The 111243-nt window shown below is 71.4% G+C and carries 104 protein-coding genes (1 of these 104 running past the window's edge); 48 read left to right on the forward strand and 56 right to left on the reverse strand.

Annotation, left to right across the window (positions count from 1 at the left end):
• Window positions 1-244: 244 nt before the first annotated feature.
• Together ACZ5PB_RS20020 and ACZ5PB_RS20025 are read right to left on the reverse strand one after the other, a co-directional pair.
• A complete protein-coding gene (locus tag ACZ5PB_RS20020) occupies window positions 245-1000 on the reverse strand; it encodes an ABC transporter permease (RefSeq protein ID WP_468692857.1) in 756 nt (251 codons plus the stop codon).
• The gene (locus tag ACZ5PB_RS20025; RefSeq protein ID WP_468692859.1) at window positions 993-1958 is read right to left on the reverse strand and encodes an ATP-binding cassette domain-containing protein; all 966 of its coding nucleotides are present in this window, start codon (window positions 1956-1958) and stop codon (window positions 993-995) included. The genes ACZ5PB_RS20020 and ACZ5PB_RS20025 overlap by 8 nt, the downstream gene beginning before the upstream one ends.
• 105 nt (window positions 1959-2063) lie before the next feature.
• Here ACZ5PB_RS20025 and ACZ5PB_RS20030 point away from each other — a divergent pair, with 105 nt between their 5' ends.
• Window positions 2064-2813 (forward strand): TetR/AcrR family transcriptional regulator, encoded by a 750-nt coding sequence (locus ACZ5PB_RS20030; protein ID WP_468692860.1) that lies wholly within the window; start codon window positions 2064-2066, stop codon window positions 2811-2813.
• Here ACZ5PB_RS20030 and ACZ5PB_RS20035 read toward each other — a convergent pair.
• From ACZ5PB_RS20035 to ACZ5PB_RS20045, 3 genes are all read right to left on the reverse strand, one after another.
• On the reverse strand, window positions 2759-3646 hold the full coding sequence (locus ACZ5PB_RS20035) for a LysR family transcriptional regulator (protein ID WP_468692861.1): 888 nt from the start codon (window positions 3644-3646) through the stop codon (window positions 2759-2761). The genes ACZ5PB_RS20030 and ACZ5PB_RS20035 overlap by 55 nt on opposite strands.
• A gap of 37 nt (window positions 3647-3683) precedes the next feature.
• Entirely contained in the window at window positions 3684-4985 is a 1302-nt protein-coding gene (locus ACZ5PB_RS20040; RefSeq protein ID WP_468692862.1) for an MFS transporter, read from the reverse strand.
• 239 nt (window positions 4986-5224) lie between these two features.
• Window positions 5225-6340 carry a helix-turn-helix transcriptional regulator gene (locus ACZ5PB_RS20045; RefSeq protein WP_468692863.1) on the reverse strand — a complete coding sequence of 372 codons (1116 nt, stop codon included), beginning with the start codon at window positions 6338-6340 and terminating at the stop codon, window positions 5225-5227.
• Window positions 6341-6832: 492 nt separating this feature from the next.
• On the opposite strand from ACZ5PB_RS20045, the gene ACZ5PB_RS20050 reads away from it, so the two are divergent.
• Together ACZ5PB_RS20050 and ACZ5PB_RS20055 are read left to right on the forward strand one after the other, a co-directional pair.
• Complete coding sequence (locus tag ACZ5PB_RS20050; RefSeq protein WP_468692865.1) at window positions 6833-7072, forward strand: hypothetical protein; 240 nt, start codon at window positions 6833-6835, stop codon at window positions 7070-7072.
• A gap of 46 nt (window positions 7073-7118) precedes the next feature.
• Window positions 7119-9161 carry an ATP-binding protein gene (locus tag ACZ5PB_RS20055; protein WP_468692866.1) on the forward strand — a complete coding sequence of 681 codons (2043 nt, stop codon included), beginning with the start codon at window positions 7119-7121 and terminating at the stop codon, window positions 9159-9161.
• Here the strand turns inward: ACZ5PB_RS20055 and ACZ5PB_RS20060 are convergent.
• Both ACZ5PB_RS20060 and ACZ5PB_RS20065 read right to left on the reverse strand, forming a co-directional pair.
• A complete protein-coding gene (locus ACZ5PB_RS20060; RefSeq protein ID WP_468692868.1) occupies window positions 9073-9681 on the reverse strand; it encodes a GNAT family N-acetyltransferase in 609 nt (202 codons plus the stop codon). The genes ACZ5PB_RS20055 and ACZ5PB_RS20060 overlap by 89 nt on opposite strands.
• A gap of 75 nt (window positions 9682-9756) precedes the next feature.
• Window positions 9757-10542 carry a class I SAM-dependent methyltransferase gene (locus ACZ5PB_RS20065; protein WP_468692870.1) on the reverse strand — a complete coding sequence of 262 codons (786 nt, stop codon included), beginning with the start codon at window positions 10540-10542 and terminating at the stop codon, window positions 9757-9759.
• 97 nt (window positions 10543-10639) lie between these two features.
• On the opposite strand from ACZ5PB_RS20065, the gene ACZ5PB_RS20070 reads away from it, so the two are divergent.
• Window positions 10640-10897 (forward strand): hypothetical protein, encoded by a 258-nt coding sequence (locus ACZ5PB_RS20070; RefSeq protein WP_468692871.1) that lies wholly within the window; start codon window positions 10640-10642, stop codon window positions 10895-10897.
• Here ACZ5PB_RS20070 and ACZ5PB_RS20075 read toward each other — a convergent pair.
• A complete protein-coding gene (locus ACZ5PB_RS20075) occupies window positions 10867-12261 on the reverse strand; it encodes a cytochrome P450 (RefSeq protein WP_468692872.1) in 1395 nt (464 codons plus the stop codon). The genes ACZ5PB_RS20070 and ACZ5PB_RS20075 overlap by 31 nt on opposite strands.
• Window positions 12262-12431: 170 nt before the next feature.
• On the opposite strand from ACZ5PB_RS20075, the gene ACZ5PB_RS20080 reads away from it, so the two are divergent.
• Window positions 12432-13304 (forward strand): hypothetical protein, encoded by an 873-nt coding sequence (locus ACZ5PB_RS20080; RefSeq protein WP_468692874.1) that lies wholly within the window; start codon window positions 12432-12434, stop codon window positions 13302-13304.
• 173 nt (window positions 13305-13477) lie between these two features.
• The gene (locus ACZ5PB_RS20085) at window positions 13478-14833 is read left to right on the forward strand and encodes an esterase-like activity of phytase family protein (RefSeq protein WP_468692875.1); all 1356 of its coding nucleotides are present in this window, start codon (window positions 13478-13480) and stop codon (window positions 14831-14833) included.
• A gap of 57 nt (window positions 14834-14890) precedes the next feature.
• Here the strand turns inward: ACZ5PB_RS20085 and ACZ5PB_RS20090 are convergent, their stop codons facing one another.
• Both ACZ5PB_RS20090 and ACZ5PB_RS20095 read right to left on the reverse strand, forming a co-directional pair.
• Window positions 14891-15202 carry a DUF4190 domain-containing protein gene (locus ACZ5PB_RS20090; protein WP_468692876.1) on the reverse strand — a complete coding sequence of 104 codons (312 nt, stop codon included), beginning with the start codon at window positions 15200-15202 and terminating at the stop codon, window positions 14891-14893.
• A gap of 70 nt (window positions 15203-15272) precedes the next feature.
• Window positions 15273-15419 carry a hypothetical protein gene (locus ACZ5PB_RS20095; RefSeq protein WP_468692878.1) on the reverse strand — a complete coding sequence of 49 codons (147 nt, stop codon included), beginning with the start codon at window positions 15417-15419 and terminating at the stop codon, window positions 15273-15275.
• A 122-nt stretch (window positions 15420-15541) separates the two neighbouring features.
• Between ACZ5PB_RS20095 and ACZ5PB_RS20100 the strand changes: the two genes are divergently transcribed.
• Complete coding sequence (locus tag ACZ5PB_RS20100) at window positions 15542-16177, forward strand: TetR family transcriptional regulator (protein WP_468692880.1); 636 nt, start codon at window positions 15542-15544, stop codon at window positions 16175-16177.
• Here ACZ5PB_RS20100 and ACZ5PB_RS20105 read toward each other — a convergent pair.
• The 4 genes from ACZ5PB_RS20105 to ACZ5PB_RS20120 form a co-directional block, all read right to left on the reverse strand.
• Window positions 16134-17216, reverse strand: a complete 1083-nt coding sequence (locus ACZ5PB_RS20105; protein ID WP_468692882.1) for a lysostaphin resistance A-like protein — start codon at window positions 17214-17216, stop codon at window positions 16134-16136. The two genes, ACZ5PB_RS20100 and ACZ5PB_RS20105, sit on opposite strands and share 44 nt — an antisense overlap.
• Before the next feature lie 102 nt (window positions 17217-17318).
• Window positions 17319-17789 carry an NUDIX hydrolase gene (locus tag ACZ5PB_RS20110; protein ID WP_468692883.1) on the reverse strand — a complete coding sequence of 157 codons (471 nt, stop codon included), beginning with the start codon at window positions 17787-17789 and terminating at the stop codon, window positions 17319-17321.
• 65 nt (window positions 17790-17854) lie between these two features.
• Window positions 17855-19183, reverse strand: a complete 1329-nt coding sequence (locus tag ACZ5PB_RS20115) for an amidohydrolase (protein ID WP_468692885.1) — start codon at window positions 19181-19183, stop codon at window positions 17855-17857.
• Window positions 19184-19352: 169 nt separating this feature from the next.
• A complete protein-coding gene (locus tag ACZ5PB_RS20120; protein WP_468692887.1) occupies window positions 19353-20090 on the reverse strand; it encodes a GntR family transcriptional regulator in 738 nt (245 codons plus the stop codon).
• Between the two features lie 216 nt (window positions 20091-20306).
• Between ACZ5PB_RS20120 and ACZ5PB_RS20125 the strand changes: the two genes are divergently transcribed.
• Both ACZ5PB_RS20125 and ACZ5PB_RS20130 read left to right on the forward strand, forming a co-directional pair.
• On the forward strand, window positions 20307-21842 hold the full coding sequence (locus tag ACZ5PB_RS20125) for an MFS transporter (RefSeq protein WP_468692888.1): 1536 nt from the start codon (window positions 20307-20309) through the stop codon (window positions 21840-21842).
• Window positions 21843-21968: 126 nt separating this feature from the next.
• The gene (locus tag ACZ5PB_RS20130; RefSeq protein ID WP_468692889.1) at window positions 21969-22580 is read left to right on the forward strand and encodes an HPP family protein; all 612 of its coding nucleotides are present in this window, start codon (window positions 21969-21971) and stop codon (window positions 22578-22580) included.
• 31 nt (window positions 22581-22611) lie between these two features.
• Here the strand turns inward: ACZ5PB_RS20130 and ACZ5PB_RS20135 are convergent, their stop codons facing one another.
• The 4 genes from ACZ5PB_RS20135 to ACZ5PB_RS20150 form a co-directional block, all read right to left on the reverse strand.
• On the reverse strand, window positions 22612-23088 hold the full coding sequence (locus ACZ5PB_RS20135) for a GNAT family N-acetyltransferase (RefSeq protein ID WP_468692891.1): 477 nt from the start codon (window positions 23086-23088) through the stop codon (window positions 22612-22614).
• Window positions 23085-27935 (reverse strand): hypothetical protein, encoded by a 4851-nt coding sequence (locus ACZ5PB_RS20140; RefSeq protein ID WP_468692893.1) that lies wholly within the window; start codon window positions 27933-27935, stop codon window positions 23085-23087. The genes ACZ5PB_RS20135 and ACZ5PB_RS20140 overlap by 4 nt, the downstream gene beginning before the upstream one ends.
• A gap of 183 nt (window positions 27936-28118) precedes the next feature.
• Window positions 28119-29297, reverse strand: coding sequence for an alpha/beta hydrolase family protein (locus tag ACZ5PB_RS20145; RefSeq protein WP_468692894.1), 1179 nt, complete (start codon window positions 29295-29297; stop codon window positions 28119-28121).
• A gap of 217 nt (window positions 29298-29514) precedes the next feature.
• A complete protein-coding gene (locus ACZ5PB_RS20150) occupies window positions 29515-30045 on the reverse strand; it encodes a P-loop NTPase family protein (RefSeq protein WP_468692896.1) in 531 nt (176 codons plus the stop codon).
• 164 nt (window positions 30046-30209) lie between these two features.
• Here ACZ5PB_RS20150 and ACZ5PB_RS20155 point away from each other — a divergent pair, with 164 nt between their 5' ends.
• Complete coding sequence (locus ACZ5PB_RS20155) at window positions 30210-30815, forward strand: hypothetical protein (protein WP_468692898.1); 606 nt, start codon at window positions 30210-30212, stop codon at window positions 30813-30815.
• A gap of 15 nt (window positions 30816-30830) precedes the next feature.
• Here ACZ5PB_RS20155 and ACZ5PB_RS20160 read toward each other — a convergent pair whose 3' ends face one another.
• Together ACZ5PB_RS20160 and ACZ5PB_RS20165 are read right to left on the reverse strand one after the other, a co-directional pair.
• Entirely contained in the window at window positions 30831-31457 is a 627-nt protein-coding gene (locus tag ACZ5PB_RS20160; protein WP_468692899.1) for a histidine phosphatase family protein, read from the reverse strand.
• Between the two features lie 24 nt (window positions 31458-31481).
• Window positions 31482-32216 (reverse strand): TetR/AcrR family transcriptional regulator, encoded by a 735-nt coding sequence (locus ACZ5PB_RS20165; RefSeq protein ID WP_468692901.1) that lies wholly within the window; start codon window positions 32214-32216, stop codon window positions 31482-31484.
• 241 nt (window positions 32217-32457) lie between these two features.
• On the opposite strand from ACZ5PB_RS20165, the gene ACZ5PB_RS20170 reads away from it, so the two are divergent.
• Window positions 32458-34140, forward strand: coding sequence for an ATP-binding cassette domain-containing protein (locus tag ACZ5PB_RS20170; RefSeq protein ID WP_468692902.1), 1683 nt, complete (start codon window positions 32458-32460; stop codon window positions 34138-34140).
• A 45-nt stretch (window positions 34141-34185) separates the two neighbouring features.
• Here the strand turns inward: ACZ5PB_RS20170 and ACZ5PB_RS20175 are convergent, their stop codons facing one another.
• Window positions 34186-35715: an aminotransferase class V-fold PLP-dependent enzyme gene (locus ACZ5PB_RS20175; RefSeq protein ID WP_468692904.1), complete on the reverse strand. Its 1530-nt coding sequence runs from the start codon at window positions 35713-35715 to the stop codon at window positions 34186-34188.
• Window positions 35716-35877: 162 nt separating this feature from the next.
• Here ACZ5PB_RS20175 and ACZ5PB_RS20180 point away from each other — a divergent pair, with 162 nt between their 5' ends.
• Together ACZ5PB_RS20180 and helR are read left to right on the forward strand one after the other, a co-directional pair.
• Window positions 35878-36264, forward strand: a complete 387-nt coding sequence (locus tag ACZ5PB_RS20180) for a VOC family protein (protein WP_468692905.1) — start codon at window positions 35878-35880, stop codon at window positions 36262-36264.
• A gap of 221 nt (window positions 36265-36485) precedes the next feature.
• Window positions 36486-38657: an RNA polymerase recycling motor ATPase HelR gene (gene helR / locus ACZ5PB_RS20185; RefSeq protein WP_468692907.1), complete on the forward strand. Its 2172-nt coding sequence runs from the start codon at window positions 36486-36488 to the stop codon at window positions 38655-38657.
• Between the two features lie 18 nt (window positions 38658-38675).
• On the opposite strand, the gene ACZ5PB_RS20190 is transcribed toward helR, so the two are convergent.
• Window positions 38676-39404 (reverse strand): 2-phosphosulfolactate phosphatase, encoded by a 729-nt coding sequence (locus ACZ5PB_RS20190; protein ID WP_468692909.1) that lies wholly within the window; start codon window positions 39402-39404, stop codon window positions 38676-38678.
• Between the two features lie 128 nt (window positions 39405-39532).
• On the opposite strand from ACZ5PB_RS20190, the gene ACZ5PB_RS20195 reads away from it, so the two are divergent.
• Entirely contained in the window at window positions 39533-40090 is a 558-nt protein-coding gene (locus ACZ5PB_RS20195; protein WP_468692910.1) for a DinB family protein, read from the forward strand.
• A gap of 28 nt (window positions 40091-40118) precedes the next feature.
• On the opposite strand, the gene ACZ5PB_RS20200 is transcribed toward ACZ5PB_RS20195, so the two are convergent.
• Window positions 40119-40871 carry an alpha/beta fold hydrolase gene (locus ACZ5PB_RS20200; protein WP_468692911.1) on the reverse strand — a complete coding sequence of 251 codons (753 nt, stop codon included), beginning with the start codon at window positions 40869-40871 and terminating at the stop codon, window positions 40119-40121.
• 76 nt (window positions 40872-40947) lie between these two features.
• Here ACZ5PB_RS20200 and ACZ5PB_RS20205 point away from each other — a divergent pair, with 76 nt between their 5' ends.
• Complete coding sequence (locus ACZ5PB_RS20205) at window positions 40948-41526, forward strand: TetR/AcrR family transcriptional regulator (RefSeq protein WP_468692913.1); 579 nt, start codon at window positions 40948-40950, stop codon at window positions 41524-41526.
• On the opposite strand, the gene ACZ5PB_RS20210 is transcribed toward ACZ5PB_RS20205, so the two are convergent.
• The 7 genes from ACZ5PB_RS20210 to ACZ5PB_RS20240 form a co-directional block, all read right to left on the reverse strand.
• A complete protein-coding gene (locus ACZ5PB_RS20210; RefSeq protein WP_468692915.1) occupies window positions 41520-41858 on the reverse strand; it encodes a hypothetical protein in 339 nt (112 codons plus the stop codon). The genes ACZ5PB_RS20205 and ACZ5PB_RS20210 overlap by 7 nt on opposite strands.
• 40 nt (window positions 41859-41898) lie before the next feature.
• On the reverse strand, window positions 41899-42279 hold the full coding sequence (locus ACZ5PB_RS20215) for a DUF6009 family protein (protein ID WP_468692917.1): 381 nt from the start codon (window positions 42277-42279) through the stop codon (window positions 41899-41901).
• Window positions 42280-42436: 157 nt separating this feature from the next.
• Window positions 42437-44089, reverse strand: a complete 1653-nt coding sequence (locus ACZ5PB_RS20220) for a DNA primase family protein (protein ID WP_468692920.1) — start codon at window positions 44087-44089, stop codon at window positions 42437-42439.
• On the reverse strand, window positions 44086-45204 hold the full coding sequence (locus tag ACZ5PB_RS20225) for a bifunctional DNA primase/polymerase (RefSeq protein ID WP_468692921.1): 1119 nt from the start codon (window positions 45202-45204) through the stop codon (window positions 44086-44088). Before ACZ5PB_RS20225 ends, ACZ5PB_RS20220 begins: the two co-directional genes overlap by 4 nt.
• 803 nt (window positions 45205-46007) lie before the next feature.
• The gene (locus ACZ5PB_RS20230) at window positions 46008-46772 is read right to left on the reverse strand and encodes a hypothetical protein (protein WP_468692923.1); all 765 of its coding nucleotides are present in this window, start codon (window positions 46770-46772) and stop codon (window positions 46008-46010) included.
• Entirely contained in the window at window positions 46769-47578 is an 810-nt protein-coding gene (locus tag ACZ5PB_RS20235) for an ATP-grasp domain-containing protein (RefSeq protein ID WP_468692924.1), read from the reverse strand. Before ACZ5PB_RS20235 ends, ACZ5PB_RS20230 begins: the two co-directional genes overlap by 4 nt.
• Before the next feature lie 194 nt (window positions 47579-47772).
• A complete protein-coding gene (locus ACZ5PB_RS20240) occupies window positions 47773-48150 on the reverse strand; it encodes a MerR family transcriptional regulator (RefSeq protein ID WP_468692926.1) in 378 nt (125 codons plus the stop codon).
• Between the two features lie 717 nt (window positions 48151-48867).
• On the opposite strand from ACZ5PB_RS20240, the gene ACZ5PB_RS20245 reads away from it, so the two are divergent.
• Together ACZ5PB_RS20245 and ACZ5PB_RS20250 are read left to right on the forward strand one after the other, a co-directional pair.
• A complete protein-coding gene (locus tag ACZ5PB_RS20245) occupies window positions 48868-49374 on the forward strand; it encodes an ATP-binding protein (protein ID WP_468692927.1) in 507 nt (168 codons plus the stop codon).
• A gap of 124 nt (window positions 49375-49498) precedes the next feature.
• Window positions 49499-49930, forward strand: coding sequence for a protein-tyrosine phosphatase family protein (locus ACZ5PB_RS20250; RefSeq protein WP_468692929.1), 432 nt, complete (start codon window positions 49499-49501; stop codon window positions 49928-49930).
• Between the two features lie 16 nt (window positions 49931-49946).
• On the opposite strand, the gene ACZ5PB_RS20255 is transcribed toward ACZ5PB_RS20250, so the two are convergent.
• The gene (locus ACZ5PB_RS20255; protein WP_468693261.1) at window positions 49947-50897 is read right to left on the reverse strand and encodes a LysR family transcriptional regulator ArgP; all 951 of its coding nucleotides are present in this window, start codon (window positions 50895-50897) and stop codon (window positions 49947-49949) included.
• A gap of 69 nt (window positions 50898-50966) precedes the next feature.
• Here ACZ5PB_RS20255 and ACZ5PB_RS20260 point away from each other — a divergent pair, with 69 nt between their 5' ends.
• From ACZ5PB_RS20260 to ACZ5PB_RS20280, 5 genes are all read left to right on the forward strand, one after another.
• Window positions 50967-51599: a LysE/ArgO family amino acid transporter gene (locus ACZ5PB_RS20260; RefSeq protein ID WP_468692931.1), complete on the forward strand. Its 633-nt coding sequence runs from the start codon at window positions 50967-50969 to the stop codon at window positions 51597-51599.
• Window positions 51600-51796: 197 nt separating this feature from the next.
• On the forward strand, window positions 51797-52951 hold the full coding sequence (locus ACZ5PB_RS20265; protein ID WP_468692932.1) for a ParA family protein: 1155 nt from the start codon (window positions 51797-51799) through the stop codon (window positions 52949-52951).
• Window positions 52948-54228: a ParB/RepB/Spo0J family partition protein gene (locus tag ACZ5PB_RS20270; protein WP_468692934.1), complete on the forward strand. Its 1281-nt coding sequence runs from the start codon at window positions 52948-52950 to the stop codon at window positions 54226-54228. The genes ACZ5PB_RS20265 and ACZ5PB_RS20270 overlap by 4 nt, the downstream gene beginning before the upstream one ends.
• 77 nt (window positions 54229-54305) lie before the next feature.
• Window positions 54306-55070, forward strand: coding sequence for an ATP-grasp domain-containing protein (locus ACZ5PB_RS20275; protein ID WP_468692936.1), 765 nt, complete (start codon window positions 54306-54308; stop codon window positions 55068-55070).
• Window positions 55071-55110: 40 nt separating this feature from the next.
• Window positions 55111-55800: a phosphotransferase gene (locus tag ACZ5PB_RS20280; RefSeq protein ID WP_468692937.1), complete on the forward strand. Its 690-nt coding sequence runs from the start codon at window positions 55111-55113 to the stop codon at window positions 55798-55800.
• A 152-nt stretch (window positions 55801-55952) separates the two neighbouring features.
• On the opposite strand, the gene ACZ5PB_RS20285 is transcribed toward ACZ5PB_RS20280, so the two are convergent.
• The gene (locus ACZ5PB_RS20285; protein WP_468692939.1) at window positions 55953-56909 is read right to left on the reverse strand and encodes an SDR family NAD(P)-dependent oxidoreductase; all 957 of its coding nucleotides are present in this window, start codon (window positions 56907-56909) and stop codon (window positions 55953-55955) included.
• Between the two features lie 53 nt (window positions 56910-56962).
• Between ACZ5PB_RS20285 and ACZ5PB_RS20290 the strand changes: the two genes are divergently transcribed.
• Complete coding sequence (locus ACZ5PB_RS20290; RefSeq protein WP_468692941.1) at window positions 56963-57403, forward strand: MerR family transcriptional regulator; 441 nt, start codon at window positions 56963-56965, stop codon at window positions 57401-57403.
• A gap of 742 nt (window positions 57404-58145) precedes the next feature.
• Here ACZ5PB_RS20290 and ACZ5PB_RS20295 read toward each other — a convergent pair.
• A complete protein-coding gene (locus ACZ5PB_RS20295) occupies window positions 58146-58511 on the reverse strand; it encodes a hypothetical protein (protein WP_468692942.1) in 366 nt (121 codons plus the stop codon).
• Window positions 58512-58588: 77 nt separating this feature from the next.
• Here ACZ5PB_RS20295 and ACZ5PB_RS20300 point away from each other — a divergent pair, with 77 nt between their 5' ends.
• Both ACZ5PB_RS20300 and ACZ5PB_RS20305 read left to right on the forward strand, forming a co-directional pair.
• The gene (locus ACZ5PB_RS20300; RefSeq protein WP_468692944.1) at window positions 58589-60634 is read left to right on the forward strand and encodes a PE-PGRS family protein; all 2046 of its coding nucleotides are present in this window, start codon (window positions 58589-58591) and stop codon (window positions 60632-60634) included.
• Entirely contained in the window at window positions 60631-61848 is a 1218-nt protein-coding gene (locus ACZ5PB_RS20305) for an SMI1/KNR4 family protein (protein WP_468692945.1), read from the forward strand. The genes ACZ5PB_RS20300 and ACZ5PB_RS20305 overlap by 4 nt, the downstream gene beginning before the upstream one ends.
• Here ACZ5PB_RS20305 and ACZ5PB_RS20310 read toward each other — a convergent pair.
• Both ACZ5PB_RS20310 and ACZ5PB_RS20315 read right to left on the reverse strand, forming a co-directional pair.
• Complete coding sequence (locus ACZ5PB_RS20310) at window positions 61845-63230, reverse strand: phenylacetate--CoA ligase family protein (RefSeq protein ID WP_468692946.1); 1386 nt, start codon at window positions 63228-63230, stop codon at window positions 61845-61847. The two genes, ACZ5PB_RS20305 and ACZ5PB_RS20310, sit on opposite strands and share 4 nt — an antisense overlap.
• The gene (locus ACZ5PB_RS20315; RefSeq protein ID WP_468692948.1) at window positions 63223-63858 is read right to left on the reverse strand and encodes a TetR/AcrR family transcriptional regulator; all 636 of its coding nucleotides are present in this window, start codon (window positions 63856-63858) and stop codon (window positions 63223-63225) included. Before ACZ5PB_RS20315 ends, ACZ5PB_RS20310 begins: the two co-directional genes overlap by 8 nt.
• A gap of 262 nt (window positions 63859-64120) precedes the next feature.
• Between ACZ5PB_RS20315 and ACZ5PB_RS20320 the strand changes: the two genes are divergently transcribed.
• Complete coding sequence (locus ACZ5PB_RS20320; protein ID WP_468692950.1) at window positions 64121-64438, forward strand: hypothetical protein; 318 nt, start codon at window positions 64121-64123, stop codon at window positions 64436-64438.
• 16 nt (window positions 64439-64454) lie between these two features.
• Here the strand turns inward: ACZ5PB_RS20320 and ACZ5PB_RS20325 are convergent, their stop codons facing one another.
• Window positions 64455-64970, reverse strand: coding sequence for a helix-turn-helix domain-containing protein (locus ACZ5PB_RS20325; RefSeq protein ID WP_468692952.1), 516 nt, complete (start codon window positions 64968-64970; stop codon window positions 64455-64457).
• Between the two features lie 68 nt (window positions 64971-65038).
• On the opposite strand from ACZ5PB_RS20325, the gene def reads away from it, so the two are divergent.
• Window positions 65039-65698, forward strand: coding sequence for a peptide deformylase (gene def, locus ACZ5PB_RS20330; protein WP_468692954.1), 660 nt, complete (start codon window positions 65039-65041; stop codon window positions 65696-65698).
• 135 nt (window positions 65699-65833) lie between these two features.
• Here def and ACZ5PB_RS20335 read toward each other — a convergent pair whose 3' ends face one another.
• From ACZ5PB_RS20335 to ACZ5PB_RS20355, 5 genes are all read right to left on the reverse strand, one after another.
• On the reverse strand, window positions 65834-68875 hold the full coding sequence (locus ACZ5PB_RS20335; protein ID WP_468692956.1) for an alpha-mannosidase: 3042 nt from the start codon (window positions 68873-68875) through the stop codon (window positions 65834-65836).
• A gap of 104 nt (window positions 68876-68979) precedes the next feature.
• The gene (locus ACZ5PB_RS20340; RefSeq protein ID WP_468692957.1) at window positions 68980-70260 is read right to left on the reverse strand and encodes a glycoside hydrolase 5 family protein; all 1281 of its coding nucleotides are present in this window, start codon (window positions 70258-70260) and stop codon (window positions 68980-68982) included.
• Window positions 70261-70315: 55 nt separating this feature from the next.
• Window positions 70316-71218, reverse strand: coding sequence for a carbohydrate ABC transporter permease (locus tag ACZ5PB_RS20345; RefSeq protein WP_468692959.1), 903 nt, complete (start codon window positions 71216-71218; stop codon window positions 70316-70318).
• Window positions 71218-72204: a carbohydrate ABC transporter permease gene (locus ACZ5PB_RS20350; protein ID WP_468692961.1), complete on the reverse strand. Its 987-nt coding sequence runs from the start codon at window positions 72202-72204 to the stop codon at window positions 71218-71220. Before ACZ5PB_RS20350 ends, ACZ5PB_RS20345 begins: the two co-directional genes overlap by 1 nt.
• Window positions 72205-72220: 16 nt before the next feature.
• Entirely contained in the window at window positions 72221-73516 is a 1296-nt protein-coding gene (locus ACZ5PB_RS20355; RefSeq protein WP_468692963.1) for an ABC transporter substrate-binding protein, read from the reverse strand.
• A gap of 375 nt (window positions 73517-73891) precedes the next feature.
• On the opposite strand from ACZ5PB_RS20355, the gene ACZ5PB_RS20360 reads away from it, so the two are divergent.
• A complete protein-coding gene (locus tag ACZ5PB_RS20360; RefSeq protein WP_468692965.1) occupies window positions 73892-75022 on the forward strand; it encodes a LacI family DNA-binding transcriptional regulator in 1131 nt (376 codons plus the stop codon).
• A 50-nt stretch (window positions 75023-75072) separates the two neighbouring features.
• On the forward strand, window positions 75073-76050 hold the full coding sequence (locus ACZ5PB_RS20365) for an ROK family protein (protein ID WP_468692966.1): 978 nt from the start codon (window positions 75073-75075) through the stop codon (window positions 76048-76050).
• A 75-nt stretch (window positions 76051-76125) separates the two neighbouring features.
• Here the strand turns inward: ACZ5PB_RS20365 and ACZ5PB_RS20370 are convergent, their stop codons facing one another.
• Window positions 76126-77217 (reverse strand): ABC transporter ATP-binding protein, encoded by a 1092-nt coding sequence (locus tag ACZ5PB_RS20370; protein ID WP_468692968.1) that lies wholly within the window; start codon window positions 77215-77217, stop codon window positions 76126-76128.
• 367 nt (window positions 77218-77584) lie between these two features.
• On the opposite strand from ACZ5PB_RS20370, the gene ACZ5PB_RS20375 reads away from it, so the two are divergent.
• Both ACZ5PB_RS20375 and ACZ5PB_RS20380 read left to right on the forward strand, forming a co-directional pair.
• Window positions 77585-77887: a WhiB family transcriptional regulator gene (locus ACZ5PB_RS20375; protein ID WP_468692969.1), complete on the forward strand. Its 303-nt coding sequence runs from the start codon at window positions 77585-77587 to the stop codon at window positions 77885-77887.
• A gap of 178 nt (window positions 77888-78065) precedes the next feature.
• Complete coding sequence (locus ACZ5PB_RS20380; RefSeq protein WP_468692971.1) at window positions 78066-78722, forward strand: class I SAM-dependent methyltransferase; 657 nt, start codon at window positions 78066-78068, stop codon at window positions 78720-78722.
• On the opposite strand, the gene ACZ5PB_RS20385 is transcribed toward ACZ5PB_RS20380, so the two are convergent.
• On the reverse strand, window positions 78646-80922 hold the full coding sequence (locus ACZ5PB_RS20385) for an MMPL family transporter (RefSeq protein ID WP_468692973.1): 2277 nt from the start codon (window positions 80920-80922) through the stop codon (window positions 78646-78648). The two genes, ACZ5PB_RS20380 and ACZ5PB_RS20385, sit on opposite strands and share 77 nt — an antisense overlap.
• Window positions 80923-81188: 266 nt before the next feature.
• Here ACZ5PB_RS20385 and ACZ5PB_RS20390 point away from each other — a divergent pair, with 266 nt between their 5' ends.
• A complete protein-coding gene (locus ACZ5PB_RS20390; RefSeq protein WP_468692974.1) occupies window positions 81189-82412 on the forward strand; it encodes a sensor histidine kinase in 1224 nt (407 codons plus the stop codon).
• The gene (locus ACZ5PB_RS20395; RefSeq protein WP_468692976.1) at window positions 82409-83185 is read left to right on the forward strand and encodes a response regulator; all 777 of its coding nucleotides are present in this window, start codon (window positions 82409-82411) and stop codon (window positions 83183-83185) included. The genes ACZ5PB_RS20390 and ACZ5PB_RS20395 overlap by 4 nt, the downstream gene beginning before the upstream one ends.
• 16 nt (window positions 83186-83201) lie before the next feature.
• Here ACZ5PB_RS20395 and sigJ read toward each other — a convergent pair whose 3' ends face one another.
• Window positions 83202-84149 carry an RNA polymerase sigma factor SigJ gene (gene sigJ, locus ACZ5PB_RS20400; RefSeq protein WP_468692977.1) on the reverse strand — a complete coding sequence of 316 codons (948 nt, stop codon included), beginning with the start codon at window positions 84147-84149 and terminating at the stop codon, window positions 83202-83204.
• A gap of 199 nt (window positions 84150-84348) precedes the next feature.
• On the opposite strand from sigJ, the gene ACZ5PB_RS20405 reads away from it, so the two are divergent.
• The 4 genes from ACZ5PB_RS20405 to ACZ5PB_RS20420 all read left to right on the forward strand — a co-directional run bounded on the left by ACZ5PB_RS20405 (window position 84349) and on the right by ACZ5PB_RS20420 (window position 87132).
• Window positions 84349-84822 carry a carboxymuconolactone decarboxylase family protein gene (locus tag ACZ5PB_RS20405; RefSeq protein WP_468692979.1) on the forward strand — a complete coding sequence of 158 codons (474 nt, stop codon included), beginning with the start codon at window positions 84349-84351 and terminating at the stop codon, window positions 84820-84822.
• A 132-nt stretch (window positions 84823-84954) separates the two neighbouring features.
• Window positions 84955-85518 (forward strand): YceI family protein, encoded by a 564-nt coding sequence (locus tag ACZ5PB_RS20410; RefSeq protein WP_468692980.1) that lies wholly within the window; start codon window positions 84955-84957, stop codon window positions 85516-85518.
• Window positions 85515-86435, forward strand: coding sequence for an endonuclease/exonuclease/phosphatase family protein (locus ACZ5PB_RS20415; RefSeq protein WP_468692982.1), 921 nt, complete (start codon window positions 85515-85517; stop codon window positions 86433-86435). Before ACZ5PB_RS20410 ends, ACZ5PB_RS20415 begins: the two co-directional genes overlap by 4 nt.
• Window positions 86436-86499: 64 nt before the next feature.
• Window positions 86500-87132, forward strand: coding sequence for a DUF2461 family protein (locus tag ACZ5PB_RS20420; protein ID WP_468692984.1), 633 nt, complete (start codon window positions 86500-86502; stop codon window positions 87130-87132).
• Window positions 87133-87171: 39 nt separating this feature from the next.
• Here ACZ5PB_RS20420 and ACZ5PB_RS20425 read toward each other — a convergent pair whose 3' ends face one another.
• Window positions 87172-87825, reverse strand: coding sequence for a TetR-like C-terminal domain-containing protein (locus tag ACZ5PB_RS20425; protein WP_468692985.1), 654 nt, complete (start codon window positions 87823-87825; stop codon window positions 87172-87174).
• A 185-nt stretch (window positions 87826-88010) separates the two neighbouring features.
• Here ACZ5PB_RS20425 and ACZ5PB_RS20430 point away from each other — a divergent pair, with 185 nt between their 5' ends.
• Window positions 88011-89486: an MFS transporter gene (locus ACZ5PB_RS20430; protein WP_468692987.1), complete on the forward strand. Its 1476-nt coding sequence runs from the start codon at window positions 88011-88013 to the stop codon at window positions 89484-89486.
• A gap of 137 nt (window positions 89487-89623) precedes the next feature.
• Here ACZ5PB_RS20430 and ACZ5PB_RS20435 read toward each other — a convergent pair whose 3' ends face one another.
• Window positions 89624-90109 carry a carboxymuconolactone decarboxylase family protein gene (locus ACZ5PB_RS20435; protein ID WP_468692989.1) on the reverse strand — a complete coding sequence of 162 codons (486 nt, stop codon included), beginning with the start codon at window positions 90107-90109 and terminating at the stop codon, window positions 89624-89626.
• Between the two features lie 179 nt (window positions 90110-90288).
• On the opposite strand from ACZ5PB_RS20435, the gene ACZ5PB_RS20440 reads away from it, so the two are divergent.
• Together ACZ5PB_RS20440 and ACZ5PB_RS20445 are read left to right on the forward strand one after the other, a co-directional pair.
• A complete protein-coding gene (locus ACZ5PB_RS20440; protein WP_468692991.1) occupies window positions 90289-91209 on the forward strand; it encodes an RNA polymerase sigma-70 factor in 921 nt (306 codons plus the stop codon).
• An 85-nt stretch (window positions 91210-91294) separates the two neighbouring features.
• Window positions 91295-92527, forward strand: a complete 1233-nt coding sequence (locus ACZ5PB_RS20445) for a glycosyltransferase (RefSeq protein ID WP_468692993.1) — start codon at window positions 91295-91297, stop codon at window positions 92525-92527.
• Window positions 92528-92684: 157 nt separating this feature from the next.
• Here ACZ5PB_RS20445 and ACZ5PB_RS20450 read toward each other — a convergent pair whose 3' ends face one another.
• Together ACZ5PB_RS20450 and ACZ5PB_RS20455 are read right to left on the reverse strand one after the other, a co-directional pair.
• Complete coding sequence (locus ACZ5PB_RS20450) at window positions 92685-93197, reverse strand: DinB family protein (protein WP_468693262.1); 513 nt, start codon at window positions 93195-93197, stop codon at window positions 92685-92687.
• 133 nt (window positions 93198-93330) lie between these two features.
• Complete coding sequence (locus ACZ5PB_RS20455) at window positions 93331-94146, reverse strand: class I SAM-dependent methyltransferase (RefSeq protein ID WP_468692994.1); 816 nt, start codon at window positions 94144-94146, stop codon at window positions 93331-93333.
• Window positions 94147-94248: 102 nt separating this feature from the next.
• Here ACZ5PB_RS20455 and ACZ5PB_RS20460 point away from each other — a divergent pair, with 102 nt between their 5' ends.
• Both ACZ5PB_RS20460 and ACZ5PB_RS20465 read left to right on the forward strand, forming a co-directional pair.
• On the forward strand, window positions 94249-94761 hold the full coding sequence (locus ACZ5PB_RS20460; RefSeq protein WP_468692996.1) for a winged helix-turn-helix transcriptional regulator: 513 nt from the start codon (window positions 94249-94251) through the stop codon (window positions 94759-94761).
• Window positions 94762-94804: 43 nt separating this feature from the next.
• Window positions 94805-96103, forward strand: coding sequence for an MFS transporter (locus ACZ5PB_RS20465; RefSeq protein ID WP_468692998.1), 1299 nt, complete (start codon window positions 94805-94807; stop codon window positions 96101-96103).
• A 5-nt stretch (window positions 96104-96108) separates the two neighbouring features.
• Here ACZ5PB_RS20465 and ACZ5PB_RS20470 read toward each other — a convergent pair whose 3' ends face one another.
• From ACZ5PB_RS20470 to ACZ5PB_RS20480, 3 genes are all read right to left on the reverse strand, one after another.
• Window positions 96109-96585: a GNAT family N-acetyltransferase gene (locus ACZ5PB_RS20470; RefSeq protein WP_468693000.1), complete on the reverse strand. Its 477-nt coding sequence runs from the start codon at window positions 96583-96585 to the stop codon at window positions 96109-96111.
• A 235-nt stretch (window positions 96586-96820) separates the two neighbouring features.
• On the reverse strand, window positions 96821-97654 hold the full coding sequence (nadE, locus tag ACZ5PB_RS20475) for an ammonia-dependent NAD(+) synthetase (protein WP_468693002.1): 834 nt from the start codon (window positions 97652-97654) through the stop codon (window positions 96821-96823).
• Between the two features lie 136 nt (window positions 97655-97790).
• A complete protein-coding gene (locus ACZ5PB_RS20480) occupies window positions 97791-99458 on the reverse strand; it encodes a GMC oxidoreductase (protein ID WP_468693004.1) in 1668 nt (555 codons plus the stop codon).
• A gap of 182 nt (window positions 99459-99640) precedes the next feature.
• On the opposite strand from ACZ5PB_RS20480, the gene ACZ5PB_RS20485 reads away from it, so the two are divergent.
• The 4 genes from ACZ5PB_RS20485 (at window position 99641) to ACZ5PB_RS20500 (ending at window position 104192) form a co-directional block, all read left to right on the forward strand.
• Window positions 99641-100876 (forward strand): serine hydrolase domain-containing protein, encoded by a 1236-nt coding sequence (locus tag ACZ5PB_RS20485; RefSeq protein ID WP_468693007.1) that lies wholly within the window; start codon window positions 99641-99643, stop codon window positions 100874-100876.
• 337 nt (window positions 100877-101213) lie between these two features.
• Complete coding sequence (locus ACZ5PB_RS20490) at window positions 101214-101864, forward strand: carbonic anhydrase (protein WP_468693008.1); 651 nt, start codon at window positions 101214-101216, stop codon at window positions 101862-101864.
• Window positions 101865-101965: 101 nt separating this feature from the next.
• Window positions 101966-103501 carry a SulP family inorganic anion transporter gene (locus tag ACZ5PB_RS20495; RefSeq protein WP_468693010.1) on the forward strand — a complete coding sequence of 512 codons (1536 nt, stop codon included), beginning with the start codon at window positions 101966-101968 and terminating at the stop codon, window positions 103499-103501.
• 67 nt (window positions 103502-103568) lie between these two features.
• Window positions 103569-104192 (forward strand): RraA family protein, encoded by a 624-nt coding sequence (locus ACZ5PB_RS20500; protein WP_468693011.1) that lies wholly within the window; start codon window positions 103569-103571, stop codon window positions 104190-104192.
• Between the two features lie 21 nt (window positions 104193-104213).
• Here ACZ5PB_RS20500 and ACZ5PB_RS20505 read toward each other — a convergent pair whose 3' ends face one another.
• Together ACZ5PB_RS20505 and ACZ5PB_RS20510 are read right to left on the reverse strand one after the other, a co-directional pair.
• Window positions 104214-104651: a PPOX class F420-dependent oxidoreductase gene (locus tag ACZ5PB_RS20505; RefSeq protein ID WP_468693012.1), complete on the reverse strand. Its 438-nt coding sequence runs from the start codon at window positions 104649-104651 to the stop codon at window positions 104214-104216.
• A 76-nt stretch (window positions 104652-104727) separates the two neighbouring features.
• Complete coding sequence (locus ACZ5PB_RS20510) at window positions 104728-106071, reverse strand: MFS transporter (protein ID WP_468693013.1); 1344 nt, start codon at window positions 106069-106071, stop codon at window positions 104728-104730.
• A gap of 72 nt (window positions 106072-106143) precedes the next feature.
• On the opposite strand from ACZ5PB_RS20510, the gene ACZ5PB_RS20515 reads away from it, so the two are divergent.
• Window positions 106144-107223 (forward strand): GlxA family transcriptional regulator, encoded by a 1080-nt coding sequence (locus tag ACZ5PB_RS20515; RefSeq protein ID WP_468693014.1) that lies wholly within the window; start codon window positions 106144-106146, stop codon window positions 107221-107223.
• On the opposite strand, the gene ACZ5PB_RS20520 is transcribed toward ACZ5PB_RS20515, so the two are convergent.
• Window positions 107159-108334, reverse strand: a complete 1176-nt coding sequence (locus tag ACZ5PB_RS20520; RefSeq protein WP_468693016.1) for a DUF1266 domain-containing protein — start codon at window positions 108332-108334, stop codon at window positions 107159-107161. The two genes, ACZ5PB_RS20515 and ACZ5PB_RS20520, sit on opposite strands and share 65 nt — an antisense overlap.
• A complete protein-coding gene (locus ACZ5PB_RS20525; RefSeq protein WP_468693017.1) occupies window positions 108331-109587 on the reverse strand; it encodes a DUF1266 domain-containing protein in 1257 nt (418 codons plus the stop codon). Before ACZ5PB_RS20525 ends, ACZ5PB_RS20520 begins: the two co-directional genes overlap by 4 nt.
• A 150-nt stretch (window positions 109588-109737) precedes the next feature.
• Between ACZ5PB_RS20525 and ACZ5PB_RS20530 the strand changes: the two genes are divergently transcribed.
• On the forward strand, window positions 109738-110532 hold the full coding sequence (locus ACZ5PB_RS20530; RefSeq protein ID WP_468693019.1) for an N-acetyltransferase: 795 nt from the start codon (window positions 109738-109740) through the stop codon (window positions 110530-110532).
• 33 nt (window positions 110533-110565) lie between these two features.
• On the opposite strand, the gene ACZ5PB_RS20535 is transcribed toward ACZ5PB_RS20530, so the two are convergent.
• Window positions 110566-111243, reverse strand: partial view of a GNAT family N-acetyltransferase gene (locus tag ACZ5PB_RS20535; RefSeq protein WP_468693021.1) — the 3' portion only. The gene runs 309 nt beyond the window's last position; only the last 678 of its 987 coding nucleotides appear in the window; its start codon lies beyond the right edge, outside the window; it ends in the stop codon at window positions 110566-110568.

Raw genomic sequence — 111243 nt, forward strand, 5'->3', positions numbered from 1 at the left:
GGCGTGCTGCCGGACCAGGTTGATCACGGTCTCGAACAGTTCCAGCAGCTCGGCGGGCTTCCGTACGCCGCCGATCACCACGCACTCCCAAGTCCCTGCCTGCAGAGCGGCCGTGACGAGCGCCGGATTGTCGTCGCGGCCCCGGGTCCCAGGGGCCGGGGACCTTGAAGGGGTCGACTCCGATGAGCAGGACCCGGGGTTCCGATGCGGTTGCGTCCATGCCAGGACCCCACGCCGGGACCCGCTAGGCGGTCCGCTTCCTGAAGAGCGCTCCGGTCAGCAGCGTTCCGGCTGCCAGGATCCCGCCGCACCAGGCGAGCGCCACCCATGGCGTGCCGCCCGCGGGTTGGGCGAGGAGCAGTGCGCGGAGGGATTCGATCACCGGTGTCACCGGCTGGTGTTCGGCGAATCCGTGCAGCCACGCGGGCATCGTCTCGACCGGTACGAAGGCGCTCGACGGGTAGGGCAGGAACATCATGAAGAAGGTGTAGCCGTTGGCCGCCTCGGGGGTACGGGCGAGGAGGCCGGCGGCTGCCGAGACCCAGGAGACGGCGACGATCCAGGCGGTGAGGAGCCCCAGCGCGGCGGCCCATCCGGCGGGTCCTGCGGAGGGGCGGAACCCGATCGCCAGTGCCACCGCGAGGACGACCGCCGTGGCCAGCAGGTTGCGCGCGACCGAGGCGGCGACGTGGCCGGCCAGCAGGGGGAGGCCGCCGATGTCCAGGGCGCGGAAGCGGTCGACGATGCCGCTCTTCATGTCCTCGGAGACGGACACCGCGGTGGAGGCCGCGCCGAACCCGGAGCACAGGAGCAGTACGCCCGGGACGACGTAAGTGACGTACTGCGTACCGGTGTTGATGGCTCCGCCGAAGAAGACCACGAAGGTCAGCATCAGCATCAGGGGCAGCACGATCGAGGTGATGAGCGCGTCGATGTTGCGCCGGGAGATGCGGACCGAGCGTGCGGAGAGGACGGCGGTACGGGTCAGGGCGTCAGACACGGGTGGCCTCCGTCGGCTTGGCAGGGGTGGGGGCCGAGGCCGTCGTCAGGGCCAGGAAGACGTCGTCGAGGGTGGCGGTGTGCAGGGCGAGGGAGGCGATGTCGGTGCCGTCCGGGTCGAGGGCGTCGAGGAGCCGGCGGACGTCGGCGGCGGTGCCGTCGGTGGGGATGCCGAGGAGGCGGGCGGCCGGGTCGTGGTGGGTGGTGACGCCGAGGGCGGCGAGGCGGTCGTAGGCGGCGGGGGTGGTGAGGGTGAGGTCCAGCCGGTGGCCGCTGACGTGGGACTTGAGCTCGGCGGCGGTGCCCTCCGCGACGATGCGGCCGTGGTCGATGAGGGCGATCCGGTCGGCGAGGCGGTCGGCCTCCTCCAGGTACTGGGTGGTGAGGAAGACGGTGGTGCCGCGTCCGCTCAACTCCCGCACCATTTCCCAGAGTTCGGTCCTGCTGCGCGGGTCGAGGCCGGTGGTCGGCTCGTCGAGGAAGAGCACCGAGGGGTCGGTGACCAGTGAGGCGGCCAGGTCGAGTCGGCGGCGCATGCCGCCCGAGTAGGTGCGGGCGAGGCGGTCGGCGGCGTCGGCGAGGGAGAAGCGGGCCAGGAGTTCGTCGGCCCTGGCGCCGGCCGTGGACCGGTCGAGCCCGGCCAGGCGGCCGGTCATCCGGAGGTTCTCGCGCCCGGTCTGTGCCTCGTCGAGGGCCGCGAACTGCCCGGTCAGGCTGAGTGCCCGGCGGGCCGCGCGGCGCCCTGCGCGGGTGGCGACGTCGTGCCCGGCGACGCGGGCGGTGCCGGAGTCGGCGGTGGTGAGGGTGGCGAGGATGCGGACGGCGGTGGTCTTGCCCGCGCCGTTCGGCCCGAGCAGGGCGAAGACCTGGCCCGCCGGTACCGCGAGGTCGACCCCGCGCAGGACGGCGGTCCTCCCGTACGACTTGACGAGGGCGGTGGCTAGGACGGCGGTGTCCATCGGTGGCTTCCCTCCAGGACTCTATTGCGTAAGGCATACGCTGTATTGCGTAAGGGTTACGCATATCTAGGATGGGAGTCAAGCCCGAGAAGAGGAGCCGTACCGGTGAACGAAGGACCCACGGGACTGCCCGTGAGCCTGGAGACCCTGTGGGGCCTGCGGGAACGCCCGGCGAAGGGCCCGCGCCCCACGCTGTCGCTCGACCGCGTCGTGGAGGCGGCCGTCGCCCTCGCCGCCGCCGAGGGCGTCACCGCGGTCTCGATGGGGCGGATCGCCAAGCAGCTGGGCTCCTCCCCCATGTCCCTGTACCGGTACGTCGCGGCCAAGGACGAGCTGTACCCGCTGATGGTGGAGGCGGTGACACCGGAGCCGCCGCCCTTCGAGGACGGGATCAACTGGCGGGAGGGGATGACCCGTTGGGCCACTCTGATCCGCGGGGTCTACCACGCGAACCTGTGGGTGCTGCGCGTCCCGGTCTCCGGTCCGCCCGCCACGCCCCGCAAGGTTCAGTGGATGGAGCGGGGCCTCGCCACGCTGGCCGGGACCGGGCTGAGCGAGGGCGAGAAGGCGTCGGTGCTGATGCTCGTCGACGGCTTTGTACGGAACGAGACGATGCTGATCGCCGACCTGACGGAGACCTACCGCGCCTCCGGGGTGACGGTCGAGGAGTCCCTCGCCCGCTACAGCGAGCTCCTGCGCACGGTCACCGACCCGGAGCGCTTCCCGGCCGTGAGCCGGCTGCTCGCCTCGCGCGAGATGGAGGAACCGGACGAGCCGGACTACGAGTTCGAGTTCGGCCTTCAGCGGATCCTGGACGGCATCGAGGTGCTGGTGGAGCGGCGCTCCGGCGGCTGAGCCAGGAGCGCGCTGCCGAAGGCCGCCGCCGAGGGGTGCGGGTTGGTGCGGGGACGGGCGTACGTGAGGACTGCGGGCGGGGCGCCCGAGAGCGGCAGGTACAGGACGTCGGGGTCCGGATGCTGTGCGGCCACCGACGCCGGGAGGACGCCCACCCCGCGCCGGGCGGCGACGGCGTGCAGGTACTCCTCGATGTTGGCGGCCTCGGCACCGATCTCGGGGGTGGCGTCGGACGGCCAGTCCCCCGGTGTGAGCGAGCAGCTGACGGTGTTGACGACGAGGCAGCGGCGTCCGAGGTCGCGCCAGCTGACGCGTTCGCGGCCGGCCAGCGTGGAGCGCCGGGAGATCGCCGCGACGCGCGGCTCCCGCAGGATCTCAGTGGTGACCAGGCGCGGGTCGCCGGGCGTCCCCCAGAGCAGGGCCGCGTCGACGGAGCCGTCGCGCAGTCCTGCGGTGCGGTCGTCCTTGCGCACGATCTGTACGAGGACGTGGTGGCGCTCCTCCAGTACGGCCTGCGCCCGGCGGCCGCGCTGGAGGGGGAAGCCCCAGGCGTAGCCGAGCCGCAGCGAGGGCTGCGGCTCGGCGGGCCGGAGCGCGGTTTCCAGCTGGGGAAGCAGGACCTGGAGATCGGCCCGCAGCCGGTGCCCCTCGGCGGTGAGCCGGGGGTGGCGGGTGCTGCGGTCCAACAGGGTCTGGCCGACCTGCCCTTCGAGCCGCTGGATGTGCCGGCTGAGGGTGGGCTGGGAGATTCCGAGGCGGTCGGCGGCCCAGGTGAAGTGCTCCTCCTCGGCCAGCGCGAGGAAGCATCTCAGGTGCTGCAAACCGATGTCCATGGTCCCGATGCTAGTCAGCTACGACTGTTTGCCCAGCTCAGGGGGTTGCAGTGGCACGTTCTCCGCGCCGGACGGCCCCTCGTACCACCGTCAGGTGCAGGAGCAGGGCGAGGGCGGTGAGTCCGGCCGTCCCGTACGGCAGGGCGGCGGGTGCGGTGCCCAGGCTCAGGGCGAGGCCGCCGAGCGCGGAGCCGATCGCGCTGCCGAGGTAGACGGCGGAGCTGTTCAGCGAGACGGCGACCGTGGCCTGCCGGGGCTGGGCCGCGATGAGCTGGTGCTGCTGCGGCACCTGAACCGCCCACCCGGCCGCGCCCCAGACGACGAGCGGGACGATCGCCCAGACCGCGCCGGCCCTGGCGGCGACGGGCAGCACGCTCTGACTGACCACCACGAGGGCCAGGATGACGGTGACCGCGGCGAAGGGGCGGCGGGTCCGGTCGACGAGCCGGCCGATGAGGAGACTGCCGACGATGCCGCCCGCACCCCAGGCCCACATCGCCCGGACGGTGCCGTCGGTGCCGTCGGTGTGGGCGGCGTCGGCGAGGAACTCGGCGAGATAGGTGTACAGGCCGAGGCTCGCGATGCCGCCGAGCAGGGAGACGGTGACGATGCCCGCGACCCGGCCACCGGCGAGAGCACGGACCCGTTCGCCCAGCGGGGGCGGCGGGCTCACCTCGATCCTCGGCAGTCGTACGACGCCGATCAGCGCGACCACGCCCAGCCCGGTGATCAGCCACAGGGTGCCGCGCCAGCCCACGTGCGAAGCCAGCAGCAGGCCGCCGGGCACGCCGATGACAGTGCCGATGCTCAGTCCGCCCATCACGGTGGCCAGCGCGCGGCCCCGGCGTTCGGGGGTGGTGAGCCCGGCCGCGGTGGCGGCGGCCATGGGCGAGTACACGCCCGCGCCGACGCCCGCCACCGCGCGGGCGATCAGGAGGACGGCGAGGGAGGGGGCGAGGGCGGTGAGCGCGTTGCCCACGGTGAAGACCACGAGCGCGACGGCGAGCAGCACCTTGGCGGGCCGCCTGGCCAGGAGGGTGGCGAAGAGGGGGCCGCCGAGCGCGTAGCAGAGGGTGAAGACGGTGACCATCTGGCCCGCGGACGACGCGGAGACGTGCAGGTCGTCCGAGACCCGGGGCAGCAGACCCGCCATCACGTAGGCGTCCACGCCCAGCGCGAAGGTGCCCAGCGCCAGCAGCGGGACGAGGGCGGCGCGGCCCTCCTTCTTCCGCGGGGGCGGGTTCTCCTGCGGGGGCGGGTTCTTCTGCGGGGGCGGGTTCTTCTGCGGGGGCGGGTTCTTCTGCGGGGGCGAGGTCGCTGTGGTCGGTGTCGTGCTCATCCGGGGCGCTCCAAGTCCGGTTGCAAAGTGGCAGGCCGCGACGATCTCAGCGGGCGCCGCTGCCGCAAAACCGGTCTGCTGCATCTCTGATGCGTCCTGTGCATGCCCGCAGGTCAACGCTGTGCGCGACGGCCGTTGAGAGGCCGCTCACACCGCCGAATCGGCACGGGGCGAGGGTCCGCCCCTGACGAGGGCGTGAGCCGGTCCCGGGACCGTACGCGGTTGCCGGCTCACCGGGCTCATCGCGCGCCTTGCTGCAGGGTCCGCGACGGGGCCCGGTGGTAGCGCTGCTGGTAGAGGGTGGCGAAGCGGCCGGGGTGGGCGAAGCCCCAGCGGGCGGCGACCTCGCTGACGGTCACCGGCGGCTCGGAGTGCAGGAGTTCCTCGTGCACGGCGGTGAGCCGCAGCTGGCGCAGATAGCCGAGCGGGGTGGTGCCCCGGTGCTGCCGGAAGGCGTTCTGCAGTGCGCGCGGGCCGACGCCCGCGATCCGGGCGAGCTCGGCGAGCGTGAACGGGTGCGCGGGGTCGGCCTCCATGGCGGTGATCGCCCGGAGCAGCGTACGGGGGCTGAGCCGGGAGGTCGGTGCGTGGAGTTCCTCGCTGTACTGGTGGTGGCCGCCGTACAGGAGGGCGGTGGCGACGCTCTCCCAGAGGCGGTCGGCGACCGGGCCGGGGTCCAGGAGGCCGGTGGGGTCGGTGACTTCGTCCTCCAACAGCCGCATCAGCCGCGCGGGCACGAGGCCGCGGCCGGTCCCGGAGGTGGTGCGGTTGTCGCTGCGCAGCGGTTTGACCGGGCGTTCCAGGTGGTCGGCGAGGAGGCCCTCCAGGAAGGCGGGGTCGATGCCGAGCACGCAGAACTGGGCCGGTGGCACGTGGACGATGCGGGTGTGGGCCGTGGGGTCGAGGAGGATCGGGCTGTCGTGGTCGGGCGAGAGCACGATGTCCTGTCCGCACTGGCGCATGGCGAGGCTGCCCCGCTGGACCGATCCGGCGTAGTAGAGGCCGAGTTCGGAGGCGTGGAGGTCGAGTTCGCAGGACATCGTGATCCGAGTGAGGTGTGCCGGGCCGGTGGCCAGGATGTGGGCACCGAACCGGACCGGTAACCGCTCGTCGAAGCGGACCGCCAGCTTCTGGTGGTGGGCGAACATCTGGTGCATGAGGTACTCGGCCTCTTCGGCGGTGGTGGCGCCGAAGGCATGGGGGGCCGCCTTGTCACCCTTGTCGGCCGTATCCGCCCTATCCGCCTTGTCGGCCCTGTCGGCCCTGTCGGCCTGCCGATTTGGTTCGTCGGTCGCTGCCCGCGTCGTGTCCCGGCGCACGCCTCTCGGCGTTTCGGGCGTCGTGTCCTGCGTCATGTCCCCGTTCCCCGTTCCCCGTTCATGTCCCCGTTGATCGTCGGCCCAGTGTGCGAGGCGGGGTCCTGCACGACCGTTGAAGCGAAACTCCCCCATCCGTTCGTGTGGAAATCGTGCGATACGCACCCCTCGGGGGCGGGAGCGAGGGAACAAACGGCCGGAGCGCCTGCCGCCGCCGACAGCGGAAGACGCCCCGGCCAGCACCGCAGCAGGCGCCGGTCGTACGGCACCCGTTGCGGGCGGGGACGAGTCTGGCCCACCTCCCCCCTCGCCCTCGCACCTTTCGGGCACCGGCGGGCAAGCGGGCTTCGTCCTGCGGACAGTCGGTGCGCTTGGCGGCTGGCCCACGGGCACCCCAGCACGCCTTTCCGCTGGTCGCGCCCCGCTGGAGCCGTCGCGCGGGGGTGGCCGCCAAGCGAACGGGCCAGCCACGACACGCATCTCTGTGGCCCTGGGCCGAATCCAAGCGCGGCTCCGCGCGTTGAATCGGTTATGCATAAGAGAAACGCTTCTGCAGCCCCGGTCTTCGTACTGGGCCCTGCTCCGCAGCACTGGCCCAGGGACAGAGACAGAGACAGGGACTGGGACCGAGACAGGGACGGCGGCGGCAGCGCCACGCCCATCTACGACGCGGTGTGCGCCCTGTGGCGGCACCAGAACCGCGAACTCCCCCGCCGCCCCGAGGCCCCGGGCCGCCGGCCGGACACCCAGGACCTCTTCCGCCGAGGCTGAACAGCCGCCCGGCCGACCCCTGCCCCACCCCAGGAGAACCAAGACAATGTGGACAAGTACCGGCGGCTCCCCTGCCATCGCCTCCGCCTCCGCCACCACCACCGCCCGTGGAAGGCAAGTGGGCCGGTTGGTCGGCCGCAAGGAGGAAATGGCGGCGCTGCGCGCGCTGTTGGCCGGGCACCGGCTGGTCACGGTGGCGGGCCCGGCCGGGGTGGGCAAGAGCCGACTGTCCGCCGCCGTCGTGGCCGCGATGCCGGAGCCACCGTGGCAGCGCGTCGTGCAGGCCCGCTGGCAGGGCAGTGGCGCGGCGGCGCCAGGTGCGCTGACGGCCGCTGTCGTACGGGCACTGGCCGGTGGCGGCACGCGGCTGACGGCGGACGTCGCCACCGTGGTCCGGCTGCTGCCCGCCGTGCCGACCCTGCTCCTGCTGGACGACGTCGACCCGGTCCACACCGAGTGCATCGGCCTGGCACAGAGCCTGTTGATGGCCGTACCGACCCTGCGCCTGCTGGTGACCTCGCGGCGCGTACTGGGGCTGGGCGACGAGCACGTGCTCCGTCCCGCGCCGCTGAGCACCGAGGGGCCGGACGGCCGCCGCCGGCGGGCACCCGCCGTTGAGCTCTTCCTCTCGCGCGCCCGCACCGCCTCCGCCCTGCGGGTGAAGGACACCGAGCTGGAGTGGGTGGAGTTGATCTGCCGCCAGGTGGAGGGCAATCCGCTCGCGATCGAACTCGCCGCCGAGCACACCAGGCACTATCCGGTGCGGCGGCTCGCGGAGCTGCTGGGGGACAACCAGGGCTGGCCGACCAGCCCGCACCGGACGCTGCGCCGCCACCGCTCGCTGCGGGAGTCGATCGGCGCCAGCTACATACTGTGCGAGCGGGTGCTGCGCATCGTGTGGGGCAGGTCGAGCGTCTTCGTCGGCCCGTTCACCGAGTCGACGGCGGTGTTCATGTGTGCCGGTGGCCAGGTGGAGCCGGAGATGGTGCCCGCGTGTCTGGCCCAGCTGGTGGCGCTGGGGGTGCTGGAGCCGGTGCACGACCCCGGCGGCCCGCGTCAGCCCCGGTACCGGATGGCCCGCCTCGCCCGGGACTTCGGCCTGGAGCGGCTGCGCGAGGCGGGCGAGCTGATGACCACGTACGAGCGACGCCTGATCCACTTCCGGAACCTGGCCGTGTCCGCCGGGCACCTGTGGGACAACGGCTGCCAGACCCAGGCCGCCCTCCTGGTGCAGGACGAACTCGACGACCTCACCGCCATGCTGCGGTACGCGCTCCGGGACCCCGGCCACACGGAGGCGGCGCTGGCGACGGTCACCGGGCTGTGGTTCTGGTGGATGGTGCACGGCAGCGCCGAAGAGGGCCAGGCCTATCTCCAACAGCTGCTGGACGGGCGGGAGTTGGAGGGCCCTGACGTGCCGCGCGCGCTGCTGCTCGCGGCGTGGCTGTCGGCGGGCGCCGACCCACTGGCCTCCCGTACGCTGCTCGGCCGGGCCTGGGCCGCCGCCGTGCTGGCCGGGGACTGCGCCACGCTCGGCCGCGTCGCCCACGTCGAGGGACTCCTCGCGCTGCACCGGCACGACCACGAGGCGGCCGCCGCGCACTTCCAGGAGGCGGCCGACACCATTCCGTACCACTCCACGGGCGGGCCCTCGCCCGCCATCAGCCAGGCGGAGGCCGCCCTCGCGCAGGCCTCGTTCGCGCCGGGCACGGCGCGCGTCAGTGCCCGGCGGGCGCTGACGCACCCCAACGTGGGTACGGACGACTGGGCGTGCGTGACCGCTCGTTACGCGCAGGCGTTCATCGACCACCACGAGGGCCGGAGCAGCCGCGCCTGGCGCCGGGCGCAGCGCACGCTCGCCACCATGGACGAGCGGCTGCCCGCGCCGCCCGGCCACCTCGCCCTGCGCAGGCTGCTCGACGACATCGAGTCCGGCACCCCGGCCGCCCCGTCACCGGCGGAACAGGCCGAAAAGACGGATCAGGCCGGGGTGCCGGGAGTCACGAACCGGTCGTACGACGCGGCTCGCGCCACATTCCCCACAGGGTCGGGCCGCCCTCCGGCAGGACGAACTCCTCACGCACGGTGAAGCCGAAGTGCTGGTAGACGGGCAGGTTGTCCGGCTTGGAGGACTCCAGGTAGACGGCCTGCCCCGCCGCGTCCGCCTGGGCGAGGCCCGAGCGCAGCAGCGCCGAGCCGTGGCCCTGGCCCCGGGCGGCGGGGTCTGCGCCGATCAGCGACAGCGACCAGTGCGGCTCCTGCGGGGTGTGCCCTGCGGCAGTCTGTACGGCGGCCCCGAACTGCGCGGCCCGCTCGCCGAGGATGTTGGTGAGCTCCTCGATGGTCGCCGCGTCGGGCACGGCCTTCTCCTGCGCCTCGGTCGGCACCCAGAACGACACCGCAGACCCGGTGAGTTCGCAGACGCCGTGGTGGACGTACTGCCGGGTGAACAGGGTGTCGAAGTACCGGGTGAGCGCGGCCTCGCGGGTGGCGGGGTCGGTGAAGAACCAGCTCATCATCGGGTCGTCGACGAAGGCGCGGGCGAGGGTGCGGCTGACCAGTGGTGCGTCGGCGGCGGTGGCCGCCCGAGGCGTGATCGTTATCGGCATGTTGATCATTCTCCACACCGCTGAGCCGCGTCGGAGGGGACCCCCGCCACCCCGCGCGCACAGCCTCGACGAGGATCAGCCGGGGGCGGTCCTGCGGGCGAGGTGGACGGTGAGGTCGGCGGCGATGTCCACCGTCGGCGGCAGCACCGCCTCGATCCGGCGGAACACCTGCTCCCGGTCCTCGTCCGGCAGTACCAGATAGGCCGACACGGTAGAGAGGTGGCCGATGTAGTCGTGGGCGGTCATCGTCAACTGCCGCTCGATCACGACCTGTTGGACATCACCGAACCACTGTGACCGCTCCAGCTCCGTGCCCGGCCACTGCATCGCACGCTCCGGGCCCGTGCCGTCGGGGGACGGTACCTCGTCGCTCTCCAGGAAGGGCGTGCGCGCCGCGAGGACGGCCGTCTCCACCGCCGGGTCGGCCAGTTGGACGGGCCCGCCGAACGAGGCGAACACACCGCCGGGCTCCAGCAGTGCGGCCACTTTCGGCCACCGCCCCTCGGGCCGGGTCCAGTGCAGCGCGGCTGCCGCGTAGACCAGCCCGTACGTCTCGCCCGCCTCCCCCGCCTCCCCCGGCCGCAGGTCCTCGAACGCGGCGCGCACCGCCCGCACGTTCTGCGGTACGTGCTCACGCAGTTCGGCGAGCATGGCCTCGTCGGGCTCGGTCGCGGTGACCGCCACCCCGTGTCCGGCGAACAGCCGGGTGGCCTTGCCCGTCCCGGCCCCGATCTCCAGGGCGGTTCGCACCGGCCGTCCCGCGTACGCCCGCACCAGGTCGTAGAGCTCCGTCCCGTACCCCGGCCGGTACTTCTCGTACGCCTGGGCCATGGCCCCGAAACTCAAGCCTCTGCTCGCCATGACGGGCATCCTGGCACGGGGTCCGGCGCCGCTGCCCGTCCTTTTTCGCGCGAGCCTGCCGCGCATCCGGTGGGCGCAGGGTCTTGAATGGCGGACCATGACGACGAATCCGCCGCAGTTCACGGTCCTGTTGGTTCCCGAGCACATCGAGGGTGAGGGCGGGGTCATCCCGGAGTCCTCGGCCGTACGTTCGGGGGTGGTCGAGGCGACCGGGGAGACGGGCGCCTCGGGCTACCCGCGTTATGCGGGCGAGGGCCTGGTGGCCGACATCGATCCGGCCACCCGCACGGTGGAGGCGCTGCTCGTCGACGGACGGGAGCTGGACTACGGACTCTCCGCCAGGGTCGCGGACTGACCGGGCCGACTGGTTCCCAGGGTGGCGCGGGCCGGTCCTTCCGGGCGGACGGTGATGCCGTACGCCGTCCCGGTGGGGGTCGCGGAGAACACCGGGGTGTGCACCGGCAGCAGGTGTTCGAGAAGCACGACCGACTCACGGAGCGCGAACTGGAGGCCCAGGCAGGCGCGCGGGCCGAGCCCGAAGGGGTAGTAGGCGCCCTGCTGGGCGGGCCTGGCGTCCGGGACGGTGAAGCGGGTGGGGTCGAACCGCTCGGGTTCCGGCCAGAGTTCGGGGTCGCGGTGGGTGAGGTAGGGGCAGACCAGGACGTCGGTACCGGCTTCGATGGCGAAGCCGGTGACGACGTCGTCCTGGGTGGCGTGGCGGGGCAGTATCCAGGCTGAGGGGTAGAGCCGGAGCGTCTCGTTGACCAGGGCGCGGAGGGCCTGACCGCGTTCCGGCGAGCCTTCGTCCCCGGCCGCCAGGGCCTGTTCGCGGACGCCGGGGTTCTGGTCGAGGAGCAGGTGGAGCCAGGTCAGGGTGGTCGCGGTGGTCTCGTGCCCGGCCGCGAGCAGGGTGACCAGTTCGTCGCGGATCAGCAGGTCGGTGTACTCGGGGCGTTCGGTGGCGGCCTCGGTCAGCAGGTGCACCAGGCCGGGCCCGTCCGGGCCCGCTGTTCCGCTGCGGGCGGCCTCGATGGCGCGCGCGGCCAGCGCGTCGACCCGGGCGAGCTCGGCGGCCACTGCGTCCCGGGCGTGGCCGGCATCGGCGGGCAGCGTCGGCAGGGCCTCCATGACGGTGCCCACCGAGTCCAGGTCGCGGGCGGTCTCCTCGTCGAGCGGGTGTCCGGTGAGGGAGCGCCAGATGGCGTCGAGCGCGAAGCGGCGCATCTCGTCGCCGACGTCGAAGCTCTCCCCGGTGCGGGCGTACGCGTCCCAGCGTGCCGCGGTGGTGCGGGCGGCCCCGGCGATGCGGTGTTCGTAGCGGCGCATCCCGGTTCCGGTGAACTGGGCTTGCAGCATGCGGCGTTGGCGCTGCCAGGCGTCCCCGGTGGCCGCGAGCACGCCGTCGCCGACCAGTAGCCGGGCCCGGTGGGAGCGTTTGGTGTAGCGGTCCGCGTGCTGGGCCAGGACGTGCTGGACGGCCTGCGGGTCGGACACCAGGACGGTGCGGGCAGGACCGGCCCGGAAAGCGGCCACACCGCCGCACCGCTCACGCACCTCGGTGAGCAGCTCGACCAGCTCGCCGCCGCGCGCCTGCCACTGCGCGACGACGTCCGGCGCGACCTCGGGGACCGCCGTGCCGGTGGCGGTATCCGCGAGCGAATCGGGGTGCGTAACGGTGGGCGCATCAGTGGGCATATCGGTGGCCGCTTCGGTGTTCATGGTTCGCCTCCAGGTCGGCTGCCGGGCACTGCCTCGCACTGCCTCACGGAATGTACGGGTTCCGGCACGGTCCGTGGAACCACGCCCGGTGCGGTTCCGATGCCTGCGGTTCATCGGGGGCACGTCCCCGGGTCACCGGATCCTCACTCCCGACCGTGATCGTCTGCGCCATGACCTCAACTTCCCGCGCCGCCCGCCCGGCCGCCACCGTCGGTTCGGTTCTCGCGCTCGCCGTCTCCGCCGCGCTCCTGTCGCCCGCCTCCCCCGCGTACGCCGCCTCCAACGCCGTACCCACGTACGAGGTCAAGATCAACCTCACCGCGGCGGCACTCGATTCGGGCCGTGCGCCGAGTGCGGCGGTCCGCTCGGCCTTCGGGATCACGGGGTCGGCCAAGGCGCGTTCGTACAGCTACTACGACACCGACGACCGCGCGCTCGACGCCGAGGGCTGGAGCGTGCGCCTGCGGCACAAGGACGGGTCGTCCTTCGAGGAGACGTACAAGAAGAGGTTCCCGGTGACGGACGGGAACCTCGACGCCGCCCTGAACGCGGCCAACGCGGCGGGCTTCAGCAGCTCCGACACCAACTACAAGGCCGAGGTCGACTGGGGCTACGGCAAGCAGACCCTCAGCTTCAGCAACGAGAAGAAGCGCAGCGCCGGCTCCGCCTACCCCGGCACCACCCTGCCGTCCAACGACACCGGGCGCAGCTGGCTGGTCGGCGACGTCCCCGGCAAGCTGGCGGACTGGAAGTCCGCCGGCTGGGGCACGGGCAAGCTGGGCGCCTCCCGTGCGCACGGTCCGGTGACCGCGAAGGTGTACGGCGGTGCCTGGGGCGCCTCGGACGACGCGAGCATCGAGGTGCTGCCGGTCGTCGGCGCGGGCGGGACGGGGACGGAGTACGTCGTCGAGCTGTCCTTCAAGACGGACTCGCGCACCGACGCGGCGACCCTGCACAAGGACGCGATCGCCGTCGCGGAGGCCAAGGGGTGGCTGTACCGGGGGGACATCCTGAAGACGCAGCTCATTCTCGACCGCTACTAGGGGGACGGGGGCGGGTTTGCCCTCGGGTGGGCGCGCGGCACGGGGTTGGGGGCGCGCGTTCACCCGGGGCACGCTCCCTCGTCATGTACGCGTTGTTCCGCGTTGCGCGTGGGTGCGGAGCATGGGGGCGCAGCCATGGGCGTACACCATGTGCTCAGTACAAGGGAGTTCAGATGAATCCGCGCCTCCTGCGCCGCCCCGCCGCCGTGGTGCTGCCGCTGTCCACCGTGCTCGCGCTCACGACGGTCGTCGGAACCGCCGACGCGAGCCCCGGCCGGCACGACCACGGTCACGGCCACGGCCACGGCCCCCGGGTGGTCTCCACCTCGACGCTACCGGACATTCCGCTGGGCGCCTTCGGCAACCGGCTGCTGCCCGGCACCGTCAAGGACGACCGGGGGGTCGACCTGGGCGGCATCGGCAGCGACCTGTATCCGGCGGGGCGGCACGGCGAGTACTGGACCGTCACCGACCGGGGGCCCAACGGGCAGATCGAAGTGGGCAAGGAGAAGCGGCGGACCTTCCCCGTGCCCGGGTTCAACCCGGCCATCGTGAAGATCCGTACCGTCGGCGGCCGGATCCAGGTGCTGGAGTCCATCCCGATCACCACCGCGTCCGGTGCGCCCGTGACCGGGCTGCCCAACCAGGCGGGCCGCGACGAGGCCCCGTACAACTACAACGCCACCAGCCCGCTCCCGTACAACCCGAACGGTCTGGACACCGAGGGTCTCGTCCGGGACCGGGACGGCAGCTTCTGGCTGGTCGACGAGTACGGGCCCTCGCTGGTGCACATTTCCGCCCGTGGACGGGTGCTGGCCCGGCACGTGCCGAAGGGGTTGCGGCTGGCCGGTGCGGGCTACCCGGTGATCGAGTCGCTGCCGGCGGTCTTCCTCAAGCGGAAGCTCAACCGGGGCTTCGAGGCGCTGGCGCTACTGCCCGGCGGTGACCTGGTCATCGGGCTGCAGAGCCCGTTGCTCAACCCCGACAAGGCCGGTGGCGAGAGCTCCCGGAACACCCGGCTGCTGCGCTTCTCGCCCCGCGAGAACCGGGTGGTCGGCGAGTACGTCTACCGGTTCGACCCGGTCGGCGTCGTCGAGCCGGGGCAGACCAAGACCTCGGAACTCAAGATCTCCGCGCTGGTCGCGCTCGGCGGGGACCGGCTGCTGGTCCAGGAGCGGACCGACAAGTCGACGCGGCTGTACGAGGTGCGGCTGCGCAGGTCCTCCGACATCCTCGGGTCGCGCTGGGAGGCGGCCACGAAGCCGTCGGTGGAGCAGTTGGAGAACCCGGTGGCGGCCGGTGTTCCGGTGCTGGACAAGCGCCTGGTGGTGGACCTGAACACCGTGAAGGGCGTACCGGGCAAGATCGAGGGCATCGCCGTCGAGGGGCGGTCGACGCTGGTGCTGCTCAACGACAACGACTTCGGTATGAGCGACGGCCCGAAGGCGTTCGACGCCAAGGGGCGGCTGGTGGACAGCAAGGTCGAGACCACGCTCGTACGGGTGCGGCTGGAGCGGCCGGTGCGCTGAAGCCGGGGGGCGACAAGGCGGCTGGAACGGGGGGAGGGCTTGGGCTCTCCCCCCGTTTCAGCCTCCGAAGTTCCAGGAGAGCGTGTTGCTCAGGTCGGCGACCGCGGCGAGTACCACCAGGTCGGCGACGCCCAGACCCATGCCGAGCCAGGCCCGGAACCGGCGGGTGGTGCCCCGGCGCAGCGCGAGCGTACCGAGCACCAGGGCGGCCGGGCCCAGCAGGATGTTCATGACGAGCAGTCCGACGAGGCCGAGGACGAACGCGGCCACGGCCATCCCGTCGGCGTCGCGCAGGGCGGCGGAGCGGCGGCTGTCGGGGGCGGCGTCATCGGTGTCGGCGGGGGCGTGGGTGTGTGCGGTGAGCAGCATGGCGGGGTCCTTTCTCGGTGGTTCCGGGTCGGTGGTTCCGGCTCTGTGATGTCGGCTCAGTGGTTCCGGCTCAGTGGTTCCGGCGTTCCCGTACCGCGAAGACCACCAGCCAGCAGCCGATCAGCGCGGCGGCGGTCAGGGTGACGGGCAGCGGCAGGTGGGCGACCGGGCCGAGCAGGACGCCCAGCAGCAGAAGTACGGCGACGAGTGCGATCACGGCTGAACACCTCGTGGGGGAGTGGTAGTTGACGGGTTCAGTGAACAGTTGTACCTACAGTTGTCCACTGAATCACACCTACCCGCTTTCCTTCTTCGGAGAACGACTGTTTACTGGATGACATGAGTCACACCGCAGGGGTCCGGCAGGCCCAGAAGTTGAAGACCCGTCAGGCCCTGATGGACGCCGCGCTCGGCCTGCTGGAGCACCAGAGCCTGAGCAGTCTCGGTCTGCGGGAGGTGACCCGGTCGGTCGGGCTCGCTCCGACGGCGTTCTACCGGCACTTCAAGGACACCGCCGAACTGGGAGTCGCCCTGGTCGAGGCCTCGTTGGGCGGGCTGCACGGGGCGATCCGGGCGAGCCTGGCCGCGCCCGAGGCGGACGACAGCGAGGCCCGTATCGCCCTCACCGTCGGGCTGATCGCGGAACTCGTCGCGTCCGCGCCCGCCCATGTGCGGTTCATCGCGCGCGAGCGGCACGGCGGGGTGCGGCCGGTGCGCGAGGCGATCGGGGCCCAATTGCGGCTGTTCGCCGAGGAGGTGGCGGACGCGCTGGGCGCCCTGCCGGACTCCGAGGGCTGGTCGCGCGCGGACCTGGTGATGCTGGCCGGGGTCTATGTGGACCACATGGTGATGACCGCCTCCGCGTTCCTGGAGGCGGGCCCGGACGAGGCGGCGGCCACCGCCGAACTGGCCCGCCGCCAGCTGCGTCTGGTCAGCCTTGGCCGGCGCCACTGGCTGGACGTACCGCACCGGTGAGCGGGACGGCGGCTTCCGGCGTCCTGGTGGCGATGCCCCTGCGGGTGGCCGCGCGGGCGACGAGCAGGCAGTAGGCCGGGGCGAAGACGAGCTCCAGGACGAGGGCCTGCCACGGGGCGTCGGCGGCGGTGCCGGTGTCGGCCAGCTCGCCGAGCGCGGCGGCCACGGTGTACGAGAGGACGTTGTTCGCGGTGTGCAGCGCGATGCTCGCCTCCAGGCCTCCCGTACGGATGGTCAGCCAGCCCCACCACATCGCGGAGTAGAAGAGCAGCGCGAATCCGGTCGTCTCGCCGAATCCGTGGGCCAGCGCGAAGAGCAGCGAGGCGACGACGATGCCGGGCCAGGGGTTGCGCAGCCAGGCGCCGAAGGCCTGTACGAACCAGCCCCGGAACACGTACTCCTCGGCCGCCGCCTGGAACGGCACCAGCGCCCACAGCACCGCGAGGCTGAGCAGCAGCATCGGCCAGCCGACGAACTCGACGGGCTCCGCGGCATCGAGGGCGCCGGGGCCACCGGGGTCGTCGGCCAGGTACGACCACAGGAGCAGCAGCCCCAGTTGGAGGGCCATCAGCGGGAACGCGATCAGGGCGCAGCGGCCGAGCCACCCCCGGCGCAGCCGTCCGGTGACCGAGGAGAGGGTGCCGGGCGGGCGGCGGCCGAACCAGCGGACGGCGAGGAACACGGCCGGGATCGCGGCGGCGATGGCGAGCAGCGAGGCCGCGTTGTCCGCCAGGGGGTCCGTGAAGAGCGTCTCGCTGTCGGGGTCGGCGGACTCGATGCCGAACCCGAGCGCGATCACTTCGCAGACGATGAGGACGGCGACGACCGCGCAGGCCAGGAAGAACAGGGTCATCAGGATCTCGACGACCCGGCCGGACGGGCTCTGTCTGCCGTTCCTGGCCTGTTCGTCGTAGCGGGAGCCCGGTGGGGCGGGGGTCGGGCCGAGCACGGGTGCGGGCACCGGAGGCGTGGCCCAGCCCTGCGGGGGCGGTGGCCAGCCCTTGGGGGGCGGGGGCCAGTTGGGTGGTGCGTCGGACATACGGGGTGCCTTCCGGTGACTCGCGCGGGGCGCCCGACGTGCACGGACGCGGCGTCGGTGCGGAGCCCCGAACAGTATGACGAGGAGTCCCGGCGCGCCCGTTCACTCAGCCAGTCGCTCCCTCAGCCGCTCGACGAAGACGCGCTGCCCCTTCACGAGGCGCTCGGCCGCCTGCTCCGGGGTGCACCAGGCGAAACGGTCCAGCTCCGGGAACTCCTGCTGCACCCCGGACCCCCGCGGCCACTCCATGACGAAGGTTCCCGGTACGGCGGTGGCGGGGTCGAGGTCCGCCTCCAGCGCCCACACGGTGACGGTCTTGCCGTTGCTCTGGCGGGCTTCGCCGAGCGGAATCCAGGTTCCGGCGGGGACGGGCAACCCGAGTTCCTCCTCGAACTCCCGCCGGGCGGCCGCGGCCGGCTCCTCCTCGGGCCCGTACTCCCCCTTGGGCACCGACCAGGCAGCGGCCTCGCGCCCCGCCCAGAAGGGCCCGCCCATGTGCCCGAGCAGGACTTCCGCCGTACCGCCCGTGATCCGGAAGAGAAGCAGTCCGGCACTGCGCTTTCCCCTTGGCATGCGGTCAAGTCTGCGGCCCCGCCGCATCCTCGCGAGGCGACGGGGCCGGGCCGGTTCGGGCCACTTCAGACCAGTTCGCCCCCACGGGCGACGACGCGTCCGCCGTGCACGACCAGGTCGCGCTGCGGCATGTCCACCACGACCTGCGGGGTGCACTCGGCGCGCAGCAGCATGAAGTCGGCCGGGGCGCCCGCCTTGAAGGTGGCCCGGTCCAGGCCCATCACGTCGGCGCCGCCGTGCGAGCCGACCGTGAAGCAGTCGTCGAGTTCCTGGTCGAGGCGTACGTCGGTGACCCAGCCGAGGATGTGCGTACGGTGCAGCATGTCGGCGTTGCCGAACGGGCTCCACGAGTCGCGCACGCCGTCGGAGCCGAGGCCGACGCGGACGCCGTGCTCGTGCAGCGTCGCGATCGGCAGGACGAGCGACTCGTTGGGCGCCACCGTGGTCAGCGCGATGTCCAGCTCGCCGAGGTCACCGGCCATGGTCTCCAGTTCGCCCTGGGCCATCTTCGTCAGGCAGAAGACGTGGCTGACCGTCACCTTGCCGCGCAGGGACAGGGCCCGGGTGCGCTCGATGATGCCGCGCAGCACCTTGACGCCCTTGTCGTCGCGGTCGTGCAGGTGGATGTCGACGCCGACGCCGTAGCGGTCGGCGAGCCGGAAGACGAGGTCGAGCTGCTCGTCGAGGGCGTTGTCGAAGCTGATCGGGTCGATGCCGCCGATCATGTCGACGAGGCCGCTGCGGGCGGCGTCCTCAAGGAGCTTGGCGGTGCCGGGGGTGCGGATCACGCCGTGCTGCGGGAAGCCGACGATCTGCACGTCCAGCGCGTGCGCGAGGCGTTCGCGCGCCTCGGCGACGCCTTCGACGCCCTTCAGCCCGTAGGCCGGGGCGACGTCGGCGTGGGCGCGCATGGCCCGGGTGCCCCGGGTGACGGCGTGGGCCATCAGCCCGTACGCCCGCTCCCCGACCGGGCGGCGCTCGCTGCGGAAGACCTCGACGTCCTGGGCGCAGTACTCCGCGATGCCCTTGGCGGGCTTGCGCGACAGCCAGTCGCCGCCCCAGGTGGTCTTGTCGGGGTGGATGTGCGCGTCGACGAGGGAGGGCAGCGCGATGCGTCCGCCGCCGTCGATGATCCGGGCGTTCCTGGGGGCGGGGCGGTCGCTGATGCGGCCGTCGATCACCGTCAGGTCGACGGCCTTCTTCGCGCCGTACGGGCGTACGTCGCGGAAGACCGCGGTCGCGCCTCGCTTGCGCTCCGTGCCCTGCGACGGGACGTGACGGTCGTCGGCCGATGCGGCCCGGGCGACGCCGGCCGTACCGAGGGCGGCGCCGGTGCCCGCGAGGGAGGCGGCACCTGCGAGGACACCGCGCCGGGAGAGGGGAGGGGGAACCATGGGGGACTCCTAACGGGGAAACGGTCCCGGTGGGCCTGTGGGCCCGGGGAGACTCCCGCTTTTGTATACCAAGCCCTGAGCACGAACAAGATCCGTTCAGGATTTCCGGCGTGCTTCACAGCATCTTCGCGCCATTCCGGGGGTATCGATGACCCCCCGACGCTCCCGGCTACTTCTTGGTATACAAATCATCGCCGAAGAGCGAGTGCAACGCCACCGCACGACTGTCCCTCACGTGCAGGAACGTGACGGCCGCCGCCGCCTCCTCGTCGCCCGCCGCAATGTGGCGCAGCATCTCGGCGTGCTGGGCGCGCATGTGCGCGGGCTCCTCGCGCATACCGAAGAGCAGCTGGAGCTGCCAGCTCAGCTGTTCCATGGTGCGGACCAGCAACGGGTTCCCGGCCAGCGCCACGACCTCCTCGTGGAAGGCGGTGTGCGCGGCCACCTCGCGCTGTCCCTGCCCGACGGCGGCGGCCTGCTCGGCGCGCGCGAGCAGCCCGCGCAGCTCCTCCACACCCTGCGGTTCGTCCGAGACGGAAGCCACCCGGCGGGCCGCCAGCCGCGAGGCCTGCACGGCGAGCGGCTCCCAGACCTCGTACAGGAAGCGCACATCGGCCCGCTCCAGGCGGCGCACCCGCACCCCGCTGTTGGGCAGTAGTTCGAGGAGCCCCTCGGAGACCAGGGCGCGCAGCGCCTCGCGCACCGGCACGCGGGACATCCGCAGCTCCTCGGCGACCTCGCGCTCCACCAGCCGCGAGCCCAACGGGTAGCGGCGGTCGATGATGCGCCGGCGCACCGACTCGCGCGCCTGGGCACTGAGCGACTGCCTGGCCCCGCCCGCACCTGGTTCAGCTGAGCCGGCCGCTCCGGCTGATCCAGCCGCTCCAGTCGCTCCAGCCCCTGCCACCTGAACCTCCTCGGCCCGTCCGGTCCCCGGCCGTGCCTCCGGCCGCGCCCCGCGAGAATACGCGGGCAACGAAAGGGTCAAGGATTCCCTTGGTACGGCGATCCTCGGAATAGTCGCCTGGGGAAACAGGTTCGGCCTACACGCAACGTGTCGCGCCCATCCGCCCCAGCCGCTGTTCCCAGTTCGCCCGAGACCGCCCTCCGGAGGCCCTCCGCAATGTCCCTGCCGACGACCAGCACCAGTCGCCGAACGGGCGGCGTCGTCCCCGTCCTTGCCTTCACCGGCATCGTCGTCGCTGTCATGCAGACCCTGCTCGTCCCTGTCATCAAGGACCTGCCCCAACTGCTGAGCACCAGCCCGTCGAACGCCACCTGGGTGATGACCGCGACCCTGCTCGCCGGGGCCGTGGCCACCCCGATCATGGGCCGGCTCGGCGATCTCATGGGCAAGCGCAGGATGTTGCTGACCAGCCTCGCGATCATGGTGGTGGGCTCGCTGATCTGCGGGTTCACCGACCAGCTGCTGGTGATGATCGCGGGCCGTGTGCTGCAGGGCTTCGCGATGGGCGCCATCCCGCTCGGCATCGGCCTGATGCGCGACATGCTGCCCGCCGAGAAGCTGGGTTCGGCGATGGCGCTGATGTCCTCCTCCATAGGCGTGGGCGGCGGGCTCGCGCTGCCGCTCGCCGCGCTCGTCGCCCAACACGCCGACTGGCACGTGCTGTTCTTCGGCGCGGCCGGTCTGGGCGTCCTCGCGATGGTCCTCACCGTTCTGGTCGTACCGGAGTCCCCGCTGCGCGCCCGGGGCAGCTTCGACGTCGCGGGCGCCCTCGGCCTGACGCTCGGTCTGGTCCTGCTGCTGCTCCCGGTGACCAAGGGCAGCGACTGGGGCTGGGCCAGCGGCACCACGCTGGGTCTGTTCGGTGCGGCGGTCGTCGTACTGCTCGGCTGGGGCGTGATGGAGCTGCGCATCAAGGCCCCGCTGGTCGACCTGCGCACCACCGCCCGGCGCGAGGTGCTGCTCACCAACCTCGCCTCGATCATGGTCGGCGTCGCCTTCTACGCGATCTCGCTGGTCCTCCCCCAGCTCCTCCAACTGCCTTCCGCCACCGGCTACGGCCTCGGACAGTCGATGGTCGTCGCGGGTCTGTGCGTCGCACCGCTGGGTCTGACGATGATGTTCACCGCGCCCCTCTACGCCCGTCTCTCGGCGCGCTACGGCCCGAAGATGACGCTGATCCTCGGCATGCTGATCATCGCGGTCGGTTACGGCGCCGGGCTCGGCCTGATGAGCGCCGCCTGGCAGACGGTGGTCATCTCGGTCGTCGTGGGCGCGGGCATCGGTCTCGCGTACTCCTCCCTGCCGGCACTCATCAACGGCGCGGTCGACCCCTCCGAAACGGGCGCGGCCAACGGCCTCAACTCCCTGATGCGCTCGATCGGCACCTCCGTTTCCTCAGCGGTCATCGGCATGGTCCTGGCCAACTCGGCGCAGCACGTGGGCGGTATCGCGATCCCGACGATGGAGGGCTTCCGCACCTCCTTCCTCATCGCCACGGCCGCCGTCGCGGTGGGCCTGCTGTTCGCCCTGGGCCTGCCCAAGCGCCGCACGGCCGCCGCCACGCAGCATGTACAGCTGCGGGCCAGCAGCGAGGAAGACGCCCACCTGGCCCGCGCGACGGCGGCTGCGGCCACGACTGAGGTTCAGGCCGCTGCTGCTCCGGCTCCGGACACGCGGTCAGTACGGGACTGAACAGCTCAGCCCCTAGATCAACTCGCCAACGCCCCTCTATATATTGGGCCGTTGGCCCACTCGCGATCACTCATGCACCACCAGCCTCACCTGCCCCACCAGCACGCTGCCGTGGAAGGAACCTTCGTGCCCGACACCTCCGCCCCGCCGAGCTCCACCCCCGAGGTGCACGCGCCCGCCCGTTCCACGGACTCCGCCATTCCCACGGTCTCCCCCGCCCGGCCCACCCGTTGGCAGCGCTGCACCACCGCGCTCGCCGGGAAGGCGCCCGCCCGTGCGCCGATGTCCGCCGTGGCCGCCATGACGGCCTGCGGTGTCGCCGTCATGCTGGTGCTCGTCGTCCTCGGCGTGTTCCTGCACGAGCCGCTGCTCATACCCTCGCTGGCCGCCAGCGCAGCCCTCGTCTTCGCGGCCCCCGGCCTCCCGCTGGCCCAGCCCCGGAGTGTCATCGGCGGCCAGCTGATCTCGGCGGCGATCGGACTCGCCGCGGTGGCGGTGGGCGGCGGTTCGCTGTGGACGGCGGCGGTCGCGGGCGGTCTCACCATCGGCGCGATGGCGTGGGCGCGCACCCCGCACTCCCCCGCGACCGCCACCGCGGTGATCGTGGTGCTCACCGACCCGGAGCCCCTGCTGTTCCTCGGCCTCCTGACCCTGTCCACGCTGGTGGTCGTGGCCGCGGGAGCACTCATCGGACGCGTGCACCGCGTGACCCACAACTACCCCGCCTACTGGTGGTAGCCCGCTCCGGCCGGGATCAGCGCCGCCCGGATCAGTCCGCCAGGGTGAAGACCAGTTCGTCGACCTCCTCCCCGCGCCCGGCGGCATAGTCCCGCTCCCGCCCGGTCACCTGGAACCCGCACTTCTCCAGCACCCGTACGGAACCGAGGTTGTCCGCCACCGCCCGGGCGTGCAACGGGCGTTCGGCCTCGCCGCCGATCAACGCCCGCAGGGCCGCGGTCGCCGCCCCTCGCCCCCAGTACTCCCGTCCGATCCAGTACGTGACCTCGCGCTCCCCGGCCGGCCCGAAGACGCCCACCTGCCCGATGACCTCCCCTTCGGCGCCGACGACGGTACGTACGCGGACCGTCGGGTCCTGCCGGAGCCGCGCCCAGTGGGCATGGAAGGCAGCACTGTCGGACGGGTCCCTGGCCGTGAAGGCCGCCATCCGCACCGCATCGGGGTCCTTGGCCTGAGCGAAGAGGACGGGCAGATCGGAGTCCCGTACTTCCCGCAGTTCCACCTTCATGAACACCCCCCTCGTTCCCAGGCCGCCTCGAACATCTCGTGCAGCGGTGCCGTCGGCAGCACCCTGAGGAACGGGGCGGCGATCTCGTTCCGCCACAGCGGCAGCACCGCGTGCGTGGCCAGTTTCACAGTCTCCAACGGCAGGTGGGGCGCCTGGAGTTCGGTCCATTCACCGGGCAGGAACAGGGTCCGCCCCGCTCGGGCCCGCTTGGCCTCCAGCACCTTTCCGGTGGCGAGGAGTTCCTGACGGGCCGCCGTGTGCCGCTTGGCCGTCCAGCCGTTCCAGCGGCGGACGTTGCGGTCCGTGGGGGCCGCCAGGGTGGCCAGCTGGAGGTACAGGGCGGCCGCGTCGTGGCCGGTGCCGAGGTGTTCGGCCGCACGGGCGACGAGCTCCGGGCAGGACCGGGCCGGATCCGCCTCGTACGCTCCGTCCGGCACCGCACCGGAGCGCGACCTCCGCATCATCCGGTCCAGGCCGCCGCCGGCCAGCAACACCGCCGCCCGGTCCAGCACGTCGCCGAGGCCCGGCTCCTCCCGGAGGCGGTCCAGCGTGCCGGGATCGGCGGCCAGGGCGGGGCGGAGGAAGGCGGCACCGTCGGGAGCGCACACGACCAGGGGTCCCGAGTCGTACGGAGTGACCAGGAACGGGCCCTCCTTCTTGCGCAGGTCCATCGCCACCGGCAGTCGCACGGGCCCGAACCGCTCGGCGATCCTCTCCGGTGCGTCCTCGTGCTCGAACTTGCCGTGCGGCAGTCGCATCAGCAGCTCCGGGCGGGCGAGTTCGGCCCGCAGCCGCTCGTGCAGGTCGTACGCCCCGGCCACCGCCGGATCGCCGACGGGGCGGTCCGTCCAGGCCCAGGCCAGTGCGCTCGCGATCAGCCGGTACGGGAGCCCCACCGGGGTGCCGTAGGACAGTTCGGTACCGGCCGGGGGCACGGCCCGCACCTCCACTCCGCTCCCCCACGCGCCGGCCGCCAGCTCCCAGCCGACCGCGGGCACCGTCTCGTCGGCGACCGCTCCGTATCCGCCCGCGAGCCGCCGTGCCCAGGTCTCGGGGAGGCCGAGGTCGGCTTCGAGCGCGTCGGCCGCCTCGTCGTCCACGGGCGGCACGGCTCCCATGCGCTCCCGCCACGCTTCGGCCATCCGCCCCGCAGCTGCCTCGACACCGCCCGGCCGCCACAGTTCGGCCGGGTCGTCGGGCAGCGCGGCGGCCAGCACCGCTCGCCGTCCATCGGCACCGAGGCGGGTACGCAGCCGGTCGTACTCGTCGGCCGTCAGCGGGGTCGCCCGGTACGGTGCCTTGGTCACCAGCGCACGGTCCTCCTTCTGCACCGGCCTGCCGACCAGGCCCGACATGACGAGGCGTGCCACGGCCCTTCGCACACCGGTGAGTTCCGCGAAACGCGCCACCGCCGACTCGGGGACCTGAACGGGCCCCTGCTCCTCGACCGCCGCCACCAGCTCACGGAGCCGCGCCGCATCGTCCCGCTCCACCCGGACGAACCGCGCCCCGGCAAGCGGCCCGCACCCCGGAACCCCGGCGGAACCAGACCCGGATTCGGACCCAGGTACGGGCTCGGGCGATGGCGCGGTCGCGGGTGAGGGTGCGGGTGCGGGCGCGGATGTCACGAACCACTGCTGAGCTCCCCCGGCCCGTACCTCTGCCGAAGCCACCGCCGTTCCCCCGGCCCGCAGCGCGTCCAGCGCCTTCGCGTCGTCCGTGCGGCCCACCCACCAGCAGCTGCCCGCGCGGGCGAACGGCTGGTCGGCCCAGTTGTCCAGCAGCGCCAGCAGCGCGGCCCGTGACTCCTCGGGGGTCGGTGCCACGGCGGCCCGCCAGGCGACGGCGTCAATGGTGCCGAGCAGGGGCGACCAGTCGTGCGCCGGGGCGGGCGGCGAGAGCCGGCGCACCTCCTCACCAATGGTTCCGGCCAGGCAGGCGCCGTCGGCGGAGAGCGCGCTCAGCGTGGCGGGCAGTGCCACGAGGCCGGGGGTCTGACGCCGCACGTCGTGGGTGGGTGCCGGCAGGAGGCCGTGCAGCGCGGGCACCAGGTCGGTGTCCGGTACGGAACGGCGCGGCAGCACCGGCGGTGCCTCGGCGAGCAGCATGACCCGCCGGTGCAGTCCGCGCCGCCGCTCCTCCACCCGGGCGGCCCGTGCCGCCACCGCCACCACGGCCTCGGCAAGTACGGCGTCGGTGACCTCCGGCAGCTCCCGGGCAACTGCCGCGCGCAGGTCCTCCGTACCGTCGAGGGCCGCCGCGAGGAGTACCTCGGCCGTGCGGTCGGTCGCAGCGCGCAGTGCCCTGGACCCGGCGGTGTCGCGGGCCTGCAGCAGGTACCAGAAGGCGGGCGGCAGGGCGACTCCGCCCGAGACGGTGGCCGACCGGTTCGGGGTTCCGCGCGAGTTGCGGGGCGAGTGGTATCCGTCCTGTTCCCACAGGAGGGCGCCGTCGGACGAGTACGCGCGCACTCCGTTGCGGGTCTGGGACTCGGCCAGGACCACGTCCTCCACCGCGCCCCCGGGTGCGGCCCACAGGCCCCAGGGGCCCTGTCCCTGCCGGTCGATGTCGAACCGGGAGGTGCGGCCGTCCACGCTCTCCAGCAGGTAGTGGTCGGGGGCGTTGTAGCGGAGCCGGGTGCGGAACAGGATCCGGGTGCCGACCAGGCCGTCCTTGCTGCCGAGCGGGGCGTACGTCAACCCGGCGGGCAGCGGCGCGAGGTGGAGGGCCTCGGAGTCCAGGGTCAGGTCGGCCTCGGAGGGGTCCGCGGCCGGGTCGGGGTTGGCGGGGCGGCCGGGGAAGTCCGGCAGCGGTGTCATGCCGCGCGGCTCCCCGGTGACCGGGTCGACCTGGGTCCAGGGGCGCCTGCCGAAGACGGCGTTGGTCCAGATCCGGGTGCCGTCGCCGAGCTGGAGCTCGTCGCGGTCGATGCCTTCGGTGCCACCGGGCCGCAGCACCCTGTTGCCGCCGTGCCGCCCGCCTCCGTCGGCGGTCTCGAACTGGAAGCCGTACGCCCCGTCCAGGCTGCCGCCGTACGGCACGAGCCCGCCCGTCTCCGTCGGGGTGAACGGCTCGTCGGGTCGGTCCGCCCAGATGGCGGTGTCGCACCAGTAGGGCCGCTGTTCGAGGGACCAGCTCACCAGGAAGGAGCCGCCGACGTAGTGGACGGCGAACAGGGTCACCCCGTCCGGCAGCGTGAACCGGCACGAGCCCCGCTCCCCGTCCGGGGCGACGGCGATCGCCCGGTCGCGCCCGAAGACCGTGAGCACGGGCCAGGTGGAGGTCACCCCGACCACGCCGGGCAGCACCTTCCCCATGGTGTCGTCCTCCGCCGCGCCCGGTTCGCCGCCCTCGGCCGCTCCGGCCGCGAACTGTGCGTACGCCGACTCCAGCGCGGGCCAGGCCAGTTCCTCCGGCAGACCGGCGGTCAGCGAACGCCGCAGCGCTCCTGCCGGATCCGCCGTACCGAGGGCGTCGGCGATGCCGTCGAGCGCCGACACCGTGGGCCGGTCCAGTACGATCTCCAGCTCGGTCACCGCCTCCTCGGCCCCGGCCATGCCGCTGCCCGCGACGGCGTCGATCAGCTTGCCGACCCGCCCTGCGACGCCCTGGGCGATGCCCTCGTTGCCGGGCAGCAGGGTCACGGCGGACCCGGGCCGCCTGCGCGGCCTCCCCCAGTTCGGCAGCAGTCCCGCGTGCACGGTCCCCTCCAGGCGCGGGCCGAACACCGGGTCGGCCGCGAGTGCGGCCAGGTCCCGCCGCGACTTCTCGCCCCAGAACCGCATCCGGACCTCCGCTCCCGGGTCGACGACCTGGGCCCCGGCGGCGAGGCAGGCGTCCAGCACGTCCGCGTCGAAGCCCTGGTAGTGGAAGCGGGTGGTGTGCACGGACACCGGAGTGCCGGCCGCCCGCAGCCGGGGCCCCAACCGGCCGATCAGATCGAGGAGTTCCGCAGGCAGCGGCTGCCGGGAGACCCCGCCGCCGGACTGCGCCGCGTACTGGTACATCCGGACGAAGTGGCCGACCCAGTGCGGTACGCCGCCCTCCGGCACCGCCCGCCCGGCCTCCATCGCCCCGGCCGCCCCGCTGCCGATGAGCATCCGCAGCCAGGCGCCGCCGTCGGTGGCCCCGTCCGGGAACATCTCAAGGAGTCCCGCCGCGACCTCGTCGGTCGGCGGGTGGGCCGCCAGCACCGTGCCCGCAGCGGTCAGCAGGGCGTCGGGCACCGACTTCTCCCGGGTGACCGAGAGGAGCGCGCCCACCACCCGGGCGACTTCCTCGTCCCCGTACCCGGCCGCCTTGGCGGAGGCACGGACCCGGCGCACCAGGTCCGCCGGGAGGTCCGCCGGGGAACCCGCCCACGCGGTGAGGAACTCCTCAAGTGCCGTGTGCGCGGCCGCGGGCTCCAGTGCATCCGCCAGGAACCGCTGGTGGGCCGCGAGCTCCTTGGCCGGCATCGCCCCGCCCCCGGCGAACAGCAGGGCGTTGGCCCGGCGGTACGCGGCGTCCACCGGCAGTCCGTGCTCCGCCTCCGCCGCACGTGCCGCCGCGTAGGCCCGCCCGCCTGCCCGGCCGACGGACCTCCCGCCGTTGCCGATCAGCCGGTGGCCGACGGTGTCCCAGAACCACGGCAGGTGTGCCGGCGGCAGCCGCCGTGCCCGCGCCGCCATCGCGTCGACGAACCTGCCGGGCTTGTCCCAGGACCGCCCCAGCTCCGACCGCATCGCCTCGGTGTGGTCGCCCACGACCTGCGCCGCGTCCGGGTCATGGGCGGCGGCCCAGTCGGCGTAGGTGGTCGAGCGGTGCAGGTTGACCGTGGGCAGCAGGGCGTCGAGTGAAGCGATCATGTGCCGGATCGTCGCACGCCGCACTGACAATGCCCGAGGGGAGGTGGCGGGCCCCCTTTGCCCGTGCGGGAGTTGGCGCCCGCGCTCGTCTTCGTCCGCACATCGGCGATGCAGTTCCACGGAACCTCCTCCAATCCGTCAGGTACGTCAGATACGTCAGGGACATCGGGCCCACCGGGCACGTCAGGTGGTCGGGAACGAACGCGTTATCTCCGGCAGCGAGCGCTGGAACGCCGCATAGTGACTGACCTCGCCCTGGTCGACGACCCGGGCCCTCCCCCCGTGCGCCGCCAACTGCCGCGCGCAGGTATCGCTGTTGGCGATGGGTACGTCACGGTCGCCCGTCGCGCTGTAGAGGGTGACGGGGACATCCGGCTTCCACTCGCAGGTGAAGTCATTGGCGCGCATCGCCCTCAGCAGGGGCCCGTCCAGGTGCTGGAGCTTCTCGTACCACTGGTCGGTGAGCAGTTCCCGCAAGGTCGCGGGCAGCTTTCCGGCGATCTGGTCGGCGGGGTGGTTGCTGTCGAAGAGCTCCTCCACATAGCCGTCGTACGGGGCCCGGAAGACCTCGCTCGGGTCGGCGTAGAAGTGGTGCAGGCGGTTCTGCGCGGTGAGGTAGTAAGCGGTGTAGAAGACGGCCGCCCCGGGGCCGACCCGTCCGTCGAAGAGCCCGGGCAACTGGCTGCCCTCGACGTCGTACGCGCCGCCGACCGCTGCCACTCCGCGCAGTTGGAAGCGGCGGTCCTGTCCGGAGTCCAGTGCGCGGGCCAGCGCCATGGCCACTTGCCCGCCCTGCGAGAAGCCCGTGGCGTACACCCGCCCGTCGAGCGACCGGCCCAGCTTCGGTGCTGCCGTGTGTGCGGCGCGGAGCATGTCGAGGGAGGCGGTGGCCGCAGAGCGGTTGTCCATGTAGGGGTGGGTGCCAGGTCCCGTGCCGAGGCCCAGGTAGTCGGGGGCGACGGTGGCACGGCCGGCCGAGGCGTAGAGCCGTGAGACCGTACGGTCCGGGCCTTCCGCGACCGAGGCCGCGTAGCCCCGGTAGGCCAGGGTCCCGTGACCGTGGACGACGGCGGGCAGCCGGTGCGCACCGCCGCCGCGCGGGAGGGCGAGCAGCCCGGACGCAGTGGTCGGTCTGCCGTCCGGGGTGACGGTGCGGTAGCTGATGCGGTACGCGGCGACGGCATACCGGACGGTGTCGGCCGGATACCCGGCCTTCCGCGCTTCCTCGACGATGTCCGCGCTGTCCCGCTCCCCGAGCGGCGTCACCGAAATCAGCTCGCCCCGTACGTACGTGCCGTCAACTCCCGCTGCCGCGGCGGATTCCGCCGGTAGCCCGACGAATGCCGCGAGTACGGCCGACACCCCTATCGCCACCGCCCGTGGCCGCAAGCTAGGCCGCGCCCCGCGGCCTTTCACCGCCCTGCCATCCGCGCCGTATGCGCCATCTGAGCCGTGCTTGCCGTTCCTGCTCCGTGTCCCGCCCCGAAGTGATCTCATGTCAAAAAGGCTAGGGACCGCCGCCCCTCCCCGGAATGCGGTCCACCGCACACTTCCCCTGCGGTAAACCGCACCCCTCGCGTCAGTCCTCCGCCACCCCGCCCGCGAGCCCCGCTTCGTACATCACCCGGTCGACCGTCTCGCGCAGGGAACTTGCGGCGGGGATCACCGTCTCGATGCCCCCGGGGAGGAGGTCGCGCGGCCGGTACCACTCGCGCAGCACGTCCACGGCGACCTCGTCGGCGATCGGCTTGGTGGCGTGCCGGGTCACGGTCTCCTCGAACGGCACGTCCAGGTAGTACCAGTGGCTGCGGGCGCGGTAGTCGGCGAGCAGTCCGGCGAGCATCTCGCCGTAGCGGTCGGCGTACAGGATCCCTTCGAGGACCGTGTGGAAGCCGTGTTCCAGGGCGTGCCGGACGGTGAGGTCGATCAGGCCGATGTTCGCGCCACCGGGAATGTCACGTTCGCGGAGCACCACCCGGCGCAGGTTGTCCTGCCCCACCAGGGCGATGCCCCGCCCGTACCGCTCACGCAGCCCGGCGGCGACCGAGCTCTTGCCGGAGGCACTGTTGCCGCGCAGCACCACGAGCCGTGTCGGGGAAGCAGTCGTCACCCGGGGAGGCTACCCATCGGCCTCGCTCTGCCGGAGCTCCGTGCCTGAGTCGAACCGGGTCCCGCTCACCCGGCCATGTCACAAGAGCGTCACATCCCTCACACCATGTTCACGAGAGCGCGAGGATCGCCCCACCACCACCGCTCTCACCCAGGGACCGCCGCATGAGCCAGCAGTACTCACCACAGCCTCCCTACGGCTATCAGCCGCCCCCACCGCCCAGGAACACCCGCAAGACAGCGCTGATCATCCTGCTGTCCCTCGCAGGCGGCGCCGTCGCTCTGATCGTGCTCGTCAGCGCGTTCGCCGCGTCCCGCATCGACACCACACCGAAGAAGGCACCGGCCGCCAACTCGCAGCCCGAGCAAGCTGAGCAGGCTGAGCAAGCCCAGCAGCCCGAGCAGCCCGCTCCCCAAGAGAAAACAGCACCGGCACCCGAAGCCGCGGCCGACGACTCGGACGACGAACCCCCCGCCGAAAAGCCGGAGCCCACTCAGGCCGACCAGTTCAAGGCATCCATCGCCAAGTCAGGCACCGCGGCGGAGAAGGCCGCGGCCAAGCACGTGACCAAGGTCCAGGGCGCCGACAAGCGGAACGACATCATGGACATCGCGGAGATCCACACCGACTACACCGGCGGGCTCCTCGGCCCCAACAGCGGAAACGGTAAGCTCCTCGCGTCCGCGTTCGCCGAGTGGAAGACCTCGGCCAACGGCCTCGTCACCGTGTACGACGCGAAGGGCGAGATCCTCGCCAACGGGAACTACTAGCCGCACCTCGGTACCTCAACCGAGGTGCCGGGTGTCCCCCAGCCGTACGACCGCCCGGTTGTGGAAGAAGTCGTCCTCGTGCAGCGTCGTGATGCTGCCCGAGGGCGCACGGAAGTTGACATAGCCCGCCGACTCGATGGGCATCTTGATCCACGCGGCCACGACGAACGTCAGCGACCCGCCGTGCGTCACGACGATCTGGTGTCCGCACGGGCGCCGCAGGATGTCGTCCATGGATGCGTAGACGCGCCGCATCCACTCCCCCTTCGTCTCGGCCCCCGCCACGCCCTCGTCGTGGTCCATCCGCTCCCCTACGGCAGGCGGCGGAACGAATCGCCGGTCCAGCCACTCCTGCGGCCGTCCCCCCGCCTCACCGTAGGACTTCTCGCGCAGCCCGGCGTCCAGTACCGGTTCCACGCCGAACAGTTGGCCCACCTCCTGCGCCGTCCGCCGGGTGCGCTCCAGGTCCGAGGAGAAGAGCTCCACCTCGGCGTCGTCGGGAATCTGCTCCCGCAGCGCACCGGCGATGGCGGTCGCCGCGCGGACACCGGCGGGCGTCAGGTGCGAGTCGTGCCATCCGCCGACGACGCCCTCGACGTGATGCGTCGCCTCGGGGTGGGTGACGACGTACAGGGTGCGCATGGGTACTTGCCTTCCGGTCAGGTCTTACGGTCGTACGGAGTCAGCTGTTCGGGCCTGCGGCGCGACGGTAAGCTCCCCCGGCTCCAGCGGTTCCGGCAGTTCCGGCAGGCCCGGCAGTTCCGGCAGGCCCGGCAGCTCCAGGCGGCCCTCGGCCAGCGCCACCGTCGAGGAGACCAGCGCCCCTAGGCAGGCGAGTTCCGCCACGTCGTCCCGCAGCGCCAGCCGCCGCAGGACGAGCCCGTCGAACCCGGCCAGGAAGAACCGTGCGAGCGCCTGAGCCGGCTGGGCGAGCGGACGGCCGGTCCGCTCGCCGGCCCGTTCGCCGGCCCGTGCCAGGACCCGCACCGTCACGTCAGTCACCTCAAGTACGTCGCGACAGTGGCCCCCGCCCACGTCGCCCGGGCGGGGCGTCGTACGCAGCACGGACATGGTCAGTTCGTTCAACAGCCAGTACTTCGCCGGCTCGTCGCGTGCGGTCCGCCACAGTGCGGCTGCCAGCTCGGCGATCGTCTCGGCAAAGGTCCCGCCCTTCGGCGCGGACCGCTCGATCAGTGCGATCCGCTCGTCCGCGAGGTGCTTGAGCACCGCACGGTACAGATCCTCCTTGGCCCCGAACGCGTAATGGACGGTCGCCTGGGCCACCCCGAGCTCCGCTGCGATGGCACGGGTGCTGCCTGCCGCGACGCCCTCCCTGGACATGAGGTCGATGGCCGCTCTGATCAGCTGGGGTCGGCGTTCGGCCGCCGGGACGTGTGCCACGGGAGACACGGTATCGACCTGACCGACCGGCCAAGCCCCGCTCGCTCAGACTCTCTTCATCAGACCTCTCTTCCTCAGACCTCTCTTCGTCAGACCCCCTTCAAACGAGCGATCACCCGACCCGAACCCCATAACTGGGCGACTTCCACCAAGAGTTCGGAGATTCCGGGCATGGTAGAACAAAGCCGCCACACCCGAGGGAGTTCCTGGAGCCCGGGATCCCCGCGAGAAGGAGTCGCCAGTGACCACCACCTCAGAGGGCCTGCGGATCGACGCCGTCCGGATCTCCCAGGACGTACCCGGCGCCGGACGCGTCCTGCGCGACATCTCGCTGGCCCTGCCGCCCGGCCAGGTCACGATGATCGCGGGGAGCAGCGGCGCGGGCAAGACGGTGCTGCTGCAGACCCTCGCCGGACTCCAACCGCCCTCCGAGGGAACGGTGTTGCACGAGGGCCTGGCGCCCGGGCCGCCGGGTCCCGAGTTCGGGTTCGTGCCGCAGGAGGACATCGTCCACCAGGAGCTGCCGCTCGCCCGCACCCTCACCTATACGGCCGGCCTGCGCATGCGCCCCGGCACCCCGGCGGACGAACTGGCCGGGGCGGTACGCCGGGTGATGGGCGAGCTCGGCCTCGCCCACCGGGCGGACACCCCGGTACGCGCCCTGAGCGGCGGCGAACGCAAGCGCGCGGGCATCGCCGCCGAACTCCTCACCCACCCCCGGGTGCTCTTCCTGGACGAGCCGACCTCCGGCCTCGACCCCGTCACCGGCGCCGAACTCCTCACCACTCTGCGGGAGTTGACTGCCTCCGGCACGACGGTCGTCCTCACCACCCACGCCCTGGCCGACCTCGCACGCGCCGACCGGGTGGTGTTCCTCTCGCCGGACGGCGAGATCGCCTACGCGGGCGCCCCCGAGGGCCTGTGCCCGGCGTTCGGGGTCGCCACCCCCGAGGAGGTGTACGGAGCGGTGGCACGCGGCGCCCGCGCGACGAGCACCGCCCCCGCGCCCGACCCCGCCCCCGTACGACAGCCCGCACAACAACCCTCACCACAAGCTACGCAGCCGCCCCGCCCGAGCGCCGTGCACCAATGGGCACTCCTCACCCGTCGCGGCACCGCACTCCTCCTGCACAACAAGCTCTCGGTCGCGGTCCTGGCCGGATCGCCACTGATGATCATCGCGATGTTCGCCGTCCTCTTCCGGGCCGGAGCGTTCACTCCCGCAACGTCCGAGCCCGGCTCCACCGCGATGATCATGTTCTGGATCGCGTTCGGCGCCTTCTTCTTCGGGCTGACGTACGGGCTGCTCCAGATCTGCACCGAGCTGCCCGTGCTGCGCCGCGAGTGGCTGGCGGGGCTGCGGATCGGGCCGTACGTGGCCTCCAAACTGACCACCGTCCTGCCGGTGCTCGCGGTCGCGGACGCAGCGCTGCTCGCCGTGCTGCGGGCGCTCGACCGGCTGCCGTCGGCGAGTTGGGGAACGTACCTCTCGCTCTTCGTGACGAGCGTCCTGGCCTCGGCCGCCGCACTGGCCCTGGGGCTGCTGGCCTCGGCGGCGGTGACGGACCCGAGCCAGGCCACGCTGATGCTGCCGCTGCTGTGCTTCCCGCAGGTGCTGTTCTCGGGCGCGTTTGTGCCGGTGCCGCGCATGACGGTGGCCGGGGAGGCGCTGAGCTGGGCGATGACCAACCGCTGGGCGTTCGAAGCGCTGGGCAGCGGCATCGGCCTTGAGTCCCTGTGGAGCAGCGGCGGCTCCCCGCTGGGCCCGCCGCTGCTCCAGTCGTACGGCGATACGTTCGCGCACCCGGCGAGCCGGGGCTGGCTGGCCCTCGCCGGTTTCACGGTGGTGTTCCTGGCACTGACGTGGTGGGTGCTGGCGCGCAAGTGCCGTCAGGGAATGGCACGCGGGCGCGCCGGGAAATAGCCGGGACCGGAAAGCAGCCGGCCCGTCACCGGCCATCACCGGCCGTCAACAGCCCTCGCGCGGCGCCAGTCCCTCCGTGTCGACGGTCCGGTCCCGGTAGGCACCGATCACGAACGCCAGGAAGGCATCGATGTCACGCGGCTGCGTGGCGATGCCCATCGAGAGCCTTATCGCCCCGGCCGACGGCAGCCCCAGCACCACCAGATAGTCCTCCAGCGAAGCCAGCCGGGCCCGGGCGGCCAGCCGCAGCCGGCGCGGCGGCAGCCGCAGGGCCGCCTCCCCGGCACCCGGGTTGCAGAAGCAACCAGTGCGAAGGGATATGCCGTGCCGGGCGCTCTCGGCGGCGACCAGGCGTTCGTCGACGACCCGGCCCGCCGCGTCGAGGACGTTCAGCGCGACCGTCGCCCCGCGCGGCGCTCCGCTGCGGTCGGGCCCTGGACCGTACACCCGGATCAGCGGCGACCCGTCGCTGTGCCTCAACTCACCGAGCGCGCCGAGTAGTTGGGTGGTGAGCACGGTGACGTGGCGGTGGATGCGGCCGAGGCCGAGGGAGTCGATCCAGGCGAGGCCCGCCGTCACGTCGGGCAGGGCGAGGAAGTTGACGGTGCCGTCCTCGAACGCGGCCTCACCGTCGCTCAGCACGTGCCACTGCGCCCCCGCGCTGACCGCGTGTACGGTCCCGCCGGAGAACCACGGCCTCCGCAGCCGCGCGAGGGCCTCGCGGCGGGCGACGAGGCTGCCCACCCCGGTCGGGTGGCCGAAGACCTTGTACCAGCTGACCACCGTGAAGTCGGGATGCACCCGGCTGAGGTCCAGCGGATTGGTCGGCGCGAAGGCGGCGGCGTCGAGCAGGACGTCGTACCCGCGCTCCCTGATCCGCCCGATCCACTCCAGCGGGTGCTGGACCCCGGTGAAGTTGCTCTGCGCCGGGTACGCGAACAGCCCGTGCCGCGTGGCGGGCAGCGCGGCCCTCAGCCGCCGGGTGTCGATCCTCAGCTCAGGACCGGCCAGCGGTACGTACGTCACCCGCGCGCCCTTGGCTCGGGCGTACTCGCGCAGCCCGTTGACCGAGTTGTGGTTGTCGAGCGACATCACCAGCCGGCTGCGCGCACCGAACGGGTACGCCTCGCCGATCAGCCGCAGGGCCCCGGTGGCGTTCGGCGTGAAGATCACGGCGTATTCGGCGGGGTCGGCCCTGAAGTGGCGCAGCACGGCCGCCCTGGCCTCGGCGATGAGCACGCCGGATGCCCGGGAGGTGGGGTTCTCGGAGTGGGGGTTGCCGTAGCAGCCCGCGGTGATGCGCGCGGCGGAGGCCCGGACCAGCGAGCGGGGCGGCAGACCGGCGCCGGTGTGGTCCAGGTAGTAGTGACCGCCCTCGTCGAGGTACCCGAATTCGGTGGCCCGGAGGTCGGCGAAATCAGTTTTGGCATCGTTGTCGTGCGACACGTCGTGCGATACGGCTTGCGATACGCCGTGCGATACGTCTGCGGAAACGCAGGCGGATACGTCGGAATCGTTCGGCGGAACCCCGACGGGCCTCAGCGGCTGCCCGGTCGAGCGTGCGGTGCTGTCCACTTGCTCCTCCTTCGCGCGATCCCTTCCATCATGGAACGGTTCAGCACGGCAAGGGCTGTTGAACGGAGAACTACGCTCTGGTGGAAAACGTGCCGAGGAAAGAGGAGGAATGAGAACGCACACACGGAAATCCCTGTCCAAGGCAAACCCCGGAGAGCACCCATGAAGATCCACCGCACCAGCGTCTTCGTCGACGACCAGGAGAAGGCCCTGCGCTTCTACACCGACGTGCTCGGCTTCGAGAAGAAGCAGGACGTCCCACTGGGCGAGCACCGGTGGCTGACCGTCGTCTCGCCCGAGGCTCCCGACGGGACCGAACTGCTGCTGGAGCCCGCCGGGCACCCCGTGGTGTGGGCGTACCGTGACGGCCTGGCCAAGGAAGGCATTCCGCTCGCGGCCTTCGCCGTGGACGACGTACCCGCCGAGTACGAGCGGCTGCAGGCGCTCGGGGTGCGCTTCACCCAGGAGCCGCTGGAGATGGGTGCGGTCACCACCGCCGTACTGGACGACACCTGTGGCAACCTGATCCAGCTGCTGCACACAGCGTGACGGCGCCCCCGTGACAGGCGCCCCGTGAAGGCGCCCCCATGACCGCGCCCCACAAAAAAGAAGGGCAAGAAGAGCTTTCACTCCCTTGCCACTCTTAAGTTATAGCCCAAGGGGGGGCTTGCCACAAGGCCCCGGTCCTGCCGCACAATCCTCGCCTAGGCCGCTGTGGCCTGCACTGATGCGACGAGGAGCTTCCACAGGTGCGAGCGGGAACCGCTGACATGACCACGAACTCGAACCCACTGACCACCGGGGCGTTCGACCTGCCCGACCACCTGTCCCCCAAGGCCGACCCCGCCCTGATCGGCGCCGACGAGAAGCACTTCGCCGCCCTCGCGGAAAGCCTCGACCGGTCGATCGCCGAGCTGACCGACCGCCTCGCCACCCTGCGCAGGGCCCCCGGCGGGGCCGGCCGGGAGGCGATGGACCGGGACAACGAGATCCACCGCCTGACCGCCCGGCTGCGCGGCCTGAGCCGCTTCGGCATGGACCTGTGCCTGGGCCGCATCGTCGCCGAGGACGACCCGGAGCCCCTCTACATCGGCCGCCTCGGCCTCACCGACGACGAGGGCCGCCGCCTCCTCGTCGACTGGCGCTCCCCCGCCGCCGAGCCGTTCTTCGCGGCCACCCACGCCAACCCGATGGGTCTGGCGAGCCGCCGCCGCTACCGCTGGACCCGCGGCCGTATCGGCGACTACTGGGACGAGGTGTTCACCGAGGACGGCTTCGAGGGGCACGCCGCCCTCGACGACCAGTCCGCGTTCATCGCCAGCCTCGGCAGCAACCGCTCGTCGCGGATGCGCGACGTGCTCGGCACCATCCAGTCCGACCAGGACGCCATCATCCGCGCGAGCTCGCGCGGCGCCCTGGTCGTCGACGGCGGCCCGGGTACGGGAAAGACGGTCGTCGCGCTCCACCGCAGCGCGCACCTCCTGTACGCGGACCCGCGCCTGGGCCACCGGCGCGGCGGCGTGCTGTTCGTCGGCCCGCACCGCCCGTACCTGAATTACGTCTCCGACGTGCTGCCGAGCCTCGGCGAGGAGGGCGTGCAGACGTGCGTGCTCCAGGACCTCGTCACCGAGGGAGCCACCGCCCTCCCGGAGACGGACCCCGAGGTGGAGCGGCTGAAGTCGACGGCGGACATGGTCAGGGCGATCGAGAAGGCCGTCGCGTTCTACGAGGAGCCGCCCACCGAGGCCCTGACCGTATCGACCCCCTGGGACGAGGTACGGCTGACCGCCGCCGACTGGGCGGAGGCGTTCCGCGCGGCGGACCCGGGCACCCCGCACAACGAGGCGCGCGAGCAGATCTGGGAGGAGCTCGCCACGATCCTCTACGACAAGCACGGCGCGGACGAGGACGAGGTCCCGCCGGAGCTGTTCCGGCGCGCGCTGCGGGCGGACCGCGAACTGGTCACGACCCTCAACCAGGCGTGGCCGCTGCTCGAAGCGGCGGACCTGGTCAGCGACCTGTGGACGGTCCCCGCGTACCTGCGGATGTGCGCGCCCTGGCTCAGCAAGGACGAGGTGCGCACGCTCCAGCGCAAGGACGCCCCACAGGCCTGGACGGTGTCCGACCTGCCGCTCCTCGACGCGGCACGGCAGCGCCTGGGCGACCCGGAGGCTGCCGTACGTCAGCGTCGGCAGGCCGCCGCGCTGGCCGCCGAGCGGGCCCGGATGGCCGACGTCATCGACAACATCCTTGAGGCCGACGACGACGGCGAGGGCGCGGTGACGATGCTGCGCGGCGGTGACCTGCGCAGCAGCCTGGTCGACGAGAGCGCCGTACCGACCGCCGACCCGGACCTGCTCGCGGGTCCGTTCGCGCACATCGTGGTGGACGAGGCCCAGGAACTGACGGACGCCCAGTGGCAGATGCTGCTGCTGCGCTGCCCGTCCCGGAGCTTCACCATCGTCGGCGACCGCGCCCAGGCCAGGCACGGGTTCACGGAGTCGTGGGAGGAGCGGCTGGAGCGGGTCGGCCTGGACCGGATCAAGATGGCCGCGCTGAGCGTCAACTACCGGACGCCGGAAGAGGTCATGACGGAGGCGGAGCCGGTCATCCGGGCGGCGCTCCCGGACGCCAACGTCCCCACCTCCATCCGCAGCAGCGGCATCCCGGTCCTCCACGGCCCGGTCTCGGACCTGGAGTCGATCCTCGACAGCTGGCTCGCCGACCACTCCGACGGCGTCGCCTGCGTCATCGGCGACCCCACGTTCGCGGAGACGTCGCGGGTGCGCTCGCTGACCCCGTCGCTGTCGAAGGGCCTGGAGTTCGACCTGGTCGTACTGGTCGACCCGGAGGACTTCGGTACGGGCATCGAGGGAGCGGTGGACCGCTACGTGGCGATGACCCGGGCGACCCAGCAACTCGTCGTCCTCACGAGTTCATGAGCTCGTGAACTCATGAACTCACGACACGGGTCGCGATACCGGGGCCGGGACCGCACGGAGGACCATGAGCGAGTCCTCCAGCCCCGCCACCATGGCGAAGGGGAACCGGTCGAGTTCGAGGCAGAGTTCGACGTCGTCGGGGTGAACTCCCTGCCGTACCCCCTCCGTCAGCTCGAAGGCGGCCCGTGACCCGGCGGCCCGGCGGAGGTACGGGGCGGACTCTGCGGCTTCCGTGGCATCCGCTCCGTCCCCGGCGGCCCCGGCCCTGAGGGCGATGTACTCGCAGCACGCCAGGTCCTCGTCGGCCCGCCCGTCCTCGCCGGTGACCACGTACGTGACGCTGTCGCCCGCCCGCGACCTCAGCACCCGGGCCGTCGCCTCCGCCACCACGAAACTGGCGCACAGCACCAGCTTCGCGTCCTTGACCGCGAGGGCACCGACCGTGCCCGCCGTGGTCTTCTGCACGACGGTCCGCCCGCCGAGGTCGATGGAGCGCAGCATCCCCGGCGAGTTGACGGTGTCGAACCCGGGCGCGACGGGACCGTCCTTGATCGCCACCCAGTCCGGGTGGCGGCCCTTCAGTGCCAGGGCCTCGTCCAGCGACTCGGCGAGAACTATCCGTTCCGCCCCCTGGGCGAAGGCCCAGGCCGCCACCGTGAACGCGCGCAGGACATCCACCACGACCGCCACAGAAGGGACTTCGGCCAGCTCGGCGACACCGGCGATACCAAGGAATCGATTGTCCATCCGGTCATGATCACGCACGGCCCACCGGAAAACCGCTATGTAGGACACGATCTGACCTCGATGCGGCCTAGCTTGTCTCTTGTCCGCAGGAACAGGAAACAGCAACCGAAGAACCGGAAGGCGGAGCCATGACCTCCAACGACCTGCCCGCAACCCCCGCTGTCACCACCGTCGCCGCAGCCCCCGCCGTCACCGCCCTCACCGGCGAGCGCGCCGAATGGCTCGAAACGCTGACCAAGCACCGGTACTTCCTCCGCTTCACCACCCGCGACCTCACCGACGAGCAGGCCGGACAGCGGACCACCGCCAGCACGCTGTGCCTGGGCGGACTGATCAAGCACGTCACCGGCGTCGAGCGGGGCTGGGCGGACTTCATCCGCAACGGCGCCGCGAAGACGGAGGAGACCGACTGGGCGGAGCAGAAGGAGTTCCAACTGCTGCCCGGCGAGACCCTCGCCGGAGTGCTGGCCGACTACGCCGAGGCGGCCAGGGAGACCGACGAACTCATCGCCACCGTGCCCGATCTGAACGCCGCACAGCCGCTGCCGCCGGCCCCCTGGTTCGAGCCCGGCGCACAGTGGTCGGTACGCCAGGTACTGATGCACATCGTCACGGAGACCGCCCAGCACTCCGGCCACGCCGACATCATCCGCGAATCCCTGGACGGCGCCCAGAGCATGGCCTGACCGGGTGCGGCCGGGGCCTGCCGGACGGTCAGGCCATCAGCTCGCGCTCAGCTTCACGCTCCGCGACGACCGCCGCGTCCAGCACCGTCCGCGCGAGCTTCCTGGGCTGCCCCAGCGGACTGAGGTGCCCGTGCCCCGGCCACACCGCGAGGCGCCCGTCCCGGCAGGCCGCGAGAAACGCCCGCTCGTCACTGCGGAAGGGGTCACGGGCACCGTTCACCAGCCAGACCGGACCGGGGTACGAGGCGAGCGCGGCGGGCGCGTCCAGCGCGCCGACGGCGTCCCACACGTCCGACCACACCTCGCTGGACAGACCGCCCGCACTCATCGCCGCCGCCGCGGGCGGAGGAAGCATCCGGCGGAAGCCCCGGAGGCTGATGCGGTCGCCCACCTCGGGGTACCGGGCGGCCAGCATGACCGGCGCCCGGTAGACGGCGGCGAACGCCCCACGGGGGCTCGCCGTACAGCCGAGGGCCACGACTCCGGCGGTCCGCCCGGGATGGCGGGCGGCAGCCGCCATCGCGACGTACCCGCCGAGGGAGAGCCCGACCAGCAGGGCCCGCCCGCCGAGCCGGTCGACGGCATCGGCCGCCGCCTCCACGGCGCCGTCCATGGTGAACCTCTCGCCTCGCCGTCGCCCGTGCCCGGGCAGATCGGGGGCACCGACCGGGCGGTGCTCACCGACGATGTCCATGACGGGCTGCCACATGGTGCGACTGACCCGGGTGCCGTGCAGAAAGACGACGGGCAGGGGCGCGGCTGACTCCTGGTGCTGTGTCATGCCCCGCACGCTAACACCAAATGCAACGCAACGTTGCGTTTCTTTTCGGCCACTCCCCTTGCTACCCTTGCGCCCCATGAGCGACGACCCCCGCCGTATCTCCGCCCCCCGCAAGTCCCGCGAGATCTTCGACGCCACCCTGGCCCTCCTCCAGGAGAAGGGGTACGAAGGCCTCACCGTCGAGGGCGTCGCCGAGCGCTCCGGCGTCAACAAGACGACGCTCTACCGCTATTGGCCCTCCAAGGGAGCCCTGCTCGGCGCGGCACTCCTGCACGGCACCCCGCTCGCCCTGACCGTCCCCGACACGGGCACCCTCCAGGGCGACCTGGAAGCCCTCCTGGGCGGCATCGTCACCATGCTCACCGCCCCGCCCGCCGCCGCCATCGCGGTCGCCTCGCTCGGCGCGGCCACCCAGGCGCCCGAACTGGCCGCGCACGCGAGGGAGTTCTTCGCGGACCGGCTCGCCCGCGAACAGCCGGTGTTCACCCGCGCGGTGGCCCGGGGGGAACTGCCCGAGGACGCCGACCCGGCTCTCCTCGTGGATCTGCTGGCGGGCGCGGCCTGGATGCGGATCGTCTTCCGTCAGCTGCCGCTCGAAGCGGACTTCACGGCCCGCGCCGTACGCACAGTGCTCCGGGGTGCCCTGAACTACTGAACAGCCGTCCCGGCCCCCTCCATCGCCTCCCGCAGCATCGCCACCGTCGCACCCGCCGCGGCCCGCTCGGTCTCGTCCTCGCTGCCGAGGGCCCGCTCCTCCAGGAGTACGACGGCGGCCTGAAGCACTCCGAGGTGCACGGGAACGGTCCGCACCCCCGCGAGCGCTGCCCGCGCCCGGTCGGCCGCCGAGTCAGGGACCGGTACGGGGCCCGACGGGATCAGCGTGGCGACCCCCCGCCCGAGCGCGGGGCGGTCACGGTCGCGGGGCGGCGGCAGCGGCTGCCGGGAGTCACTGTCGCGGAACGGCTGCTGGGCCGGAGCTGTGGTCACGCACCCAGTTTCCCCCGGGGAAGCCCCCGGGCTCGGCCGTTCAGGGCATCGCTATGGCAGCGGCCGAGCCGAGCTGGGAGCGGGGGGTCTTCTCGCCGACCTTCTGCGGGTCGATGGTGCGCGGGTCGACGGCCTCGCCGGGGGCGCCCTCCGCGTAGTAGCCGGTGGGGGCGGTGTCGCGGTCGTGCGGCAGCAGGAAGAAGACGCGGCGCTTGTGCAGGCCGCTGTCGGGGTCGGCCTCGGCGTGCTCGTCGAGCTCGGTGTAGCCGACGAGGCGGCCGTCGCGGGCGTAGCGGGGCTTGCCGCGGCGGCGGGGGGTCTTGTCGAGGGCCTGGCGTACGTAGTCGAGGTCGTCGGGGCTTTCCAGCCACACCACCGCATTCTCGTGGGCGAGATCGCTCTCGTTCAGTAGCGAGCTCATGGCTGAAGCCCCTCCTCGTTGTTTCCGGCCACGCTCAGGCCTTGGTTTTCTGGCCCCTGGCCGGGTCCTGTCGTCGGGCCCCGTCGGTGCGCGTGCCCGGAGGCCCGGTACCCATCGTAAGGCTGCCCGCTGTTGCGGCACAGTGCACGCATGGGCGTCATGTGATTACCGGGCCGTTCGAAGCAACCAAAACGGCCGGATCGTCGTCGTCGGCGAGCAGGCCGAGTCCCGGGTAGTACTTCTTTCCGCTGGACTTCATCATGTCGTTCGGCGACGCCAGGCCGAGCTCCTGACGGATGCGGCTGGCGAAGGAACGCGAGGTCGCGGGCCTGATTCCCTCGCTGGCGTTGCACCAGGTGCCGTACGCGGCGTACAGCACGCCCTGCTCCACGCGGAGGTCGGAGGGGCGGTCGTGGCCGTTCGCGGAGGGCGGGCTCTTGACGCAGCATTCCTTGAGGAACCGGCCGATGTGGTCCTCCGTGGATTCGTACGCTTCCGTGGCCATCCGTACGGAATCCGGACCGGTGAGCGGATCCCGGGTCTCCAGGTAGTTCATCGCGCCCTCGATGAGCCAGTGGAGGATTCCGGGCCCTTCGTCCCTCACGAGTTCGAAGGCCAGATTGTCGATCTTGTGCTTGTTCGGCACGACCCGTTCGAAGGGGATCAGCCGGATGCGGCGCCAGAAGGCGTGGCCGCCGGTGCCGACCTCGGGGCGGTGGTTGCCGAGCAGCCAGAGCTTGTGGGTGGGGGCGAACGAGAAGTAGTCCTGGCGCATCCGGCGGGCCTTGATGCGGTCGCCGCCGGTGAGCAGCTTGACCCGGGACTCGTCGAACTTGTCGTTGGGCTTGAGCTCGGAGCAGACCATGATGCGCCGCCCGTGCAGTTCGGTGAGCTCGGTGGAGTGCTCGGAGAACTTGCCCTTCTCCATCAGGAAGCCGGGCGGCGCCGCGTCGGCGTAGTCGCCCAGGATCTGGATCATCACGTCCAGCAGCACCGACTTGCCGTTGGCACCGGCGCCGAAGAGGAACGGCAGGACCTGCGCGCCGACGTCCCCGGTGATCGAGTAGCCGAGCAGCAGGTGCAGGAACCCGATGGTCTCCAGGCCCTTTTCGTCGTCGCCGAAGGTGTCGCGGAGGAACTTGTGCCAGCGCGGCGTCGGCATGTTCTCGGGCGCCACGCTGGTGGCCCGGGAGTGCCGGTCGGTGATCGGGCTGGGCTTGCGCATGTCGCCGGTGTGCAGGTCGACGACGCCCTCGGGGGTGCACAGGGCGTACGCGTCGCCGTCCAGGACGTCCGGGTCCAGGGTCAGCGCGGGGGACGCCTTCGCCTGGGTGAGCAGGGCCTTCATGCCGGGGGTCGACATGGTGCGCTTGCGGTGGGCGTAGAGCTCGCGGTCGCTGAAGAAGCCGCGCGGGTCCTGCGCGGGCATCTGCTCGGCCATGTCCCCGGCGGCCCACAGCGCGGCCTTCTCACCGCCGGTGCGCTTCCACCGGTACTGGTCCCAGGAGTACCAGCCGAGCCCCTCGACGTGGCGGAACTGGTCGCCGTACAGCTGCGCGAACAGCTTGGCGTTGCCCCTGTCGGTGAGCATGTTCGGGAGCATCCCGAGCTCGTCGTGGTACGGCTCGTTCACCACGGCCGCCCCGGACGGGGCGTGCTGCCCGGGGGGCTGTCCGTGTCCGGTGACCTGCTGGGCGGGAAGTGCCGTGCCGGGGCCCGCAGTGTCCAAATCCGGGTCCGGGACCGGGAATTCGAGCATCTGCTGAGCGGCGGCAGTGGCGTCGAAGCTCGTGCTCTCGGCGCTGCTCATGGGCGTCCTTGGGGGTGAAGCGGTCGGGTGGCACCTGCGGCAAGGGCGGAGTCGATGATCGTGGTGTTGCGCTGCGGCTGGTGCGGGCGGGCCGCCTGCGCTGCCTGCGCCAGGAGTTCGCGTACGACCGGATCGGCGAGGTGGCCGCCGGCCACCAGACCTCCCGCGGTGTACGCGGCCCTGTTGAGCTTCTCGGTGAAGCTCGCGCCCTCCTGGACGGCCGCACAGGCCGCGACCTCGGCCAGGAGAGGCTCCAGGAGCCGTTCTGCGGCCCTGGGGGCACGTCGGGGGCGGAGACGGGGGTGGGGCACACCAAAGGGCCTTGACGGGGCGTCTGTGGCTTTCTGGACGTCAGTGGTGCCCGCGGGGTCCCCGGTGGTGTGCCCGGTACGGGTCAGTTCGGCGGCCAGCCAGTCCGGCAGCGGCGCGGGCATCCTGGCCTCGCCCACCGGTACGTAACCGCCCTGCGGGGTGCGGTTGGTGGGCGCGACGATGTACCCGTTGTCGGCCCGGATGTCGACCTGCCAGGCGAGGGCGACCCGGGGGCTCGAACCGGTGGAGGAGCGGTAGCGGGTCTCGGGACGGGTGTTCCGGTACCAGATGTGCAGACCTCCCGAGGGGGTGCGTACGCGGAGGGTCGTGGCGTCCTGGGCCGGGTCCGGCTGCTTCCGGTACGCGGCCAGCAGGGCGAGGGTGTCGAAGCCGGAACCCAGCCCGGTCAGGTCGACCCTCGGGTGGATCGGGATGCCCGGCAGCAGCCGGGCGCGGTCGGGGACCTCGGCACTGTGCGCGTCGACGTCGAGCACGACCAGGTCCGCGGGCCCGCAGGCGACACCCACGCCCATGGCCGGGTGGGCGCCCCACCAGGCGTCGATCCGGGCCCGGTCGGTGGTCGCGGCCCGGAAGCCGTGGCACCAGCGGCCCGCCCCGATGCACGGGCAGTCCTGCGGGCAGCGCCCGGCTTCCCGGCAGGCGGTGCAGTTGGCCGCGGGCGTTTTCCGGCCGGGGGCCAGGGGGTGCACCGGCCAGCCGTTGCCCGCGCACCAGCGTGCAACGGCGTGCGCCCGCACGGTCCCTGACGGGAGGGGGCTACTGGTCTCACCGTGGCGCGGCACGCGGTCGTCCTTGTCGGGGTCAGAGGTCGTGCGTTCTGGTGCGTTCAGTCCCTGCAAGTAAAAGCGCTGGTCAGCGCCCTGAGGGTACCTGTATGAGGGACTGAAGGGACTGAACTTTCCTATGAGGTCCTGAGCCTAGCGCAAGGGTCGGCAATCTCCGCGGGGAACTGCCGTTGTATCAGTTCTTCAGTCCCTTGAGTCCCTTTGGGCCGTCGGCGGGCGAGCGGTCTTCGTGCCGGCGCGCTCGGAGGGGCCTCAAAGCAGTCCCGCACGGGCAACGGCGGGCCCGGGGCCGGTGGTCCCGTTCAGGTCCGTACAGATGGCCGAAAGTCGGGCTCTTCTCCGTATTTCTGGACCGAGGGACGGAAGGACCGGGGACCGTGCGGTTCAGTCCCTGCCCTTCAGTCCCTCGGTAAACCCGCAGGTCAGCGGGTTGCGCCCCGCTGTAACAGGGCCTGAAAGGGACTGAAGGGACTGAATTTCCTAGTTATCAGCGCTTCAGGCTTATACCTGTCTACTACACGCGTCCGCATACACACGCGCACACAATTGGGATGGATACTGCAAAGTTGAGTCCCTTCAGTCCCTCAGTCCCTTGATCAGATTTACCTTCACCCCTCTGACCTGGGCTTTTATCGAGGGACTGAACGGAGGGACCGAAACGCTCAGTCCAGTCCCTCCGTCCCGTCCCCGCCACGAAAGTGGTCGCGGAAGGGCACGCACAGCCGCCCCTCGCGCATGTGTTCTGCCGGGTCTCTTCAGTCCCTTTCCCTCCGGCCGGCCCAGTGGCCGACCGTCGCGGGTCACCCGACCCAGGACGAGGGATCGACCGGATGGACCTCCAGGCCCGGTGCGGCGAGGAGTGCGTTGATGCAGGCCTCGGTGCCGCCGACGTAGGTGCTCTTCAGGTCCGTGTCGCTGCCGACGCACCAGGCCCGGTCCTCGGGCCACCACAGGTCGGGCAGCTCGATGTAGTCGGTCCAGCGCCAAAGGACGCTGCCGGGCCCGGCCTCCGACGGCGAGGTGACTTCGGCCAGCGTCCCGCCGAGCAGGACGCGGTCCCGGTGCGGGGTGTCGAAGGCGGGCACGTCCTCGGGCCAGTCGTACGTCCCGTAACCGCGCCAGAGGCCGTACCAGCACCGCTCAGGGGTCCGTGTGTGCTCCGCGAGCGCCGCGGCCAGGGGACGGGCGACAGAGGGCGGTGTCGGGCCTTCCCAGGCCATCTCGTCCCAGACGCCGGGCAGTCCGTCCTGCTCCGGGGCCTCGTAGGGGGCGTCCGCGCCGACCAGCTGGTACCACCAGGTCTCCCCGCCGACGGCTCCGAAGGCTTCGCGGTACGCCGGGTACGCCTCGGCCACCGCGTCCCAGCGGACCGGGCGGCCGTCGAGCTCTGCCGGGTGCAGCACGCGCGCGTACGCGGGGAAGCCGGGCGCGCAGATCCCGGCCACGGTGCCGAACAGTCCGTCGTCGGGCTGCGCGTCGAGGATCCACCGTGCGGGGGTGAGATCGAACTGGACTCGGAGCCTGCCGTAGCGGCCGGGGGCGTCTTCCGGGCGGGTCGGTGTCATAGGAATCTCCTGTCGTCCCCGGTCACCCGGTCCGGTGGTCCTGCCGCGCGCAGGACCACGTCCAGGGCCCGGTCCGGGTCGGCCGCGTAACAGCTGCTGAACCACGCCATGTTCGCCTCGACGACCGCCCACTCGCCCGTCGACAGCAGTCCGACGTCCAGGACCACCGCACTCGGCAGAGCCGCCGAATGGGCGCCGAGGAGGCGCTGTGCGAAGGCAAGGGCCGCGTCGGCGTGGTGCCGGGCGCCGGACAGGGGTGCCGGGTCGAGGAGCCCGTAGGTGGCGTACCGGGAGCCGGTGCGGACCTCGCCGTCCAGGACGTACAGCCGGAACTCGGCGGCCCAGGTGACCACCTCGCTGACCTGCACCGGCAGTTCGGGAGGCAGCAGAGGGCCGGAGGGCAGGGCGCGGCCGTCCGGGTACACGGCGGCGGGGAAGCTCTTGTCGGTGGGCGGCTTGGCGAACAGCGGGCCGGGCAGCTTCCGTGCCTCCCCCAGCGTGGACAGGGTGAGGCGGCGGCCGGTGAACTCGTGGGGCAGCGCGCACATCCACCCGTCGTCGGGTGCCAGCAGTGCGACACCGAGACCGTCCCCGGCTCCGGCCGCGTACTTCGGGCCGCCGTAGTAGTGCCGGCTGCCCGTCCGTCCCTCCGGGGCGACTGCCGAGGGACGGACGGGCAGCACCTCCACGGCCATGCCGCGCCGCCGGGCGGCCTCCGCGAGGAGGCCCCGGGTCGGGCTGTACGCAGGCGCCACCGCCAGGGAGTTCCGTGTCTGCTGCTGGGTCACGGGCTCAGACGATGGCATTGCGCGTGCGTACAGGTCCATCGCTTTCTGCGGCATTCCGTCGCTGTCCGCGAGTGCGGGCGAGGGACGGAAGAGGGACCGAAGAGGGACGGAGGGACTGAAGGACCGGGAAATCGAAAAGGATGGAGGAAGGAAAAAATGGGCTGTCCGAGTCGTGACCAATTCCTGGCCAAGTGCGGACAAGTCCCGTTGTGTCAGCCTCCGGCGAGTTCCCCGGAGGTGGGTCGGCGCAGTTCCTTGTTGAGGCGCAGGGCCTCTTCGAGCTGGTCCTCCAGGATCACGATGCGGCACGCGGCGCCCACCGGAGTCCCCTGGTCGACCAGCTCGCGGGCGCGGGCCGCGACACGCAACTGGTAGCGGGAGTACCGCCGGTGGCCGCCCTCGGAGCGCAGCGGGGTGATCAGCCGCGCTTCTCCTATCGCCCGCAGGAAGGCGGGCGTCGCCCCGATCATTTCGGCGGCCCGGCCCATCGTGTAGGCGGGATAGTCGTCGTCGAAACGGTCCCGGAAAGGGGACGGAGAAGGGGCGGGGGACGAAGAGGGGAACGGGGAGTGCTGGTTGTCTACTGTCACTGGCACCTCACTGCTTTCACGGTTGGGGATCAACGCGTAGTGGGGCCCCAGCGCCGTTCGGCACCAGGGCCCCAAGGGAATCAACACCATCTACCGGCCTTAGTGCTGCGCCGGTCCTGAATTTCCGCATTCCGTCCGTGACGGGCCGGACTGCGGGGATCGCGGATGCGTGACCGTGGGACCACCTTCCGTTCCGGGGCCTGCGGTACCCGGGCGGACTTTCACCTCGCCCGGGCGATCCTGATGGCGCGAACCTCTTTCTCTCGGGTGCAACCTCTGGGTACTCGGTCATGCCGGCCGTCCTGCGAACTGCTCGCGGCCCCTGGGACCGCACGACCCGGCAACCAACCACGGGACCCTCGAACTGCCCGGCCCCGCCGTTCCACTGCCGTGCCACAACCTGCTTCGAACCGGCATGCGCGCGGCAATGCGTCGTTGTCCGCCGCGCCTCACTCGACTTCGTGGTTACGCAATGGAATGTAGTCCTGCCACTGCCCGATGTCTACCTCCGCCACAACAGTTTTTCTGGCGGCCGAGGATCCAGAAATCTACAGGCTTCCCCTCTTCGGCCCTCTCAACCCTTGCTTGCCCCATAGCCGTCACTCGTACGAGCTGAATTTCGCATCCGCAATGTGCTCGGGGTGTCTAGGAGCCGATGCATCGGGCATACGCCTGCCTCAGGGCGGTACAACCGATCATGGATTGGGGCGTACGCGCATGAACAGCAAGCAGCTGACCACGGAGCACACCGCACAGCCTGGCCCGCCGACCCCGCGCCTGAGCGCCGTTCCGGATCCCACCGGGGATCCAGGCGTCGGGACGATCCGGGGCAGGGGCGCCGCCGGAGTGCTTCGCGCTCGCAAGGCGGCACGTGCCTTCACCGACCGCCTCTCCCCCGCGCCGGGCCCGGACACGGCCGACACCCTCGTCCTGGTCGTGTCCGAACTCGTCACCAACGCGGTGCGGCACGGCGGCGGCCGGTACACCCTCGCGCTGTCCGCGTCCCCCGACACCCTCACCGTCGCGGTCGGCGACCGCAGCTCGGTACGCCCCCGTCCCCGCACCCCTGATGCGGCAGGTGGTGGCGGCGGGTTCGGCTGGCACCTGGTGGAGCTGCTGGCCGAGGAGGTGACGGTGCTGCCGGGACGGGCGGGCAACCGGGGCGCGGGGCGGGGCAGCGGGCTGCGCGGGAAGACGGTGCGGGCGGTACTCCCCCGCCAGTGACCCCGCCAGTGACCCCCGCCAGCGGCCCCTGGCAGTCCTCCGCCAGGCTTCAACACCCTTCTCCCGGCCTGGATTTGGCCCGTTCCCACCGCTGCCCGCCCCGGGCGCGATCTAGGGTGCTCCCGTGACCGACTCCTGGGAAGCCACTGCCGCCGGAGTACTGCGCCTGCCCTCGGGACGCCTGGTCCGTGGCCGTGGACTGCGCCGACCGCTCCCCGACGGGCCGCCGCCCACGTACGCCGTGTACCTCCTCGGCAAGCAGCCGCCCGAGGTGCCCTGGGAGGCCCGGTGGCTGCGCTGGCCCGACTTCCGGCTGCCGGCCGACCACGGCCGGGCCCGTGAGCTGCTGGCCGAGGCGTGGGAACGTACGACCGCCGACCGGGTCGAGCTCGCCTGCGAGGGCGGGCGTGGCCGGACGGGGACGGCCCTGGCCTGCCTCGCCGTACTGGACGGCGTACCGGCGAGGACGGCCGTGGACTTCGTCCGTGCGCACTACGACCGGCGCGCGGTCGAGACGCCCTGGCAGAAGCGGTACGTACGGCGCTTCGCCGACTGACGGGCGGGGGCGGTTCTCAGCGCGGCGCGATCAGTTCCACCGCTGCCGCCGCCGCGACCTCACGCGCGACCGCTGCCAGCGCGGGCGAGTCCAGCTTCCACTGCTGCCAGAACAGCGGTACGTCCACGGTGCGGTCGGTCGGGAGCAGTGACAGCGCCCCCGCGCGCAGCAGCGGCACCGCCTGCGTTTCCGGTACGACGCCCCAGCCGAGCCCCGCGACGATCGCGTCGCAGAACCCCTCGGAGGTGGGCACGTGGTGCCGGACGTTCCCGGCGCCGCGCGGGGCCCCGGCCCCTCTCGCGGAGTCGTCGGCCAGGGACCGTACGAAACCGTCCTGGAGTTCGTCCCTGCGGTCGAAGACGATCACCGGTGCCTCGGCCAGCCGGTCCACCAGCGGCCCCTCCCCCAGGTACCGCAGCTCGAACTCCGGGCTCGCCACCGGCAGGTACCGGGCCAGCCCCAGCGCCCGTACCGTGCAGCCCGCCACCGGGTCGGGCGACGAGGTGACCGCCGCCATCACCTGGCCCTCGCGCAGCAGTGCGGTGGTGTGCGACTCGTCCTCGCGGTGCAGCTCGAAGCAGACGGGCGGGTCCTGGGGTACCCGGGTCAGGGCGGGCAGGAACCAGGTGGCGAGGGAGTCGGCGTTCACGGCGATGGCAAGCCGGGCCGGAACCGGGCCCTTCCCGGCCCTGGGGTCCTGCTCGCCGGGGAGCCCGAGCTCGGCCCGCGCGTCCTGTTCCAGCAGCGCGAGCTGGCGGGCGAAACGTGCCACGACCTGCCCTGATTCCGTCGGGCGCACCGGTTTCGTACGCATCAGGAGCACCCGGCCGGTGCGCTTCTCCAGGGCTTTGATGCGCTGGCTGACTGCGGACGGGGTGACGTGCAGAGCGGCTGCGGCGGCGTCGAAAGTGCCCTCGTCGACGACGGCGAGCAGCGTATACACCTGGTCCAGGGGAAGTTCGTCCATCACGAGCGCTAAGGGTACGTAAGAATCTTTAGCTGTACTGAAGACGGCGCGTTCCCTAGCGTCGGAGGCATGACACACGGCACCTCAGCAGTCGTCGCGGCCGCACTCGCGGGCTTCGGCACCGGACTCTCCCTCATCGTCGCCATCGGCGCACAGAACGCCCTCGTCCTGCGACAGGGAGCGCACCGGCACGCGGTGCTCGCGGTGGTCGCCATCTGCGCACTGTCCGACGCGGTGCTGATCGCGCTTGGGGTGGCGGGCGTGGGCGCGGTCGTCACCGCCTGGCCCGCCGCACTGACGGCGGTCGGCATCGCGGGCGGCGTCTTCCTGATCTGTTACGGACTGCTGGCCGCCCGGCGCGTACTGCGCCCCTCCCCCGACGCGGCCCTCACCGCCGGTGGCGCGGCCTCCGGTTCCGCCAAGGCCGCCGTACTGACCTGCCTGGCGATGACCTGGCTGAACCCGCACGTGTACCTGGACACCGTGCTGCTGCTCGGGTCGGTGGCGAGCGACCACGGTTCGCTGCGCTGGGCGTTCGGCGGGGGTGCGGTGCTGGCGAGCGTGACGTGGTTCGTCGCGCTCGGCTACGGGGCGCGGCTGCTGAGCGGACTGCTGGCCAAGCCCAGGGCGTGGCGGGTGCTGGACGGGGTGGTCGCGGCAACCATGGTGACGATGGGCGGGATGTTGCTGGCGGGGGCGTAGCGAGGGCTTGGCACCGTTCGGGCGGCTTGATGTCCGCGTGGCTTGATGTCCGCGCGGCTCGATGCCCGCGCGGCCTGATGTCCGTAAGCCCTCACGCCCGTCAATTTGCCCTGTTCTCAGCCGCTCTCAGCCGACACGCGGCACTTCGCTTGCCCCAATGTCACCAAAACCCCCTCGGAGGTGAGTAAGGTAACCGCATGACCGTCCCATACGCCCCGGACGACCGGGAAAAGGTAGTAGCGAAGCTCCCGGCCTCTCTGCGCCAGGAACTCAAAGTCAGAGCAGCCGAGTTGGGCGTCGACATCAAGGATGCCGTCACCGAGGGCGTCCAGGCGTGGCGCTCGGAGAAGTCCGAGCAGCCACTCGTCGACACCACCGGTGGCAGCTCCTTCTCGACGTACCTTCCCGCCGGTCTGTACGGGGAGTTCAAGGACGACTGCAAGGAGCGCCGCCTCCCCTTCAACCAGGGTCTCGCGCAGGCGATCCGGCTCTGGCTCGGGGCTCACCCCTCCCCCCGCAGGGCGGCCCGCCGCAGCGGTGCGCGCCGCATCATCTTCGGCAACCAGAAGGGCGGCGTCGGCAAGACGTCGACCTCGTCCGGTGTCGCCCAGGCTCTCGCCGAGGCCGGAAACCGCGTCCTGCTCGTCGACTTCGACCCGCAGGGCCACCTCACCAAGCAGCTCGGCTACCAGCTCTTCGACATCGACGAGCCGAGCCTGGCCAAGCACATGCTCGGTGAGGCCAAGGGCGAGCTGCGCGAACTCCTCGTCTCAATAGAGGAGAACGGCTTCGCGGGCCGGCTCTTCCTGCTGCCCGCCTGCAAGGACGCCTTCCTGCTCGACGCGAAGCTGGCCACCAGCCGTTTCGTACGGGTCAAGGAGACGGCTCTGGAGAAGGCGATGGAGCCGCTGGAGAAGGACTTCGACTACATCGTGGTCGACTGCCCGCCGAGCCTCGGCTACTCCATGGACACCGCGCTCTACTACTGCCGTACTCGCGAGGAGGACGAGCCGGAGACCTCCGGGGTCTTCGTACCGGTCCTCGCCGAGGACTCCTCCGCCGACGCGTACGACATGCTCTACGACCAGATCCAGGACCTGACGGCGGACATGGAGGTCGAGATCACCATGCTCGGCTTCATCGTCAACATGTACGACAGCCGCAAGGGCTACATCGCCACCTCCTCGCTGGACAGCTGGAAGGCGATCGGCGACCCGCCGGTCATCGGCATCATGCCCGAGCGCAAGGAGCAGCGCGAGGCGGTCCGCCTCAAGCAGCCGCTGCTCACGTACGCCCCGGACTGCGAGCAGTCCGACATCATGCGCACCATCGCACGGAGGATCACCTCATGAGCGTCGCCGACCGCCTCGGTACCGGCTCCTCCTTCGGCGGCGTTCCGCGCGGCCGGAGCGCCCGTGGACGGGCCAAGGCCCTCGTCCAGGGCGACGTACCGGCATACGAGCTTTCCCGCATCCGCCTCGAAGAGGTCGCCCCGACCCCCCTCAACCCGCGCCGCAACTTCGGCTCGGACGAGGAGCTCACCCGCTTCGGCGAGGAGCTGCGGAACACCCAGCTGGCCGCGTGCGTCGCGATCTCCCGGGCCGCGTACCTGAAGGTCTGGCCGCAGCACGAGGCGCAGATCGGGGACGCGCAGTACGTCCTGATCAACGGCGAGCGGCGCTACCGCAGCGCCTCGCACGTCGGGCTTGACTCCCTGGACTTCGTCGTACGGGACGATCTGGCGGCCTCGCGAGAGGCGTTCATAGACCACCTGCTGAAGGAGAACCTGGAGCGGGAGGACTTCGACGTCGTCGAGCGCGCCCGGGGCGTACAGCAGCTGGTGCTGGTGTGCAGCGAGGAATCCGCGACCGGCGCCAGGGCGCGGGCGGCCAAGCGGCTGGGCCGCGACCGTTCTTGGGTCACCAACCAGCTCTCCCTCCTCGAACTCCCCGAGGAACTCCAGCTGATGCTCAGCAACGGCACGCTCGCCGAGCGGGACGGCCGGGTGCTGGCCCGCCGGCTGAAGGACCAGCCGGGGCTGGGGAGCCAGGAGCTCCTGGGGTACCTCAAGGAGCAGCGGGACCGGGAGAACCTGGTCCGGGACAAGGCCAAGGAACTGGCCGAGCAGGCGAAGCAGGAGCTGGCGGCCGAAGAGACCGGCGGGGAACGGGATTTGTTGTCCGCGGACAACAACACGGCGGAGCCGGTACGGGAGATGGAGGCTGCGCCCGCTGCTGCGACTGCTGCTCCTGCGCCTGCTTCGGTTCCTGCTCCTGCTCCTGCTCCTGCTCCTGCTCCCGTGCGGGAGACGCCTCCGGCGCAGCGGGCGGCGGAGGCGGTTGCGGCTCCTGCACCCGCTCCCGTTCCTGCACCTGCACCTGCATCTGCACCCGCTCCTGCGCCTGCTCCGGCGGTGGCGCCCGCGCCTGTTGTTCAGGAACAGCCGGAGGAGGAGGCCGAGTTGTTGTCCGCGGACAACAACCCCGGTGCCCGTACCCCCGATGCAGGGGCGCGTGGGCTCGTCCAGCAGCTCGGTGGCACTCCGAGGGACCAGGCCCGTTCCCTCGCGGCCGGTCTGACCGACGATGAACTGGTCGAGCTCATCGAGGAATTGCACACCCATATGTGAGCTCCGTGAGGGGCGCGTCCCAGGCCGATGCCGGGACGCGCCCCTTCGTCGTTCCGTAGGGCCGTGATACTTGCCCGATGGACATACGGACTCTGGTGCTGCCGCCCCGGCTCACCGAATCGGCGCAGACCATGCGCGACACCGCCCAGGCGCGGGGGCTGGCCACGGTGCGGCTTCCCACCTTCGACGTGCCCGCCGAGTTGCGGGCCGGGCATCTTCATGCTGGGCCCCGTTTCGCGGACGTGGTGGCCCCGGTGCTGGGCATCGGACTGCTCCAGGCGCCCGAGGACTGGCTGGCACTCCTCCCCCGCACCTGGACCGGGCGCGACATCGTGGCCATGCCGATCCGTGAGGCGTACGGGCTCAGACGGCCCGCTTTCGTCAAGTCGCCCAACGACAAGCAGATCCGGGCGATGGTCTACGCCGACGGTTCGCGGCTGCCGGGACCGGACGAGGTGGATGCCGAGACGACCGTGGTTCTGGTCAGCGACGTGGTGGAGTTCTCCGCCGAGTACCGGATGTATCTGCTCGACGGGACGGTCCACACCGGCAGCCGGTACGCGCAGGACGGGCGGCTGAGTCTCGGCCCGCTGAGCGAGGACGCGGCGGCCTTCGGGGCGGAGCTGCTGGCGGAGTGCGGACGGACGCTCCCCTCGGCGATCGTGGTGGACATCGGGATGACGGGCGGTCGGTGGGCGGTGATCGAGGCCAATGCCGCCTGGGCGAGCGGCATGTACACCTCCGACCCCGAGCGTGCCCTGGACGTCCTGCTTCGGGCCGCCGCTCCGGTCGGCACCATCGCGGCCCGGGACCGTGCTTTCCTCCGCTCCCCCGCCACTTAGAACCCTGGACTCACATGTGGGCCGCACATACATTCACCGCATGGAAATAGGCGAGTTGCTGGGTTCGGGCCGCAGCGCCGAGGTGTTCGCACTCGACGGGGCATGGGTGCTCAGGCGCCTTCGTGGTGAAGGAGATGCCATCGGCGAGGCGGCCGTGATGACACATCTCGCGGCCCACGGGTATCCGGTACCCGCGGTCAAGTCGGCCGACCCGGCTACCGGACTGGTGATGCAGCGGCTGTACGGCAAGACGATGCGCCAGGCATTGGCCGACGGCGAGATCTCCGTACCGGATGCGGCAGCGACACTGGCGAAGCTCCTGCACCAACTGCACGCCCTGCCCGCCCTGTCTGCCGACCGCCCGGAGGACCGCATCCTGCATCTCGATCTCCACCCGGAGAACGTGATGCTCACGCCCCAGGGTCCGATGGTCATCGACTGGTGCACGACGGCGGAGGGGCCGCCGGGACTGGACTGGGCGATGTCGGCGCTCATCCTCGCCGAGGTCGCCGTCGACCCGGCGTCGGCGGAGACGGGCATCGCGGCAGGAGTCCGGTCGATGCTGGCCGTACTCCTTGGACACCTGGACAACGCCTTCGAGTTGGGCGCCGAGGAGTCGGGTTTCCTCGCCCGGGCGAGAGTGAGGAGAGCGGCCGACCCGCACCTGTCGCCCGCGGAACTGGCCCGCCTGGACGAGGCGGTGGCCCTTGTGAGCGACTTGGCACGGTGACCTGACGGGTCGGGTAGGCCGAGTTTGTTGTCCGCGGACAACACCGGGAACGTTGTCCGCGGACAACAGAAGCGTTGTCCGCGGACAACAGCGGAGCTTGGCTCGGGCGGGTCGGATGTGTTGTCCGCGGACAACACATCCGCGTTCCATGCTCAGAATGAGCTGAGGCCGGTCAGTTCGCTGGAGAGTTCCCAGAGGCGGGCCGCGGACGCGGGGTCGGTGGCCCAGGGCTTGACGCCCCCGACGAGCATGTCGTCGGAGCGGGCCGGTTCGGCGAGATCGCAGTCCTGGCAGTAGGCGCCGCCGTGGTCGTCGAGGAGCGGTGAGGTGGCTGCCCAGAGGGCGGTTGCCGCTCCCTGTTGCGGGGTCTTGAAGCCGGGGGCGGGTTGGCCTTCGTCGGTGATCCAACCGTGGGTACGCCATTCCTCGCGCGGGATGTGGCGTTGCAGCGGGGTGAGGATGCTGCCCGGGTGGACGGCGAAGGCACGGATGCCGTTGTCCGCGCCGAGTGTGTCGAGGTGCAGGGCGAAGAGCGCGTTGGCGGTCTTGGACTGGGCGTAGGCCAGCCACCTGTCGTAGCCGGTACGGAAGTGGATGTCGGCCCAGCGGACGTCGGAGAGGAAGTGCCCGGACGAGGTGACCGTGACGACACGGGCACCACCTTCGGCGAGTGCCGGGCGGAGTCGATGGGCGAGCGCGAAGTGGCCGAGGTGGTTGACGGCGAAGTGCGCCTCCCAGTCGGAGGGGCCCACGCGGGTTTCCGGGCAGGCCATGATGCCCGCGTTGTTGATGAGCAGATCGAGGGTGCGGCCGGATTCCAGGAAGTCCGCGGAGAAGGTTCGGACGCTCTCCAGGTCCGCCAGGTCGAGGGGGCGGACCTCGGTCCCGGGGATGCCGAGGAGTGCGGCTTCGGCGGTGTCCGGACGGCGGGCGGGCACCACGACATGAGCTCCGGCGCGGGAGAGTGCGCGCGTGGTCTCCAGGCCGATACCCGAGTAGCCACCGGTGACCAGTGCCGTCCGACCGGTCAGGTCGACTCCGGTGAGTACGTCGTCGGCGGTGGTGAGGGCGCCGAAACCGGTGCCGAGTTTCTGTTGGTTGGCGATCATGAGAGCGACGCTAAAACCTAGAGTGCGGGCGAGGTCAAGCTATCGTCGCTTCCATGATCGAGGACGTGAAGAAGAAGGCGGCCAAGGGCGGCGGGTGGCCGATTGGCAAGGTCGCCGAGATGACCGGACTGGGGATCCACGCCCTCCGGTTCTTTGAACGCGAAGGACTGCTCCTGCGGGAGGTCCCGCGTACGAGAGGCGGGCAGCGGATCTATGAACAGACGGACGTCGACTGGCTCGTCCTGTGCTGTCGGCTCCGGGAGTCGGGCATGCCGCTCGCGACCATCCGGCGGTTCGCCGAACTCGTCCGCTCAGGCCCGGGCAACGAACCGGACCGGCTCGCTCTCCTTCAGGAGCACGAGCGGAATGTCCGCGCCAAGATCGCTGAGCTGACGGCCAGCCTTGAGGTCATCCAGCACAAGGTCACGGTCTACGAGGAGCATGTGCGCGAGGGAACGGCCGCCGGGGTGTGGTCGCCGATGCCGGATCAGTGAGCGCGTGTGTTGTCCGCGGACAACAAATCCGGAGCCGCTGGGTGGCCGGCGGCGCTTCCACATGAGTATCTGAGCCGACCTCGGCACGCCGATTTGTTGTCCGCGGACAACACCGGAAGACCGCACGCGGCTCTTGGAAGTGTTGTCCGCGGACAACGTCTGGGGGTCGGCTCGGCGGTCGGGATGTGTTGTCCGCGGACAACACTCGGAGGGTCGAGGGTGGGGTGGGGGCTTGGGGAGGGGTGAGCGGATGTGTTGTCCGCGGACAACACTCGGAGGGTCGAGGGTGGGGTGGGGGCTTGGGGAGGGGTGAGCGGATGTGTTGTCCGCGGACAACATTCGGGGGTGGGGAGGTGAGTGGAGTGCTGGGTCAGCGGTCGGGATGTGTTGTCCGCGGACAACACTCGGCGGGCCGAGGGTGGGGTTGGGGCGCTGGGAGGGTTGGGCGGATTCGTTGTCCGTGGACAACATTCGGGGGTGGGGAGGTGAGTGAAGTGCTGGGTCAGCGGTCCGGATGTGTTGTCCGCGGACAACGTCCCAGGGGTTAGGGCGGGGGTGCCGTCGCGTCTTGGGCGGGCGGATGTGTTGTCCGCGGACAACATCCAGGGGTTTGGGGGAGGGGCGGGGTGCTGGGTCGGTGGGTCGGGTTTGTTGTCCGCGGACAACGTCTGTGGGATTGCGGAGTCGGGGTTGGGTGGGTGGATGTGTTGTCCGCGGACAACACATGGGGGATGTGGGTGGCTCAGGAGGGCTCTGGGGGAGTGAGGTGCTTGAGCTTTTCGAAGGGGTAGGTGGCTACCACGACCACCACGAAGCCGTATGCGGCGAGGGCGATGAGGGCCCAGGTGGATACGGTCGATGTGTCGTTGCTCGTGATGAGCAGAGCCAGTGGCACCAGTGGGGCCAGGCTGAGGATGGCGGCTCTGGTGCACCAGTGGGCGATGAGGGCGTTGGCCTGGCGTCGTAGTTCCGGATCCGCCCGTACGTGGTCGGGAACCGAGTAGCCGAGGGAGCGTTCGCAGGCCTGGCCACGGTGGCCCACTCGTGCGGCGAGGGTGCTGACCACGGCAGAGAGCGCGAAGCAGCCGAAGAGGATGAGGGGAAGCACGGGCAGTTCTTTCGTGGGCCGGAGTTGTTGTCCGCGGACAACAAAACACTAGGCGGGCTCGGGCAGGATGAACTCCCATGACGGGCATGGCAGAGGGGCGGCGCGAGCGACGAGTCGCGCTGGAGAAGGTGCTTCGGCGGGCCGGGCTGGAGCCGGTGGGGGAGTGGCGGCGGGAGAACGTACTGCCGCCCCGGGTCGCATGGCGGCCGATGGCCGCGGGTTCGACCGTACCCACGGTGACCGTGCCGGACAGCCTGGACGACCAGGTGGGGGAGCTCAACGCACACTGGTACCGGCTTGCGGTGGGGCACGGGGTTCTCGGTGAAGGGGGAGAGGGCGTCTTTCTGATCCATGTGCCGGGGAGTTGGAACGGGCCCGGAGCGGGGGAGTGGACCCGGGTGCGGCTCTCCTCGGAGGGGTGGGATCTGGCCGGTGTGCTGGGGGAGCGGGCCGGTCGGCCGGAGTTCGTCACGCTGTCCCTGGACGGCGAGGTGCTGTTGGGGGCCACGGCCGAGGAGTACGAGACCTGGCTCGTGCTCATCGACGGGGTGACGGCCTGGCAGGAGGAGGCCGCCGAAGCCTCGGTGCGGGAGAGCCCGGGGGAGTGGGACGCCGCCTGGGAGTCCCTGTTCCGGTGGCCGGCGTTCAGCACGCGCGGGCGTGGGGAATGGGCGAAGGGACTCGCGTTCAACCAGGCCGCCCCCGATGACGTGCTGGCCGACCTGATGGATCTCACCACCTTCCACTTCTGGCGTCCGCTGCCCCCAGCGGTCGTCGATGCCGGGCTTCGGCATCCCGACCCCAAGGTGCGGTACCACTTCCTGGAGGCCCAGCCGAACATCACGGCGGAGCACTGGGAGCGGCTGATCCTCGACGAGGAAGCCACAGCACACCAACGCTGGTTGAGCAGCTTTATCGCCGCCGATCGGGGAGCGACGCTCACCGAGGCGACGTACGAGCGTCTCTGTGCCGACCCCGCGAGCCGGGTGAGAGCGGAGGCATTGCGGCTGCCCGGCCTGCCCGAGCACCTCCTCATCGCTCTGTGTCGCGATCCCGAAGCGCATGTACGCGCCGCGGCCTGTCGTCGGGCCTGGCCTCGGCTCCCCGACTCGGTCCGGCAGGAGCTGCTCACCGATGCCGCCGCCGGGCCCCGTACCGAGGCACTGCTGATGTACCACCGGGAGCATCCGCTGTCGCGTGCCGTGTTCGACGAGGAGGGGCTCGGGTCCGCTGCGGCGGAGACGTGCCGACTGGAGTACGGCCTCGCCGCGCACCTCGCCGTACACGAGGATCCGGAGCTGCGCCGTGCCCTCGCGCGCAATCCGCATCTGCCGAGCGAGCTGGTCGGGGCGCTGGCAGGGGATGGGGACGCAGGGGTTCGGTGGGAGGTCTCCGTGAGCCCGGGGCTCACCGAGGAGCAGCGGGCCGGCGTACGTATCGAATTCGACCCCGGCATCCATCATTACCCCCTGGACTGGGTGACCGCCCTGCACGATGATGCCGCCGCCATGCGCAGGCTCGCCGCGTCCTCGCATCCGTTGATCCGCAGGAGCGTGGCCCGTGCCCGGCATCTCCCGCCTGACGTGGTGTCACTTCTCGCCGGGGACGAGGACCGGGTCGTACAGCTCTTCCTCGCCGAGTCCTGTGACGACGCACCGGCGGACATGTTGCTGAGGGTCTGGCAGTGGTGGACGGGCAGCCTCAGCTGCCCCGACCGGCCGCGCGGGCACCCGAACTTCCCCCGTCACCGCCTGCTGGAGTACGCGGACGACCCGAGTCCGAGGATGCGTCAACTCGCGCTTGACGCCCCGGAGTCGACCTCCAAACTGGTCGACCGGTTCACCCGGGACCCCAGTGCGGAGGTCCGGTACCGGGCGGCGAGCGATGCGCGGCTGACGGCTGCCGCCGCTGTACGGCTGCTCGACGATCCGGACGAGGGCGTACGGGCGTGCGCGATCCGCCATCCCCGGCTTCCCGCAGGGGTGTTGGTGCGACTGCTGCGGGACGGGGAGTTCGCCGAGCGGGCTGCGAGCAATCCAGGGTTGCCGGTTGAGGTGATGCGGCGGATGCTTCGGGCGCTGGGGGAGGACTGTCAGAGCCATGTGCAAGGCTCCCGCCCATGACATCGGAATCCCGTACCAACGCCGTGGAGACCTTCGCGGAGCTCTTCGGCTTGACCGGCACCGGCACCGGCACCGGCACCGGCACCGGCACCGGCACCGGCACCGGCACCGGCACCGGCACCGGCACAGGCCCGGTTCCCGACCCCGTCCCCGTCCCCGTCGACTGGGACACCGTCGAGTCGTGGCTCGGGCTGCGGCTGCCCGCCGACTACAAGGCGATCGCCTCCGAGTACGGGCCACTGGACCTCGGGCAGCACCTCTGGCTGCACATACCCTGCGCCCAGGAGGGCCGGTTCGACTACGCGGTCTGGCTGAAGTCCGAGAGGGAGCGCGCTCCGGACGGCTGGCTGCCCTGGGGCGCGACCCGTACCAGCGACGTTCTCTACTGGGACACGACGGTCTCCGACGACCCCGACGCCTGGCCCGTCGTCGGCCACGACCAGGACGTGGCGAACCAGGGCGGCGACCCGTGGCAACGGACCACCAAGCCCCTCCTCCCCTTCCTGTCCGGTCTCGTCAGCCAGGGCATGCCCGCCACGGCCTCCCGCACCGCCTTCCTCACCGACCTGGCGCCGGGCCCCTGGACCCCGCCGCCGCCCCGCCCGGAGCCCACCCCGCAGCAGCGGACCGCGCTCACCGAGGGCAGTGGGCTCGCGGCACTGACCGCTCTCGCCCCACCGCCCGCCAAGCCGGACCTGGGGGAGCGGAGCTGGGAGTGGCTGTACGAACGGCTCGGGACGCGCCTGCCCACGGAGTACGTGGACCTCATGCAGCGGTACGGGGGCGGCAGTTGGGCAAGGGGGTGGCTCAACTTCCCCACACCCCTGAGCTCGGGCCGCGAAGGGCTCGCGGACCAGAGCGACTGGACGTCGGACACCTATCGCACGCTGCGGGACTCGCACCCGGAGTTCTACCCCCTGGCGGCCTGGCCGGAGGAAGGCGGCATTCTGGGGTTCGCCAGCACCATGGACGGTGACCAAATCTGCTGGCTGACCGTGGGCGACAGCCCCGACGACTGGCCGCTGATCGTCCACCCCCGCCACTCCGACCAGGGCCCGCCGCTGCCGCTGCCACTGACCGACACCCTGCTGGAATGGCTCCGGGGCCGGTTCTCCGACGACGGGTTCCCCAGCCTCGGCAAGGTCAAGGACCCCTTCGAGTATGCGGAGTTCGAGTCCTGGGCGGATGACGAGGACGACGCCGCGAACGCCTAGGGCGCTTGGAGGGGGAGCGGGATGACGGTGCGGAACTTGCCCCCGGGGGCCTGCTGCGGCGGTTCCGAGGCGCGCTCCAGGGTGAGGTCGCCGAGTTTGTTGTCCGCGGACAACACCGTCAGCTCGTGACGGACGGCCCGCCAGACGGAGTCCGGGTCGGCGCCGTCGGCCACTCGTAGCCGTACCCGAAGAACCGTCGGCGCCGTCTGCTCGATCTGGAACAGCTCCACGCCCGGCGTACGGTCGAAAAGGGTGCTGAAGGCGAGCGGGCTCAGCCGCACCGGCTCTCCGTCCCCGACCGGGAACGTGAGGATGTCGCCCGCCCGTCCCCGCACCCGGAGCGCGGGCAGCGGGCTGCCGCACGGGCACGGGTCGGGCCGCTGGAGCACGCTGTCGCCGAGGTCGTAACGGAGGAACGGCTGTACGCGGTTGGCGAGGTTGGTGACCAGGACGCTGTGCGAGTACTCGCCGGGCGGCGTCGGCCGGTGGTCCGCGTCGACCGGTTCGACCACCGCCCAGTCGCTGTTGACGTGGTACCAGCCCTCCGCGCAGCTGTAGCTGAGGTACGTGCACTCGGTCGCGCCGTACACCGAGCGGACCGTGGTGCCGAAGGCGGCGGCGATGCGGTCGGTGTCCGCGGTGGTCATCGTCTCGCCCGCGGGTTGGATCAGGGTGGGCCGGATGTTCAGCCGACCGGCCTCCCGTTCGGCGGTGAGGAGCATGATCATGCTGGTGTAGCCGATGAGGATCGACGGCCGGAACGCGTTGAGCTGCGCGACCAGTTCGGGCATCGGGGTGTGCACGGAGAACGCGCGCAGGATCTTGCTGCGCCAGCCGCCCTCGCGCATCAGCCGGCGGTAGCCGGAGAAGCCCGCGTAGTGCCCGTCGGTGGCGACCAGTTGGGCGAAACGGGCGCCTCGGGCGACGGTGCGGAGAGTACCGGCGGTGCCGAGCCAGGTGGAGAGGGCCTGGGAGGTGTGGGCGGAGCCGACTTCCATGTACCGGTCGTCGAGCACGAAGAGCCCGCGTCGGCCGCTGGTTCCGGAGGTGGTGGCCACCATGTACTTGCCCAGGAACGCCTGGCCGATCATCTCCGGGTCGTCGACGAAGGAGCGGATCCGGTCGTAGGTGATCTCGCGGTCGGTCGCCCAGTCGTCAAAGTGAGCCATCAGTTCGGGCTTGCTGGTGACCGGGAGGAGCGTCGCGTCGTCGACCCGTCGGGGGAGGTCTCGGTAGAGCTCGCGGTAGTACGGGGAGTGGGTACGGGCACGGGCCACGGCATCGGCCAACCGGGCGCGCCGACGCGAGTCGAGGGCGTCGGGGCCTTGCCGGCGGGCCCGCCGGATGTCGCGGCCGAGCCAGGGCATGGCGTTCTCAGGCATGGCGATGGTGCTCCTTCGGGAGTGTTCGGGGCTCCTGGCGCAAGCCGGTCAGTTGGAGGACGGCGAGGAAGTACGCCTTGATCTCCTCGGCACTCGTGCTGTCGGGACGGCCCGCCAGGTGTTGCAATGCCGCGCCGCTGAGGACTTGCTGGAGGAGCTCGGGGTCGCTGTCGGGCGGGAGTTGCCCGGTGGTGCGGGCCGTGGTGAGGGTGCTGCGGACCGCCTTGCCGCGGTGGCTGCCGTGGGCGTTGTCGTACGCGCGCAGCAGTTCGGGGAGGTCGTCGACCGTTCCGTACAGGCGCCGGATCAGTCGGCGGGTGCGGGGGCGGCTGAGGTGGTCGGCCCAGTCGGTGACCATCGCGTCGATGTCAGGCCAGTCGAGCGGCGGCGAGGCCGCGTCGCGGAACTCCCACTCGACGGCCCGTACCAGAAGCTCCGTCAGATTCGGGAACCGCCGGTACACGGTGGCGCGCGTGACCCCGGCCCGGCGGGCGATCTGCTCGATGCTGGTCGCGCTCGCGCCCCGCTCGATCAGCAGGTCGAGCGCGGCGCCGAGAATCGCTTCGTCGGCTTCGCGACTTCGGGGGCGGCCGGGTGGGCGGAGCGGGTCGGGCTGATCTGTAGTCATGGATGAATACGATACAGCTCTGTACCGTATTTAATCCAAGGAAGGGTCGGAGCGGAGGGATTAAGTGCTCAAAACGGAAATTTTGCGTAAGGTGTCCCAAAAAGCGGCCCACAGAATGGGGCCTTCAGCGCCCGAACTCGGATGTCCTGGTGTGAAGGGACCTCAGGTGGCGTCGGAGGGCGGGAGAGGGGCTCCTGTGGGTTTTCGGGGTCCTGGCGACCTCGAAAAGGGCCCCTGCGGGGGCGTTGTTAGGGTCGGCGCCATGTCGCGTCTGAAGATCGAGATATCTGTTCCGGAGAGTCACGCGGAAGCCGTGATCGATGCATTGCACTCGGTGGGTGCCGGAAGGGTGGGGGAGTACGCGCGGTGTTCCAGCGTGTGGAAGGTGACCGGCAGCTGGCAGCCGTTGGAGGGCGCGCAGCCGTACGACGGGGAAGTGGGTGTCGTACGGCGGGCCGAGGAGTGCAGGGTCGAGTCGGTCTGTGAGGTGGAGCAGGCCGGGGCGGTGCTGAAGGCGGTGCGTGCTGCTCATCCGTACGAGGAGGGGGTCGTGCACTTCCTGCCGTTGTACGAGCCGTGAGCCGTGGTCGGCAAGGTCAGTGATCCACTAGGGGGAACAGGCGGGTGATCGCTGCCACGGGCATGGTGTCCGGGCCCGGGGTGCGGTCGCGGTAGTGGGAGAGCAGGGCGCGGAGGGAGTCGGCGAGTTCGGCCAGTTCCGCCGGGGTCAGATGGAGTACGTCGCTGGAGGACGCTTCCTGCTGCCCTTCGGACGGGGTGCCGGCGGCGGGCCCGGCGGACTCAGGGGACTCGGGGGAGTCCCAGCGGAGTTGCCAGGGGCGGGCGCGGCTGTCCGTGGGCGGGGCTTCCTCGATGAGGCCGTGGCGGGCGAGTTGGCGTAGGTGGAACGAGCAGAGGCCGGAGCTGTGGCCGAGGCGGGCGGCGGCCTGGGTGGAGGTGACCGTGCCGACCTCGGCGAGCAGGTCGAGGAGGGCGAGCCGTACGGGGTGGTCGGGGAGGGACTGGCGGGCGCGGTGCGGGAGTTGGGGGAGCTGGGGGAGCTGGGGGAGCTGGGGCGAAGGGCTCGGAGAGGGGAGTTCCTTGTCGGTCATTTTGCAAAGGGTGCTACTTTGCAAAGTGTTCGGTCAAGTCGTGCGTGAGGGAAAGGCGTTGGTGTTCCATGGCGGGTCGGGTCGAAGGTGCCTCGGGGGACCGGCGGGTGCGGGTGCTGGGCGAGCCCGTGGATTCGTACCCTCGGCTGGCGCCGGAGGTCGAGCGGGGGGCCGTACGCCGGATCACCGTCGTGGGGGAGGACATCCTGCGTCGGCAGTGCCGGGAGGTCACGCGGTTCGGTACGCCCGAACTGGCCAAGCTGGTCGACGACATGTTCGCCACGAACCACGTGGCGGACGGTGCGGGACTGGCCGCCAACCAGGTCGATGTGGACCTGAGGCTGTTCGTGTGGGACATCACCGACGACTGGGGGGTACGGCACGTCGGCCACATCGCCAACCCCGTCCTCGACGAGGTGCCGGCCGAGCGGCGCGTACTGGTCGAGGAACCGGAGGGGTGCCTCTCGGTTCCCGGGCCCTACCGGATGGTGCCCCGGCTCGACCACGCCGTCGTACGGGGGCAGGACATGAACGGCAACCCGTTGGTGATCGAGGGGCACGGGTACTTCGCCCGGTGCCTCCAGCACGAGACGGACCATCTGCGCGGTCAGCTCTACCTCGACCGGCTGGCCCAGCGGGAGCGGAAGACCGCGCTCCGGGAGATGGCCGACGCGAAGGCGGAGATGTTCGCGCGACGGGCCGCCAGGGCCGAGGAGTTGGGGAAGTAAACAGCGGCGCTCCGAGCCGGAGAAGCGGCGCTCCGAGCCGAAAAAGGGACCGCCACCGACGAAGCGGAATCGTCGGCGGCGGCCCCCTGGCCCCCTTGCCCCACAGCCCAGCAGGTCCATGCCGGGCCGAAGTGGTTACGCCCTGCGGAAGCGGAGCGTCCGGAGTTCGAACGGGCGGAGCTCGACCGGCACACCCGCTTCGGTCAGCGGTGCTGCGGTCGCGTCCTCCAGCGGGCGTTCCAGCAGGTCGGTCGCGACCACGTCCGCCGCCGGGAAGCCCGGCGTGAGGACGGTCTTCGCGCGCCCGCCGTGCGCCTCGTGGAAGCGGACCACCACGTCGCCGCTGCCGTCGTCGGCCAGCTTGAGGGCCGTGACCACGACCGCGTCGTCGGCGACCGAGACCAGCGGGGCGACCTCGGCCGCGCCCGTCAGGGTCCGCTCGGGCAGGTTTACCCGGTAGCCCTCGCGGACCGCGTCGCCGATCGTGGCGCCCGGCACCAGGGAGTGGCGGAAGCGGTGCACGCCCTGGTCGGTCTCCGGGTCCGGGAAGCGCGGCGCGCGCAGCAGCGAGGCACGCAGTGTCGTCGTCGTACCGCCATCGCCGTCCTCACCGTCGCGGACCGTACGCGTCACATCGTGGCCGTACGTGGAGTCGGTGACCAGGGCGACGCCCCAGCCCGGCTCCTCCAGGTGCACGAAGCGGTGGTTGCAGGCCTCGAACTTGGCGGCCTCCCAAGAGGTGTTGGTGTGGGTGGCCCGGTAGAAGTGGCCGAACTGGGTCTCCGAGGCGTACCGCTCGGCGTGCACGTCCAGCGGGAAGGAGAGCTTGAGGAACTTCTCCGTCTCGTGCCAGTCCACCTCGGTGTCGATGTCGAGGCGGCGCGAGCCCGGGCGCAGGGTCAGCACCTGGGTGGCCTTCGAGTCGCCGAAGGAGCGGACGACGCGGACGGCGGCCACGCCGTCCCCGGACGGCTGCGAGGCGGGGGCCACCTCGTCGGCGTCCGTCAGGTCGGTGACCGTGTTGCGGTAGAACTCGTCGACGTCCCAGGCGTCCCACATGTTCGGGAAGTCCGGGTGGATCTGGAGGAGGTTGGCCGGGGTGCCCGGGGGCAGGGACTCGCGCCCGGCCACCAGGTCGTACGCCGAGACGATCAGGCCGCGCGGGTCGACGACGACGCGCAGCAGGCCGTTGTCGAGGACCAGGTTGCCGTCGTCGGAGCGGGTCAGGTGCGCGCCGTCGCCACGTACCGCCGTCGAGGCGCCGCCCGCCGCGATGCCGTTGCGGGGGTGCGGGGCCGAGTTGAAGACCAGCGGGGTGCTGCCCTCGCCGGCCAGTGCCCGCTGTGCCGCGTCGATGATCGCGTTGAGCTCGTCGGCGACCTTGCGGTACGTGGCCTCCGCCTCGCGGTGCACCCAGGCGATGGACGAGCCGGGCAGGATGTCGTGGAACTGGTGGAGCAGGACCGTCTTCCAGATGCGGTCCAACTCCTCGTGGGGGTACGGGAATCCGGCCCGCACCGCCGCCGTGGCCGCCCACAGTTCGGCCTCGCGCAGCAGGTGCTCGCTGCGCCGGTTGCCCTGCTTGGTGCCTGCCTGGCTGGTCAGGGTCGCGCGGTGCAGTTCCAGGTAGAGCTCGCCCACCCACACCGGCGGCTTCGGGTACTCGGCCTGTGCCTTCTCGAAGAACTCGGCCGGGGTGCCCCACTTGACCTTCGCGGAGCCCTCCAGGTCCCGCAGCCGGGCCGCCTTGGCGATCATCTCGCGGGTGGTGCCGCCGCCGCCGTCGCCCCAGCCGGTCGGGGCGAGGGAGACGGAGGCGACGCCCTTGTCCTTGAAGTTCTTCGCCGCGTGGGCGATCTCGCTGCCCTTCATCGAGCAGTTGTAGGTGTCGACGGGCGGGAAGTGCGTGAAGATCCGGGTGCCGTCGATGCCCTCCCACTGGAAGGTGTGGTGCGGGAACTTGTTGACCTGCGACCACGAGATCTTCTGCGTCAGCAGCCACTTGGCGCCCGAGGCCTTGATGATCTGCGGCAGTCCGGCCGCGAAGCCGAAGGTGTCGGGCAGCCAGGCCTCGTCGTTCTCGACGCCGAACTCGTCGATGAAGAAGCGCTTGCCGTGCACGAACTGACGGGCCATCGCCTCGGAGCCCGGCATGTTGGTGTCGGCCTCCACCCACATGCCGCCGGTCGGCACGAACCGGCCGTCCTCGACCGCCGCGACGACCTTCGCCCACACCTCGGGGCGGTGCTCCTTGATCCACGCCCACTGCTGGGCCTGCGACATCGCGAAGATGAAGTCCGGCTCCTCCTCAAGGAGTGCCGTCATGTTCGAGGTCGTACGGGCGACCTTGCGGACGGTCTCGCGCAGCGGCCACAGCCAGGCGGAGTCGATGTGCGCGTGGCCGACGGCGGTGATGCTGTGCGCGGACGGCTCGGCGGGTGAGGAGAGTACGTCTTCCAGGCACGAACGGGCGGCTGCCGCAGTGCCGTTGACGTCCTGGAGGTCGACGGCGTCCAGCGCCCGGTCGACCGCGCGCAGGATGGCGTAACGCCGGGCCGACTCGACGGACAGCTCCGCCATCAGCTCGCCCAGCACCTCCAGGTCGACGACCAGCTGCCACACCGTCTCGTCGAAGACGGCGAGGTCCATCCGCTCGATCTTGTAGAGCGGGTTGGAGTGGGAGGTCTCGATGTCGCCGAGCTGGGTGGGGAGGAAGGGGTGGTAGTCGAGCAGTACGGGGTTGGAAGCGCCCTCGACGCGCAGCTCGACCTTCTCGCCGCCCTCGGCCCGCTCGCTGATCCGCACCCACTGGTTGCGCGGGTTGAGGCCCTTCACCGGGGTGCCGTCGGGGCGGTAGACCAGGCCCTCGCACTGGAAGCCCGGCATGTTCTCGTCGAAACCGAGGTCGAGTATCGCCTCGACGTGCCGGCCCGCCCACTCCTTCGGCACCGTACCGGTCACCGTGAACCAGCTGGTGCCCCAGGGCTTGCCCCACATGTCGCCGACCGCGACCGGCTTCGGCTCGGCGGCCAGACCCTCCTCGACGGGCACCGGCTCACCGGGCGCGTCCCACACGGCGACCTCCATGGGCACCGATACGGGGTAGACGGCAGGACGGATGCGCTCGTCCAGGACGCGCTTGAGCCGGGCTTCGACGAGTCCGCGGTCGTCATGCATGGGGGAGGTCTCCTTCTTGCGGTGAAGCTGGTGTGCCGAGCTGTGTGTCGAGCAGTGTGTCGAGCTGCTGTTACGAGAGTGAGGGGTGGGGCGTGTGAGGGGCGTCAGGCCACTTGCTCGACGGTGACGACCTCCGTGATGCCCCGCCCCGCCAGGTGCTCGGCATCGGTGGCGCGCGAGGCGAGGACGGCGGTGGGGCGGGCGCCCTCGGCGGTGAGCCGGAAGAACGCCTCGTAGAACGCGCCGCCCGGGGCGCACACCGACCTGGCCGGGGTGGTCAGGTTGTCGCCCGCGTCCACCACGAGTGCGGTCGTACGGGGAGCGGGCGCGAAGGTCCGGGTGCCGTCGGCGTGTTCACGGGCGTACCGCTCCAGGACCCGCGCCGTGTCCTTGGGCTTCCGGCCGTTGGTGAGCAGCCCGAGCCCGTACTCCAGCTCGGGGAAGTCCGCCAGGTCGCGCGACACGTCGTGCGAGCACCACCACGTGACGCCCCACAGGTTCGGGCAGTCCAGCGCCGCCCGCAGGGTCGCCTCGGTGAACTCGGCGGCGTGCTCGGCCGGTACCAGCGGGGCGGGCGCGCCCACCTCCTGGAGCCAGACCGGGCGGTGCGGGTCGCGGGCCCAGGCCTGGGACAGCTCGACCAGGTACGCGGCGTGGTGCTCGCTGGGCACCGAGGCGCGGCCGTGCAGCTGGGCGGTGCCGTTGAAGACCCAGGAGTGCACCGCCGTCATCGCGCCGTGCCGGGCGGCGTGGTCGGGGGTGAACGGCATGTCGTCCTGGTACCAGGTGGCGTCGTACTCGGCGTGCAGGTGCGGGCGTCCCGGGGCGCCCTCCTCGCAGGCGGCGAGCATCGTCGTCAGCCAGGCGTCGATCTGCTCGGGAGTGGCCCGGTCCGGATCGGGGTGCGGGTCGGCGGAGAACTGGTTGACCTCGTTGCCGAGCGTCATGCCGATGAAGTTGGGCCGGTCGGACAGCGCCTGGGCGAGCGTCTTCAGGTACTCGGCCTGGCCGGAGACGACGTCCGGGTCGGTGAAGAGGTTGCGGCGGTGCCAGGTGCGGGTCCAGGCGGGCAGGAAGTCGAAGCTGGACAGGTGCCCCTGGAGGCCGTCGACGTTGACGTCGAGGCCGAACTCGGCCGCCGCGTCGGCCATGTCGAGCAGCTGCTCCACGGCGCGCGGCCGGATCAGGGTGCGGTTGGGCTGGAAGTACGGCCAGAGCGGGAAGACCCGTACGTGGTCCAGACCGAGGGCCGCGATCGACTCCAGGTCGGCGCGCACGGCGCTCGGGTCGTAGTCGAGCCAGTGGTGGAACCAGCCCTGGCTGGGGGTGTAGTTCACGCCGAAGCGGGGCGCGCGGGGGGAGGGAGAGGAGGGAGGGGCGGCCATGGAGGGGCTCCAGAAGTGGTACGGGGAGGAGGCGGGCGGGGCGGGGAAAGGGAGGTCAGCCCTTGACCGCGCCTTCGCCGACGCCCTTGAAGAAGAAGCGCTGCAGGCAGGCGAACATCACGATCAGCGGTGCGACGGCGATGATGGTGCCGGCCGCGACCACCCGCTGGTTGTTGGCGAAGGTGCCGTGCAGGAAGTTGAGACCCACGGTGAGCGTGAAGTTCTCGGAGTCCGACAGGACGATGAGCGGCCACAGGAAGTCGTCCCAGGCGCCCATGAAGGCGAAGATCGCGACGACCGCGAGGGTGCCCTTGACGGCGGGCAGCGCCACCTTCGTGAAGCGCTGCCAGACGTTGGCGCCGTCGACGATGGCCGCTTCCTCGATCTCGTACGGGATCCCGCTGAAGGCGTTGCGCATCAGCAGCACGTTCATCGCGCCGATGCAGCCGGGGAGCACCACGGAGACGAGGGTGTCGTTCAGGTCGAGGCTGCGCATGGTCGCGAACTGGGCGATCATGATCGCTTCCATCGGGACCAGCAGCGCCGCCACGAACACCAGGGACGCGACGCCGCGGCCCTTGAAGCGCAGCCGGGCCAGGGCGTACCCGGCCATGGACGCGCCGACGATGTTCGTCAGGACGTTGGTGACGGCCACCTTCAGGGAGTTCAGGATGTAGTCCCAGACCGGGATGATGTCCGCGACGCCCTTGTAGTTGTCGAAGGTCGGGTGCTCGGGCAGCAGCTGCGGCGGAGAGGTGAAGATGTCCTCGGTGGCGCCCTTGAGCGAGGTGGACAGCTGCCAGAGGAACGGGCCGATCATGATCAACAGTACGACGGTCAGCGCCAGGTAGCGCACCACCAGCCGCCACGTGGGGGTGGCGCGGCGACGGGGCCTGCGGCGCGGGGGGTCCTTGCGGATCGGGGCCGGGACCGCCGGGGATTCGGTCGTGGTGGTCATCAGTCCTTGTCCTTCCGGTCGGCCCGCAGCACGAACAGCATCAGGATCAGCGTCAGTACGAACAGCGTGATCGAGATCGCCGAGGCGTATCCGGTACGGCCCTGGAGCCCGGTGCCGACCCGCTGGATCAGCATCACGAGCGTGGTGTCCTGGCCGCCGGGCCCGCCCGTGGGACCGGCGATCATGAAGACCTCGGAGAAGACCTTGAAGGCGGAGACCGAGGAGAGCGCGCCCACCAGCACCATGGTGGAGCGGACCGCGGGGACCGTGATGGAGAAGAAGCGGCGGATCGCGCCGGCCCCGTCCACCTCGGCGGCCTCGTGCAGCTCACGCGGCACGTTGGTCAGCGCGGCCAAGTAAATGATCATGTAGTAGCCGAGGCCCTTCCAGACCGTCAGCAGCATCGAACTCAGCAGCAGCAGCCACTGGTTGGAGAGGAACGGCACCGGGTCGACGCCCAGCATCTGCAGGACCCCGTTGATGAAGCCCCGGTCGTCCAGCATCCACACCCACATCAGGGCGACGACCACGACGGACGCGACCACGGGGGTGTAGAAGGCGGAGCGGAAGAAGGTGATGCCCGGTACGTGCTTCTGCACGAGCAGCGCGAGCAGCAGGGGCAGGAACACCAGCAGGGGCACGACCACGACGACGTACAGCGCGCTGTTGCGCAGGGCCACCCAGAACTGCTCGTCGCTGAACAGCGCGGTGAAGTTGTCGAAGCCGACGAACTCGCCCTCGGTGAGGGTGCGGGCGTCGGTGAACGACTTCCAGACCGTCGCGAGGAACGGGTAGAGGTTGAACGCCAGGGTGATCAGCAGGCCCGGGGCGAGGAACAGCCAGGGGCTGAGCGCCCGGTGGGTGCGGCGCCGGCCCCGCCCGCCGTCGTGCCCGGAGGCACGACGACGGGCGGGGGAGCCGCCGCCTTCGGAGTCGGAACCGGCCGGGGCGGCGGGGGCCTGGGCGGTTTCGGAGGAGGTGCTCACGGGGGCTACCGTCCCGTCAGTTCTGCTCAAGGAGCTTGTTCATCTGCTCCACCGCACTGTCGAGCGCGGCCTTCGGGGAGGCCTTCCCCGTGAAGCACTTGGCGATCTCGTTGCGGAGGATCGTCTTCATCTCGTCGCTGAACAGGACCGGCGTGTAGTTCACCGCGGTCGGCAGCATCTTCGCCGACGCCACCCGGATCTTGCCCTCGGCGGTGCCGTCGTCCTTGGTCCAGTACTCCTTGTCCAGCGAGCCCTTGGTGGACGGGAAGACCGCGACCTCGTGGGCGAAGGCCTCCTGGTTCTTCTGGTCGGTGAGGAAGTGGGCGAAGGCGACGGCGGTGGCCGCGTTCTTGCTCTGCGAGTTCACCGAGAGGCCCTGCAGATACATGTTCTGCTTGCCGGTGTTCGTGGGTACGTCGGTGATGCCGAGGTTGTCGTACAGCGACGGGGCGTTCTTCTTGAAGTTGTCGATGTCATGGGCGCTGCCCGGGTTCATCGCTATTTCCTGCTGGAGGAACTTCGTGCCCGTGGAGTCGTCCTTGAGCGTCAGCGTCTGCTTGTGCAGACCGCCGTCGTCGTACAACTTCTTGTACTTGGTGAGGAGTTCGACGCCCTTGTCGCTGTTGAGCGTGAACTTCTTCCCGTCCTTGTCCATCGGCTCGACGCCGTAACGGCCGAAGTCCTCGATGGTCGGCGGCTGGCCGAGAGTGGCCTTGCCCTTCTTCGCCAGCTGCTCGGCGGTGGAGAAGAGTTCGTCGAAGGTCTTCGGCGGCTTGTTCGCGTCTGCGCCGCCGTCCTTGAACATCTTCTTGTTGTAGAAGAGCGGCCCGCTGTTGAGGTACCAGGGGAAGGAGTACGTGCCGTCCATGCCGGGCATCTCGAATCCGCTCCAAGCACCCTCCAGGTACTCGGACTTGAACTTCGAGGCGACCTTGTCCTTGTCCAGGTTCAGCAGCAGCCCCGCCTTGGCCAGCGGGTACGCCAGGTCCGGGGAGAGGTTCACGACGTCCGGCAGCGAGCCGGCCGAGGCGTCGGCGCTCAGCTTGTCGGGGTATCCGTCGGCGGGCTGGTCGACCCACTTGACGCTGGTGCCCGGGTGCTGCTTCTCGAAGTCCTTGATGGCCCCTTCGAAGTAGTCCTTGAAGTTCGCCCGGAGGTTCCAGGTCTGGAACTTGATACTGCCCTCGACCTTGCCGTCGGTGGACGAGGCCTTGTCGCTGCCCCCGCCACCGCAGGCGGTGACAACGGAAAGACAGAGGACTGTGCCGAGGCCGACAGCTGTCCGGATCGCGACGCTGCGACGAATGGACATAGGGACTTACTCCTTGCCTGGGTTCTTGCCTGGTGCGAAGAGCTCGGCGTCAGCCTGTAGTTCAATTCCCTTTACGTCAACGCTCGATAAACGACTGGAAAACGTAAAGCCGCAGGTCAGCGCAACTAAAAAGGACTAAATTCTCTAAAGCTCGGGCGCTCGGACCATGGCGGGACTGCATAGGGGGAGGAATATGGGAGGCGATACTGTGGCGGCACAGGAGCTACCCGAAGGGATATCCGCGGACATGGGTACGCCCAGGGCAATGGAGCCCACACACATAGCGAGGGTCGTATGAAGGACCGCCGTGGCCCTTGGACTTCCGGGGCCCCAGGGGCCTCCCCGGGGGGAGTCGGGACGGACCGGCCGCCCCGCGTGCCGACCCTCAAGGAGGTCGCCCGCGAGGCCGGGGTGTCCACCAGCGCGGTGTCCTTCGCCCTCAACAACCGCCCCGGGGTCTCCGACGCCACCCGCCGCAGGGTGATCGCCGTCGCCGAGCGGCTCGGCCGCCGCACCGGACCGGGCGGCGGCCCGGCACCGACCCCGGCCGACGAACGGTCCCGGGCGATCGGCATGGTGCTGGCCCGGCCGGCCGGCAGCCTCGGCGTCGAGGCCTTCTTCCTCCAGGTCGTCTCCGGCATCCAGGCCGGACTGGCCCCCCACGACCACGCCCTCGTCTTCCAGATGGTCGACGACATCGAGGCCGAGTGCGACCTCTACCGGCGCTGGTGGGCGGAGGGCCGCGTCGACGGCGTCATCGTGGTCGACCCCCGGGTGAGCGACCCGCGCCCCGAGGTGCTGGCCGCGCTGCGGATGCCCGCCGTGGTCGTCGGCGCGATGGAGGCGCCGGGCACGGCCCGCCCCGGCAACGGACCCAACCCCGCCACCGCCTACGGCCGCCGGGCCCGCCTCTCCAACCTCTGGGCCGACGACGGCGGCGCGATGGAGCTGATCATCCAGCACCTGTACGAGCTCGGACACCGCCGCATCGCCCACATGGCGGGCCCTCCCGGCCTCGCCCACACGGCCCGCAGGACCGCCGCCCTGCGCTCCACCGCCCGGCGCCTGGGCCTCGACCACACGGTGTCGGTGACCACCGACTTCTCCGACCACCAGGGCGTCAGGGCCGCCCGCCGCCTCCTCTCGGGTCCGATGCGCCCCACCGCCCTCATCTGCCACAACGAGGTCATGGCGGTGGCGGCGGCGGGCGTCGCCACCGAGCGCGGACTGCGCATCCCCCAGGACGTGTCCGTCGTGTCCTGGGAGGACTCCGCGATCTGCCGGACCTTCCACCCCCGGATCACCGCCCTCTCGCGCGAGCCGGGGGAGTTCGGGCACCGTGCGGCGACGGAGGTGCTGAGCCTGCTGGCGGGGTCGGAACCCCGCTGCCTCCAGGAGCCGCTGCCCAGGCTGGAGGCGCGCGAGAGCTCGGGGGTGCCGCCGGAGGAGCCGCCGTCCGGGGTGCCGTCGCAACGCGGTGCTTCCCAGCTGCCGCCACATCCGTAAGCCCGTATCCCAGACCCGTTCCCTATACGACACGAGCGAGCGCCCACCTCATGACTCTTCCTCTCCCGCAGACCGGCCCCGCCGCCGACGCCCTCGCCCCCGACGCCCTCGTCGCCGCGATCGACATCGGTGGCACCAAGATCGCCGGAGCGCTCGTCGACTCCACCGGCGCGCTGCTGGTCCGTGCGCAGTTGCCGACCCCCGCGACCGAGGGTGCCGACGTCCTGCTCGCCCAGGTGCACCGGGTGCTCGACGATCTGCGCGCCCATCCGGCCTGGACCCGGGTCGTCGGCGTCGGCATCGGCTGCGCGGGCCCGGTGAACACCGTCGAGGGGACCGTCAGCCCGGTCAACATCCCCGGCTGGCGCGGCTTCCCGCTGGTGGACGGGGTGCGCGGCGCGGTCGGCGGACTGCCGGTCAGCCTCATCGGCGACGGTCCGGCCATCGCGGCGGCGGAGTCCTGGTGCGGCGCGGCCCGGGGACGTACCAACGCGCTGTGCATGGTGGTGTCCACCGGCGTCGGCGGCGGACTGCTCCTGGAGGGCAAGCTCTTCACCGGGCTGTCCGGAAACGCCGGACACATCGGCCACATGAGCGTGGACCTGGAGGGCGAGGAGTGCCCCTGCGGTTCCCGGGGCTGCGTCGAGCGGCTGGCCAGTGGTCCGAGCATCGTCCGGTACGCCGTCGCCCACGGCTGGACCCCGCCGGCCGGTGTGCCCGCCACCGCCCAGGCGGTGGCCGAGGCCGCCCGCGCCGGTGAGGCGGTGCCGCTGGCGGCGTTCGACCGCGCGGCACGTGCGGTGGCCGCCTCGGTGGCGGCGACCGCCGCGCTGGTCGAGCTGGAGGTCGTGGTGATCGGGGGCGGCGTCGCCAAGGCGGGAGACCTGATCTTCGACCGCATACGCGCCGAACTCCAGCGGTACGCGACGCTGTCGTTCACCCGTGACGTACGGGTCGTACCCGCCGAGACGGGTACGGACGCGGGCCTGGTGGGGGCCGCGGCGGTGGCGTTCGGCGCGGTGCGCTGACGGGCGCCGGGAACCGACTGTGCCCCCGGTCCCCGTGGAGGGGCCGGGGGCACAGTGCTTCTTGTCGCGCGCGGCTCAGTCGGGCAGCCGCTCGCCCGTCACGTCCGAGAACAGGTGCAGCTCCTCCTGCCGGGGAATGACCCGGACCGTCTGGTCGCGCAGCCCGCCCTCGCGCCCGAACGTCCGTACCGTCAGCGGTACTTCGGTGCCGTCGTCGAGCGAGACATTGCCGTACGCGTACCCGTCCGAGCCCAGTTCCTCCACGGTGAAGAAGGTCACCGGAAGCCCCTTGCCGCTGTGCTTCGCGTGGAAGTCGAGGTGCTCGGGGCGGATGCCCAGCGTGACGGTCCGCCCGCCCGCGGCCTCCCGGGCGGCCCGGCTGATCTTGAGGGTGCTGCCGCCGAACCGGATGCCGTCCTCGTGCAGGGGCAGCGAGATGAGGTTCATCGCAGGGGAGCCGATGAAGCCCGCGACGAACTTGTTGGCGGGCAGGTCGTACATGGTGCGCGGCGAGGCCACCTGCTGGAGCAGGCCGTCCTTGAGCACGGCGACCCGGTCGCCCATCGTCATGGCCTCGACCTGGTCGTGGGTGACGTAGACCGTGGTGGTCTCCAACCGCCTTTGCAGACGGGCGATTTCGGCACGCGTCTGGACGCGAAGCTTGGCGTCCAGGTTGGACAGCGGCTCGTCCATCAGGAACACCTGCGGCTCGCGGACGATGGCCCGGCCCATGGCGACGCGCTGGCGCTGGCCGCCGGAGAGCGCCTTGGGCTTGCGCTCCAGGTACTCGGTGAGGTCGAGGATCTTCGCCGCCTCGGCGACCCGCCGCGCGATCTCGTCCTTGGACACCTTGGCGATCTTCAGGGCGAAGCCCATGTTCTGAGCGACCGTCATGTGCGGGTAGAGCGCGTAGTTCTGGAACACCATGGAGATGTCCCGCTCCTTGGGCGGCAGGTGGGTGACGTCGCGCCCGCCGATACGGAGGGTGCCGCTGCTGACGTCCTCCAGGCCGGCGAGCATGCGCAGCGTGGTGGACTTGCCGCAGCCGGAGGGGCCTACGAGGACGAGGAACTCGCCGTCCTCGATGTGCAGATCGAGCGCGTCCACGGAAGGCCGCTCGGCCCCCGGATAGATGCAGCTGGTCTTGTCGAAAGTGATTTCAGCCATGGGTACGTCGTCCCTTTCACCGGCGGTACGTGCCGGACGATCCGAGTGAGGAGGGGATTGCGCGGCCTTCGGGAAATGCCCGAAGCGCATCACTGGAATCACCCTGCTGGGCGCATGGCGAATTGTCAAAAGGCCTGCTGGGGAAAGGGAATGAGGAATTTCAGGAAAGGGATCCGGCAGGGAATCCAGCGACGAAAGGCCCGTTCCGGAAGTGTCGGAGGTCCCGTCCCGGCGGGGCTGTAGGTCCCGGCGCCCGCCGTCGGTCCGTGTACGGGCCAATGGTCCTCTCACCTGGGACTTTCGGTGCATTGACCCCCGGTTCGCAGCTCACAAGGGTGGAGGGAGTCAATCCACCGGAGGAGTTCCCATGACCCGAATTCCCGGACTGCCGCGACAGGTTCGCAGGGACCTCGACTGGCAGCGGCAGGCACTGTGCGTGGACGCCGATCCAGAGATCTTCTTCCCCGTGGGAACGTCCGACGTGACCGAGGCCGACGAACGCCGGGCCAAGGGCGTCTGCGAAATGTGCGAGGTCCGCGCGCGGTGTTTCCAGTGGGCCATGACGCACGGCGTCCCGGAAGGAATCTGGGGCGGCCTCACGGCAAAGGAACGCCGCGATCTGGCGACCCGTCTGAGGGAACACCGGACCTCCACGCGCCGGAGTCCCTGATCGACCCGGCCCACGCGCGGGCACGGCTGCTGGAGTCCGGCGCCACCTTCGTCGACGTACCGGCCGACGTACCGGCCGAAGTGCCGGCCGAAGTACTGGCCGCAGGCTGAACATCCGGCCGCCGTACGTCTTGTACGGTCCGAGGAACCGGCACCGGACACCGACGGAGGCACCCGCCATGCCCGACCTCGATCGCCAGACCGCCTACTGGGACGCGGTCGCCGACACCAAACGGTTCGCCCACCCGCTGTACGTGCCCTGGCTGGACGGCATCGACCGCGACGCCCCGGTCCTCGACTACGGCTGCGGGTACGGCCGTACGCTGCACCACCTGGAGGAGGCGGGGTTTCGCGACCTCTCCGGTGTCGACACCTCACCCGGCATGATCGCCCGCGCCCGCGTGCTGCACCCCGCGCTCCGTTTCGACGTACTCGACACGGAGCGCGGGCTTGAGCGGCCGGACGCGAGCGTCGAGGTGGCGGTGCTCTTCGCCGTGCTGACGTGCGTACCCGGCGACGAGGCCCAGCAGCGGCTGATCGGCGAGCTGTCGCGGGTCCTCAGGCCCGGCGGGCTGCTGTACGTCAGCGATCTGGTGCTCCAGGAGGACCCGCGCAACCTCGACCGCTATGCCAGGTTCGCCGGACAGTACGGGACCTACGGGGTGTTCGAGACGGGCGACGGCGCGGTCTGCCGCCACCACTCCACCGACCGTCTCGCATCGCTGCTCGCCGGGTTCGAGACCGTCGGGACCCGGCGGATCACCGTCCCCACGATGAACGGGCATGAGGCCGAGGGGATGCAGTTGCTGGTGCGGAAGCCTCAGACGGAGCCGTAAACGGAGCCTCGAACGGAGTCTCAACGCCCCCTGGACTGACGGGTGTTGTACCCCCGCGCCGGGGGCCGGGACGCAGCGGCCACCACAGGGCGCGGCCCAGCAGGGTGGCCGCGGCCGGGACCAGTACCAGGGAGACGACCAGGGCGGAGAGCAGGATTCCGAGGGTCATCGCGAAGGCCGTCTGCGCGTTGCCCGGGGTCGTGGCGAGGGTCGCGAAGGAGGCGGCCAGGACCAGGCCCGCCGTCGCGACGGCGGGTGCGGTGTGGCGTACCGCGCGGGCCACGGCGGTACGGGTGGATCCCGGCAGGCGCATTTCCTCGCGGATGCGGTCGGTGACGAGGATGTTGTAGTCCGTGCCCAGGGCGACGACGAACAGGAACAGCACCAGGGGCAGGGTGTAGTTGACGCCCGGTTCGCCGATGCCGTGCTGGAACAGGAGCGTGGCGGCGCCCAGGGTCGCGGCGAAGCCGAGGCCGACCGAGAGCAGCAGGACGACCGGCGCGAGCAGGCTGCGCAGCAGGAGCAGGAGGATCAGCGCGATCAGCCCGGCCGCGACCGGGAACACGGTCCTCAGGTCCTGGTCGACGGCGGCCGATACGTCGGCGAGCATCGCCGCGGTGCCGCCCACGTGGGCCGTCGTACCGGCCGGTGCGTGCCGGGCGGCAGCCTCCCGGACCGGACCGGCGGCCAGGTCACGGGCCTGCTGGCTCTGCGGGTCGGCGGACGGGTAGAGGTCGATGCGGGCGGCGCGGTGGTCCTTGTTCAGGGCGGCGGGGGCGGTCTTGGCCACGCCGTCGACCCGTCCGAGCGCGCGGGCGAGGCCGTCGAGACGGGCGGCGGTGAGGGTGCCGCCGTCGTCGGCGGTCACGTACACGCTGGTCGGGTCCTTGACGCCGGCCGGGAGCGTACGGGAGATCTCGGCGGAGGTCGCGGCGGCGGGGGTGGTGGTGTCGGGGGCGCCCCGCCCGTAGTCCATGCGGATGCCGATCAGCCCGGCGGCCAGCGTGCCGAGCAGCGCGACGGAGGCGGCCAGCATGGTCAGCGGGCGGCGCGTGACGAGTGTGCCGAGGCGGGCGGACCGGCCCTCGGGCGGCTCGCGGTCCAGGGTCCTGGACGGCCAGAACACCTTCCGTCCGGCGGCCGCGAGCAGTGCGGGCATCAGCGTGAGGCTGCCCAGCAGCATCACCAGTACGGCGACGGCGATCGCCGGGCCCATCGAACGGAACTGCCCGAACGTCGCCACCCCCAGCGTCGCGAACGCCGCCACGATGGTCAGCGCCGCCGAGGCGATCGCCGTGCCCACCCGGCCCGAGACCTGCTCGGCGGCCTCGCGGGCGGACTGTCCGGGCCGCTTGCGCAGTTGCTCGCGGAACCGGAACAGCAGGAACAGCAGGTAGTCGAGGCCGATGCCCAGCAGCACCACGTTGATCAGGTCCGTGATGCCCGAGTCCAGCTTCCGCCCGGTGAGCATCGCCCCGCCCGCGACGGCCCCCACCGCCACGAAACCGATCATCGCGACCGCGAGCAACGGCAGCAGGGCCAGCAGCGCACTGCGGAACACCAGCACGTTGAGCAGGACGATCAGCCCCACGGCGAGACCGCCCGCGACCTTGGTGAGCGTCGCGTTGTCGTCGCCGGTGTCCACGCTCGCGGCCAGCTCCCCGGTGAAGCCGGTACGCATCCCCGCCTCGGCGAACTCCGTCCTGGCCGAGTCCCGGAAGGCCCGGTAGACCCCTCGGACCCCCTTGTCCGCGGAACTCCCGGTCAGCTCGACCGCGAGCAGCCGGAAACTCCCGTCGGGCGCCGTCATCGCCGGAGCGACCCGGGGCGTCTGCGACCGGTCCGGCACCAGGAACTGCGGCCCGTCGTCCTCCCTCGGCATCACCACCCGCCGCTGGCCCAGCTTCGCCGCGATGCCCGCGATCCGCTCCTGGTCGGCGGTACGGAGGGGCTTGCCGTCGGTCCGCCCGACCAGCACCGTCACGGTGGTGGCGCCGGGGTCCGCGCCGAACTGCTCCCGGGCGATGTGCTGCGCGGCGGCCGAGTCGTAACTCCGGGGCAGGAAGTCCCCGGTGCCGCTCTGCGTGACGCGGTCCATCAGCGTCGGCGTCAGCGCACTCAGCAGGACACCCAGCACCGACCACAGGGCGATGACCTTCCACGGGTGGCCGGTCGAGTACCGGGTCAGGGCGCGGATCACAGGGTCCTCCGACAGTCGGGTTCGGGACGGATACGAGGTGGCCGGCCCGGAACTCCGGGCCGGACTCCAGCTCATCAGCCGGGGGCGGGCCGGGCGTCGGGGCGAGGGATGATCCGGACGGGGGCCCTGGGGCCCTGCGGGGCGGGGGACCGGGACCAGGGTCCTGGTCGGGGGTGCGCGCACCCGCCCACGGGGCCGGGGTCCCCTCGGTCCTGTGCAACCCTCTCCCCAGGGGCCGGCAGGCCGCACGCAGGGAGAACACAGACATGCCCAGTAGCAGACCCACGGATCCCGTCGACCACACCAGCCACACCAGCCACTCCGGTACGCCCTGGACCCGTAACGACGCACTCGTCACCGGCGGCGCCTGTGTGATGAACCTGCTCAGTTACGTGTTCTTCGACGATCCCCACGGGCGGTACGCCGTCACCGTCGCCGGGTTCCTGCTCGTCGCCGTGACGGCCCTGCCCCTGCTGGCCAGGCGGCGGTATCCGGTGGCCGTGCTGGCCGCCGTGCTGGTGCTCGACGCGACGGCCACGCTCGCCGTGCCGCTGCCCAGCCACTTCGGCGCCGTGCTGCTGGTGGCCGTGTACTCGGTGGCCAGGGCGTGTTCCGGGCGGGTGACGGCGGTCGCGGCCTTCGCCACGGTGGCGCTGACCGTGCTGAGCCAGCACGTCGGGCGGTCCCCGCGCTGGCAGGACGTCGCGTTCGCACCGCTCACCACGCTGCTCGTCGTCGGCGTGGCCCTGGCGATCAACCGGTGGCAACAGGAGGTGGCGGCCAACCGGAGGCTGCTCGCCGACCGTGCCGTGGCCGACGAACGCCGCCGCATCGCACGGGAGTTGCACGACATCGTCGCCCACCACATCACCACCATGCAGCTGATGGCCGGTGGCGCCCGCGCCAACCTCGCCCGCCCCGAGGTGGCCCGCGACGCCCTCGTCACCCTGGAGTCCTCCGGACGTCTCGCGCTCGGCGAGATGCGCCAGCTCCTCGACGTACTGCGGGCGGGCGACGAGCCCGAGGATTCGCCCGCGCAGCCCCAGCCCGGCGCCGCCGACCTCGACCGGCTGGTGGACGAGTCCCGGGCCGCCGGACTGCCGACCGAGTTCCAGGTCCACGGGACGCGGCGCCCGCTGCCGCCGACCGTGGGCCTCACGGTGTTCCGGATCGTCCAGGAGGCGCTGACCAACTCCCGCAAGTACGCGGGCCCCGCCGCCCGGGCCTCCGTACAGCTGACGTACGGTCAGGAACGGATCGACGTGGAGGTGCGCGACGACGGCGGCGGCGCACCCCCACCGGACGACGCACCGTCCGGGGGTCCGGGCGGGTACGGCCTGATCGGCATGCGGGAAAGGGTCGCCCTGCACGGCGGCACCCTCACGGCAGGACCACGCCCCACCGGCGGATTCGCCGTGCTGGCCGAACTGCCGCTGGCCGAGGAGGAGACGGCCGAGGCGGCCGTCCAGTACGGAGAGGGAGTCCGATGACAGGAAGTACGGGCGGGGCGACGAACGGGCCGACGGACGGGGCTGCGGATGGAGCGACGGGCCGGTCCGCGCACCTACCCATCCGGGTCCTCATCGTCGACGACCAGCCGCTCGTCCGGCGTGGGCTCTCGTTGATCCTCTCGCCCGATCCGGGTTTCGAGGTCGTGGGCGAGGCCGAGGACGGGGCGCGGGCCGTCGTCCTGGCCGGGCAACTGCGGCCCGACGTCGTGGTGATGGACATCCGGATGCCGGTCATGGACGGGGTCGCCGCGACCCGGGAGCTGGCCGCAGGGCTGCCCGGTTGCCGGGTGCTGGCCCTCAGTACCTTCGACATGGACGAGTACGTGGTGGGGGCCCTGCGCGCCGGGGCCTACGGGTTCCTGCCCAAGGACAGCTCCCCGGAGGACCTCGGCGCGGCCATCCGCACCGTCCACGCGGGCGAGGCGGTCGTCGCGCCGAGGCTGCTTACGAGGCTGATCTCCGCCTACGTACGGACGCCGCCGCCCGAGGCCGCGCATCCGGTCCCCGCCCCCGCCACCGGCATCGGCGAACTCACGCCCCGCGAGGTCGAGGTGTGGCGCCTGATGGCCACCGGCCTCGACAACACCGAGATCTCCCGCACCATGGACCTCAGCATTTCCACGGTCAAGAACTACATCACCAGCATCTTCGACAAGCTGGGCGTACGCGACCGTGCCCAGGCCGTCATCGCGGCCTACGAATCGGGCCTGGTCTCCGCCGGTTCCCAGGGGGAGGGGCCCGCCGCCGGTTAGCGGGGGCCCGCCGCCCTCAGCGCCCCGGCCAGGTCCGGAGCTTCTCCGGGTTGCGTACCGCCCACGCCCTGGTGATGCGGCCGTCCGCGATGTCGAAGGCGAGCACTCCGACCGTGGCCCCGTCGAGCTGGGTGACCAGTCCCGGCCGACCGTTGACCGTGCGTTCCAGGAGGGTGAGACCGGGGACGTCGGTCGCGGACAGCAGGTAGCGGGCCATCTCCTCGGCGCCCTTGATCGGGTGCAGCGCCGCGCCGACCAGTCCGCCGCCGTCGGCGAAGCCCGTGGCGTTGGGGTCGAGGAGGCCGACCAGCGCCTCGATGTCATTGGCCTCCCACGCCTGCTTGAACGACCGTACGATCCGGGCGTGCTGGGCCACCGGTGCCGCCGGTGCCGGATGCGAGTCGCGGATACGGCGACGGGCCGAGGTCGCCAGCTGGCGGCAGGCCGCCGGGGTCCGGCCGACGATCTCCGCCACTTCGGCGAAGGAGTACCGGAAGACGTCGTGCAGGATGAACGCGACGCGCTCCGCCGGAGTCATCTCCTCCAGTACGACCAGGAACGCCATGTTGACCGACTCGTCGAGCGTGACCCGGTCCGCCGGATCCGCCGTCCCCTTGTCCGGCCGCCCGCCCGCCCACTCCGTACGGTCCGGCAGCGGCTCCGGCAGCCACTCGCCCACATAGCTCTCGCGCCGCGCCCGTGCCGAGCCGAGCAGGTCGAGGCAGATGCGGCCCGCGACCTTCGTCAGCCAGGCGCCGGGGTTGTCGATGGCGTCCTGCCGCTCGCGCGACATGGCGTACCAGCGGGTGTACGCCTCCTGTACGACGTCCTCGGCATCGGCCAGTGAACCCAGCAGCCGGTACGCGAGATTGATCAGCTGGCGGCGCTCGCTGATGATCGCGCCGAGTGCCGGGTCGACCGGGCTCTCCGCCTGGTCGGCGGGCGGGTTGTACGGGGTGCTCATGGGGTGGCTCGGCTCCTTCGGCCGCGACGGACGTCTCACCCGTACGACGAAACAGCACCCCCGGATGTGAGGTCCGGGGCGGGGTCGGCCCGGCACCTCACATTCCGGCGCGCTGCCTCGTCGGTCCGTTGTGGGACGCACAGGGTTTCGCACACCGTCCCGCACACCACTGCCCAGCAGCGCAAGGGAGCTCACCACCATGGACACCCGTCTCAACTTCCATGCCAACCCGGTCGGCGCCAAGTACCTCAAGCACCTCGTCTCGGCGGGCCGGGTCCTCATGGAGTCGTCGGTCCCGGACGCGACGCAGCAGCTGATGGCACTGCGCATCAGCCAGATCAACGGCTGCGGTTACTGCATCGACATGCACACCAAGGACGCGACGCACGCCGGGGAGACGTCGGTACGTCTCCACCTGGTGGCCGCGTGGCGCGAGGCCACCGTGTTCACCGACGCCGAGCGCGCCGCCCTCGAACTGGCCGAGGAGGGCACCCGTATCGCGGACGCCTCGGGCGGGGTGCCCGACGAGGTGTGGGCGAACGCCGCCAAGCACTACGACGAGGACCAGCTCACCTCCCTGCTCGGCCTGATAGCCGTGATGAACGCGCTCAACCGGCTGAACGTCGTCACCCAGCAGCCCGCGGGGAGCTACCAGCCCGGCCAGTTCGGCTGACCGGACCGCTGAGCCGGTTCTCCGGTACTCCGGTTCTCCGGTGGAGCGGGGGGAACAGCCTCCCCCCGCTCCACCGGCCCCCCGCCCCACGACCGCACCACCACTCCACCAGCAGTCAGGAGCAACAACCCCATGCCCACCCCGGCACCCACCCCCGCCCCCACCGATTTCCACTCCCTGACCGGCGACTACGTCCTGGAGACCTCCGGCTCCCGCATCGGCTTCGTGGCGAAGCACACGATGGCCGGCCGGGTGCCGGGGAGGTTCGGGGAGTTCGACGGCGGTGCGCATCTGGACGGCGCCCGGCCGGAGAGGTCCAGCGCCTGGCTCTCCGCCCGGGTACGGAGCCTCGACACCGGAAACCCGCAGCGCGACGGGCTGCTGCACGCCAAGTTCCTGGACGAGGAGAACCATCCGGAACTCACCTTCGCCTCGACCAGGGTGAAGCACACCGAGGGAAACCACTTCAAGGTCACCGGCGACCTGACCGTGCGCGGAACCACCCGACAGGTCACCCTGGACGTGGAGTTGACCGGCAGCGAGACCGGTCCGCACGGAAACCCCGGCGTACGTCTCAAGGGCGGTGCCATGATCAACCGCAACGACTGGGAAGCCAACTGGAACACCACGACCACCTTCCTCGTCAGCTCGAAGGTGCGCCTGGAGATCGACGCCACCCTCGTGCGGCAGTCATGACGGGGCTGCGGCTGCGCGTCGTCACGCTGAACGTATGGAACACCCGGGGCGATGCCGCTGCCCGTACGAAGGTGATCAACGCCGGACTGCGGCGGCTCGCCCCGGACCTCCTCGCCCTCCAGGAAGTACTGCCGGACCAGTTGCCCGCCCTGCTCGACGGCACCGGTCTGGCCCACGCCACCCACCAGGCGCAGACCCATGCGCCCCAGCCGCCCCATGCGGACCGGTTCGGCGGTACGGCGGTGGCGACGCGGTGGCCGCACCGCATCGCCGAGGTCCTCGACCAGCGCGGGGCGGACGCCCCTGACGTCCCGTGGCTCACCCTGGCCGCACACGTCACGCTGCCGGAGCCGGAGCCGGAGCCGGAGCCGGAGCCGGAGCCGGAGCCGGGCGAGTCGGGCGAGTCGGGCGAGTCGGGCGAGCTGGGCGACGACCTCCTTTTCATCGCCCCCACCTCCTCCTTCCGCCCCGACATGGAGGCACAGCGCGAGCGCCAGGCACTGGCCCTGAGCGACCTCGCCGCCCGGCACCGTACGACCCTCCCCACCGTCATCGCCGGTGACCTCAACGCGGAGCCGGACTCGGCAGGCCTCCGCTATCTGACCGGCCGTCAGTCCCTCTCCGGCCGCAGCACCCACTTCCACGACGCCTGGGAGGTCGCGGGCCAGGGCCCCGGCCACACCTGGACCGCCGACAACCCCAACGCCGCCGAGGACATCGACCGCCTGTGCCGCCAGCCCGGCCTGCGCCGCCGCTTCGACTACGTCCTGGTCGGCTCCCCGCACGCCCACCCGCGCTCCTTCGCCCGAGTACGCGCCGCCCGTCTCGCCTTCGACGAGCCGGTGGACGGGGTATGGGCGAGCGACCACTACGGCGTGGTGGCCGACCTGGAGGTGGGCCTGCTCCCGCCCGGCTGACGGCTCCCTTGCCGTCCTCCTGTCGTCCGCCGGCCGCGGAACACCGGTGGGCTACCCTCGGCGCATGCGCGGACAGTTCACTGGTTGGCCCGAGCAGGCGATGGACGTCCTGTGGCAACTCCAGGGCGAACCCTCCCAGGCGGTCCGCGAACGCCACCGCGCGGACCGCGAACGACTGGTCCGGCAGCCGATGATCGACCTCCTCAATGACGTCGCGGACAGCGACCCCCGCTACGAGGACTTCTCCGTCTGGCACTACCGCACCGACTCCTGGTGGTGGCAGAACCAGAGCGCGCAGATCCGGCTCGGCCGCAAGGTCGAGATCAATCTCCGGTTCTCCCTGGACGGCCTGTGGCTCCAGGGCGCCTGGTGGTACCCCGATCCCGGCCAGGTGGAAGCGTTCCGCAGGGCCGTGGCCGCCGAGGGGAGCGGGCGCGAACTGGCCGCCCTCGTCGAGGACGTACGGAAGAAGGGCTACGACGTTTCCGGGGACGTGATGAAACGCCCGCCGCGCGGCTGTCCGGCCGGCCACCCCCGCACGGACCTGCTGCGGCACCGCTCGCTGGTTGCCGCCCGCACCCTCGGCTGCGAGGAGTGGCTGCACACCCCCGAGGCGGTCGACCGGGTCCTGTCGGCCGCCGCCGATCTGGACGCCTTGTTGACGTGGCTGGTCCGGCACGTGCGGCGCACCGCCTGAGGACCGGGCCCACCCAGCGGGCGTTCACACCCCCTCCGTTCACACTCCTTCCGTCCACACCCCCTCCCGCGCCGCCGTGTACGCCGCATCGGCGGCGCGGTCCGCGTCCGCCTCGGTGAGCGGGCGGCCGGTGTTGAGGAGCGCGTAGTAGAGGGGGGCGGAGACCGCGGCGATCACGGCGGCGGCGTCGGTACCCGCCGGGACCTCGCCCCTGGCGGCCGCGTCCCGTACGCAGCCCGTCCATTCCTCGATGCGCACCGCGTAGAAGTGGTGCAGGGCCTCGGCGGCCTGGTCGTTGCAGAGGGAGGCGGCGATCAGGGCCTTGAAGAGGCGGCCCTGGCGGGGGTCGGTGAGGGTCCCGACGACCAGGCGTGCGTTGGCCCGGAGGTCCTCGCGGAGGGATCCGTGGTCGGTACGGGCCAGGGACTGCTCGGCCATGTCGGACAGCAGGTCCGCGGCGAGCGCGCCCGGGTTTCCCCAGCGGCGGTAGACCGTCGTCTTGCCCACGCCCGCGCGGCGGGCCACCTCGCCCAGGTCGAGGGTGGTGAAGCCGTCAGCGGCGAGGGTGTCGCCCGCGACCTGGAGGACGGCTTCGCGGACCCGGGCGGTGCGCCCGCCGGGGCGCAGGGTGCCGGGAGTACAGGGGGTGGAAGAAGCGGCAGGAGTGGCGGACGTGGTGGAGGCGTCGGGCACGGCGGGCTCCCTCTTGAGTGGCCATGAGTGGCGGCGGGGCGATACCGCACCAGCTTATCGGAACCATGGTTCCTTTACGGCGGCGAGCGTGCTAACTTCATCGACGTAACGGAACCACAGGCCCATTAGGGAGTGGCTCCGGCTCCCCTTCCGCTCACCCGAAACCCCGAATCCTGGAGTCCGCCATGTCCGCAACGACGACGGAGGCACGGTCGGCCACTCGGCCCACCACCACCGCTCCTGCCGCCCAATCCCCGCAGCTCACCGGCCGGTTGAAGCTGATCCTGGCCGTGCTGCTGGTCGCCCAGTTCATGCTGGCCGTCGACTTCTCGATCCTGAACGTGGCGCTCCCCGCGATCGGTGACGGCCTCGGCTTCTCGCTCGCCAACCTCCAGTGGATCGCCACCGCGTTCGCGCTCTCCGCCGCCGGATTCACCCTCTTCTTCGGCCGGATCGGCGATCTGGTCGGCCGCAAGAAGATCTTCATCGGGAGTCTGGTCCTGCTGGGGGTCGCCTCGCTGGCGGGCGGTCTGGCCACCACCCCGGAGGTACTCCTCGTCGCCCGCGTCGCCCAGGGCCTGGCCACGGCCGCCGCCACCCCGGCCGGTCTCTCCCTTCTCACGACCGCCTTCCCCGAGGGCCCGCTGCGGCAGAAGGCGCTCGGCATCAACGGCGCGCTGATGTCCGCCGGGTTCACCACCGGCGCCATCCTCGGCGGCGTACTGACCGAACTCCTCTCCTGGCGCTGGGCGTTCTTCATCAACGTGCCCGTCGCACTCGCCGTCGTACTGATCGCCCCGGCCGTCATCAAGGAGTCCAAGCCCGCCGTCCGCCCGAAGCTGGACCTGCCCGGCGCGCTCACCGTCACCCTCGGACTGCTCGGCCTCGTCTACGGACTGACCCAGGCGGGCGAGTACGGCTGGACCCACCCGCACGCACTCGGCGGGCTCGGCGCCGGAGTCCTCCTGCTCGCCGCGTTCTTCGCCATCGAGCGCAAGGTCGCCGAGCCCCTCGTACCGCTGAAGACCCTCGGCCGCCGCAACGTCGCCTGGGGCAATGTCCTCGGCCTGCTCGCCTTCGTCACCGAGACGTCCCTGGTCTACCTCCTGACCCTCTACCTCCAGAAGACCCTCGGCTTCTCCCCGCTCACCGCCGGCATCTCCTTCGGCGTCCTGGGCATCGGCACGGTCGTCGGCGGACTCCTCGCACCGAGGATCATCGCCAGGACCTCGACGCTGACCGCTCTCGTCGCGGGCGGCATCATCCAGACCGTCTTCACCGCAGCACTGCTCTTCCTCGGTACGACGACCACCGCGTCCATGGCGCTGCTGCTGCCCGCCACCTTCTTCGGCGGCATCGGCAACATGCTCGTCATCGTCGGCTTCATGGTCACCGCCACCAGCGGACTGCCCAACGCCGAACAGGGCCTGGCCACCGGTCTGGCCTCGATGTCCCAGCAGGTCGGCATCACCATGGGCACCCCGGTCATGGCCGCCGTCGTCACGGCCACCACCGCCGGAGCGGCCACCGCATCCGCCATGCTCCAGGGAGTCACCACCGCCATCGCGGTCAACGCGGGGCTGGTCCTGCTGGGGGTCGTACTCGCGGCGGTCTTCCTGCGGACGCGGACGGGAACCGGGGCAGGGAAGGAGACCAAGTGACCGGGTAGCCAAGCAGCTCCGAGCCGCCGAGCAGTCCCCGCCGGGCCACAACGGGCCCCGACCCCCCTCCAGGGGTCGGGGCCCGTGGCATGCCCGAGCACCCGGACGGGCGGGCGGGCAGAGAGACGGACGGGCGGTCAGTTCGCCAATCCGGCGAACATCCCCGGCTCGTACGAACCGCCCTTGTTGCGCACGATCACACCCAGCCGGTTGGCCGCGTTGATCATGGCGACCAGGTAGACCAGCGCCGCGACCTGGTCGTCGTCGTAGTGCTTGCGCACCTGCTCCCAGGTCCCGTCGGACACGCCCTCCATGGCATCGGCGATCCTGCTGCCCTCCTCGGTGAGCGCCAGCGCGGCACGCTCGGCCTCGGTGAACACCGTGGACTCCCGCCAGGCGGCGACAAGATGGAGCCGCACCGCGCTCTCGCCCGCCGCTGCGGCGTCCTTGCTGTGGAAGTCGAGGCAGAATCCGCAGCCGTTGATCTGGCTGGCGCGCATCATCATCAGCTCCTGCGTGGGCCTGGGCAGCGACGACTGCTGGATCAGCGTGCTCACGCCGGCGAACCGCTTGCTGATCCGGGCACCGAGCTCATTGGTCATCAGGTTGAAACGGGGTTCCATGACTACGTCCTCACCGGTTGGTGTTGCTTGACGAACACGAGATGCCGGCGGCCCGGTTCCTGTGACAGGGCGGCGGGTGTGACGTACGGCACGGGGATCGGCTGTCACAGGGCGGCGGGGGCCGGTGTCCTGTGTGCACGAGGCAGGGATACGGACGACCGGACGGGCGGGAGCCAGTGATGAGCGGAAGCAACGGTACGGAGCAGGTCGGGGCGGTTGTTCCGGGCAGCCGGATGGACGCCGCCACCGAGCAGTTCGTCGCGCACCGGAACCTGTTGTTCACCGTCGCGTACGAGATGCTCGGCTCGGCCGCCGACGCGGAGGACGTACTGCAGGAGGCCTGGCTGCGCTGGGTGGGCGTCGACCTGGCCGCCGTGCGCGAGCCGCGTGCGTATCTCGTACGGATCACCACACGGCAGGCACTCGGCCGGCTGCGCACGCTCCGGCGGCGCAAGGAGTCGTACGTCGGGCCCTGGCTGCCCGAGCCGCTGCTGACCGCCCCCGACGTGGCCGACGACGTCGAGCTGGCGGACAGCGTGTCGATGGCCGTGATGCTGGTCCTGGAGACCCTGGCGCCGACCGAGCGGGCGGTGTTCGTGCTGCGTGAGGTGTTCGGCGTGGAGTACGACGAGATCGCCGAGGCGGTCGGCAAGAACCCGGCCGCCGTACGGCAGGTCGCGCACCGGGCGCGGGCCCATGTCGCCGCGCGCCGGCCGCGCGGGGCGGTGTCGGCGGACGAGACCAGGGAGGCCGTCGCCGCATTCCGGGGCGCGGTCGAGACGGGCGATCTGCGGCGGCTGCTCGACGTCCTCGCGCCGGACGTCGTCCTGCTGACCGACGGCGGGGGAGTCGTACGGGCGGCACTCGCACCCGTCACCGGGGCCGAGGCGGTGGCCCACGTACTGAGCAGGATCTCCGGTGCCGCGACACTGAGCCCGGCGCAGGTCAACGGGCGCCCGGCGCTGATCCTCCGGGTGGACGGCGGCATCGACTCGGTCATCGGCGTACACGTCGACGAGGGCCGCATCACCGGCCTCTACGCGGTGCGCAACCCCGAGAAGCTGTCGCGGGTCGAGCGGGAGACGGCACTCCGGCGCTGAACCCACCGGGGGACTTGCCACAAGACCCCGGTCATACCGCAGACTCAGCCACCTCAGCAGGATGACGGAAACGGGGAGTCTCTGAATGCGTGTGGCACTGGTGACGTACGGGTCGCGTGGGGACATCGAGCCGATGCTCGGACTGACGGAGGAACTGCGCGCACTCGGCGTGGACGTGCAGGTGTGCGCGCCGCCGGACTTCACCGGACTGCTGGCCGAGGCCGGCGTACCGCTGACGCCGATCGGCTGGTCGGTACGGAAGATGGTCAAGGGCGAGGTGACCGGGGACGAGCCGCAGCCCGCCGACAGTCTGCCCGAGCGCGCACGGGCCCTCGCCGCCTCGACGTACGAGGCGGTCACCGCCGTGGCCGCCGACGGACTGGACGCGGTGCTGGCGACCGGGCTGATCCCGGCCGGGGCCGGTGCCCGTGCGGCGGCGGAGAAGCTCGGCATCCCCTACGTATCGGTGTCGTACTTCCCGACCTACCTGCCCTCCCCGCACCACCCGCCGCTGGAGTGGCCGGGGCTGCCGGCCCCCGAGGGCGCGGACGACAACCCGGCGCGCTGGGCGCGGCACGCCGAGCACATGAACTCGCTGTTCGGCCGGGCGATCAACACCCAGCGCGCATCGGTGGGCCTGCCGCCCGTCGACGACGTCATCGACCACGTCTTCACGGCTAACCCGTGGCTGGCGGCGGACCGGGAACTGGCGCCGTGGACCCCGGCGCCGGACCTCTACGTGGTGCAGACCGGTGCGTGGATCCGCCCCGACACGCGCCCGCTCCCCGCCGACCTGGAGGCGTTCCTGGCGGCGGGGGAGCCGCCGGTGTACGTGGGCTTCGGCAGCATGCCGATGCGCGACGCGGCGGCGGTCGCCGGGGCGGCCGTCGCGGCGGTCCGGTCGAAGGGCCGCCGGGTGGTCCTGGGCAGCGGCTGGGCCGAGCTGGCCCTGAGCGAGGACCTCGACGCCGGACGGGGCGACTGCTTCGTGGTCGGCGAGGTCAACCAGCAGGCACTGTTCGCCAGGGTGGCCGCCGCCGTGCACCACGGCGGCGCGGGCACGACGACGACGGCGGCCCGGGCCGGTGCGCCCCAGGTGGTGGTCCCGCAGATCGTGGACCAGCCGTACTGGGCGCGCCGGGTGGCCGAGCTGGGCATCGGCGCGGCCCACGAGGGCCCGGACCCGACCTTCGACTCCCTGTCCGCCGCGCTCGACGTCGCACTGGCCCCCGAGACTTTCGTACGGGCGAAGGCGGTGGCGGACACGATCCGTACGGACGGGGCGGCGGTGGCGGCGAAGCTGGTGACCGAGCTGTAACTCCCCTCAACTCCCCCTCAACTCCCCTCGTGGGAAAGGCCCGCTAGGCCGCGCACTGGCGGTGTACGAGGTGCTCAAGTAACTGCGGCGCGTACGGGGTGAGGGGCGCGGCGCCCCGTCAGTGGCCGCTCGCCCCTCGCCCCTCGCCGCTCACCGGCTACTGACCCACCCGTCCGTCCACGCACTCCCGCAACAGGTCCGCGTGCCCGCAGTGCCGGGCGTACTCGTCGATCCGGTGCACCATCAGCTCGCGCACCGCGATCCCTTCCTTGCCCACGCGTTCGCCCAGGTCGGAGTGTTTGGCGAGCTCGGCGTCGGTCGCGGCCTGCTCGCGTTCGAGATCGGCGAACGCGGCGTCCACCACGGCCTGGTCGGCGACGGCTCCGTGGAAGTCCGCGTCCTTCTTGCCGTACAGCTTGGGCAGCGGTTCGCCGTCCGTGATCCAGTTGCGCCAGTCCAGCTCCACCTCGGCGAGGTGCCGGATCAGGCCGAGCAGCGACATCGTCGACGGCGGCACCGAGCGGCGGGCCAACTGCTCCGGGTTCAGGCCGTCGCACTTCATCCGCAGGGTCATGCGGTAGCCGGAAAGGAAGTCCAGCAGCGTCGGGAGCTCGCCGTCCGGACTGTTGCCGTCGCTCTCGCGGGGGTCGTCGTCCGGGTCCATCCACATGTCCGCGTAGACGGTCGACTTGGTCCAGCGCTCGGGCTGGCCGCTCTGGGGCTCGGTGGAATCCATGGGCGTCATGGTCGCCGGTGCGGCGCGCGGCTGCCACTCCGTTTTTCCGTGGTCAGGTTTTCTGTGGTCAGGCGGGGCGGAGCGCGTATCCGAGATAGGTCACCAGAGGACTGCCCTCCGGTTCGAGCACCATGTCGACCAGTTCCGGCAGTTGCGCGTCGGTGAGGGTGCCGCGCCTGCGCCCGCGCGCCGCACGCACCAGGGCGCGTACACCGCTCGGCTTGAACGACGCGGTGCCCCGCGCGGACAGCCCCGCCCGGCCGAGGGCCTCGGCGAGCTCGGAGGGGCGGCGCAGCCGGTGTGCGGCGTACCGGCCGGGCGGCATGATCCGGGTGCCGGGGAAGGCCTGGAACGCGCCGAGGTAGATCAGGCGGGAGACCGGAGTGCGGTTCACGGTGTCGTAGACGAAGACCCCGCCGGGCCGCAGCACGCGGGCCGCCTCGGCGAGGACGGCGTCCGGCCGCTCGGTGATCTCCAGGGTGTCGGCGCAGTAGACGAGGTCGAACGAGGCGTCGGGCAGGCCGAGTTGCTCGGCGGGCGCGGTGAGGTAACTGATGCCCGTCTCGTCGTCGCCCGCCGCGCCCCGGGCGAGCCCGGTCGCGGCGGCCGACGGATCAGCGGCGACCACGCCGAACCCGAGCCCGGAAAGCCCCCGCGCGAGCAGACCCCGCCCGCTCCCCACCACGAGCGCCCGGCTCCCCTCCGCCGCCAGGCCCGTCTCCCGGAGCACGGACTGCAGGTATTCGAGGCGTACGGACTGGAAGGTCACGGCGCGGATGTTCCGCCCGTCGACGGCCACGGGCGAGTCCGAGTCGAGTGCGAGGAGGGGTCGGTGCCGGGGTCGGCGCGGGGGGCGGTGCCGGTGCCGGGCGTCTGCGGTCATGGCGGGCTCCATCCACGTACGGGGGAGGGCAGGTCGAGTTCCCCGAGTAAACCTAGCAACACCAGTTCCCTGAGGGAACCCGTCCCCGCTACGATGCGCACCGTGACCCGTACCTCCCTCTCCGACGTCGCCTGCTCGATCGCCCGCGCCACCGACCTGTTCGGCGACGCATGGACGGCGCTGATCATGCGTGACGTCCTCGTCGGCATCCGCCGCTTCGACGAACTCGCCGAGGACCTGGGCCTCTCCCGCAAGGTCCTCGCGGCACGGCTGGCCCGGCTGGTCGAGGAAGGGGTACTGACCCGCGAGCAGTACATGTCCAGCCCGCCGCGCGAGGAGTACGTACCGACCCAGAAGGGGCGGGAGCTCTATCCCGTCCTGCTGGCCCTGATGGCCTGGGGCGACAAGTGGTACGCGGAGCCCGAGGGGCCGCCCGCCCGGATCCAGCACGACGCCTGCGGCCACCTGACCACCCCGGTCGTGACCTGCGCCACCTGCCGTGAGCCGCTCACGGTCGCCGACACCACCCAACTGCCCGGCCCCGGCGGCCGGGTGGGGCCCGGTACGCGGCTGCTGGGGCCGCTGATCGCGGGGCGGGGTGATCCGCCCCGTTAATGGAGTGGCGGGTGGTGATGCGTGGGGGAGAGGATGGCGGGCTGTGACCTCCATCGAAGAGCAAGCCGCGGCCCAGCAGTCAGCCTCTGTGACGGAAGCGGTTCAAGGGGCGGAGCTGTCGCCGGCGCTGGCTCCGCCCCGTTCGTTGCGGTCCCGTGCCTTCGTCCTCTTCCTCTCCGCCCGGGTCGTCTCCAAACTGGGCGAGACCATGCTGCCCGTAGCGCTCTCGGCGGGGCTGTTGCAGTACGGGATGGGGGCGAGCGAGGTCGGGCTCGCGATGGCGTCGAACATCGGGACGATGGCGCTGTTCATCATCTTCGGCGGGGTCTTCTCGGACCGCTTCAACACCCTCCGCCTGATGGTGGGTTCGGACGCGGTGCGGATCGTCACGCAGTCGGTGGCCGCGCTGCTCTTCCTGACCGGGCACGTCGTGCTGTGGCAGATATGCCTGATCGGAGCGGTCAACGGCATAGCCACCGGACTCTTCCAGCCCGGCGTGGCCAGTACGATCCCCCGGGTCGCCGACGACCTCCAGGCCGCCAACGGCACCATACGGATCGGCGAAGCCCTCGCGATGCTCGCCGGACCGGCCGTCGCGGGCCTGCTCGTCGGGTTCGCCGACCCGGCGGCGGTGTTCGCCGCACACGCGGCCACGTACGCGATCAGCACGGTGTGCCTGGCGCTGCTGCGACTGCCCGCGAGCAACGGGGAGAAGCGGGAGAAGGGGGCGGTCCGTGCGACCTCCTACTGGTCCGATCTCGCCGAGGGGTGGCGGGAGTTCAGTTCGCGCAACTGGCTCTGGGGCACGATCGTGATCTGGATGTTCTTCATGGTCACCGCCTGGGGGCCGCTCATCCCGCTCACCTCGGTGGAGCTGATCGGCGGACACGGCGCCCAGACCTACGGCCTGATCAGCTCCGCCCTCGGCCTCGGCACCGCGCTGGGCGCCGTGCCCGCGATGCGGGTGCGCCCGGCCCAGCCGCTGCGCGCGGGTGCTCTCGCCCTCCTCGGGGTGCCGTTCTTCCCGGTGGCGGTCGGACTCCAACTCCCGGTGCCCGCACTGCTGTTGGCCTCGGCGCTGACCGGGGCGGGCGTGGGGTTCTGGGGGGTCATGTGGGCGACCAGCATCCTGACCCGGGTGCCCGCCCCGGTCCTCAGCAGGCTGCACGCGTACGAGGTCGCGGGATCGGTGGCGATGCTCCCGGTGGGCCAGGCACTCGCCGGACCGGCGGCCGCGCTCTTCGGCGGGCGTACGGTGCTGCTGGCGGGCGGGGTGTTCGCGGTGATGGTGGCGGCCGCACTGCTCTCCGTACCGGCGATCCGGGGACTGAAGCGGGCGTGAGCGGGTCAGGGGATGGCGCGGCGGTAGACCTGCCGTGAACCGCCCTCCGGGCCGGGGCCGGTGGCCTCGGCAGCGGTGAAACCGAGCCGCTCGTAGAAGACGCGCGCACCGCTCTCGACGGCGCCCGGGTGGTCGGCCCCGAAGGTGACCACCTCCATGCTCCCCGGCCCCCGCACGAACCTGCGCGTCGCCTCGTCCATCAGCGCCCGCCCGGCACCCGTCCCGCGCGCTTCCGCCGAGACGACGAGCCAGTGGACGTGGTGGACGGGACCCTCCGCACCGAACAACAGGCCGCCGAGAAGACCGGATCGGGCGGCGGGTTCCGGGTCGACGGCGACGAGAGCCGTCGATCGCCGTATGTGCTCGCGTACGGCGTCATGGAAGCCGGGCTCCTCGACCATCGCGCCGAACCAGTGCTCGACCTGGGCCGCCAGATCGAGGAAACCGGCGAAGTCCTGCTCCTGGGCAAGTCTGACGATCATCCGACGAGTCTGCCACGGCCGTACACGGCCGTTTGATGGGGGAGAGGAAAGGGGCGAGCCCGGCATCAGGGTGGTGGTGGGCTGATGCCGGGCTCTGGTCGAACTGGAGAGGCACTCTTCCCAGGGCGGCGGGACGGTCGCGTTTCCGCGTCCGGCCTCGATCCGTGTTCGACCGGTTCAGAGTAACCGGTGCGCGGACCTCTTTTGCCCCGGGGGGCCATCCGAAGGTGCTTCGTTACGGTGCGGTCGGCAGCTGACGCTTGTGCTCGGTGAGGTGGTAGCGGCGGACGATGGTCTCGAAGGCGGCCCCGGAGACCGGCTTGCCCTCCAGGAAGTCGTCGATGTCGTCGTACGTGACACCGAGCGCGTCCTCGTCCAGCTTGCCCGGGTCCAGCGACTCCAGGTCGGCGGTCGGGGCCTTGCCGACCAGTCCGGCCGGGGCGCCCAGGGCCTCCGCCACCGCGCGGACGCGCCGCTTGGTCAGGCCGGTGAGCGGCACCACGTCGGCCGCGCCGTCGCCGAACTTGGTGAAGAACCCGGAGACCGCCTCGGCGGCGTGGTCGGTGCCGACGACCAGGCCGTCGGTCGCGCCGCCCACCGCGTACTGGGCGATCATGCGCTGCCGGGCCTTGATGTTGCCGTGCGTGAAGTCCTGGTGGTGCGCGTCGCGGAAGACCGTGCCGCCGGCCACCACGGCCTCCAGCATGGCGTCGCTCGCGGGCTTCACGTCGACGGTCATGACCTGGTCGGGGGCGATGAACTCCAGCGCGAGCTGCGCGTCCTTCTCGTCCGCCTGGGCGCCGTACGGCAGCCGCATCGCGTAGAACGTCACGTCCCCGCCGTCGGCCCGTACCCGCTCGACGGCCAGCTGGCACAGCCGGCCCGCGGTCGTGGAGTCCACGCCGCCGCTGATGCCCAGCACCAGCGAACGCCGGTTCGTGGAGGTCAGCCGCTCGGCGAGGAAGGCCACCCGGCGCTCGATCTCGTGCTGTGCGTCGAAGGACTCGCTCACCTGGAGATCCCGGGCGATCTCCTGCTGGACGGAAAGGGGCGCCAGGTCGTCGGTCACGGTTGCTCCTCGATCGGGTCTCTTGACTGTGCCGCCACTCTAGAGGCAAGCGGTGAAGAGCCCAGCTCAGGGCAGGTGACCGGGTGGCGCCCGACCCGGTGCGGAGGGTCAGGGGCGGGGGACAGGGGCGTCGCCGCTACGGACGCAGGTCCTCGGCGAGGATGCGCTCGATGTTGCGCTCGGCCAGTGCCGTGATGGTGACGAAGGGGTTGACCCCCGCGTTGCCGGGGATGAGCGCGCCGTCCATCACGTACAGGCCCGGATGGCCGTGCAGGCGCCCGTAGTTGTCGGTCGCCTTGTTGAGGACGGCGCCGCCCAGCGGGTGGTACGTGAGGTGGTCGCCCCAGATCTTGTACGTACCGAAGAGGTCGGTGCGGTAGATCGTGCCCTCCTTCTTGTTGATCTTGTCGAAGATGGTGCGGGCGGCGTCGATGCCCGGCTGCTTCCAGGCGGTCTGCCAGCTGAGGTCGACCCGGTTCGCCGCCGCGTTCCAGCTGAACTCGGCGCGGTGCGGGTTCTTGGTGATGCTCAGGTAGAGGGAGGCGTACGTCTCGATGCCGGTGGGCAGCGGGGCGACCTCGGCGAACGCGCCGCCCGCGTCCCAGTTGTCGATGGCGGCGGTGGGCATGGACGCCTGGAGCTTGCCGGTGGCGTCCCACATGTGGTTGGCGCGCCCGCACATGATGTTGCCGTTGTCGCCCCAGCCCTTGCCGATCTCGTCGTTCAGCTTGGGCAGCGCGCCGGTGGCCCTGAGCCGGGTCAGCAGCTTGCTGGTGCCGACGCTGCCCGCCGCGAAGAACACCCGCTGGGCCGTCACCGTCTTGGTGGCCAGGACCGTGCCGGCGGTGTCGAGCTGCTCGACGACGATGTCGTAACCGGTGCCTCCGTCGGCGGCCGGACGTACCGAAGTGACCCTGTGCAGCGGTGAGATGACGACCTTCCCGGTCGCCCGCGCTTCGGCGAGGTAGGTCTTCTGGAGGGACTTCTTGCCGTAGTTGTTCCCGTACAGCACCTCGGCCGCCAGCGCCGACTTGGGCACCTGGCCGGCCGCTTCCCGCTTCATGTAGTCCCAGTCGTACACGTTCGGTACGAAGACGAAGGGGAAGCCGGAGCGCTGGGCGTGCTTGCGGCCCACGCGCGCGTACTGGTAGCAGTCCGTCGACTCCCACCAGGCGGGGTCGACATCGGTGACGCCGAGCCCGGCGTTGGCACGCGGGTAGTACGTGGCGTACATCTCGGCGGCGTCCACCGACGGGAGCACGGCGCCGAATCTCTCGCGCATCGGGGTCACGGCCATGCCGCCGTTGACCAGTGAGCCGCCGCCCACGCCGCGCCCCTGGTAGACGGTGATGCCGCTGAACTCCTCGGCGTCCAGGATCCCGGTGTGCCTGGGCACGTTCTTGTCGAGCGGGAAGCCGAGGAAGTTGGACAGGGGCTGCTTGGTTCTGGTGCGCAGCCAGAAGGAGCGGTAGTCGGGTGCGGTGGTGTTGGCGAAGATCTTGCCGTCCGGGCCGGGGCCGTCCCAGGCGGTGCCCATCTCCACCATGTGCACGGTGATCCCGGCGCGGGCCATCCGCAGGGCGGCGACGGAACCGCCGTACCCGGTGCCGATGACGAGGACGGGGATCCGTTCCCCGGCGACCAGCACCCCGGGGGCGGCGACCGCCGCGCGGGCGGCGGCCGTCGAGAGGGGTCCGGCCAGGGCGACGGCTCCGAGGAGCGAGCCGGCCCCGGCGATGAAGCGACGGCGCGAAACGGGAGGGGTGGGGGTGATCTGTGCGGTGTGCGTGATCGATCCGCTCATGCGAGGTTCCTCACTCTCATGGGGAAGAGGAGGGAGTTCTACTGCTACGGTCTTGAAGAGTCGACTCATACCGGTCAGTAACTTCGCCAACCGTCAACCGGCTGGCCCGAGTTCGGCTTCACTTCCAGCTCAAGGGCACTTTCGGGCAACACCGGACCCCTCGTGATCTGGAGGCAGTACTCATGCGCGTACAAAAGCGGCGGGCCGTTCGAGGCACCGCGTTACTCACCCTGGCGCTCGCGGCCACCCTGACGGCGACCACGCTCGCCCCGGCCGCGCAGGCGCTGGAGCCGGCCGCCGACCCCCACCCGGCGACCCGGGTCGCGCTCCGCGCGCTCGTCGAGGAGGGCACGCTGCCCGGCGTCGGGGCCGAGACCCGGGACGCCCGGGGACGCTGGTTCGGCGAGGAGGGCTTCGCCGACACCGCCACCGGCCGCGAACGCACGGCCGGCGACCACTTCCGGGTCGCCAGCATCACCAAGACGTTCATCGCGACGGTCGTCCTCCAGCTGGAGGCGGAGGGTAGACTCCGCCTGGACGACACCGTCGAGAAGTGGCTGCCGGGCCTGCTGAAGGGCAACGGCTACGACGGCCGCAAGGTCACCCTGCGCCAACTCCTCAACCACACCAGCGGAATCGCCAACTACACCGACGACCCGGCCTTCATTCACGACGCCGCGGGACCCGGCTTCCCCGACCACCGCTACGACACCCACACCCCCCGCGAGCTGGTCGCCATCGGCCTGAAGCACGCCCCGCCGCGCCCCGACGCGTACTACTCCAACACCAACTTCGTGATCGCCGGGATGGTCATCGAGAAGGTGACGGGCCGTACGTACGCGCGCGAGGTCGCCCGCCGGATCCTCGGCCCGCTGAAGCTGCGCGACACCTCGTTCCCCGGCACCTCGCCGCACGTTCCGGGCCCGTATCCGATCGCGTACTCCAAGTTCCACCGGAACGACCCGGGCGCCGAGATCGTCGACGCCACCGAGCAGAACATGTCCTGGCTGGGTGCGGCCGGCGAGGCCATATCCACCACCGGCGACCTGAATCGCTTCCAACGCGCCCTGATGCAGGGCAAGTTGCTGCCGCGCGCCCAGATGAAGGCCATGCTCACCGAGGTCCCCACGGGCAACGGCAGGGGCTACGGCCTCGGCGTCGAGTTCGCCGAACTGTCCTGCGGGGTGAAGGTGGTGGGCAAGAGCGGCCGCACCAACGGCTCGCTGTCCGCGATGGTCGGCACGCCGGACGCCAAGCACCAGCTGACCTTCAACGTCAACGGCGACTGGCTGGCGAACGGGAGGCTCTACGTCAACGTGATCGAAGCCGAATTCTGCGGCAAGCCGCTGCCCGATGGCCCGGCATCCCCGAAGGGCCAGGGTGCCGACTCCCTCCCGGCCCTCATCCGGACGCAGTAGCTCCGGGGGGCCCGGCCCCCGCGTATTTCGCGGGGGCCGGGCTCACCCGTTCCCGAATCCGATAAAGATTCGGAAGGTAAAGCGCTTGCATGGCCGAAATGTGTTCACGTGTGCACCAAATCCCCAAGTGAAGCCTTGACCAACAGTTGATGCTTGGATCAACTCCCAGCTCAAGGGCGTGAATTACCCATTCTTTGGCAGGAATTGGCTCTGTCATCAGAGGTTAATGAGATGGCAAAGTAAGAGTCACGGCAGTCCGTCAGACTGTTTCTCGCAAGCCATCGACCCGACCACACCGCGTCCGCCCCCACGGCAGGGACGCAGGAGGCAGGCCACCTTGAAGTCCCTGATCGACAACGCCCGTTCCTTCGCCGCGACACACGTGGCGGACCCCCGGCACACCGCGGCCTTCCAGGCCCTGCGGACGGGGCAGTCACCCGAAGCGCTGTTCGTGACGTGTTCCGACTCGCGCGTCGTACCCGCCCTCATCACCGGAGCCCGCCCGGGCGAGCTCTTCGAGCTCCGTACCGCGGGCAACGTCGTCCCGCCCTACCCGGCGGCCGACGCCGGGCAGCGCCGCATATCCGCCCATCCCCAGAGCGAGGCGGCCACCATCGAGTACGCGGTCCGCGTGCTCGGCGTACGCGACATCGTCGTCTGCGGCCACTCGCACTGCGGCGCGGTCGGCGCCCTCGTACGCGGCGAGGACCTGTCCGCCGTACCGGCGGTGCGCGACTGGCTGGAGCACTCGGTGGCTCCCGACGCCGCCGTCCGCTCCGTCGACTCCGCCGCCTCGGACGTGGCGGAGGCCGTACAGACACACGTACTCGCACAGCTGGAGCGGCTGCGCGCGTACCCCTGCGTACAGGAACGGCTGGCCGACGGCACGCTCACCCTGCACGCCTGGTACTACGAGGTGCACACCGGGACCGTCACCGCGCACCGGCCCACGGAGGACCGCTCCCGCCCGGTGTTCGACCCCCTGTGAGAGAGCCGCCGCCCCCCACCGAACGGCCCGCTCTCCCCGCCGGCGCCGGCGTCGGCACCCCCGCCGACGCCGGCGACACCAGTGACAGGACTCCCTCACCCATGCGGACTTCACCCCCGTCCCCCCGTCGCACCACCCTCTTCTCAAACTTCCGCGAGCTGCGCGAGCCCGGTGTGCTGCGCAAGGACCTGCTCGCCTCGCTCGTCGTCTTCCTGGTCGCGCTGCCGCTGTGCGTCGGCGTCGCGGTCGCCTCCGGCGTACCCGCCGAACTCGGCCTGGTCACCGGCATCGTCGGCGGTCTGGTCGTCGGCTTCCTGCCGGGCAGCGCCCTCCAGGTGAGCGGCCCGGCCGCCGGACTGACCGTGCTCGTCCTCGAAGCGGTACGGGAGTTCGGGCTCGGCATGCTCGGCGCCATCGTGCTGCTCACCGGGGTGCTCCAGATCGCCCTCGGACTGCTGCGCTGCGGACGGTGGTTCCGCGCGATCTCGGTCTCCGTCGTCCAGGGAATGCTGGCCGGCATCGGACTCGTACTGATCCTCGGCCAGCTCTACAGCATGGCCGGAGCCACCCAGCCGCTCTCCGGAATCGCCAAGGTCACCGGCCTGCCGGGCCTGGTCGCCGACACCTTCACGACCCCCGGCGCCCTGACCGCAGCGGCCGTCGGTCTCGGCACCGTCGCGGTGCTGGTCCTGTGGCCGAAGCTCCCCGCGAAGGTGCGCGTGGTGCCCGCCCCACTGGCCGCCGTGGCCCTGGCCACCGCGGCCACCGCCGCGCTGTCCCTGGACCTGAAGACGGTGACCGTACGGGGCCTGGCCGACGCCATCCAGCCGCCCGGCGCCGACGACTTCGCGGCGCTCGGCAGCATCGCAGTCCTCGGCACGGTCCTGGCCTTCACCCTCATCGCCTCCGCCGAATCGCTGTTCAGCGCGGCAGCCGTGGACCGCATGCACGACGGCCCCCGTACCCACTACGACAAGGAACTCGTCGCCCAGGGCGTCGGCAACACCGTCTGCGGCGCACTCGGAGCCCTCCCGATGACCGCGGTCATCGTCCGCAGCTCCGCCAACGTCCAGGCGGGCGCCCGCACCCCGCTCTCGCGCATCGCGCACGGCGGCTGGCTGCTGCTCTTCGCGGTACTGCTCCCGGTCGCGCTCGGCATCATCCCGCTGGCCGCGCTCGCGGGCGTACTCGTCCACGCGGGCTGCAAGCTCATACCCGTGAAGGAGCTGCTCCCGCTGGCCCGCGCGCACCGGGGCGAGGCGGTGGTCCTGGTGACCACGGCGATTGCCATCCTCGTCACCAACATGTTCGAGGGCGTCCTCATCGGCCTGGCCCTCGCCATCGTCAAATCGGCCTGGGAGACCTCCAAGGCCCAGCTCTCCGTACGGGAGTTGACCGGCGGGCGCCTCCTGATCACCCTCACCGGGAACGCCACCTTCCTGCGGCTGCCCCGGCTCCTGGAAACCCTGGAGGCCCTCCCCAAGGACCGCCCCATAGAGCTCGACCTGACCACCGCCCACCACCTCGACCACGCCTGCCGCACCACCCTGGAGAACTGGGCCGTACGCCACAACGACAGCGACACGGAAGCGGTCCGCATGACCACCACCCGACTGGCTCCGGAACCGGCCGACTGAGGGCGGGACAGGCCCGCCGAGTACTGTCCTACGGTTGACGCACCGACCTACGAAGGGCAGGGCACGCATGCCGCACCCCAGCGAGTTCCGGGCCGTACCCCCGACCACTCTCGCCGACATCCTCGGTCGTGAGCAGGTCATGGACATCGGCATCCGCCCGCTGTGGACGCCGACCCCGCGCGTCGCGGGCCCTGCCTACACCGTGCGGTGTCCTCCCGGCGACAACCTGATGCTGCACGCGGCCATCTACCGTGCCGAGCCCGGATCGGTGGTCGTGGTGGAGTCCGGCGACCTGGACTTCGCGCTGGCCGGCGGCAACGTGTGTGCCGTCGCCCAGCGCAGGGGCGTCGCCGCGTTCGTGCTCGACGGCCTGCTCCGGGACCTGGGGGAGGTCCGCGAGGCGGGCTTCCCCGTCTTCGCCCGGGGCGTCATCCCCATTCCCGGCACGAAGCGGGCCGCCGGCGCGCTGAACACCGGAGTCCGCTGCGGGGGCGTACTGGTGAACCCCGGCGACATCGTGGTGGCCGACGAGGAGGGCGTCGTGGTCACCCCGGCAGCCCGCCAGGAGGAGGCACTCCGGGCCTCCCTGGCGAAGCTGGCCAAGGAGGCCGGGGAATCCCTCGACGACTGGGAGGCACAGCACCGCTCCCGCATCGAGAAGGCCCTGGGTGAAGTGGGGTTCACCGACTGAGCGGGGTGCTCGGCGGGGTTCTCACTCCGCCGGGGGCAGCACTCCCGCCGGGAAGGCCTCCACGCCCACGATGTGGCGGACGTTCAGGGGCTCGATCAGCACGCTGACGCGGCGCTCACCGGGAACCGTCCACTCGTAGTGGTCCGCGCCCGTGTACTTCTTGGCCAGCCGGTCCATCGCCCGGTCCGCTTCCGGACCCTCCACGAAGCGGACCGCGCGACCGCGGATCTGTACGCGGTCGTACGGGTTCCCGGCATCCGCGTGCGAGAGGTACAGGCGGGGATCGCGGCGCAGGTTGGCCTCCTTGATGCGGCCCACCGAGGTGTTGAACATGAGGTGTTCGCCTTCGAGGTCCAGCCACATCGGGGTCACGTGCGGTGCCCCGTCGGCTTCGACCGTGGCCACGTACCAGAAGTTCGGCGCTTCGATCCTGGCGCGGACTTCCGGGGTCAGGGTCATGGGGGCTCCCTCTGCTCTGTCTGTTCTGTCTGCTCTGCGCTGTTGCTGAATCGCCGAGACCGATGGTGACATCCGGTCAGGAACCGGGGATACCGGGGGGAGGTGCCCCCGGGCCCCGGCGCCCCGGGCCGCGCATCGCCAGTGACATCAGGGACGCCGCCGCGCACAGTGCGCCCGTGGCCGTCCAGAGCAGGTCGTACGAGCCGAACGCGTCGCGGACCGCCCCGCCCAGCAGGGCGGTCGATGCCGCGCCCAGTTGGTGGGCGGTGTTGATCCAGCCGAACACGATCGCGCTGTCCTCGCCGTAGTACTCCCGGCACAGGGCCAGGACGGGCGGCACCGTCGCCAGGTCCAGCAGACCGAAGAGCGCCACGAAGGCGAGCAGGGAAGCGGTCGGTGTGGCGGCCAGGATCAGGGGGAGGGCGAGGAGCAGTGCGCCCCGCAGGGCGAAGCAGACCGCGAGCAGACGGCGCGGGTCGCCCCGGTCGGTGAGCCAGCCGGAGGCGATGGTGCCCGCGATGTTGAAGACGCCGATCAGGGCGAGCAGCGAGGACGCCGTGGTGGCGGGCATGCCGTGGTCGTGGGCGGCGGGCGTGAAGTGGGTCCACAGGACGCCGTTGGTGGAGGCGCCGCAGACCGCGAACGCGCCCGCGAGGAGCCAGAAGGGGCCCGTGCGGGAGGTGCGGCGCAGGGTACGCAGGGTGCGGCGGGCGGCGCCCCGTACCGGAGCGGGCTTCGGGGCGAAGCGCGCGGAGCCGTACGGTTTCACGCCCGCGTCCGCGGGGTGGTCGCGCAGTACGAGGCGGAGCAGCGGGGCGGTCGCGAGGGCGGCCAGCGCCACCGTGACGAGTGCGGCGCGCCAGGTGTGCTGCTCGACCAGCCGGGCGAGGAGCGGCAGGAACGCCATCTGGCCCAGCACGCTCGCGGAGGCCAGCACCCCGGTGACCAGGCCCCGTCGCCGTACGAACCAGCGCTGGGTGACCGTCGCGCCGAACACCATCGCCGTCGAACCGGTTCCGACGCCCACCAACAGGCCCCAGTACAGGGTGAGTTGCCAGGGCGCGGTCAGGGCGGTCGCGGTGAGGAGGGCGCCGCAGGCCACCGTCGCGAGCGCGGACAGGGCGACCCGGCGGATGCCGAACCGGTCCATCAGGGCGGCGGCGAAGGGGGCCGTGAGCCCGTACAGCACCATGTTGACCGAGGCCGCGAACCCGATGGAGCCGTGCGACCAGCCGAATTCCTCGTGCAGGGGGTTGGTGAAGAGGCCGGGGAGGGTGGAGAAGGCTCCGGTGACGAGGATGGCGAGCGCGGTGACCGCGGCGACGGGCCAGGCGCGGTGGATACGGGAGCTGTGGTGGGTTGCTGGGGTGGTGGGGGATTCCGTGGCGGTGGGGGTGTCTGGGTCCAGGGCGTTCTCCATGGGGACCAGCCTTCGCGAGCGGTGACCCACGCGGCCACCGGCCAGATGGCCACCCTGTGAAAGAATCCGGCCATGGGTTCCGCTCCGCACAAGGTCGCCGTTCTCGTACGTCACGGGCTGCTGCCCATGGAACTGGGCATCGTGCACCGGCTGTTCGGCCAGGCGCGGTCGGCCGGGGGCGAGGTGTTGTACGACGTCGTCACCTGCACCCCCGAGCCCGGCGAGATCGCCACCGACACCGACTTCACGGTCAACGTCGCGCACGGCCCCGAGGCCCTGGCTGCCGCGGACACCGTCGTCGTCCCCGCCGCGCAGGAGGACTACGGCCCTCAGGAGCGCGGCCGGCTGAACCCGGGGGTCGCCGCCGCGCTCGCCCGCGTCCGGCCGGGCACCAGAGTGGCTTCCATCTGCACCGGGTCCTTCGTCCTCGCGGCGGCGGGACTGCTCGAAGGGCGGCGGGCGACGACGCACTGGAAGTCCTGCGAGGAGTTCCGCGAGCTGTACCCGGAGGTGGACCTCGACCCCGACGTCCTCTACACCGACGACTCCGGGGTCCTCACCTCCGCCGGTGTCGCCTCCGGCATCGACCTCTGTCTGCACATGATCCGCGGCGACTTCGGGGCGGCGGTGGCCAACGCGGTCGCCCGCTCCACGGTGGTGCCGCCGCACCGGGAGGGCGGGCAGGCCCAGTACGTCCAGCGCCCCGTGCCCGTCCCCGAGATCTCCTCCACCGGCCGGGCCCGCGCGCACGCCCTGGCCCACCTCGACCGCCCGCTCACCCTCGCGGAACTCGCCCGCGAGGCGTCCATGAGCGTACGGACCTTCAGCCGCCGCTTCCGCGAGGAGACCGGCCTCACCCCGGTGCGCTGGCTCGCGCTCCAACGGGTGGACCGGGCGCGGCAGTTGCTGGAGGAGACGGAGCTGCCGGTCGACCGGGTCGCGCACGAGGCGGGGTTCGGCACCGGGACCTCCATGCGCCAGCACTTCCAGGCGGTGCTGGGGGTCCCGCCGAACGCGTACCGCGCCACCTTTCGGGGCACGGGCACGGGCACGGGCACGGGCACGGATGCGGACGAGGCGGGCGGCCTCAGTGCCAGGACAGGTTCCGCCAGGGGCTGCCCTCGTGCTCGGTCAGCAGGCGGTGGGCGGTGACGCTCTGCTCGTAGAACGGGCCGTACTCCTCCTGGTCGAAGCGCAGCACCCGGCCCAGTGCGTAACCGGCCGAGAAGCTCTCCCAGGAGCCGTACGCGGACTTGGCGAGCGCGCCCGCGTGGACGATGGCCTGCTCCGCCTCCGGCGGGGCGCAGTAGCGGGCGGACAGGCCCCAGCGGGCGAGGTTGACGGCGCGGCCGTAGTCGTAGGCGACCGTGGTGGAGACCCGTCCTTCGGGCGGCAGCAGGCCGTCCGCGCGGAACCGGGACTCGTAGCGGAGGATGCGGCGGACCAGTTCCTCCATCGCCTTCACGCCGTCGTGGCCGACGCCCTTGTCGTGCAGATGGCCCGCGGCCGTCTCGCGCCACAGGTCGGCGGGCGGGAGTTCACCGCCCAGCGCGTGGCGCAGGGATTCGCGGATGCCGAGGGCGTAGTCGGGACCGGGCGGGCTGTTGCGGGCGGCCAGCAGGGCGTCCAGCTGCTGCCGCCAGGTGGGGTGGTCGGTGACTCCCCACGATTCGCGCAGGGTCTTGCGCTCCTCGTAGTACTCCCGGTAGACGGTGCCGACCTCGTTCCACGGCACCCCGTTGCCTACCGCCAGGTGCACGCCGCAGGCCAGTCCGTACGCGAGCGGGCCGTGCAGCGCGCCGTGCCGCAGGGCCAGGAAACGGTTGCCGGAGGGGGTGTCGTGCTCGGCGTAGCAGCGCGTCCAGTGCGCGCGGTGCGCGGGGGTGGCGGGCAGCAGGAGCTGGGCGGGGGTGCCGATGTTGACGGCGAGGAGCTGGCCCGGGTCGGGCCAGTTCATCTCGGCGACCCACTTGAGGGTGACCCCGTGGAACACCATGTCCGGGTGCCAGGACGGCAGCATCCCGCGCGTGAGGAGCGGCTTGCAGCTCCGGCCGGTCGCCGGGGCGGGGTGCGGGCGCCAGCGGATGGTGTCCGGGTCCGCGTCGACCTCGGCACGCGGGGCGGGGATGTAGAGCTCGGCACCCGCCAGTACGCGGATCTGGGCCTCGGTGTCGCCGCGCAGCCCCGCCTCGTGGAGGAGGCGCTCGGTCTCGGACGGGGGTGCCCAAGTGGCGTACTGGTGCGGGGAGTTGGGGAAGTTCATGACCACGGGATGTTCCGGTAGGGGCTGGCGGGGTCCTGGGTGAGGATGCGGTGCTGGGCCAGTGACTCCTGGTACGTGACCTCCGAGCCGGGGGACGCCGGGGCGTGGGCGTCGCTCTGCGCGAAGTCGTCCTGGGTGAAGTAGATCAGGCGGGTCATCGCGTACCCGAGCGAGAAGGCGGCCCACGAGTCGTACGCCGTGCGGGCCCGTTCGTCGACGCGCAGTACGGCTTCCTCGGCCTCGGCCGGAGTGATGTACCGCGCGCCGAGGGCCAGTCGTACGACATTGACCGCCCGCCCGTGGTCGAAGGCCGTCAGGGTGTCGACGCGTCCGTCCGGCGCGAGCGCCCCGTCCGCGCGGAACCGGGCCTCGTACCGCAGGACGCACCGCAGCGCCGCCAGGGCCTCGGCCAGGTCCTCCGCGTCGGCGCCGCGCTGCCGCAGCGAGGTGCTGACGGCGGTCGTCCACTCGTCCTCGGAGGGGAGGCGGCCCAGTTGGCGGACGAGGTCCGTCCGGGCGCGCAGCACGTACTCCTGGAGGTGGCCCTTCAGCCGGGTCGCCAGCAGCGCTTCGAGGGTGCGCCGGTAGTCGGCGCGGTTGTGGACGCGCCACGGGCTGCGGAGGCGGGCGATGTCGGTCTCGTAGTCCTCGTAGGCGGCGCCCAGTTGGTTCCAGACGAGGCTGTTGTGCACGGCGAGCTGGGCGCCGAGGGCCAGGCCGCGCGCGAGGGGGCCGTGCAGGGGGCCACCGCTGTCGGTGAGCAGGCGGCCGGGCCGGAAGGTGCGCCCGGCGCGTTCGTACGCCTCGGTCCACGCCTTGCGGTGCTTGGGGCGGGCTTCGAGCGTGAGGGCGTACGGGGTGCCGGAGTTGACGGCGAGCCGCGCCCTGCCGTCCGGCCAGACGCGGGCCAGCTCGCCGAGCGAGATCTGCCGGAACACCCACTCCGGATGCCACGGCGGCAGCGCGCCCGGCGTCAGCACGGGGACGACGGTGTGGCCGGTGGCGGGGTCGCGCTGGACGGGCAGCGGCGGGGCGTAGCCGGGGGTGTCGGCGTGCAGGCGGGGGAGGAGGAGGTAGAGGCGGGTGCGGGCGAGGAGGTCGGGGACGGTGCTGGGGGAGGGGCCGGTGGCGGTCCCGGCGGTGGGGGAGGGCACGGTGGTGGGGGAGGGGACGGTGGTGGTCCCGGCTGTCGCCGCCGCGTACAGCTCGCGCTCGATCTCCGTGCCTGAATGGCCGCCCGTCCCCGTGTTCACCGCATGATCCTACGAAACGGTGCGTGGCGCATCGCGGTTCGGGTGCGGTCGCCGGGCTTAACTCCCTGGTCGGGGCGGTGTCCGTAGGGCAAGCTGTGCTCCCCGGGGCGGGCCGTGCCGTGCCGTGAGCGAAGAAGGGCCGCAGCCGTCATGACCAGCACCACCCACGACAACACCGCCACCACCGCGCCCGACGGCATCCGTGTCACGACCTTCGCGGAGCGGCCCGAGCTGATCGGCCGGGCGTACGAGATCGCCGACACCTGGCCGGAGTTCACCTCCCACGAGCCGGTCGTCAGCGCGCTGCTGCACCAGGTGGTCGAGGAGTTCCCGCAGTACTGCGTGGTCGCCACCGACGGGGACCGGGTGGTGGCGCGCGGGTTCAGCGTGCCCTTCGACGCCGTGCGGGACGGCCGCGAGGAGATGCCGGACCAGGGCTGGGACCGGGTGCTGGTCTGGGCGTTCGAGGACCTGCGGGACGGCGGGCCGACGACCGTGGCGAGCGCGCTGGAGATCACCGTCGACGCCGATTACCTCGGCCGGGGACTCTCGTACCGCATGCTCGCCGCCCTGCGCGAAGCCGTCGGCGACCAGGGCCACGACAGCCTCCTGGCCCCCGTCCGCCCCAACGCCAAACACCTCCGCCCGCACGTCCCCATGGCGGACTACCTCCGCGAACTGCGCGACGACGGGCTCCCCGCCGACCCCTGGCTGCGCGTCCACGTGAAGGCGGGCGGCACGGTCGAGAGGATCGCGCCCGCCTCGATGACGACGTCGGGAACCCCGGCCCAGTGGCAGGAGTGGACCGGGGTGCCCTTCGACCGCGACGGCGGGGTGGCGGTGCCCGGGGCCCTGGTCCCGGTCCACTGCGACCTCACGCACGACCACGCGGTCTACGTCGAACCGAACGTGTGGGTACGGCACCGGGTGGGGCGGCGGCCGTGACGCGGTTCAGCGGTCCGGCGGTCCGGCAGCGCTCTAGAAGTCGTCCCAGGCCATCGAGCTCATCCGCCACCCCTCCGGGGTCCGTACGAACTGCGTGGTCTTGCGGCCGCCGCCCTCGAACGGCTCGCCCCGCAGCACCCCGGTCTTGCGGTACTCGCTGAACCGGTGCGCGACCGAGCCGAAGACCTCGGTCCGCTCGGTGACCTCCAACTCCGAGAACTCCGTCAGCGTCCCGTCGGTGAGCATCTTCCGGCGGGGCTCGATGAACGCGTCCAGGTCGTAGAAGACCGGCTGTCCGCCGACGGTGCTGACGATGCTGCCCTGCGGTACGAACACCTCGCGGATCACGTCCAGGTCGGCGCTGCGGCCGTCCGTGTTGGTGAACGCGCCCATGAACCTGCCCACCAGGGCGTCGAGTTCGGCCTTGGTGTCGTCCTTGCGCTCCTGCTTCCACTCCTCGGAGAGGAGCGACCACATCTCGCAGTCCGTCCGTACGCCCTCGGCCTGGCCCGCGCCCCGGTACGGGGAGAGGCCGCGCAGTACGCCCTCCATGGTCATGCCCAGCCGGCGGGCGACCGCGCTGCTGCGGGTGTTGCCCACGGCGGCGACCCACTCGATGCGGCGCATCCCGCGTTCGCCGAACGCCCAGTCCACCAGCAGTTGGGAAGCCCGGGTGACCAGGCCGCGGCCCGCTCCGGCCGCCTCCGTCCA

The organism is Streptomyces sp. NPDC032721 (assembly GCF_055579625.1).

Coding starts and splice junctions, on each gene's coding strand:
- ACZ5PB_RS20025 (WP_468692859.1), bottom strand. CDS start 1,958: ATGGACACCGCCGTCCTAGCCACCGCCCTCGTCAAGTCGTACGGGAGG.
- ACZ5PB_RS20035 (WP_468692861.1), bottom strand. CDS start 3,646: ATGGACATCGGTTTGCAGCACCTGAGATGCTTCCTCGCGCTGGCCGAG.
- ACZ5PB_RS20040 (WP_468692862.1), bottom strand. CDS start 4,985: ATGAGCACGACACCGACCACAGCGACCTCGCCCCCGCAGAAGAACCCG.
- ACZ5PB_RS20045 (WP_468692863.1), bottom strand. CDS start 6,340: ATGACGCAGGACACGACGCCCGAAACGCCGAGAGGCGTGCGCCGGGAC.
- ACZ5PB_RS20050 (WP_468692865.1), top strand. CDS start 6,833: ATGCATAAGAGAAACGCTTCTGCAGCCCCGGTCTTCGTACTGGGCCCT.
- ACZ5PB_RS20055 (WP_468692866.1), top strand. CDS start 7,119: ATGTGGACAAGTACCGGCGGCTCCCCTGCCATCGCCTCCGCCTCCGCC.
- ACZ5PB_RS20060 (WP_468692868.1), bottom strand. CDS start 9,681: ATGCCGATAACGATCACGCCTCGGGCGGCCACCGCCGCCGACGCACCA.
- ACZ5PB_RS20065 (WP_468692870.1), bottom strand. CDS start 10,542: ATGGCGAGCAGAGGCTTGAGTTTCGGGGCCATGGCCCAGGCGTACGAG.
- ACZ5PB_RS20070 (WP_468692871.1), top strand. CDS start 10,640: ATGACGACGAATCCGCCGCAGTTCACGGTCCTGTTGGTTCCCGAGCAC.
- ACZ5PB_RS20075 (WP_468692872.1), bottom strand. CDS start 12,261: ATGAACACCGAAGCGGCCACCGATATGCCCACTGATGCGCCCACCGTT.
- ACZ5PB_RS20080 (WP_468692874.1), top strand. CDS start 12,432: ATGACCTCAACTTCCCGCGCCGCCCGCCCGGCCGCCACCGTCGGTTCG.
- ACZ5PB_RS20085 (WP_468692875.1), top strand. CDS start 13,478: ATGAATCCGCGCCTCCTGCGCCGCCCCGCCGCCGTGGTGCTGCCGCTG.
- ACZ5PB_RS20090 (WP_468692876.1), bottom strand. CDS start 15,202: ATGCTGCTCACCGCACACACCCACGCCCCCGCCGACACCGATGACGCC.
- ACZ5PB_RS20100 (WP_468692880.1), top strand. CDS start 15,542: ATGAGTCACACCGCAGGGGTCCGGCAGGCCCAGAAGTTGAAGACCCGT.
- ACZ5PB_RS20105 (WP_468692882.1), bottom strand. CDS start 17,216: ATGTCCGACGCACCACCCAACTGGCCCCCGCCCCCCAAGGGCTGGCCA.
- ACZ5PB_RS20110 (WP_468692883.1), bottom strand. CDS start 17,789: ATGCCAAGGGGAAAGCGCAGTGCCGGACTGCTTCTCTTCCGGATCACG.
- ACZ5PB_RS20115 (WP_468692885.1), bottom strand. CDS start 19,183: ATGGTTCCCCCTCCCCTCTCCCGGCGCGGTGTCCTCGCAGGTGCCGCC.
- ACZ5PB_RS20125 (WP_468692888.1), top strand. CDS start 20,307: ATGTCCCTGCCGACGACCAGCACCAGTCGCCGAACGGGCGGCGTCGTC.
- ACZ5PB_RS20135 (WP_468692891.1), bottom strand. CDS start 23,088: ATGAAGGTGGAACTGCGGGAAGTACGGGACTCCGATCTGCCCGTCCTC.
- ACZ5PB_RS20140 (WP_468692893.1), bottom strand. CDS start 27,935: ATGATCGCTTCACTCGACGCCCTGCTGCCCACGGTCAACCTGCACCGC.
- ACZ5PB_RS20155 (WP_468692898.1), top strand. CDS start 30,210: ATGAGCCAGCAGTACTCACCACAGCCTCCCTACGGCTATCAGCCGCCC.
- ACZ5PB_RS20160 (WP_468692899.1), bottom strand. CDS start 31,457: ATGCGCACCCTGTACGTCGTCACCCACCCCGAGGCGACGCATCACGTC.
- ACZ5PB_RS20180 (WP_468692905.1), top strand. CDS start 35,878: ATGAAGATCCACCGCACCAGCGTCTTCGTCGACGACCAGGAGAAGGCC.
- helR (WP_468692907.1), top strand. CDS start 36,486: ATGACCACGAACTCGAACCCACTGACCACCGGGGCGTTCGACCTGCCC.
- ACZ5PB_RS20190 (WP_468692909.1), bottom strand. CDS start 39,404: ATGGACAATCGATTCCTTGGTATCGCCGGTGTCGCCGAGCTGGCCGAA.
- ACZ5PB_RS20195 (WP_468692910.1), top strand. CDS start 39,533: ATGACCTCCAACGACCTGCCCGCAACCCCCGCTGTCACCACCGTCGCC.
- ACZ5PB_RS20200 (WP_468692911.1), bottom strand. CDS start 40,871: ATGACACAGCACCAGGAGTCAGCCGCGCCCCTGCCCGTCGTCTTTCTG.
- ACZ5PB_RS20205 (WP_468692913.1), top strand. CDS start 40,948: ATGAGCGACGACCCCCGCCGTATCTCCGCCCCCCGCAAGTCCCGCGAG.
- ACZ5PB_RS20215 (WP_468692917.1), bottom strand. CDS start 42,279: ATGAGCTCGCTACTGAACGAGAGCGATCTCGCCCACGAGAATGCGGTG.
- ACZ5PB_RS20220 (WP_468692920.1), bottom strand. CDS start 44,089: ATGAGCAGCGCCGAGAGCACGAGCTTCGACGCCACTGCCGCCGCTCAG.
- ACZ5PB_RS20230 (WP_468692923.1), bottom strand. CDS start 46,772: ATGACACCGACCCGCCCGGAAGACGCCCCCGGCCGCTACGGCAGGCTC.
- ACZ5PB_RS20235 (WP_468692924.1), bottom strand. CDS start 47,578: ATGCCATCGTCTGAGCCCGTGACCCAGCAGCAGACACGGAACTCCCTG.
- ACZ5PB_RS20245 (WP_468692927.1), top strand. CDS start 48,868: ATGAACAGCAAGCAGCTGACCACGGAGCACACCGCACAGCCTGGCCCG.
- ACZ5PB_RS20255 (WP_468693261.1), bottom strand. CDS start 50,897: ATGGACGAACTTCCCCTGGACCAGGTGTATACGCTGCTCGCCGTCGTC.
- ACZ5PB_RS20260 (WP_468692931.1), top strand. CDS start 50,967: ATGACACACGGCACCTCAGCAGTCGTCGCGGCCGCACTCGCGGGCTTC.
- ACZ5PB_RS20265 (WP_468692932.1), top strand. CDS start 51,797: ATGACCGTCCCATACGCCCCGGACGACCGGGAAAAGGTAGTAGCGAAG.
- ACZ5PB_RS20270 (WP_468692934.1), top strand. CDS start 52,948: ATGAGCGTCGCCGACCGCCTCGGTACCGGCTCCTCCTTCGGCGGCGTT.
- ACZ5PB_RS20275 (WP_468692936.1), top strand. CDS start 54,306: ATGGACATACGGACTCTGGTGCTGCCGCCCCGGCTCACCGAATCGGCG.
- ACZ5PB_RS20280 (WP_468692937.1), top strand. CDS start 55,111: ATGGAAATAGGCGAGTTGCTGGGTTCGGGCCGCAGCGCCGAGGTGTTC.
- ACZ5PB_RS20285 (WP_468692939.1), bottom strand. CDS start 56,909: ATGATCGCCAACCAACAGAAACTCGGCACCGGTTTCGGCGCCCTCACC.
- ACZ5PB_RS20290 (WP_468692941.1), top strand. CDS start 56,963: ATGATCGAGGACGTGAAGAAGAAGGCGGCCAAGGGCGGCGGGTGGCCG.
- ACZ5PB_RS20300 (WP_468692944.1), top strand. CDS start 58,589: ATGACGGGCATGGCAGAGGGGCGGCGCGAGCGACGAGTCGCGCTGGAG.
- ACZ5PB_RS20305 (WP_468692945.1), top strand. CDS start 60,631: ATGACATCGGAATCCCGTACCAACGCCGTGGAGACCTTCGCGGAGCTC.
- ACZ5PB_RS20310 (WP_468692946.1), bottom strand. CDS start 63,230: ATGCCTGAGAACGCCATGCCCTGGCTCGGCCGCGACATCCGGCGGGCC.
- ACZ5PB_RS20315 (WP_468692948.1), bottom strand. CDS start 63,858: ATGACTACAGATCAGCCCGACCCGCTCCGCCCACCCGGCCGCCCCCGA.
- ACZ5PB_RS20320 (WP_468692950.1), top strand. CDS start 64,121: ATGTCGCGTCTGAAGATCGAGATATCTGTTCCGGAGAGTCACGCGGAA.
- ACZ5PB_RS20325 (WP_468692952.1), bottom strand. CDS start 64,970: ATGACCGACAAGGAACTCCCCTCTCCGAGCCCTTCGCCCCAGCTCCCC.
- def (WP_468692954.1), top strand. CDS start 65,039: ATGGCGGGTCGGGTCGAAGGTGCCTCGGGGGACCGGCGGGTGCGGGTG.
- ACZ5PB_RS20335 (WP_468692956.1), bottom strand. CDS start 68,875: ATGCATGACGACCGCGGACTCGTCGAAGCCCGGCTCAAGCGCGTCCTG.
- ACZ5PB_RS20340 (WP_468692957.1), bottom strand. CDS start 70,260: ATGGCCGCCCCTCCCTCCTCTCCCTCCCCCCGCGCGCCCCGCTTCGGC.
- ACZ5PB_RS20345 (WP_468692959.1), bottom strand. CDS start 71,218: ATGACCACCACGACCGAATCCCCGGCGGTCCCGGCCCCGATCCGCAAG.
- ACZ5PB_RS20355 (WP_468692963.1), bottom strand. CDS start 73,516: ATGTCCATTCGTCGCAGCGTCGCGATCCGGACAGCTGTCGGCCTCGGC.
- ACZ5PB_RS20365 (WP_468692966.1), top strand. CDS start 75,073: ATGACTCTTCCTCTCCCGCAGACCGGCCCCGCCGCCGACGCCCTCGCC.
- ACZ5PB_RS20370 (WP_468692968.1), bottom strand. CDS start 77,217: ATGGCTGAAATCACTTTCGACAAGACCAGCTGCATCTATCCGGGGGCC.
- ACZ5PB_RS20375 (WP_468692969.1), top strand. CDS start 77,585: ATGACCCGAATTCCCGGACTGCCGCGACAGGTTCGCAGGGACCTCGAC.
- ACZ5PB_RS20380 (WP_468692971.1), top strand. CDS start 78,066: ATGCCCGACCTCGATCGCCAGACCGCCTACTGGGACGCGGTCGCCGAC.
- ACZ5PB_RS20390 (WP_468692974.1), top strand. CDS start 81,189: ATGCCCAGTAGCAGACCCACGGATCCCGTCGACCACACCAGCCACACC.
- ACZ5PB_RS20395 (WP_468692976.1), top strand. CDS start 82,409: ATGACAGGAAGTACGGGCGGGGCGACGAACGGGCCGACGGACGGGGCT.
- sigJ (WP_468692977.1), bottom strand. CDS start 84,149: ATGAGCACCCCGTACAACCCGCCCGCCGACCAGGCGGAGAGCCCGGTC.
- ACZ5PB_RS20405 (WP_468692979.1), top strand. CDS start 84,349: ATGGACACCCGTCTCAACTTCCATGCCAACCCGGTCGGCGCCAAGTAC.
- ACZ5PB_RS20410 (WP_468692980.1), top strand. CDS start 84,955: ATGCCCACCCCGGCACCCACCCCCGCCCCCACCGATTTCCACTCCCTG.
- ACZ5PB_RS20415 (WP_468692982.1), top strand. CDS start 85,515: ATGACGGGGCTGCGGCTGCGCGTCGTCACGCTGAACGTATGGAACACC.
- ACZ5PB_RS20420 (WP_468692984.1), top strand. CDS start 86,500: ATGCGCGGACAGTTCACTGGTTGGCCCGAGCAGGCGATGGACGTCCTG.
- ACZ5PB_RS20430 (WP_468692987.1), top strand. CDS start 88,011: ATGTCCGCAACGACGACGGAGGCACGGTCGGCCACTCGGCCCACCACC.
- ACZ5PB_RS20435 (WP_468692989.1), bottom strand. CDS start 90,109: ATGGAACCCCGTTTCAACCTGATGACCAATGAGCTCGGTGCCCGGATC.
- ACZ5PB_RS20440 (WP_468692991.1), top strand. CDS start 90,289: ATGAGCGGAAGCAACGGTACGGAGCAGGTCGGGGCGGTTGTTCCGGGC.
- ACZ5PB_RS20445 (WP_468692993.1), top strand. CDS start 91,295: ATGCGTGTGGCACTGGTGACGTACGGGTCGCGTGGGGACATCGAGCCG.
- ACZ5PB_RS20450 (WP_468693262.1), bottom strand. CDS start 93,197: ATGTGGATGGACCCGGACGACGACCCCCGCGAGAGCGACGGCAACAGT.
- ACZ5PB_RS20455 (WP_468692994.1), bottom strand. CDS start 94,146: ATGACCGCAGACGCCCGGCACCGGCACCGCCCCCCGCGCCGACCCCGG.
- ACZ5PB_RS20470 (WP_468693000.1), bottom strand. CDS start 96,585: ATGATCGTCAGACTTGCCCAGGAGCAGGACTTCGCCGGTTTCCTCGAT.
- ACZ5PB_RS20480 (WP_468693004.1), bottom strand. CDS start 99,458: ATGAGCGGATCGATCACGCACACCGCACAGATCACCCCCACCCCTCCC.
- ACZ5PB_RS20485 (WP_468693007.1), top strand. CDS start 99,641: ATGCGCGTACAAAAGCGGCGGGCCGTTCGAGGCACCGCGTTACTCACC.
- ACZ5PB_RS20495 (WP_468693010.1), top strand. CDS start 101,966: ATGCGGACTTCACCCCCGTCCCCCCGTCGCACCACCCTCTTCTCAAAC.
- ACZ5PB_RS20500 (WP_468693011.1), top strand. CDS start 103,569: ATGCCGCACCCCAGCGAGTTCCGGGCCGTACCCCCGACCACTCTCGCC.
- ACZ5PB_RS20505 (WP_468693012.1), bottom strand. CDS start 104,651: ATGACCCTGACCCCGGAAGTCCGCGCCAGGATCGAAGCGCCGAACTTC.
- ACZ5PB_RS20510 (WP_468693013.1), bottom strand. CDS start 106,071: ATGGAGAACGCCCTGGACCCAGACACCCCCACCGCCACGGAATCCCCC.
- ACZ5PB_RS20515 (WP_468693014.1), top strand. CDS start 106,144: ATGGGTTCCGCTCCGCACAAGGTCGCCGTTCTCGTACGTCACGGGCTG.
- ACZ5PB_RS20520 (WP_468693016.1), bottom strand. CDS start 108,334: ATGAACTTCCCCAACTCCCCGCACCAGTACGCCACTTGGGCACCCCCG.
- ACZ5PB_RS20530 (WP_468693019.1), top strand. CDS start 109,738: ATGACCAGCACCACCCACGACAACACCGCCACCACCGCGCCCGACGGC.